Source organism: Tsukamurella ocularis, from assembly GCF_024807615.1.
Classification (GTDB): Bacteria; Actinomycetota; Actinomycetes; order Mycobacteriales; family Mycobacteriaceae; genus Tsukamurella; species Tsukamurella ocularis.
On record NZ_JANUCJ010000001.1, the window covers coordinates 1 to 111,585 of the forward strand.

Below are 111,585 nucleotides of genomic sequence, written 5' to 3' on the forward strand. Positions count from 1 at the left end.
GACACGCCCTTGTTGTTCGACACCGGACCACCCTCAGTGACCTCACACACCACATCGCTGCCCTCGACCGAGACCACCGTCAGACCGACCTTGCCGTCATCGACCAACAACCGATCACCCGCGCGGGCATCCTGCGCAAGCTCCTTGTACGTGGTGGACACCCGATCATGCGTACCGACCACATCATCGACGGTGATCCGCACCGTCTCACCCGTCTCCCACACCGTCCGGCCATCACCAGCGAACCGACCCAACCGGATCTTCGGACCCTGCAGATCCGCGAGAATCCCCACCGCACGACCAGTCTTATCCGACGCAGCACGCACACGCTCGTAATTCACACCATGATCAGCATGCTCACCATGACTGAAATTCAGGCGCGCAACATCCATCCCCTCCTCGACAAGAGCAAGAACCTTCTCATCAGTTCCGACAGCAGGGCCCAGGGTGCAGACAATCTTGGTTCGACGAGTCACAGGACGGAACGTATGCACCCCGGATCAGGGTGACAACCGTCACGCCCATATGGGCATCAGGCGCGATCCGCGGATTCGGCCGGAGCGACACGCAGCAGCGAGATGGCGGTCTCGCGGTCTGTGACGAGGGACGTGACCACACCGCTGATGAGGCTCGCTCGGATGGCTTCCACCTTCTGATGGCCGCCGGCGATCGCGATCACCTCATCGACCGCACTCAGCTCGCGGTAGGAGATCGCCAGCGTGCGCCCACTGTAGTTCGTGCGCACCGGGCGCCCCGCGGCGTCGAACTGGATGGCACACAGCTCGGCGGCGACGTTGAGCGAATCCAGTTCCGCCCGTCCCTGATCCGACAGCATGGCGTACACCTGGGAACCCGTGAGGTCGAGACTGCCGACGGCGACCACGGCGACGGTGATCCGCTTCCACAGTCCCATCGCGGTGGCGACGCCGGGCTGCCGGGCGAGGGCCGCCTTCATCCGCTGGTCCGACATGATGAGGGGTGCGTAGATGGGGTACTGGGGGCCGCGGGATACGGAGGTCAGCTGACGCACCAGGTCGACCGAGCTGGCCTGGACGTCGCCCACCACGCCGGACATCTGGACGATCGTGCACGGCGGCAGGTCCCGGACGTGCTGCGCCATCGCATCCAGGGTGCGCCCCCAGCCGACGCCGAGCACGTCCGACTCGGTCACGACCTCGCTGAGCAGGTCCGCAGCCACCCGGCCGAGGCCGTGCCGGAGGCCGTCGAAATCGGTGAACGAGCCGGTGGCGACCAGCGCGCGACGCAGGCCGTACGCGCGGCGCAGCCGCTCAGAGAGGTCCGCGTCGACAGCGGCGTCGGTGTTGATCTCGATGCGGACCAGGCCCGACTCGAGGCTCGCGTCCAGGATTCTGGCCACCTTGTACCGGGACAGCCCGTACTCGGCACCGATCTCCATCTTCGACTTCCCGTCGAAGTAGAACCGCCGCGCGATAGCGGCGGCCTGGACGACTTCGGCCGGACCCATGGACCCCATCGGTGCCTCCCTCAACAGCGTCGCGGGCGGGACGTCCGCCGCCCTCAGCGTAGATCTTCCGGACGTCAGTGCGTGCCCATATGGGCACCGCCGTTGTCGAAACGTTCCGATCCGCGTCTGATGAGGCGAGAACGACGATGGCCGGACGGCCTCGTTCCTAGAACGAAGGGGACACGAAGTGCGCATCGGAGTGTTGACCGGTGGTGGTGACTGCCCCGGCCTGAACGCGGTTATCCGCGCGGTGGTCCGCACCAGCGACTCCCGCTACGGATCCGCCGTCGTCGGATTCCAAGACGGCTGGCGCGGCCTCCTCGAAGACCGCCGCATCCACCTATCCAACGACGACCGCAACGACCGGTTATTGACCAAAGGCGGCACCATACTCGGCACCGCCCGCACCCACCCCGACATCCTCAAAGCCGGCCTCGACCGCATCAAAGCCACCCTCGACGACAACGGCATCGACGTCCTCATCCCCATCGGCGGCGAAGGCACCCTCACCGCCGCCTCCTGGCTCGCCGACGAAGGCGTCCCCGTCATCGGCGTCCCCAAGACCATCGACAACGACATCGACTGCACCGACGTCACCTTCGGCTTCGACACCGCCCTGACCATCGCCACCGACGCCATCGACCGCCTCCACTCCACCGCCGAATCACACCAACGCGTCATGCTCGTCGAAGTCATGGGCCGCCACGCCGGCTGGATCGCCCTCAACTCCGGCATCGCCTCCGGCGCCCACGCCGTCCTCATCCCCGAAGTCCCCTTCGACGTCGAAGAACTCTGCACCATGATCAAACGCCGCTTCCAACGCGGCCACGCCAGCTTCATCGTCGTCGTCGCCGAAGGCGCCAAACCCGCCGAAAACACCATGGAACTACGCCTCGGCGGCACCGACGAATTCGGCCACGAACGCTTCACCGGCGTCGCCCACCAACTCGGCATCGAAATCGAAAAACGCATCAACAAAGAAGTCCGCACCACCGTCCTCGGCCACGTCCAACGCGGCGGCACCCCCACCCCCGCCGACCGCGTCCTCGCCACCCGCTACGGCGTCAACGCCGCCCACGCCGCCCACGCCGGCACCACCGGACAAATGGTCTCCCTCCACGGCACCCAAATCACCCTCGTCCCCCTCGCCGAAGCCGTCAAACAACTCAAACGCGTCCCCCGCGACCGCTACGACGACGCCGCCGAATTCTTCGGCTGAACCGGCCCCAGCCCGACCCCGGTTTCCGCGGTGCGCGAATCTACGCTTCGGATTGCGAGAACGGACGCGAACGAGGGGCGCTGGACGACCTAGGGCGCCCGACGAGGTCGCCGGGCCTCCTCGATCGCGGCGCCGCCATCACCACGGAGGTGATGGCCTCGGTGGAGCTGCTCGTCCTCCTGCCGCTGCACCCTCGCGCTGATCAGCCGAAGAAGCCCGTAGTCGCGATCTCCGCGTCCGGACCCGGCAGCAGGGTGTCGGCCTGCAGGTGTGCACCGAAGTACGCGGCTTCGGGGTCGCGGACGACGGTGCGTGCGTCTCCCGCCTCGGCGAGCGCCCTGCGGACCAGGTCGTCGAGGGCGAAGACGTCCGGGCCCGCAACCTCGGTGCGGCCGTCGACCGGGTCCCCGAGCACGGCGCGCACGACAGCCGCGGCCACGTCGTCGGAGGAGATCGGCTGGATGCGCGCGCCCGGCAGGCGAACCGCCCCGCCGGCCTCCGAAGCGGCGGCAATGCCCGGGACGAACTCGAAGAACTGGGTGGCGCGGACGATCGTGAACGGCATGTCGCCGGCTTCGATCAGCTCCTCCTGCGCGATCTTCCCGCGGAAGTAGCCGCTCTCCTCGAGCCGCTCAGTGCCCACGACCGACAGCGCCACGTAGTGGCCGACCCCCGCGGCCCGCGCCGCGGCGAGGAGGTTCGTCGTGGCACGGGTGAAGAACTCCAACACTGCGGCGTCCTCGAACGACGGTGAGTTCGCGACATCCACGACGCCGTCGGCGCCCACGAGCGCCGCAGACAGTCCCTCGCCGGTCACCGCGTTCACGCCGGTGCTCGGTGCGCCCGCAACCGCCTCGTGCCCCGCCGCGGCCAGTCCCGACACCACCTTCGACCCGATCAGCCCGGTGCCGCCGATCACCACGAACCTCGCCATGTCCTCGTCCTCTCGATCCGACCCGAACCGTTCGGGCCTCCACACCAAGGACCGAACGGCGCGGCGATCTGTGACCGTCAGGCGAAATCGCCCAGCTTCTCGGGGTTCAGGACCCACATCAAGCGCGTCAGGCCGGCATCCGAGGCCGTCGGGCAGAGCAGCGCGACGGGCGCACCGTCGAGGGTGAAGACCGCGCCCGGCAGACCGTTGACCTCGACGATCCGTGCGGACGCGTCGGACATGAAGCGCACGGAGAAGCCGGCGACGAAGCGCGCCACGGCGTTGCCCCCGACCACCGGGCGACGTCCGGCCCGACGCGCGCCACCGCCGTCGGTCTCGCTGACTACGTCGGCAACGAGCACGGCCTCGAGCCCCGCGACGTCGCCGGCGTGCGCCGCGGCGAGGAAGGCGTCAAGCAGCGCGCGGACCCGCTCGCGGGTGGCCGTGGTGCGCCGCTCCCCCGCGACCTGGGTGCGGGCGCGGCTGACCAGCTTTCGCACGGCCGGCTCCTGCATCTGGAGGATCTCCGCGATCCGCGGATACGGGTGGTCGAAGGCCTCGCGAAGCACGTACGCGGCCCGCGCCTCGGGCGCGAGCCGCTGCAGCACGTGCACCACCGCGAGCTCCACCGCCTCCGCCCGCTCTGCGCCGAGGGCGGGATCGGCGGCGGTATCGACCGGCGTCGGGAACCACTCCCCGACGTACTGCTCGCGGCGCACCCGCGCCGACTGCGCCAGGTTGAGCGCGAGGCGGGTCACCGTCACCACAAGGAACGCCTCGGGATCGCGGACGGAACCGTCGTCGACGCCGCGCCAGCGCAGCCACGCGTCCTGCACCACGTCCTCAGCGTCGGGCACTGACGCGAGCACCCTGTACGCCACCCCGAACAGCCGGGGCCGCAGCGCCTCGAAGACGCCGTCCCGATCGCTCACCGCCGGACGGCTAGGCCAGGTCGTCCTGGCGCATCAGCTGTCGCGCGGCCTCGGTGACCGAGCCGGACAGCGACGGGTACACGGAGAAGGTCTGCGCCACGTCGTCGACCGTGAGGCCGTTCTGCACCGCGACGGTGAGCGGCAGGATCAGCTCGGAGGCGTTGGGAGCCACTACGACTCCGCCGATGACCAGCCCCGTGTTGGGGCGGCAGAAGATCTTGACGAAGCCACGCTTGAGGCCGGACATCTTGGCGCGCGGGTTGGTCGCGAGCGGCAGCATGACGGTGCGGGCCTGATACGTCCCGTCGTCGATCGCGGCCTGGGAGACGCCGACGGTCGCGATCTCCGGGCGGGTGAAGATCGCCGACGAGACGGTCTTGAGCTTCACGGGCGAGACGCCCTCGCCGAGCGCGTGGTACATAGCGACGCGGCCCTGCATCGCGGCGACGGAGGCCAGCGGCAACACGCCGGTGCAGTCTCCGGCAGCGTAGATGCCGGGCACCTTGGTCCGCGAAACGCGGTCGACAGGGATGTAGCCGCCCTTGTTCAGCTCGATGCCCACGTCCTCGAGGCCGATGCCCGCGGTGTTCGGGATCGAGCCGACGGTCATGAGGCAGTGCGAGCCCTCGACGGTGCGGCCGTCGGTCAGGCGCACGACGACGCCGTCCTCCGTGCGCTCCACCTTGTCGGCGTACGCGCGCTTGACCAGCGAGACGCCGCGGTCGAGCAGCGCATCCTCCAGCACCAGGGCGGCGTCCTCGTCCTCGTGCGGGAGCACACGGTCGCGGGAGCTGACGAGGGTGACCTTGATGCCGAGCTCGGTGTAGGCGTGCACGAACTCCGCGCCGGTGACGCCGGAGCCGACGACCACGAGATGCGTCGGGAGCTCTTCGAGGTCGTACAGCTGCCGCCAGGTCAGGATCTTCTCGCCGTCGGGCCGAGCGGATTCCAGCACGCGGGGCGACGCGCCGGTGGCGACGAGAACCACGTCGGCCTCGAAGGCCTGCTCGCCGCCGGACGGGGTGACGACGTTCACCTCGTGGTGGGCCATCCCCGACGCCGTGGGCGCGAGCGTCGCGCGGCCGCGGATGATCCGCACGCCCTCGCCGGCGAGGCGGGCGCGGATGTCGGCGGACTGCGCCGTGGCCAGGTCTTTGACGCGCGCGTTGATCCGCTCGACGTCGATCTCGACGCGCTCGAAATGCAGCTCGATGCCCAGGTCGACGGCGCGCCGGGTCTCGGTGCGGATGCCGGTCGAGGCGATGAAGGTCTTCGACGGGACGCAGTCGTACAGGACGCAGGCCCCACCGATCCCGTCGGACTCGATCACCGTGACGTCGCCGCCGTGCGCCACCGCCACCAGTGCTGCTTCGTACCCCGCCGGACCGCCGCCGATGATCACGATGTTCGTCATGCCTGCAACGCTATCGTCCGCGGCCACGCCGCGTGCGGGCACCGTCGCGCCAGCGACGCTCTCCCGGACCGGCGCGCTAGAGTCTGACCTGTGCCGATCTACGCCGCCTACGGCTCCAATATGCACCCCGACCAGATGGCCGAGCGCGCCCCGCACTCGCCGATGTCCGGTACGGGGTGGTTGCGCGGCTGGCGCCTGACCTTCTCCGGCGAGGACATCGGGTGGGAGGGCGCGCTCGCGACCGTCACCGAGGACCCGTCGGATCCGGACGCCAAGGTCTTCGTGGTGCTCTACGACGTGACCAGCGACGACGAGGTCTCGCTCGACCGGTGGGAGGGCTCGGAGCTGGGCATCCACGTCAAGCTCAAGGTGCGCGTGGAGCTCACGGGCGGCGGCTCCACCCTGGCCTGGCTGTACGTGGTCGACGCCTTCGAGGGCGGCCTCCCGTCGGCCCGCTACCTAGGCGTGATGGCCGATGCCGCGTACATCGCCGGTGCCCCCGAGGAGTACGTCCTCGACATCCGCACCCGCGAATCCCGCAACGTCGGTCCGGGCCCGGGCGCGTCCGCGGACGGCCCGGAGTAGAACCGCTCAGGCCGTCTCGGACCCGCACGTCGCCGGCGCCGGCTCGATCGCCGCGGCCAACCGCCGCAGGGCACGGGCCATCCCGGGACGCACGCCCCGTCGTCCGGGTTCAACGGTGCGCCGCACCCGGTTCCGAGCCTCCCGGTCCCACGCGGATCGGTCGTGCGCGTCCGCCATGCGGGCGTAGACTGCTGCCGTCGGAGGATCCGCCGTCAGGTTCCAGTGCTCTCGGTATTCGCTCATACCCCGAGCACACACGAACCCCGTCGCGGGTTCCAATGAATTAGGTGGCGCCTACATGTTGACCTACCTGTTGGACGTCGGCGATCTGGCCGACGCCCGCTTCGTCGTGTCGCCGCTCAACGAGACCGTGCTGAGCCTGTTCCATCTCAACAAGGTCTACGACAGCGCGCACCACCTGGCCGGGTGGCGGGGCGAGGCGAACGCACACCGCGGAGAGTACGACCGCCAGACGATTGATGCGCTGGTCTCGCCGTCTGGCAAGCAGATCCCCGATTTCCTCACCCCGGTGACCGCACAGGCAGACGTCCGGCCAACGTTCGAGGCGCACCTCGACGCGGTCCGCGTCACGGACTCTCAGAGGGCGCGCGCCGAGCTGGTCGAGCTGGCGGAAGGCACGGCACCGTCGGAGCCCCTCGCGCGTCTGATCGCCCTCGAGAATCCCGCGCCCGTCGTCGCCGACGCCCTGGCCGCCTATCACCGCGTGGCCGTCGCGCCCGTGTGGCCGTCGGTGCAGCGGATCCTGGAGTCCGACGTCGTCTTCCGCGGCCGCGAGCTCGCCGTGGGCGGACCCACGCGGCTCTTCGAATCGCTGAGCCCGCGGGTCGAGTGGCGCCGCACCGGTGAGCTGAGCGTCGACATGTCGTGCTCGGTGGTCTCGGGGGAGGTCCGCTCCCCCGGGCTCGGCCTGACGCTGATGCCGAGCGTCTTCACCACCAAGATCACCACCGCTCACGACCCCACCCGCACCGCGCCGCACATCGGCTACCCGGCCCGCGGCGCGGCGACCCTTGCGGAATCCGTTGCTCCGGTGGCCGATGAAGCGCTGCGACGACTCATCGGCGCGGCGAAGGCGGACCTCCTCACCACCCTCGTCGAGCCTGCCGCCGTGGTCGATCTCGCCGCTGCGCTGGGGATCTCGCCGTCGGCCGTGTCGCAGAGCCTGAAAGTGCTGGGTGCCAGCGGGATCGTCGAGAGCTCGCGGTACGGACGCCGGGTCCTCTACCGCCGCACCGTGCTCGGCGACGCACTCGTGCGGGGCGACAGCTGATCACGCCACCATCACCACCGCGAGGCACGGCGCCACCAGGTGCGCAGTGCCGCATCGACGACTCTCGTCAGCGCGGGTACGGCCGCGCGACGGCGATCAGCGCTCGGAGGCGAATACCACGTTCGTGAAGACCTTCACGCCCATCTCGAGCGCGCGCTCGTCGAGCACGAAATCGGGCTGGTGCAGGTCGTACTGGCGGCCCTCGCCGGACCAGACGCCCAACCTCGCCATGGCGCCCGGCGACTCCTCCAGGTACCAGGAGAAGTCCTCGCCGCCGCCGGACTGCGGGGTGTCGACGACCCCGTCAGGCGCGACGGCGCGCGCGGCGTCGGCGAGACGGGTGGCGGCCAGGTGGTCGTTGATGACAGGCGGGACGCCGCGAGTGTAGTTGACCTCGTGCTTGATCCGCAGCGGCGCGAGCAGCTCGGCGATGATCTCGCGCACGAGTGGCTCCAGCGACTCCCAGATCTGATGCTCGCCGGTGCGAACGGTGCCGTGCAGCGCGCCGATCTGCGGGATGGCGTTCGGCGCGGACCCCGCGTTCGCGGCGCCCCACACCATGATCGTGCCGGAGCGGGGGTCCACGCGACGCGACAGCACGCCAGGTAGCCCGGTGATGACGGTGCCCATCGCATAGATCAGGTCAGTGGTCAGGTGCGGCCTCGACGTGTGCCCACCGGGCGAATGCAGGATCACCTCGACGTGGTCGGCGGCGGAGGTGATGGCGCCGGAGCGGACGCCGATCCGACCCACCTCGACGCGCGGATCGCAGTGCAACGCGTAGATGCGGGAGACCCCCTGCATCACCTCGTCGCGCACCGCGGACAGCGCGCCGCCCGGCATGACCTCCTCGGCGGGCTGGAAGATCAGCCGCACGCCCACCGGCAGCCGGCCTGCCCGGTCCAGCTCGGCAAGGGCAAGCCCGGTGCCGAGCAGGATCGACGTGTGCGCATCGTGCCCGCACGCGTGCGAGACGCCCGGGGTGGTGGACTGGAAGTCGAGACCCGTGGCCTCGTGGATCGGTAGCGCATCCATGTCTGCGCGCAGGGCTACCCGATCCCCTTCAGCGGGACCGAGGTCGCAGATCAGACCGGTGGTCGAGAGCTTCCGGGGGTGCAGGCCCGCGGCGGCCAAGGCCTCGAAGACCACGCTCGTGGTGCGCTGCTCGCGCCACGACAGCTCAGGGTGGGCATGCAGGTCGCGCCGGAACTCACGGAGCCAGTCGCCCTTGCGCTGCAACCACCGATCGACGTAGGCGGCCCTCGAGAGATCCTCGCCCGCAGTTCCGCTCGCCGTGCCGCTCAACGTCCGCCTCCATCGCTGCCGCGTCGCCCGGCCCCGATCAGCAGCCGCGCGCGCTCGTCCTCGTCCTCCGCGACCGCAGCGAAGGCTGCGGCCAGGGCCAGCGCACCATCGCGAACGGCCCGATCGGCGGATTCGGTGGCGGCGGCGGCCGTGAACTCCGGCTGATGGGTCACGGCCCCGTCGGTCTCGAGGCCGATCAGCGGATGGATCGACGGTACAGCGTGGCTCACATTGCCCATGTCGGTACTCCCCAGCGGCACCAGCCGCTCGAACTCCGGAGCCACCGGTTCCCGGCCGATCGCGACTGCGGCGGCGCGGTACGCGACGGCGAGGGCGTCATCGCTGCGCAACTCGGTGTAGGCCGGAGAGACCTCGCCGATCGAGTGTGTGCACCCGGCCGCGAGCGCACCTGCGGCGAAGCAGTCGCCCGCCCGGACCGCGAGCCGCTCCAGCGACTCCACGTCGTCCGCGCGCAGGTAATAGAGCAGTTCCGCCGCGGCAGGCACCACGTTGGGCGCGGCCCCGCCCTCGCTGACGATGCCGTGCAACTGTTGTCCCGGTTCGAGGTGCTGCCGCAGCAGGCCCAGCGCGACCTGCGCGACAGTCGCGGCGTCGCCCGCGTTCCGGCCGGCCCACGGCGCCGCCGAGGCATGCGCCTCGCGGCCGGAGAACCGGATCGCGAGATCCGCCAGGGCGAGGGTGCGCGTGCGCACCACGTCGAACGGGGCGGGGTGGACCATGCCCGCGTACGCGACGCCGTCGAACGCGCCGCGTTGCAGCATGAGCACCTTGCCGCCCCCCGACTCCTCGGCGGGGGTCCCGTATACCTCCACGGTGAGGCCCAGCTCGTCCGCGACGGACGCGAGCGCGAGGCCCGCGCCGAGCCCCGCCGCGGCGATGATGTTGTGCCCGCAGGCGTGCCCGATGCCGGGCAGGGCGTCGTACTCAGCGAAGACGGCGACGCGCAGCGGCCCACTGCCGGACCTACCGACGAACGCGGTGTCGAGGTCCGCCACACGGCGCTCGACGGCGAAGCCGTGCCCCGCGAGGGCGTCGGCCAGCAGCGCCGACGCGAACCGCTCCTCGAAGGCCAGCTCGGGGCGGGCGTGGATCTCGTGGCTGACCGCGACCAGGTCGCCCAGCGCGCGGTCGACGGTGCCGGTGAGCGCCTCCAGAACGGAGGTGACGCGGCCGGTCACCGTCAGCCGAACTTGACTTCGGTCGTCGGAACGGCGAGGTCGGCGACGAGGTGCGTGTGCAGATCGTTCTTGATCTTGTTCAGCGTGGGGCCGTCGGCGGCGGCGTTCGCCGCCGCCCGGGCGGTCGCGGTCGGCAGCAGCTCGGCCTCCGAGACCGCCGCCTGGACGATGCCCGCAGCGACGGCGTCGACGCCGCCGTAGCGACGTCCGGTGGTCATCGCCTCGACCGCCGTCTGGTAAGGCAGGCGCGACCGCAGCAGGCTGGCCATGCCGACGGTGAAGCCCATCTTGAGGCTGACCTCGGGGAGGCAGAAGAAGCCGCGGTCGTCGCGCATCACCGCGAAGTCGCACGACAGTGCCAGCATGGCGCCGGCGCCGAAGGCGTGTCCATTGATCGCGGCGACGGTGGTCATCGGGAAGGTCAGCAGGCGGCTGAAGACCGTGTGCACGCGGTCCAGGTAGCCGGGCAGCTCGCCGACGTTCGCCAGGATGTACATGACGTCGAGGCCGTTCGAGAAGAACTTGCCGGTCGCGGTGACGACCAGCGCCGCGGGCGCCCCCGCCGCCTGCGCCTCGATCTCGTCGAGGCGGGCGTGCACCGCGTCGACCCAGTCCGGGGAGAAGCGATTCTCCGGGTTGGTCTCCGAGAGCTCGACGCCCTCATCGCCCAGGAACAGAGTGAAGACGTCGTCGGTGCGCGTGACGTAAGGCATGGCGATCACGATAGCCGCTAGCATCGGTGCCCATGGCGCAGACTGCACGCGACACCGGCATCGACGATCCCACCGCGGCGGCCCGGGAGGCGGCCGACGCGCTCATCGCGGCGACCGGAGGTGAGCGCTTCGACGTGGCGGTCGTCCTCGGCTCCGGCTGGGCCCCCGCCGCCGACGCGCTCACGGCGCGCGGCACCGCCGTCGGCTCCGTCCCGATGGCCGAGCTGCCCCACTTCGCGCCGCCCAGCGCGGCCGGCCACAAGGGCACGGCCTCGGCGGTGGTCGTCGGCGGCAAGCGGGTGCTGGTCCTACTGGGCCGCACCCACGCCTACGAGGGGCACGACCTCTCCCGCGTCGTCCACCCGGTGCGCACCGCGTGCGCGGCCGGCGCGAAGACGGTGATCCTCACCAACGCCGCGGGCGGCCTCCGCGAGGGCATGTTCGTGGGCGAGCCGGTGCTGATCTCCGACCATCTCAACCTCACGGCCCGCTCCCCCTTGGTGGGCGCGCAGTTCGTCAACCTCGTCGACGCCTACTCCCCCGCGCTGCGGGCGCTGGCGCAGCAGGTGGACCCGTCGCTCACCGAGGGCGTCTATGCGGGCCTGCCGGGCCCGCACTACGAGACCCCGGCGGAGATCCGCATGCTGCGCACGCTGGGCGCCGATCTGGTGGGCATGTCGACGGTGCACGAGACCATCGCCGCCCGCGCGGAGGACGCCGCGGTGCTGGGGATCTCGCTCGTCACCAACCTGGCCGCAGGCATCACCGGGGAGCCGCTCAACCACGAGGAGGTCCTCGAGGCCGGGCGCGAAGCCGCCGCCCGGATGGGCGGCCTGCTCGCCGACGTGATCGAGGCGATGGAGGGATGAGCGCCGAGCTCGCGGCCGAGGCCCTCGCCTGGATCGAGGGCGACCCCGACCCTGCGACCCGCGCCGAGCTCGAGGCCCTGAGCGGCGACGAGCTCGCCGAGCGCTTCGCCGCCCCGCTGTCCTTCGGCACGGCGGGCCTGCGGGGCCCGGTGCGCGGTGGACCGTCGGGCATGAACGTGGCAGTGGTGACGCGCACGACCTGGGCGCTCGGCGAGTGGCTGACGGCGAAGTGCCTGGGCGGCGGCACCGTCGTCGTCGGGCGCGACGCGCGACGCGGATCCGAGGACTTCTTCGCGGCCGCCACCGAGGTGCTCGCGACGCAGGGCTTCGCCGTGGTGGCGCTGCCCGAACCCGGCCCCACGCCGTGGGTCTCGTTCGCGACCAAGGCACTCGGCGCCGTCGCGGGCGTCCAGATCACGGCCTCGCACAACCCGCCCGCCGACAACGGCTACAAGGTCTACCTCGACGGCGGCGCCCAGCTGGTCTCCCCCGCCGACGCAGAAATCGAGAAACTCATCGCCGCCGCGCCGCCCGCCACGGAGATCGCGCGGACGCCGGTGCCCGCCGATCCCCGCGCGACCGAGGTGGTCACGGCGTACCTGGACCGCGTGTCCACGCTGCGCCCGGCGCCCGCCGTGCCGCTGCGGATCGCGCTGACGCCCATGCACGGCGTGGGCGGGAAGGCCGCGGTGGAGGCCCTGCGCCGCAGCGGCTTCGACGACGTGCACGTGGTGGAGCAGCAGTTCGCGCCGGACGGTGAGTTCCCAACGGTCGCCTTCCCCAATCCCGAGGAGCCGGGCGCCTCCGACCTGCTGCTGGCCCTCGCGGAGCGGGTGGATGCGGACCTCGCGATCGCCCTCGACCCCGACGCCGACCGGTGCGCCCTGGGCGCCCGTTTCACCGACGGCTGGCGGATGCTCACCGGCGACGAGTCGGGTTCGCTGCTGGGCGCACACCTGCTCGACGTGCCGCTGGACGGCGCACCGTCGGACCCGCTCGTGGCGACCACGATCGTGAGCTCGGAACTGCTCGGCGCGATCGCGGAGAGCCGCGGCGCGCGGTACGCGCGGACCCTGACCGGCTTCAAGAACCTGGTGCGGGCCGGAGACGGGCTCGTCTTCGCGTACGAGGAGGCCCTCGGCCTCTGCGTCGACCCATCGACGGTGCGGGACAAGGACGGGATCTCCGCGGCGGTCGTGGCCGCCGGTTACGCGGCCACGCTGAAGGCGCAGGAGAGCGGACTGCCGGACGCGCTGGACACGCTGTACCGCAGGCACGGCGTGTACCTGTCGGGCCAGTACGCACTGCGCGTGGACGACGTCACGCGGATCGCCGCGATCATGGCCGCCCTGCGCGCAGACCCGCCCGTTGAGGTTGCAAACATCGCCGTCGGCTGTGAGGATCTTCTGACGGCCCGCCCCGCGACGGACGCGCTGGTGTTCCGCGGCGACGGCGTCCGGGTCACCGTGCGACCCTCCGGAACCGAGCCGAAAGCGAAGTTCTATCTGGAGGTGATCGAGCCGGTGGCGGTCGACAGCGACACGAGCGGCGCCGAGGCGCGCGCCCGACAGCGGCTCACCGCGGTGACCGACACGGTGCGTAAGTGGGCGGCCTTCGGGTGACCCGCCCAGTGCGCCCGGCCGACCGCGCACGCGGGCGAGTGATCGCGGCAGCGGTCGTGGTGGGGGTGCTCATCGTGGTCGCGGCCGCGGTGGCCGCGAGCGCCTACGTCAGCGGCAAACGACCCACCGCGGCGACCGCGGCTGAGGCACAGCCGTCCGGGCCGTTGAGTTCCGCATCGGCCACCCCGGCGCCGTCCTCCGATCAGCCGAGCACGCCCGCACCGTCGATCCCCGGGACCGACGGCCTCGGCTTCCTGGGGACCCCGGCACGCTGCGCGGAGGGCGACGCCGCCCGGATGATGGTCCTGACCGCCACCTCGCAGGCCGTCGTCTGCAGCCGCGGGGATGCGTTGTACTACTCGGGCTGGCGCACCGACACCGGCTCCGGCACCCGTATCGAGGGTGTCCTACCTGCGGGCCCCGGCTGGGTCGCCCGCGCCCCGGACGCGACGATCAACATCACCCCCGCCGGCCTGGTGATCAGCACCTCATCGGGCGAGTTCGCCGAGCCGGCGACGGGCTTCTGGGCGGCACCGTAGCCGCCGCCGATCCGTGGATCAGGTCCAGCGCGGGCCGAACTGGCGGTCGCCGGCGTCGCCGAGGCCGGGCACGATGTAGGCGTTCTCGTTCAGCCCCCGGTCGACGGTGGCCGTCACCAGGCGGACGGGGTGGCCGCAGTCGGCGAGCGCCTGCACGCCCTCGGGCGCCGCGACGACGCACACCGCGGTCACATCGGTCGCGCCGCGCTGCGCGAGCAGGCTCAGCGTCTCCACCATCGAGCCGCCGGTCGCGAGCATCGGGTCGAGCACGAAGACGGGACGCCCCGCGAGATCGGCGGGCAGCGACTGGAAGTAGGGCTCGGGGACGTGCGTCTCCTCGTTGCGCCCCATGCCGACGAAGCCCACCTGCGACTCCGGCAGCATCGCGTGCGCCTGGTCGACCATGCCCAGGCCGGCGCGCAGCACCGGCACCAGCAGCGGCGGCTTCGCGAGCGCCGCACCGTCGGTGTCCTCAAGCGGGGTCGTCACCGTCACGGCGGCGACGGCGGCGTCGCGCATGGCCTCGTAGACCAGCATCTGGGTGAGCTCCTTGAGCGCGGCGCGGAAGGAGGCGTTGTCGGTGGCCTCGGCGCGGAGCGCGGTGAGGCGGACGGCGGCCAGGGGGTGGTCGACCACGGTGATCTGCATGCGGTCAGCGTATCGGGAACCGCGCGGGGCCCTGAGGCGTCCAATCAATGAGGGGGTATTGCGATGGAAGCGTTTCTGATGACGACGGGCGTGGTGACGGCGGCGGGGACCGAACTGGGCTCGCTGGCCACGTCGGTGGCGGGGGCCGCGGGGGCGGGCGCCGTCTCGGCGGCAGCGCTCGCCCAGGTATTCGGACTGGTCGGCGGCGACTACCTGACCGAGCTGCTCGGTGCGGTCACGGCGACCGACGCCGAAGTGACGCGCCTGGCCGCGTTCTACACCTCGGCCTCCGCCGGAGCCGCACGGACGGTGGCCTCCGCGGTCGCCACGGATGCAGGCGGCGCGGGCACACTGGTCGGGCTGCTGGGTGCGTCGTGAGCGGCATCGTCGCGGCGCTGGCGGCGCCGCTGCGGGCGCTGCTCGAGACGTTCGGCAGCGGCGACCTCTCGGTCGCGGGGGTCGACGCGGCGATCCGGGCGGTGGAGGCCGAACTGGCCCGGGTCAGCGCGCAGACGGATTCGGCGACGGTCAGCGTCGGCAGCGCGTGGACGGGCGTGGATGCGACGACCGCCCAGCGCACGATCGGCACCGGCGGCACCGCCGCGGCGGCCCTGTCGCAGCACAGTGGCGCGATCCGCGAGTCGGTGACGACCGCTGCCGGGGTGGTGAGCAAGGGCCGCACGCGGCTGCAGGCCGTCCTCGATTCCTTCGTGAGCAAGGCCGAGGCCGCGAATCCGACGCTGCTCAACCCCACCGGGCTGATCGCGGTGCTCACGCTGGCGGCCGATCACCTGCAGCAGGCGCTCGACGTGCTGCGGTCCGTACGCGACGAGCTCGACGGCGAGACCGGCACGGTCTCCGGGCTGGCGGAGAGCACCCCGACCGCGCCCGGCACCGTCGATGGAGGTGCGGCGACGACGCCCGCCTCGACGACCGCGTCCACGACCCCGTCTACCTCCTCCCCGACCGGCACCGGCCCGGGGTCCGGCGGCTCGGGGTCCGGCGGCGGCTCGGGGTCCGGCGCCTCCCCCGTCAGCGGGCTCACCTCCGCGCTCACGGCCCCGAACCGGGGCGGCTCGGGCCGCGGATCGAAGGCGCAGGCGGTGTCGGCGTCCCGACGGTCCGGGGCGACGGTGACCGCCGACGGCAAGGGCGGTTACGACGTGCGCCTCCCCGACGGCACGGTGGTGAAGGCCCCGAACGCGAAGGCCGCCGCCGCGGTGCAGGCCGCGCTCACGCAGTTGGGCGTGCCCTACTCGTGGGGCGGGACGACGCCCGGAGTCGGCCTGGACTGCAGCGGGTTCACGCAGTGGGCCTACCGACAGGCGGGCATCGAGCTGCCGCGGCTCGCCAACGAGCAGGGCGTCGGCGCCGCGGTCAGCGCGGGCCAGTTGCAGCCCGGCGACCTCGCGGTGTGGGAGGGCCACGTCGCGATGGTCATCGGCGACGGACGCATGGTGGAAGCAGGCGATCCGGTGCAGATCTCCGCGATCCGCACGGAGAACATCGGCCAGCAGTTCTACGGCTTCTTCCGTCCAACGGGGTAGACGGTGAGCACCGCTCTGTGGCTCGTGGCCGCTCCGTTCATCGCCGCAGCCCTGGCTCTCACAGGAGTCTGGCTGACGATGCGCCAGAAGGAGCGATCGGAACGGCGGGCGGAATGGTGGCGGCGAGTGACCTGGGCCATCGAACGAACGACAGAACCGAACGTCACCGTCGCACGAACGGCGGCCGCCGTCTTGACCAGCCTCATGGACTCTTCCCTCGCCACCGACTCGGAGCGGGATCTCATCGAAGCGATCGCCCTGGCGGATCTGCCGGACGCGGAGGATGATGGCAGTGACGGCGGATCCTGAGGAGAGATTCATGGCCATCACCCGCAGATCAGGCCTCACGCCCGAAATGCAGTTGGAGTTCGCTCGGATTGCCGCGAAGGCTGCTCTACTCAACGGGCGCAAGCCCGATCCACGAGCGGTGAAGGTACTGCGCGCGCACTCCGATCCTCTGGCCGACGCCGAACCGGCCTAGTGCACTACGCTGGGCGCCATGGCGTCTGACATCGTCCCGATCGAGCTCGGCCTCACCGACGGCCCGGTGTACACCCTGTGGGCACCGCGGTGGCGTGACGGGGAGGACGAATGGGAGGCCTTCCTGGGCCTCGACGAGGATCTGTACGGCTTCTCGTCGGTCGCCGAGCTTGTCGCCTTCGCCCGCAGCGGCAAGGCGAACGACCTGGACGACCACCCGGCCTGGGAGGCCCTGACCACCCTGCCCGCGGAGGCCTTCGTCCCGCGCGACGACCGCAGTTTCGATCTGATCTCGGTGCCGGAGCTCGCCGCCGAGGAGCCCACCCCCGAGGTGATCGCCGAGCTCGAGGACACCCTCGAGATCGTCGGCCTCATCGGCGAGGTGTGCGAGCTGATCGACGTCACCAAGTTCTTCAACGGCAACCCGGTGCTGGGCACCGTGCGCATCGGCACTCGCAACTTCGAGGGCCGCGAGGGCGCGGAGATGTGGCACAAGGTCGGCCAGATCATCAGCCGCAAGTGGGACGACGTGGTCGACGCGATCGAGGGCGTCGTCAGCGCGCCGAAGGTGTCCGCCACCCTCACCGAGGCCGCCGAGCAGGAGCTCGCGGAGGCCGAGGAGAAGGCCGCTGCACTGGCCGCCGACGCCGCGGATCTGGATGACGACCTCGACGACGACCTCGACGACGTGCCCGGTCTCGACACCGACGACCTGGACGAGGACGACGACGAGTACGACGGCGATGACGCGGACGGCGAGGACGGGGTGACGCTCGCGAAGAGCGCCGAAGAGGACTTCGAGGACGAGGAGGAGGACGACTCCTTCTGGGGTCAGGTCGGTATCGACCCGATCAAGATCATCACCTCGACGGGCGAGTACTACACGCTGCGTTGCTACCTCGACGACAACCCGGTCTTCCTGGGCCGCAAGGGCAAGATCTACATCTTCGACTCCGAGGGAGCGCTGGCGCGGTACCTCGCGGACGACGACGACACCGACCTCTCGTCGGTCTCCACCTTCGACGAGGTGCGCGTGGCCGCGACCGACGGTGCGCTGGAGATCGAGGTCTACGACGACAACGTCTACGTGCTGCCCGGGATCGGCGAGGACATCGCCGACGGTCCGCGGCGCATCGACCGCGATCAGCTGGATCTCGCGGTGGAGCTGCTGCTGGACTCGGCCGACTTCGCTGACGACGCCTCAGTGCGGGATGCGCTGCGCCCCACCACCCCGCTCGGCTTCTTCGTCTCCTACGCGCTCGACCCGCAGCCGCGCCGGCTGGCACCGTCGGGCCCGTTCGACAACGAGGCCGAGGCATGGCGGGCGCTCGAGCACGACTTCGAGGACCGGCTCACCAACAAGTGACCGGACCCCGCGGCGCCACCGCCGCGGGGTGCGCCGGCGTCAACCGATCAGCACCGCGAAACCGGGCTTGATCACCTCGTCGATGAGGGCCAGCCGCTCGTCGAAGGGCAGGAACGCCGACTTCATCGCGTTGATGGTGAAGCGCTGCAGGTCGGTCCAGCCGTAGCCGAAGGTCTCGACCAACTTGAGCATCTCCGCGCTCATTGTGGTGTCGCTCATGAGCCGGTTGTCGGTGTTGACGGTGACGCGGAAGCGCAGCTGCGCCAGCAGGTTGAAGGGATGCTCCTCCATCGAGGCGACCGCGCCGGTCTGGACGTTGGAGCTGGGGCACAGCTCCAACGGGATGCGCGCGTCCCGCACCCGCGCCGCCACCCGGCCGAGGACCGCGCCGGAGAAATCGGAGGATCCCGGCTCGACGCCCGCGATGTCGTCGACGATGCGCACGCCGTGGCCCAGGCGGTCGCAGCCGCAGAACGCCAGCGCCTCGTGGATCGACGGCAGCCCGAAGGCCTCCCCCGCATGGATGGTGAAGGGGGCGGAGTGATCCCGCATGTACTCGAAGGCGTCGAGGTGGCGGCTGGGCGGGAAGCCCGCCTCGGCACCGGCGATGTCGAAGCCGACGGCGCCGCGGTCGCGCCAGCGCACCGTCAGCTCCGCGATCTCGCGCGAGCGGGCCGCGTGCCGCATCGCGGTCACGAGGCAGCGCACGACGATCGGGCGGCCCGCGGTGCGCGCCGCGGACTCGCCCGAAGCGAAGCCGGCGAGCACGGCCTCCATGACCTCGTCGAGCGACAGCCCGCCCTCGAGGTGCTGCTCGGGCGCGAACCGCACCTCGGCGTAGACCACGCCGTCGGCCGCCAGGTCCTCCGCGCACTCGCGCGCCACCCGGGACAGCGCCTCGGGCGTCTGCATCACCCCGACGGTGTGCTCGAAGGTCTCCAGGTACTTCACCAGTGAGCCGGAGTCCGCGGCGTCCCGGAACCACGCGGCCAGCTCGGGCTCGGTGGTGGCGGGGAGGTTCGCGTAACCGCTCTCCGCGGCCAGCTCGAGGACCGTGGCGGGGCGCAGCCCGCCGTCGAGGTGGTCGTGGAGCAGCACCTTGGGTGCGCGGCGCAGGGCCTGCAGGTCGATGAGGGTGGGGCCAACGGGATTCGCCATAGGGCCAAGGTACCGGCTACCGGCGCGTAACACGGTCGGGGTGGCTATCGCTCCGTGAGATAGGTGAGGATGGCGCGGACGCGGCGGTTCCCCTCCTCAGGAGGCAGGTCCAGCTTCGCGAAGATGTTCGCCACGTGCTTGGCCACCGCGGCATCCGAGACCACCAGCGCCGCAGCGATATCGGCATTGCTGCGCCCCTCCGCCATGAGGGCGAGCACCTCGCCCTCGCGGGGCGTGAGCCGGTCGAGCACCGTCGGAGTGAACATCTTGGAGATCACCTCGGGATCCACCACCACTCCCCCGCTCGCGACGGTGTCGAGGGCGCGGAGGAAATCGCCCACCCGCCCGACCCGCTCCTTGAGCAGGTAGCCCACGCCGCCGCCGGAGTCCAGCAGCCGCCGCGCGTACGCGGCGGCGACATACTGGGACAGCACCAGCACAGGCACGCCCGCGCGGCCGGCCCGCAGATCCAGCGCCGCCCGAAGCCCGTCGTCGCCGTGCCCGGGCGGCATCCGGACGTCGGTCAGCACCAGGTCGACGGTGTCCGGATCGATCGCCCGCAGAGCGTCGGCAAGCAGCACGGAATCCTCAGCGATCAAGATCCGCATCGCCGCGCTCCGCCTCCCGTCTCCCTGTGCCCTCTCCTCCGCCATGCTTTGCGCATCGCGCGCAGCCTACGACATCGCCTTCGCCCAGTAGAGCGTCGTGGGCCCTCCGGGCGGGCTCAGCACGGTGAGCGTCGCGCCGATGGACTCGGCCCGCTCGATCAGCCCGGCAATACCCGTACCGCCGGCGGGGTCCGCCCCTCCGGTGCCGTCGTCCATCACCGTCATCGACACCCCGAGCGCACCCGCAGCGAAGGTGATCCGCACCGTGCTCGCGCCGCCGTGCTTGATCGCGTTGGTCACGGCCTCACTGGCGGTGTAGTACATGGCCTGCTCGATCTCGGAAGGCAGGCGCCGGCCGGGCGTCCAGCCCTCGCCCGCGCTCACGTCGACCGGGATCGCTCCGCCGAGCTCGGCGCACGCCGCCTCGACGCCGGCATCATCGAGCACCTGCGGGTGCACGCCGCGCACCGTATCCCGCAGGCCCGCCATGGCGCGCTCGAGCCGCGCCTGCGCCTCGGACACCTGGCCGCGCAGGGCCTCGTCGGCCGTCTCCGGCAGGCTCTGCTGCAGCTCGCCGAGCTGGAGCGACAGGCTCGCGAGGTCCTGCTGCGGGCCGTCGTGCAGGTTGCGCTCGATCCGGCGCCGCTCTCCCTCGAAGGAGTGCACCAGCACGCCGCGGGAGGCCTCCAGCGTCGTGACGCGGCGGAGCAGTTCCTCCTCGGTGGGGCCGAGCAGCAGCCGCGCGGTGGCGGCCTGCGCCACGGACACGGCGTAGGTGATGTAGAGCCCCGCCGCACAGATCACCGCGCCGATCGCGCCCCAGATCGCCTGGCTGACGACACTGTCGATCGCCGTGCCCATGACGTTGACCTCGCCGTCGAGGAAGGGCGCGATCACGAGCCCGCCGCCGATCGTCCATCCGATCACCGCGCCGAGGAAGACGATGGGGGTGAGCACCGCGAGGAGCAGTGTGTATGCCACCTCCCGCCAGGTCGCCCGCTCGCCGAGGCGAGCACCGGCTCGGGTCGAGAGATTGCCGGTCACGGGCGGATGCGGATCGCCGATGGCCGGATCCCCCAGCCACGTGACCCGCAGGCGCTCCAGTTTCGCCAACCCGTAGGACCACGCCGGCGCGAACGGCAGCAGCACCACCACGACATACAGGAAGAAGAGCACCCACCCGACGATCATCGATCCGGCGAAGTAGGCCAGGCCGCGCCACGGCGCGGACGTGGCGAGGAAGCGCAGCGGCTCACGGAGCGGCGCGGCGAGCGCGCCGCGGACGGGCTCACGCTGCACCGGGGGCGGGGTCACGTCATCGATCATGCCGTAGACGCTAGGTCCGCCGCGGCCGCGAGTCCCTGGCCTCAGCAAGAGAATCGGGGGTGGTGCCAGCACTACCCCCGGCGGCTAGCGTGATCGGTATGCGCATCGCGATCCTCGACGACTACCAGGACGTCTCCCGCGAATACGGCGACTTCTCCGGGCTCGACGTCACCGTCTTCACCGAGCCGCTCACCGACGTCGCCGGCCAGTTGGCCGGGTTCGACGGGGTGGTCGCCATGCGGGAGCGCACCCGCTTCCCCGCGGACGTGCTGCGCTCGCTGCCCCGCCTGCGGCTGTTGGTGTCGACGGGCCGCCGCAACGCCGCGATCGACCTCGCCGCTGCATCGGAGCTCGGGATCACTGTGTGCCACACCGGATACCGCCCCGCAGCCGCCGCCGAGCACACCTGGGCGCTGATCCTCGCAGCGCTGCGTCACGTGCCGACCGAGGACGCGAACATCCGAGCCGGGCGGTGGCAGAGCACCGTCGGGAAAGAACTGCACGAGAGTACCTTCGGCATCGTCGGCCTCGGCGGTCTCGGGCGACGGGTCGCGCGGGTGGCGAACGCCTTCGGCGCGGACGTGATCGCCTGGTCCAGCAACATCGACGCCGAGCGGGCGGCCGAGGTCGGGGCGACGGCCGTGAGCAAGGGGGAGCTGTTCGAGCGCGCCGACGTGGTCACGATCCACTACGTGCTCTCCGACCGCTCGCGCGGCATCGTCGGCGCCGCCGACATCGCCCGGATGAAGCCGGGCGCGCTCCTGGTCAACACCTCGCGGGCGGGCGTGCTCGACACCCCGGCCGCCGCGGCGGCGGCGCGCAGGGGCGACATCCTCCTCGCCCTCGATGTCTTCGACGCGGAGCCGCTGCCCACCGACGACCCGATCCGCGACCTGCCGAACTCCGTCCTCACCGGGCACGTCGGCTACGTCACCGAGCAGCAGTACCGGACCTTCTACGCGGACGCGGCCGAGGACGTCCGCGCCTACCTCGCGGGCGCCCCCGTCCGCATCATGAATCCCTAAGCGGTCACCCGGTCCAGCACGAGCGAGCCGCGGGGCGCCGCGGACTCGCCGATGACGGCCGCGCCGTCGAGCGCGGCGACGGCACCGTCGAACTTCTCCGGAGTGTCGGAGTGCAGCGTGAACAGCGGCTCGCCCTCGACGACCCGGTCGCCGACGCCTGCGTGCCAGGTGACGCCCGCGCCCGCCTGCACGGGTTCGCCCTGGCGCTCGCGGCCCGCGCCGAGGCGCCAGGCGGCGACGCCGACGCCCATCGCATCGAGCTCGGTGAGCACGCCGGAGGCGGGCGCGGCGACGGTGCGCGTGTGCTGCGCGACCGGCAGCGGCGCGTCGGGGTCGCCGCCCTGCGCCGCGATCATCGCCTTCCAGCTGTCCATCGCCTTCCCGTTGGCGAGATGCTCGGCGGGGTCGGCGTCGACGCCGGCGAGCGCGAGCATCTCCCGCGCGAGCGCGAGCGTCAGCTCCACCACGTCCGACGGTCCGCCGCCGGCCAGGACCTCGAGCGACTCGGCGACCTCGAGCCCGTTACCGGCGGTCCGGCCGAGCGGGGTGGACATGTCGGTGAGCAGTGCGACGGTGTTCACGCCCGAGTCGTGGCCGAGCGCGACCATGGTCTCGGCGAGCTCGCGCGCCTGCGCGGCGGTCTTCATGAAGGCGCCCTTGCCGACCTTGACGTCGAGGACGAGCGAAGCCGTGCCCTCCGCGATCTTCTTGCTCATGATCGAGCTGGCGATGAGGGGGATCGCCTCGACGGTGCTGGTGACATCGCGCAGGGCGTACAGCTTCTTGTCGGCCGGAGCGAGGCCCGAGCCCGCGGCGCAGATCACACCGCCGACCTTCTCGAGCTGGTCGAACATCTGCTCGTTGGTCAGGTCTGCGCGCCAGCCGGCGATGGCCTCCAGCTTGTCGAGGGTGCCGCCGGTGTGACCGAGGCCGCGGCCGGAGAGCTGCGGCACTGCCACGCCGTACGACGCGACGAGCGGAGTCAGCGGCAGGGTGATCTTGTCGCCCACGCCACCGGTGGAGTGCTTGTCCGTCGTCGCGAGCGGGCGGCCGTCGCGGCGCAGGCCGGAGAAGTCCATGCGCTCGCCGCTGGCGATCATGGCCGCGGTCCAGCGGGCGATCTCCCGGCGGTCCATCCCGTTGAGGAAGATCGCCATCGCGAGCGCCGACATCTGGTAGTCCGCCACCTCACCGCTGGTGAACCTGTCGATCACCCAGTCGATCTGGCCATCGGTCAGGGCCTTGCCGTCGCGCTTGGTCGCGATGATGGAAACGGCGTCGAAGACATCGGTCATGCGGTCTACCTCTTCTCGTCGTGGGTGACCTCGTCGAGGTCGTCGGGCCCGAAGGCGTCGGGCAGCAGCCGGCTCAGCGGCACCGGGCCTGCGCGGTGGTCGATCAGGAGTTTTCCGCCACCGTGTTCGTAGAGGAGCTGGCGGCACCGACCGCACGGCATCAGGACGTCGCCATTGGCGTTCGTGCACGTGAAGGCGAGCAGTCGCCCGCCGCCCGTGGAATGGAGTGCACTCACGAGGCCGCACTCCGCGCAGAGGGTCAGTCCGTATGAGACATTCTCCACATTGCATCCGGACACCACGCGGCCGTCGTCCGTCAGCGCGGCGGCCCCGACGGGGTACTTCGAATAGGGCGCATAGGCATGCCCCATGGCGTCGACGGCGGTGCGCCGCAATGCCTCCCAGTCAATGTCGGGCACAGCCGATCACTCCTTTCCGGAGGCTTGTTGATTCCGGATCAATTTCGGTCAGGCATACCTAACTAAATCTGTTCGGCCCCAACACATCGGGACCGTGGTTTCGATTCCACATTCTGGTGGGTTTAAGGTCAAGGCGTGGGTTCAGGTATACGTCGCGAACGGCGCCGACGCGAGGGCTCAGAGTCCTTTCGTCGACCTTCGTTCGACCGTATCCAAGAAACGATGTCGAAGGCAGGACTCGATGAGCAGTAGTACCGAGGTGGCGGCCGCCGAGGAGCCGCGCCGCGTCTCCCTCTACAAGGGCGATCCGGGCATGTTGAACTGGGTGCTGCACCGCATCAGCGGCGTGACCATCTTCTTCTTCCTGTTCGTCCACGTCCTCGACACCGCGGTCATCCGCATCGACCCCGAGGCGTACGACGCGATCATCAAGACGTACAAGACTCCGATCATCGGCCTGCTCGAGATCGGCCTCGTCATGGCCATCCTCTTCCACGCCCTCAACGGCGTCCGCGTGATCCTCGTGGACTTCTGGAGCAAGGGCGTGCAGTACCAGAAGGCGATGTCCATCGCTGTCTGGACGGTCTTCCTCATCACCGGCGCCGGAATGGCCGCGCGTCTCCTCTACATCATGATCTCGCACGCATAGGGGGACGCAGAGATATGACTACCGCGAACGAACCCAAGCTCGCCAAGACGCTGCTCAAGCAGTACGACCGCCCCGCCTCGCTCGACAACCCGCGCTCGCCGCACCGTCCGGCGTCCGGCAACTTCGAGAAGTACGCCTGGCTGTTCATGCGCTTCTCGGGCATCGCCCTCCTGGTCCTCGTCTTCGGGCACGTCTTCATCATGCTCGCGCTGGACAGCCAGGGCGTGCACCGGATCAGCGCCGCCTTCGTCGCGCAGCGCTGGGCCAGCCCCTTCTGGCAGATCTGGGACATCACGATGCTGTGGCTCGCCCAGCTGCACGGCGGCAACGGCCTGCGCGTGATCATCGACGACTACGCCCGCAAGGACCGCACGCGGTTCTGGCTCAAGACTCTGCTCGTGCTGTCGATGATCCTCGTGGTCGGCCTCGGCTCGTACGCGCTCCTCTCGTTCGAACCGGCCTCCGTGCCCACCGCCCAGTAACGGCCAGGAAGGACTGACCCGCATCATGCAGGAACATCGTTACGACGTGGTGATCATCGGCGCCGGCGGCGCCGGAATGCGCGCGGCCATCGAAGCCGGCCCCCGCGCCCGCACCGCGGTGCTCACCAAGCTCTACCCCACGCGTTCGCACACCGGCGCGGCGCAGGGCGGCATGTGCGCCTCCCTCGCCAACGTCGAGGAGGACAACTGGGAGTGGCACACCTTCGACACGGTCAAGGGCGGCGACTACATCGTCGATCAGGACGCCGCGGAGATCATGGCCAAGGAGGCCATCGACGCGGTGCTCGACCTGGAGAAGATGGGCCTGCCCTTCAACCGCACCCCCGAGGGCAAGATCGACCAGCGTCGTTTCGGCGGACACACCCGCGACCACGGCAAGGCCCCCGTGCGCCGCGCCTGTTACGCCGCGGACCGCACCGGCCACATGATCCTGCAGACGCTCTACCAGAACTGCGTCAAGCACGACGTCGAGTTCTTCAACGAGTTCTACGTCCTCGACATCGCGCTGACCGAGACCGAGGACGGCCCCGTCGCGACCGGCGCCGTCGCGTACGAGCTGTCCACCGGCGAGATCCACGTCTTCCACGCCAAGGCGATCATCTTCGCGACCGGCGGCTCGGGCCGCATGTACAAGACCACCTCCAACGCCCACACCCTCACCGGTGACGGCATGGGCATCGTCTTCCGCAAGGGCCTGCCCCTGGAGGACATGGAGTTCCACCAGTTCCACCCGACGGGCCTCGCAGGCCTGGGCATCCTCATCACCGAGGGCGTCCGCGGCGAGGGCGGCATCCTCCGCAACGTCGACGGCGAACGCTTCATGGAGCGCTACGCCCCCACCATCAAGGACCTCGCGCCGCGCGACATCGTCGCCCGCTCGATGGTGCTCGAGGTGCTCGAGGGCCGCGGCGCCGGCCCCAACAAGGACTACGTGCTCCTGGATGTCACGCACATCCCGGAGGAGACCCTGATGGCCAAGCTGCCGGACATCATGGAGTTCTCGCGCACCTACCTCGGCGTCGATCCCGTCACCGAGCTCGTGCCCGTGTACCCCACCTGCCACTACGTGATGGGCGGCATCCCCACCAACATCCACGGTGAGGTGCTGCGCGACAACACGAACGTGGTCCCCGGCCTCTACGCCGCCGGCGAGTGCGCCTGCGTCTCGGTGCACGGCGCCAACCGCCTGGGCACGAACTCGCTGCTCGACATCAACGTCTTCGGCCGTCGCTCCGGCATCGCCGCCGCGGAGTACGCCAAGACGCACGACTTCGTGCCGCTGCCCGAGAACCCCTCGGAGATGGTCGAGAAGTGGGTCGCCTCGATGCTCAGCGATCACGGCAACGAAAACGTCATGGCCATCCGCACCGAGCTGCAGCAGACGATGGACAACAACGCCGCCGTCTTCCGCACCGAGAAGACCCTCTCGCAGGCCCTCGAGGACGTCCGCGCCCTCAAGAAGCGCTACGAGCACGTCACCGTCACCGACAAGGGCACGCGCTTCAACAGCGACCTGCTCGAGGCCATCGAGCTGGGCTTCCTGCTCGAGCTGGCCGAGGTCACCGTCGTCGGCGCCCTCAACCGCAAGGAGACCCGCGGCGGCCACGCTCGCGAGGACTACCCGAACCGCGACGACGAGAACTTCATGGTGCACACCATGGCGTACAAGGAGGGCGAGGGCCTGGAGTCCGGGATCCGTCTCGACACCAAGCCCGTCGTGCAGACCCGCTACGAGCCGATGGAGCGTAAGTACTGATGACCGCCGCAGTTGACACCCCCGCGTCCGTGCAGCCGCCCGTTCCGCCCGGCTCCACGATGGTCACGATCAAGGTCTACCGGTTCAACCCGGAGGATCCGGACGCGGCCGGCTGGCAGAGCTACCGGGTTCCCGCGCTCCCCTCGGACCGCTTCCTGAACCTGCTCCTGTACATCAAGGGTTACCTCGACGGCACCCTGACCTTCCGCCGCTCGTGCGCCCACGGCGTGTGCGGATCGGACGCCATGCGCATCAACGGCGTCAACCGTCTCGCCTGCAAGATGCTGATGAAGGACTTCCTCGTCGAGGGCAAGGAGATCACCGTCACGGTCGAGCCGATCCGCGGCCTGCCCGTGGAGAAGGACCTCGTCGTCGACATGGAGCCCTTCTTCGACGCCTTCCGCGCCGTGAAGCCCTTCCTGATGACCTCGGGCAATGAGCCGACCCGCGAGCGCATCCAGTCCCCCACGGACCGCGAGCGTTTCGACGACACCACCAAGTGCATCCTCTGCGCCTGCTGCACCACCAGCTGCCCGGTGTACTGGATGGACGGCTCGTACTTCGGCCCCGCGGCCATCGTGAACGCGCACCGCTTCATCTTCGACAGCCGCGACGAGGGTGCCGCCGAGCGCCTCGAGATCCTCAACGGTGTCGACGGCGTGTGGCGCTGCCGCACCACCTTCAACTGCACCGACGCGTGCCCCCGTGGCATCCAGGTGACGAAGGCCATCCAGGAGGTCAAGCGCGCCCTCCTGTTCAGCCGCTAGAACCATTACTGCAGCCCGGAAACGCCCCGGACCTCACCCGAGGTCCGGGGCGTTTCTCACTCCCGACGACAGGACCGCCGGTGGACCCGAGCCTGCTCCGCACCCCGATCGACGAGACCCTGCTGCGCGGACACCTCGACCTCGAGCGGACGCCCCGCGGCCTCCTCCCGCACCGCCTCCCCGCCGCGGCCCGCCGCCGGATCCCCGACGCGCGGCTCGCCTCCGCGCAGGCGCAGCCCTCGGGCGTGCGCCTCGCCCTGCGGACCACCGCCACCGTCATCGAGCTCGAGACCCTGCCCACCAAGCGGGCCTACGCCGGCCTCCCGCCGCTGCCCGACGGTGTCTACGACCTCGTCGTGGACGGTCGCCTCGTCGCCAGTACGACGGTGCCGGGCGGGAACGTCGACACCGTCATCGACATGGTGACGCAGGAGGCCGAACTCACCGCGGGCTCTTCCGGCAGCGCACGATTCGCGGACCTGTCCGCGGGCGAGAAGGACGTCGAGATCTGGCTGCCCCATAACGAGATCACCGAGCTGATCGCGCTGCGCACGGACGCCCCGGTGCGACCGCAGCCGCCCCGCGACCGCCTCTGGCTGCACCACGGCAGCTCGATCAGCCACGGTTCGGGCGCCACTCACCCGACCGGGACCTGGCCCGCGATCGCCGCGGCAGCCGGCGACGTGGACCTGATCAACCTCGGCTTCGGGGGCAGCGCGCTCCTCGATCCGTTCGTCGCCCGCGCGATCCGCGACACCCCGGCCGACCTGATCAGCCTCAAGCTCGGCATCAACATCGTCAACGCCGACGTCATGCGGCTGCGCGCCTTCACCCCCGCCGTGCACGGCTTCCTCGATACGATCCGCGACGGGCATCCGACGACGCCGCTGCTGATCGTCTCGCCCATCCTGTGCCCGATCCAGGAGCACACGCCCGGCCCGGTGATGCCCGTGCCGTCGGCCGACCGCCTGCGCTTCGAGGCCACCGGGGACCCGGCCGAGGTCCGCGCGGGGAAGCTCACGCTGTCCGTCATCCGCAAGGAACTGGGGCACATCGTCGCGGACCGGGCCGGCGAGGACTCGCACCTGCACCTACTCGACGGGCGCGACCTGTACGGGGCGGAGGACTACGCCCGCCTGCCCCTCCCGGACGAGCTGCACCCCGACGGCGCCACCCACGCCTTGATCGGCACCCGGTTCGCCGAGCTCACCTTCGCCCCAGGCGGTGCTTTCGCGCCGTGACGCACCACGGTGACACCATCATCCACCTGGTATTTATTCACACTTTGAGCAGCTTCTGTTGACATGACACCACTCTGGTGTCACAGTTGACGCCATGGACATCACGCCCTTCGTCAGCGACCTACAGCGCCAGCTCATCGCCGCCGCCGAACGCGACTTCACGGACGCCGGTGACAACGGCGTCGACGATGCCCGCGCCTCCGCGGAGCGCCTGGCCTCCGGCCTCGACGCCGCCACTCGGCTGGTCCTGCTGGACGCACTGTCCGCCGCCGCCGGCGAGATCACCCGCGACCTGGTGCCCGGCTCCGTCGACCTGCGGCTGCGCGGCCGCGAGCTCGAGTTCGTCGTGGCGCAGGCTTCCGCCGACACGCGCGACGCCGACGTCGCGACGGAACCGGCCATCGACCTGGAGGACACCGGCTCCACCCGGACCACGCTCCGCCTCCCCGACGCCCTCAAGACGCGGGTGGACCAGGCGGCGACCGCGGCCGGAGTATCGGTGAACACCTGGCTGGTCCAAGCGGTCGCGGCCGCACTGGCACCCAAGCAGCACCGCCGCGCCAGCCCGCGTCCCCTGCGAACCGGCGACGACTTCGCCGGCTGGGCACGCTAAGCCGCCCGCACCACCATCCCCCGTTTCGCCCCGCGCACCCCGCGGGGCCGGCCGAACACGCCCTCGATCAGCTCATTGAAAGGATCATCATGCCCACCTTCGACACCCCCGCCCCCATCGACCTGGCCGTCAACCTGCAGGTCGGCGACGTCGAGGTCGTTGCAACCGACCGCGCCGACACCGTCGTCACCGTCAGCCCCACCTCGCCCGCCAAGGCCGCCGACCAACGCGCGGCCGACGCCGTGCGGGTGGAGTTCGACGGTGCCCGGCTCACCGTCGTGGGACCGAAGCCCAAGTTCACTCTGTTCGGCCCGTCGGAGTCCGTCGACCTGCGGATCGAGCTCCCGACGGGATCCCGGTTCACCGCGGAGGTCGCGGTCGGCGGGACCCGGGCCTCCGGCCGACTCGGGGCCACTCGGATCAAGAACTCGACGGGCCCCGTCGAGCTCGCCGACACCGGCGACCTGTGGCTGCGCGCCGGCCACGGCAACGCGACCATCGGCCGGGTGGACGGCTCCGCGGAGGTCACGGCCGATCACGGCCAGATCCGCGCCGCGACGATCACCGGCGATGCCCGCCTCAAGGCCTCGCACGGCAGCGTCCGGGTCGAGGAGACGGGCGGCGGAGTCGAGGCCAACCTCTCCTACGGCGACCTCGACATCGACCGAGCGCTGGGCTCCGTCACCGCCAAGACCGCGTACGGCGCGATCACCCTGCGGGAGGTCTCCGCCGGCGCGATCGAGCTCGAGAGCGGCTACGGACAGGTCACCGTCGGAGTCCTGGCCGGCACCCCGGCCTGGCTGGACCTGAGTTCCAAGGAGGGCCGGGTCCGCAATGAACTCGACGGCGACGCCGCACCGGCGGACATCGAAAACTCCGTGACCGTCACCGCGCGCACCAAGTACGGCGACATCGACATCCGACGCGCCCGCTAGGACGCACAGAACCACAAGGAGAGCAAGCCATGACGATCACCACCACCACTGCCATCGAGGTCCGCGGGATCGAGAAGTCCTACGGCGACCTGCTGGTGCTCCGTGGCGTCGACTTCGACGTCGCCCCGGGCAGCATCTTCGCTCTCCTCGGCGCGAACGGAGCGGGCAAGACCACGCTGGTGCGCATCCTGTCGACGCTCTTGCGCCCCGATGCAGGCAGCGCCGTCGTGCACGGCTACGACGTGACCTCCGAGGCGCAGCAGGTACGCGAATCCATCAGTCTCACCGGCCAGTTCGCCGCCGTCGACGAGATCCTCACCGGGCGCGAGAACCTCGTGCTCGTGGCGCGGCTGCGGCACCAGAGTGATCCCGGCGCCGTCGCCGACGAGTTGCTGAGCCGCTTCCGCCTCACCGACGCCGGGGGCCGGAAGGTCGGCACCTACTCGGGCGGCATGCGCCGGCGCCTCGACATCGCCATGAGCCTGATCGGCGATCCCGCGGTGATCTTCCTCGACGAGCCCACGACCGGCCTCGACCCGGAGGCTCGGATCGACGTGTGGGACATCGTCAAGGAGCTCGCCGATCGGGGCACGACGGTGCTGTTGACCACGCAGTACCTGGAGGAGGTCGAGCAGTTGGCCGACCGGATCGCGATCCTGCGCGACGGGCGGATCATCGCCGACGGCACCCTCACCGAGCTCAAGCGGATGCTGCCGGCGGCGAAGGTCGAGTACGTCGAGAAGCAGCCCACGCTCGAGGAGATCTTCCTCGCCCTCACCGGAACCCGCACCGACACCACCACCACGACCGAGGACCGATCATGACCAGCTACGCCGTCTCCGATACCAGTGCACTGCTGAGCCGTTCGCTCAAGCACATCACCCGTAGCGTCGACACCATCGTCACCACCGCGATCACGCCGATCGCGATGATGCTCCTGTTCGTCTACGTCTTCGGCGGGGCGATCAAGGGCAGCACCGGCGACGAGAACTACGTGAACTACCTGCTGCCCGGAATCCTGTTGATGGCCATCGCCTCCGGCATCGCCTACACCGCGCTGCGGCTGTTCAACGACATGCAGGGCGGCATCTTCGAGCGCTTCCAGTCGATGCCGATCGCGCGCTCGTCGGTGCTGTGGGCGCACGTGCTCACGTCGATGGTGGCCAACGCGATCACCGTGCTGATCATCATCGGGGTGGGGCTGATCATGGGCTTCCGCTCGTCGGCGGGCCCGCTCGCCTGGCTCGGTGTCGCCGGCATCCTGGCGCTGTTCACCCTGGCGCTCACCTGGATCGCGGTGGCCGTCGGGCTGACGGCGAAGTCCGTCGACGGCGCGACCGGGTTCTCCTACCCGCTGATCTTCCTGCCGTTCATCAGCTCCGCGTTCGTGCCCACCGACACCATGCCCGGGCCGGTGCGCGCCTTCGCCGAGAACCAGCCGGTGACGTCGATCGTGAACACCGTCTCGGCCCTGCTGGCCGAACGTCCCGTGGACACCGCCGACCTGGTCTCGGCCCTCGCCTGGTGCACCGGAATCCTGGTGGTCGCCTATGGCGGGGCGATGCTCGCCTACCGCCGCCGGATCAGCTGAGCCGCTCCATCAGCAGCGCCACCGCCGGCCCCTCCCAGGGCCGGCGGTGCCCGTCGTCAGGCGTCGACGGGCGCCGGAGCCTTCTGGTGCGTGGGCGTCGCGAAGAACTGCACCACTACGAAGGCGATCACGAGCGCCGCGGCGGGCAGCAGGATCGTCGACCCCATGGCGTCGGCGAAGGGCCCGCGCAGGAACTGCGGCAGCGCGCCGGTGGCCATCGCGCCGCCACCCTGCGCATGACCGGTGGCGGCGGCGATCTTGTCCTCGATCTCGTGCTGCATGAGCACGCCGACCGCCGCGCTGCCGAGCACCGCGCCCACCTGTCGGGTCATGTTGTAGACGCCCGACCCTGCACCTGCCAGCGGCAGCGGCAGGTTCCGGTTCGCGGTGGCGGCGAGCGGACCCCAGATGAAGGCATTGCCGACACCCATGAGGCCGATCGGTGCGAGGATGCCGATCACCGACGTGGTGTCGTGCGCGACGAAGGCCAGCCAGAACAGCGCCACCGCGTTGGCGGCGAAGCCGAATCCGGTGAGGTACTTGGGGTGCACCTTGTCGGCCAGCTTGCCCGACGGGGCCGCCAGGGCCCCGGAGATCACGGCGAGCGGGATCAGCAGCAGCGCCGAGCGAGTGGGCGTGAGCCCCATGGACTTCTGCGCGAAGAGCATCAGCGGGATCGACATACCGGTGACGGAGAAACCCATGCAGGCGATCGCGGCATTGGCCAGCGAGAAGTTCCGGTCCTTGAACAGGGTCAGCGACATGAGCGGTTCGGCTGCCCTGGTCTGCCACCACACGAAGCCGACGAGCAGCACGAGGCCGCCGGCGATCATCGTCCAGATGCCGGCCGACCAGTCCTCCTTCTGCCCCTCCTGCAGGCCGAAGGTCAGCAGGAACAGGCCGAGCGCGCTCAGCACGATGCCGGGGATGTCGAGCTTGTGCTTGTGGGTCGGCAGGTTCGGCACCAGGATCACCGCGGCGATGAAGGCCGCGATGCCCACCGGCACGTTGACGAAGAAGACCCACTCCCAGCCGAGCCGGTCCACCAGCACACCGCCGGCCAGCGGGCCGACGAGGATCGCGACGCCCGCCACCGAACCCCACAACGCCATCGCGGTTCCGCGCTTGGCCGCCGGGAAGGTGCGCGTGATGACCGCCATCGTCTGCGGCGTCATCAGCGCCGCGCCCAGGCCCTGGACCACGCGAGCGGCGATGAGCATCCCGATCGAGCCCGACAGGCCGCACCACGCCGACGCGAGCGTGAAGACCACGAGCCCGGCCAGGTACAGGCGCTTCGGCCCGTACATGTCGCCGAGGCGCCCGGCGAGCAGCAGCGGCACCACGTAGGCCAGCAGGTAGCCGCTGGTCACCCAGATGACGCCGTTGAGGTCGGTGCCGTTCGTGAGGTCGATCCAGATCGCGTCGGTCGCGACCGAGACGATCGTCGAATCCACCAGGATCATGAAGAAGCCCACGACCAGCGCCCACAGCGCGGGCCAGGGCCGGTAGCCGGAGGGCAGCCCGGGCAGCGCGCCCGGATCGTAGGGCTTCGCGGTGGTGGCGTCATTCGTCATGACAGGTCGCCTTCCATTCCAGGGTCTCGTCGTCGAGTCGTTCGACGGTGCGCCGGAGCCAGTCGGCCTCGGCGGTGCGCATCGCGATCAGGTAGTCCAGGTCGAGCAGGTGCACCTCGGCGGCGTGCTCCAGTGCCCGGGCGTGCCCCGCGCGGATCGCCGCCACGTCGGCGTCGAGGCGGGCCAGCCTGGCCGTGAACAGCTCACGCACGCGGTCGCGGTCCAGGTTGTGCGCCTCGGAGACGGCGAGCGGGAAGCTCGGGTACTCCTCGCCAGGTTCGGCGATCAGGCCGGCGACGGTGTCCTGCAACCGTTCCCGCCCCGCTTCGGTGATGGCGTATCTCGTCCGCTCGGGGCGGTTGCCGTCGCGATCCGTCCCCGCTTCGACCACCGATCCGTCCTCGGCCAGCCGGTTCACGGCGTGGTAGAGCGAGCCGGCACGGAGTTTGACCACGAGGTCCTCGCGGCGCTCGGTCATCGTGGTGAACATCTCGTAGGGGTGCATGTCCCGCTCGGTGAGCAGAGCCAGCGCCGCGATCGCCAGCGGGGTCAGTGCGCGTTCCCGTGCCACGCTCCACCTCCGATCGTCGCGCTCGGCGGTCACGCTACCCGCCGATTACTCCAGATGGAATATTCGGAACGGAGGAATACGCCCGAATCGGAACGAACCTCTCGCGTGATACCGCTCACATCAGTGCGGTGTGAGGGTGACCAACGGGATCGGGCGGTCGATGCCTGCCTGGAAGGCCGCGAGATCCGGATTGTCCGCGAGCGCCCAGGCGGCGAACTCCGCGTACTCGTCGCCCTCGAGCACCCGGGCGGTCGCGGCGACGGTACGCGCACCGATCTCGATGGTGACCTCGGGGTTCCTCCGGGCGTTGTGCCACCACGCCGGGTAGGCCTTCTCGATGAAGGAACTGACGTACATCTGCTCGCCGCGGTTGAGCGGACCGAGCGGCACGGTGTGCGGCCGCCCGGACTTAGCGCCGGTCGTGGTGAGCAGGAGGAGCGCGCCGCCCTCGTACGCGCCGCCGACGACCCCGTCGTTCGCCCGGAACTCGGCGATCACGTTCCGGTTCCAGTCGCCGATGGTCTCCTCGGTCAGCGTGTTCCACGGCATCTCCGGGTCATCGTAGGAGCCCGGTTCCGGTGTCTTCTCAGTCATACCCACCACTCTCGCGGGTATTGGTGTCAGTTTCCGTCCGCTTGGAGACCGGACACGCGCCACGACCGCGCGGGCGAGGGCTTCTTCCCGCACGACATCATCCGCGGCGGCAGGTCCTCCGCAATCACCGTCATCGCCCACCCGCGGCCGTCCTCGTGCCGGACGGTGACGGCGGCACCGTCGGATCCGGTGCGCAGGACGTCCGGCCCGACGGGCCCGAGGAGCTCGCGGACCGCGACCTCGGCGGCCTGCTCGGCGGGCGGGATCGACGAACGTCCGCGGAGCCCGGCGGTCGCGACGACGCCGCTGCGGGCGGCGTCGAGGGCCTCCTTGGCCTGCGCGCCCGTGATCCGGCCGTACGTGTGGCCGGCGGGCAGCACGATGAGCACGGGCGCGAAGCGGTGACCGCCGGTGTGGGAGCACTCCCACACCACGGGGTCGGCGTAGCAGCCCGCGAGCGATGCCGCGATCGGTCGCCCGAGCAGCGCGCAGCAGACGTCGCGCTTGCCGTTGGTGCACACCAGGGCGATGGGCCCGGCAGTCTCGCCCGCGCCCGGGTCATCGAGGGGCAGCCCTGGGATATCCGCGTAGTCGGCGACGGTGAACATCCGCAGCGAGGTCTCCCCCGGCACCGAGTTCGCCACGAAGACACGCATCCGCCTGCGGAAGCCCGCGGCGCGCCCGGGACGGCGGATCAGCAGCACCCGCAGGCCCCGGGACTCCGCGAACCGTTCGACGGCCTCGCCCACCTCGGGCGCGAAGGTCTCGCCCGAGAACGGGTCGCGGCCCCACCCGGACTCGTTCTCGATGCACAGCCAGCCGGTCTCGGTGGTCGCGGTTCCGGGGAGCAGCTCGTCGGTGAAACTCGAACAACGCTCCGTCATTCCGCCACCGTAGCGGACTACGATGAGCGCGATGATCGCGCGCACTCTGACCACCGCGGCCCGTGTCCTCGCGACCGCCGGCCTGCTCGGCGCACTCGCCGCGCCGGCAGCCGCGACGCCCGGCCCCGCACCGTCGCCCACGCCCGGCCCCGCGGCGAAGACGCTGGTGACCGATGCCTGCCCCCACAAGCAGGTCCCGCCGCCCGCCGTCGACGAGTCCGAGGTCCCGAGGCCCGGGCAGCAGAGCCCCACGCCGCTCGCCGTCCCGGACCCGCCCGTCGGGGGCGCGAAGCTCGGCGGGTGCGGCGTCGTCGTGCCGGACGGTGCGCCGCCGGTTCCGCCCGGCATCGACTCCGCCGGTTGGCTCATCGCGGACGTCACCGACGGCACCGTCGTCGCGGCGAAGGATCCGCATGGGCGGTACCGGCCGGCGAGCACGATCAAGGTGCTGCTCGCACAGGTCGCGCTGCGCGATCTCGACCTCTCGACGGTGGTCGAGGGCACCGCCGAGGACGCGGCGCAGGAGGGCAACGGCGCGGGCGTGAATATCGGCGGCCGCTACACGGTCGAACAACTCCTCGAGGGCCTCCTCCTGGCCTCGGGCAACGACGCCGCGCACGCGCTCGCCCGGCAGCTCGGCGGGGTCGACGCGACGCTGCGAAAGATGAACGCGCTGGCGGCGTCGCTCGGCGCGCACGATACGCGCACTGCGTCCCCGTCGGGCCTCGACGGCCCCGGCATGAGCTCGAGCCCGTACGACATGGCGCTGATCCTGCGCGCGGCCCTGCAGGACGACCGGTTCGTGCGCATCGCGTCGACGAAGCAGGTCACCTTCCCCGGGCACCCGCCCGTGCCGACCACCGCGCCGTCGACGCCGCCTCCGCCCGCGCAGAGCCCGCCGCCGGCGCCCACCTCGGTGGCGCCGTACCCGATCGTCAACGAGAACCGCCTGCTCACCGACTTCCCCGGCGCGGTGGCCGGCAAGAACGGCTACACCGACGACGCGAAGAAGACCTTCGTCGGCGCGGTCGACCGGGACGGCCACCGCTACGTGATCGTGCAGATGTTCGGCCTCTCGCAGACCGGCAACACGTACTGGGACCAGTATCGGCGGCTCCTCGACTACGGCGTCGCGCTGCGGGGGAAGGCCGTGGGCACGCTGGTCGCGGCCGACGGTGCCGCGAGCCGGCCCGAGCGGGCGCAGGAGGATCTGGTGGTGGAGAGCGGACCGTCGGGGATGGGGAACGGCACGCGGCTCCTGATCGGGCTCGGCGGGCTCGGCCTCATCGCCGTCCTGGTGGGCGCCGCCATGCGCACCAATCGGGGCCGCTGAGATGGTCGCCGTGCCCGTCGGCGCCGCCCCGGTACCCGACAAGGGTCTGCGCTCGAACTCGTTGGGCCTGCTGAGCAACATGGCGATCGGCCTCTCTTCCACCGCCCCGGCGTACAGCCTCGCGGCGACGCTCGGCGGCGTCGTCGGGCACGTGCAGGGCAAGGCGCCCGCGATGTTCGTGGTCGCCTTCCTGCCCATGCTCATGGTGGCCATCGCGTACAAGGAGCTCGCCGCCGATACCCCCGACGCCGGTACCACGTTCACCTGGGGCAGTAGGGCGTTCGGGCCATGGGTCGGCTGGCTGGGCGGCTGGGGCCTCGCGGTCTCGGCGATCATCTGCCTGGCGAACGTCGCCGAGATCGCGGCCACCTACCTCCTGCGCTTCGTCGGCCTGACCTCGCTCGCGGACAACCGCCTCGCGGTGGTGGGATTCGGGTGTGCGCTGATCGTGGCGATGACCTGGGTGTCCTACCGCGGGATCGTCGTCTCCGAACGGATGCAGAACGTGCTCATGTCCATCCAGTTCGTGGTGCTCGGCGTGGCCGCGCTCGCCGCGTTGTGGGCCGTGTACCGGGGCACAGCGGGACCGCAGGCCGTGCGTCCGAGCTGGGACTGGTTGAACCCGACGGGGCTGAGCGCCTCCCAGGTCGCAGCCGCCGTGATCCTGTGCATCTTCCTCTACTGGGGCTGGGACGCCTGCCTGGCCGTCGGCGAGGAGACCAAGGACTCGTCGTCGACGCCCGGCCGGGCCGCGATACTGGCGACAGTCGTGCTTATGGGTACGTACGTGCTCGTCGCGGTTGCGGTGCAGGCCTATTCAGGCTTCGGCGAGTCGGGTCTCGGACTCGGCAACACCGACAACCACGACGATGTGCTCACTGTGCTCGGCCGGCCCGTCGGGGGCGCGGTGCTCGCGGGCCTGCTGGTGCTCACGGTGGCCCTGTCGGCACTGTCCTCGACGCAGTCGACGGTGCTCCCCACGGCGCGGGGCACTCTCGCGATGGCGATCTACCGAGCGGTGCCGGAGCGGTTCGCGCGCGTGCAGCCGAAGTACCTCACCCCGTCGTTCGGCACCGTCGTCATGGGCGGATCCGCGCTCGTCTTCTATCTCACGCTCGCGCTGCTGAGCCGAAACACCCTGGAGGACTCGATCAGCTCGCTGGGGCTGGCGGTGGCCTTCTACTACGCGATCACGGCGTTCGCGTGCGCGTGGTACTTCCGGCGGACGGTGCGGCGGTCGGTGCGGAACCTGGTGCTGCGCCTGGTCTTTCCTGTGCTCGGCGGGGCGGCGATGATCTGGGCCTTCGCGCAGAGCGCGATCGACATGATCGCGCCCGACTACGGACAGACGGTGATCGGCGGGGTCGGCGGCGTCTTCGTGATCGGTGTCGGCATGCTGGTCCTCGGCGTGCCGCTGATGATCGCTTGCGCCGTGACACGTCCCGCCTTCTTCCGGGGCCGGACGCTGCCGCGGGCGACCGCGCCCGAGGACGCCTGAGCGGCGTACGTCAGCGCCTGCGGCGCAGCAGGGATCCGAGCCCCAGGCCGGCGACGAGCCCGGCAGCGCCGGCGAGGGCGGTCCGGCCGGCGTCGGGCTCGGCGCGGATGACGGGCGAGATCACCACGGGCTCCGGCGCGGCCGGGATCACGTAGCGCTGGTTCCGCGGATCGGTGGCCGCCCACGCGGTCGCGAACAACACGATCCGCGCGGTGAAGTAGATGAACAGCATGATGCCGAGGATCGGGCCGAAGGTGGCGCCGGCCGGGCCCTTCATCACGTTGCCGATGAGCAGGGTCGCGAGCTGGATGAGGATCATGAACGCCAGCGCCGCCATGAGGCCCGCGCGGGTGGCATTGCGCCACGGAAACTGCACCCGGGGCAGGCGCGCGATGACGAAGGTCCACAGGACCCACAGCGCGACGAGCGTGACCAGCAGCGTCGCGCCGGAGATGACGAAGTGCAGGCCCGGCACGTCGCCCAGCCCCGCCGCGTCGAGGAGCCTGGCCGTGAGCGGGCTGCTACCAGCCGCCATCAGCGCGATGCAGGCGACGATCGCGACGAACAGGCCGGCGAGTGCGCCCAGGTCGGCCAGCTTGGTCTTGACGAAGTTCTGGTCCGGCACCGCACTGTCCCACATCTCGGTGAGGCCGGCGCGGACGTTCGCCATCCAGCCGAGGCCGGCCCAGAGCCCGCCCGCGAGGCCCACGATGCCGACGGCGCTCCGGGACGCGATGGCCTGGTCCACCAGGTCGCTGACGGACTTGCGCAGGCTGTCGTCGCTGATGACGGAGTTGATCTGGGCCTTGATCTCGGCGAGCAGGTCCGCGTCGTTGATGAGGACGTAGCCGCCGATGGCGAAGGCCACCATGACCAGTGGGAACAGGGCGAACACGCTGAAGTAGGTGATGCCGGCGCCGAAGTAGTCGCCCTTCTTGTCCTGGTACCGGGTCGCGGCCGCCATGATGTGGTCGAACCACGGCCACTTGTCGCGGTACTTCTGGAGCATGTCGAGACGTCCTCCTGCAGTTCGCTACTGCACACGGGCTAGGGCGCCAGGAACCCTACCCTGTCGTAGACGTCGGCGAGGGTGCGGGACGCGATCTCGCGCGCCCGCTCGCGCCCGGCGGTGAGGACCTTGTCCAGCTCGGCCCGGTCGTCGAGGTAGTCCTGGACCCGGCCCCGCAGCGGCGTGGCGAAGTCGACGAGCACGTCGGCCACCTGCGTCTTCAGATCGCCGTAGCCCTTGCCCTCGTAGGCGCGCTCCAGCTCCGGGATCGGAGTTCCGGTGAACGCCGACTCGATGGTCAACAGGTTGGAGACGCCGGGCTTGTTCTCGCGGTCGAAGCGGATCTCCCGCTCGGTGTCCGTCACCGCCGACTTGACTCGCTTCGCGATGATCTTCGGATCGTCGAGGATGCTGACCAGACCCGCGTCGGACTCCGCCGACTTGCTCATCTTCGCGGTGGGGTTCTGCAGGTCGTAGATCTTGGCCGTGTCGGAGACGATGTACGCCTCGGGCACCACGAAGGTCTTCTTGAACCGGGTGTTGAAGCGCTGCGCCAGGTTCCGGGTGAGCTCGAGGTGCTGTCGTTGGTCCTCCCCCACCGGAACGAGCTGCGGGCGGTAGAGCAGGATATCGGCGGCCATCAGGATCGGGTACGTGAACAGTCCGACCGACGAGCTGTCGGTGCCGTTCTTCGCCGACTTGTCCTTGAACTGCGTCATCCGGCTGGCCTCGCCGAAGCCGGTGATGCAGCTGAGCACCCAGGTCAGCTCCGCGTGCTCGGGGATCTGCGACTGCACGAACACCGTCGAGCGGGCCGGATCCACGCCGAGCGCCAGCAGCTGCGCCGCGGCGAAGACGGTGCGCTCGCGCAGCGCCTTCGGATCGTGCGGCGTCGTGATGCCGTGCATGTTGGGGATGAAGTAGAAGGTCTCGAACTCGTCCTGCAGCTTCACCCACTGCCGCACCGCGCCCAGGTAGTTGCCGAGATGGAACGAATCCGAGGTCGGCTGGATGCCCGACAGCGCACGCTGCCGCTTCGCGGGGGTGGGGGCGGTTTCCGTCACGGTCGTCGAGTCTATCGACCCCGTCCGTGCCGGTCTCCTCAGTATTCGGTCCGCCGGTGCCGACGGACCGGGTTCAGGCGTATTCGACGGTGACCGGCGCGTGGTCGGACCAGCGCAGGTTGTAGGCCTCGGCCCGCTCGACGCGCGCCGACACGGCCCGCTTCGCCAGCAGGTTGTTGGCGATCTGCAGGTCGATGCGCCAGCCCGAGTCGTTGTCGAAAGCCTTGCCGCGCCAGGACCACCAGGCGTACGGCCCCGGCTCGCCCGGGTGGAGCTCGCGCACGACGTCCGTGAACGCGCGCCCCTCGCCGATGTGCTCGCTCATCCAGGCCCGCTCCTCGGGCAGGAAGCCCGAGTTCTTGACGTTGCCCTTCCAGTTCTTGATGTCCAGCTCGGTGTGGCCGATGTTCCAGTCGCCGCATACCAGCACCTCACGGCGCCGCCGGCCCAACTTCGCCAAGTAGGCGCCGAACTCCGCACGGAAGCGGTCCTTCTCGTCCTGCCGCTCCGTACCCACGTCGCCCGACGGGAGGTACAGCGAGCCCACGGTGAGCCCGTCGAAGTCGGCCTCGAGGTACCGGCCGGTGTGGTCGAACTCCTCGCTGCCGAAGCCGACGCGCACCGCGTCCGCCTCGCGCCGCGAGAGCACGGCGACCCCGTTGCGGCCCGCGGTCGAGGACTCGGCGGCGGCGAGGTGCCAGCCCTCCTCCAGCGCCGGCGCGAGCGCGGTCAGCGTCTGCTTGTGGGTGGCGCGCACCTCCTGTAGAAGCACCACCTCGGCCTTCGTCCCGCGCAGCCAGGGCAGCATGCCGAGGTTCTCCTCGGAGCGCTGTTTCACCGCCGCGCGGATGCCGTTGACATTGATCGACGTGATGATCATGCGAGCGCCTCCACGGTCAGGCCGGCGGCGGCCCAGGCGGAGCGCACCCGGGGCACGTCGGCACCGTCGGACACGGACAGCAGCACCTGCACAGCTCGGTCCGCGAGCACAGCGACGAAAGTCGCGAGGGAACCGGCCTCGTCGGCGAGCACCTGCTCCGCCTCGGCGACGCCGAGCACCACGGCTGCCGGACCGCCGAGCCAGTCGAGATCGCCCAGGCTGTCGGCGAGCGCGTCCCAGTTGGCGCCGAAGTCGAGCGGGAACTGCAGCGCGGCCGACACCTCGTCGAGCAGCGCGGCCTTGGTGCGCATGCGGCTGCCGCGGGCCACCAGCACCCGCGGACGCTCGCGACGCTTGAGGGAGTCCAGGTCGGTGCCGGTCAGCGCGGCACCAGCACCGGCGGTCAGGAACTGCGGGAGGGTGCTCATCGGATCCTCGTGAAGGTCTCGTAGTGGTCAAGGGTGAACCAGGCGCCGCCGTCGGCCCCTGTGATGATGCGCTCGGCGTCGCGGCCGCGGCCGGACTTCTTCACGTTGACGTCCCACTCCGTGTACTTGGCGCGCTTGCCCTGCTTGTCGTTCGCAGGCAGGCGCCCCTCGAAGTTCCCGAAGTTGCGGCCGCCCTGGGTGCCCGAGCCGTCCTTCGGAGGCCACGTACCCGCGTCGATCCGGGCGAGCGTCGCGAGAACGCGGGCCGGCGCCGCGGAGTTCGACGGCGCCGAGGCGCGGGCGCCACCGCCCGACGCGCCGGCTGTGGACGCGGCCGCCGGCGTGGCCGTCGCGGACGGCTCCGCGGTCGTCTTGCCGCACGCCACGAGCCCGAAGACGGTGAGCAGCGCGATCGCGCACAGGGCGAGAATCCTTCGCATAGCCCAAGACCCTACCGAGGGGCACCGACAGGTTGCGCGGTCCGCCGCGCGAGCAGCATCCCGATCCCGAAGACCACGAGCCCCGCGAGCGCCAGCGCGCTGCCCGCCAGCGCGGGCGCGGTGTACCCGCCGCCCGCCGCGATGACGGCGCCGCCGAGCAGGGCGCCGAGCGCGTTCGCGATGTTGAGCGCCGAGTGGTTCAGCGTGGCGGCCAGGGTCTGCGCCTCGCCGGCGACGTCCATCAGGCGGGTCTGCAGCGCGGGTACGAGCGCGGAGGCGGTGAGGCCGATGAGGAAGAACAGGGTCACCGCGGCGAAGGGCTGCGGCGCGAACACGGAGAAGAGTGCCTGCAGCACGACGAGTGCGGCCAGTGCGACCGCGATCGACCGCGTCACCGACCTGTCGGCGGCGCGCCCGCCCACGACGTTGCCGATCACCATGCCGACGCCGTACGCCGCCAGGACCGCCGGCACCGAGGCCGCACTCAGCCCCGAGACCGAAGTGAGTGTGGTGGAGATGTACGTGTACACGGCGAACATGCCGCCGAATCCGACGACGCCGGTGAGCAGCGCGAACCACACCTGCGGGCGGGCGAGGGCACCGAGCTCCGTGAGCGGGTTGGTCACGGGGATCTGCACCGACGGCAGGAAGGCCAGCAGTGCCGCCACGGTGACGGCGCCGATCACCACCACGACGCCCATCGCGTACCGCCAACTCAGGGCGGTCCCCAGCCAGGTCACCAGGGGCACGCCGATCACGTTCGCGACCGAGAGCCCCATCAGCACCTGCCCCACCGCGCGACCACGCTCCGCGGGGCCCGCGAGGTGCGCCGCGACGAGCGCGGCCACGCCGAAGAACGCGCCGTGCGGGAGCCCGGCGACGAAGCGCGCCGCCATCAGCGTTCCGTAGGTCGGGGCGAACACCGACAACGCGTTACCGACGGTGAACGCAATCATCAGCGCGATGAGGAGCACCCGGCGCGGCACCCGCGCGAAGGCCGCAGCGATGAGGGGCGCCCCGACCACGACGCCCAGCGCGTACGCCGAAATCACGTGGCCGGCGACCGGCTCGGTGACCTCGAGATCGGCGGCGATGTCGGGCAGCAGCCCCATCGCGGCGAACTCGGTGGTGCCGATGCCGAAGCCGCCGAGCGCCATGGCGCCGACCGCCAGCCTGGTCCGGGTAGAAGATTCCACGGAACGGTGCAACGCCTCACTACCTTCCGCGCTTCCCGCCCGCCCCTGTGACCTCGTTCACGGAGGCCCCCGTCGGTTATGCTGCAGCCAGTGTCAAGAGTGTCAGCGCGCAGCCCCGGCTTGCTGACCGGCAACCCTCCACCGCGGTGGGGTGCCCCGGGTGATGACCCGGTTTCCCGGCGGTCCCCGCCGGGTGGCAAGCGCGAGGAGAGGGCTCGGTGACCATCAGCACCCGCACAGGCCGGCCCACCGACAGCCTCCCCGGCGATTGGGCCCGGGTTCCCGACGGTGCGCTGCAGTCGGTCGCGCTCGGCCCGCTGGTCCTCGAGTCCGGTGAGGTCCTCGAGGACGTGACGATGACCTTCCAGCGCTGGGGCACCCCCAACGCGGCCCGCGACAACGTGCTCCTGACGCTCCACGCCCTCACGGGCGATTCCCACGTCACCGGCCCGGCGGACGACGACCACCGCTCCCCCGGCTGGTGGGACGGGCTGATCGGCCCCGGCGCCGCCGTCGACACGGACGAATGGTGCGTCGTCTCCGCGAACGTCCTGGGCGGGTGCTCAGGTTCGACGGGGCCCGCGTCGATCGCGCCGGACGGCCGCCCCTACGGCTCCCGCTTCCCGGTGATCACGATCCGCGACCAGGTGGAGGCCGAGGCGGCGCTGCTGCGCGCGTTGGACGTGCACGACATCGCGTCAGTCGTAGGCGGATCGATGGGCGGTGCGCGAGCCCTCGAGTGGGCCGTCATATACGGCGATTTCCTGCGCTCGGCGCTGGTCCTCGCCGTGGGCGCCCGCGCCACAGCCGACCAGATCGGCACCCAGACCACGCAGATCGCCGCAATCAAGGCGGATCCGAACTGGCAGGGCGGCGACTACCACGCCAGCGGCGCGCATCCCGACGCCGGGCTCGGCGTCGCGCGCCGGATCGCGCACCTGACATACCGCACAGAGGTCGAGTTGGACAGCCGGTTCGAGAACCGGCCGCAAGGCGACGAGGATCCCCGAGCGGGTGGCCGGTACGCCGTGACGTCGTACCTCGAGCACCAGGCCGCGAAGCTGGTGAACCGGTTCGACGCCGGCAGCTACGTGGTGCTCACCGACGTGCTCAACCATCACGATGTCGGCCGCGGTCGAGGCGGCGTCGAAGCTGCCCTGCGCGGATGCCGGGTGCCGGTCGTGGTGGCCGGGATCGATTCCGACCGCCTCTACCCCCTGCGGCTGCAGCGCGAGCTGGCGGAGTCGCTGCCCGGGAGTGACGACCTGGTGATCGTCCACTCCCGCGACGGGCACGACGGCTTCCTCACCGAGATGGACGCCGTCGCGGCGCTGCTGCGCCGGACCTTGGAGTTCGCCCGCCGCTGAGCCGCCGGGCGGAACGTCCCGTCAAGGTGCCGGTTCGGTCACCGTCGGCGCCGCGAGGTCGTCAGTCGGCTGCCCCGGAGTCACCTCCGCCGACGACGGACCCGCCTTCGCCGCTCCGGTGTTCACCGGATTCGAGCTCGACCCGCCCGCGCCCTGCGCACCGGCCGCCCCGGGGCCGACGAGGCCGTTCCCCGGCGCGGGAAGCGAGGCGTCCGGGCTCGGCGGATTCGTGCCGGTACCCTCCGTCGGCGTGCCCGGCGCCGTGGTCCCGGACGGCGACCCTGTCGGGGTTCCGCTCGGGGTACCGGTCGGAATGGTCGGAAGAATGGTGGTCGGGAGGGTGCCCGTCGGCGATGTCGGCGGACGGGTCGGCGACGTGGGAACCGGCTGCCGTGTGGTGGTCGGCACCACGGGCGGCGGCGCGAAGGTCGTCATCGTCGGGGTGACCTCGTCGCCGCGCCCCGGCTCGGGGGGCACAGTCGTGGGCACGACCGGCCGCTCCGGCGGCGGTGACGAGGTGACGGTGGCGATCGTGGTCTCCGTCGCGGACTCATCCTCCGCTGAGGTCACCGAGTCGGAGGAGGTAGGGACGCCCTGCTCGGTGCTGCGCGCGGCGGGGCCGATGATCCCGGTCGCGTACCCCGTCGCCAGCACCGCGCCCGTGAGCGCGGCGACCACGAGCAGCGGCAGGATCGCCGCCGTGAGCCGGACGCTGTGACCGCCCAGGACGCCGATTCCGCTCTCGACCAGCGACGACGGTGTGGCGCCCGCGGCCCGGCGGTCCGCCGCGATCAATGCGGCACCTGATGCCGCAATCGTCTCGGGCTCATCGATGAGGAGAGGCTCGATGCCGGCATCCCGGGAGACCCCGGAGATCGCTTCCCGCACAATTGTGTTCAGCGCACCAGAGCCAACGAGCGCCAGTACATCGGGCGCAGTGGGCGCAGCAGCGGCCGCCGAACGCACGAGTGCGGCGGCGGCGTCGATCGAGGCGATCCCGGCGCTGTCGAGCACGACGGCGCCCGTGCGCCGCTCCGCGACGACGACACCGTCGCGCACGGTGTAGAGGCGCGTCCCGTCGGCCCCGAGGTCGGCGATGAGCGCCGTCTCGTAACGGGCGATGGAGCCCCGTTCATCGAGGCCCCGCAGGACGGCGTCGGCCTCGCGAACGATGCCCGCCGCGCGAACGCCGCCGCGCGCACCCAGGCGGACCGACAGCAGATCGCGTCGCGAACGGACGGTCACCGCGGATACGTCGACATCGCGTTCAGCGTGGCTGGCAAGGAGGTCGAAGCCCGAGGACAGCAGATTGCCGCGGCGGCCGAATCGGTACGGTCCGGGATCGATGGTGCGAGCCTCGCGCCCGACGACGTGGCCGTCCTCGATGTCGAGGAGTACGCAGTGCACGGGTCCGGAGCCGACGGAGGCGCCGAAGGACGAGATCCGCATGGCACCTCCGATCGGATCGCTCGACGAACCGTTACCTGAGCACATCGTACCCGATGCCTAAACGTTACATACAAGAATAGAAATTTAGAGTTTCGAGTACAAGAGTTGAGCTAGGTGCCGAGCGCCTTGATTCCATACGAGACGAAGAGGATCGCTGCCGCCGCCAGAGCGAGCACGGTCACGTCGAACCACCTACTCCGTACTCGGAGGAGCCCCTGCCTCCGTTCGGGCATGGTGGCGCGCAGGACCGCGGCGAGAGCCGTTCCCGCGCCGATGACGTACAGGCCGCGGCGCCAGTACTCCAGCCCGACCAGGACCATCCCCGTGGTCAGCACTCCGACGACAGCCACGTACCCCGCGTTCGCGATCACGGCGCGCACCACGCGGGCGCGCCGGTACTGCTCGACCGCGGGTTCGACCATTAGACCTCGTCCGAACGCACGAGATCGCGCTCCGCGGCGTCGATCACGTTCCCCAGCAGGAAGGCCCGAGTCAGCGGTCCGACGCCGCCGGGGTTCGGCGAGAGGTGGCCCGCGACCTCGGCGACGTCGGGGGCGACGTCGCCGCGCAAGCCGTCCTCGGTGCGGCTGACGCCGACGTCGAGCACGGCGGCGCCGGGCTTGACCATGTCGGCGGTGATCAGTCCGGGCACGCCGGCGGCGGCGATCACGATGTCGGCCCGGCGGACCTCCGCGGCCAGGTCCCGGGTGCCGGTGTGGCACAGCGTGACCGTGGCGTTCTCGGAGCGGCGGGTGAGCAGAAGGCCGATCGGCCGTCCCACCGTGACACCGCGGCCGACGACCACGACGTGCGCACCGTCGAGCGGGACGTCGTAGCGGCGCAGCAGGTGCACGATGCCGTGCGGGGTGCAGGGCAGCGGGCCGTCGGCACCGAGCACGAGCCGGCCGAGGTTGGTCGGGTGCAGGCCGTCGGCGTCCTTGGCCGGGTCGATCCGCTCGAGGATCGCGTTCTCGTCGATGTGCTTCGGGAGCGGGAGTTGCACGATGTAGCCGGTGCAGGCGGGATCCGCGTTGAGGTCGTCGATCACGGCCTCGAGCTCGGTCTGCGTGATGCCCTCCGGCAGATCGCGGCGGATCGACTCGATGCCGACCTTCGCGCAGTCGGCGTGCTTGCCCTTGACGTAGGAGCGCGAGCCCGGGTCGTCGCCGACGAGCACGGTCCCGAGTCCGGGGACTACCCCGCGTGCCCGGAGCGCGGCCACGCGCTCGCGGAAGCTCTCGAAGAGTTCGTCGCGGGTCTTCTTACCGTCCAGTACAAGCGCCGTCACGGCCCACATCATATCGCCCTGGGATCAGCGCGACGATTTCCGCCGGTTCGAGTCGCTTTCGTTCGCCGTCCAACAGATACTGATTCCATGACTCATCAGAACCCGCTCCAGCAGGACATCCAGCAGGGCGTCAAGTCGACCTGGCAGGCGATCCTCGCCCTCGGCGTCCTCTCCATCGTCCTCGGCGTCATCATCGCGGTGTGGCCCGGACCGACCACCCTGGTCGTCGGCATCCTCTTCGGCGTCTTCCTGCTCCTCACCGGCGCCTTCCAGGTGATCGCCGGCATCCTCGGCGAGACCCAGCACCGCGTGCTCACGGTGATCAGCGGCGCTCTCGCGCTCGTCCTCGGCGTCTCCTGCTTCCGGGACGACGTGGTCAATTCCGTGGCGATCCTCGGTATCTGGATCGGTGTCAGCTGGATCTTCTCGGGCGTCACATCCATCGTGATCGGCCTCTCCGACGCGCAGCTCCCCAGCCGCGTCTGGATCGTGATCCTGGGCCTGATCAGCCTCGCCGGCGGCGCGGTGCTCATCGCCTCCCCGTTCTCGGTCGAGGTGCTCGTGCTGGTCTCCGGCATCTGGGCCGTCGCGATCGGCATCGTGCAGGTCATTTCCGCGGTCCAACTGCGCAGCACCGCCAAGCAAGTGCAGCAGCGCGTCTCCGACCTGTTCGGCTGAAGGCCCCACCCCTTCCGGATGCGGAACACGGATGACAGGATCGTCACCCGTGTTCCGCATTCTGTTCTTCGAGCCCCGGATAGCCCCCAACACCGGCAACGCGATCCGCATCGCCGCCGTCACCGGATGCGAGTTGCACCTGGTCGAGCCGCTGGGCTTCGATCTGTCCGAGCCCAAGCTCCGCCGGGCGGGCCTGGACTACCACGACCTCGCGCACGTGAGCGTGCACGCCGACCTCGACGCCGCCTGGGCGGCGCTGACACCGAGCACCGTCTACGCGTACACGGCGCACGCGACGCGGCACCACCACCAGGTCGCGTACGCGCCCGGCGACGTCCTCCTGTTCGGCCCCGAGCCGACGGGGCTGCCGCCGGAGGTCCTCGCGGACCCGCGGATCACCGAGGCACTCCGCATCCCCATGCTCGCCGGCCGCCGCTCCCTCAACCTCGCCAACAGCGCCGCGATCGTCGCCTACGAGGCGTGGCGGCAGAACGGTTTCGACGGAGCCCTCTGACGGCGCCGGACTCCGGCGCCGCCCGCCGCGACTAGCCTGTCGGCTCGTTGTATCCGGTCTGGCTGTTGAGCATCGGTCGCAGCTTCGCCGTCTTCTCCGATGTCCAGCCGGGCGGCTCCAGGATCGCAGCCCAGGCATCCGCGGCGGCCTTGACGTAGCTGTGCCCGTGACCGTCCGGGACGTCGACGGCCACCGCCATATCGGCTGAGACCTGCAGGAAGGTCACGATCGGCACCCACGAGACCGAGGACAGCACATCGATCCCGCGCTCTTCGCGCAGCCAGTCCGGCCTGCTGAAGGCGAGGTCGGGGGTCCACCGGCCGATCGGATCGGACGCGTGCTGGAGGTAGACCACGCGCGGGCTGTTCCACGGGCCCGTCGGCTTCGCGAGATCCTCGGCGCGGGCGGCGAACCGGACGTTGGCACCCTGCTGGTAGACGGGCAGCCACTCGGGCGAGCCGGCGTCGCGCTGCTCGGTCAGGCGCACCCACATCTCGTTGTTGAAGGTGGGACCCGAGAAGAGGGCACCGTCGGTCCGCGCGAGCAGATTGTTGAGCGAGAGGAACGGGGCTTCGCCGCCGAAGGAGCCGAGGCTCTCGCCGAAGACCACGAGCTTGGGCCGCTGCCCCTCAGGCAGGGCCTTGACCCGCTTGTCCACCGCCTCGAACAGCGCCTGGCCGGCATCCAGGGCATTCTGCTTGTCGACGAGGAAGGACAGCCAGCTCGGCAGGAACGAGTACTGCATGCTGACGATCGCGGTGTCGCCGTTGTACATGTACTCGAGCGCCCCGGCCTCGGCCTCGTTCACCCAACCGGTACCGGTGGTCATCGCCACCGCGACCACCTTGCGCTGCAGGCCACCCGTGCGCTCCAGCTCCTGCGCGGTCTTCTCCGCGGTCGCCTGGTACCGGTTGGGGTCGTCGGAGTCCACGGAGCCCAGGCCCGCGTACGTCCGGATCGGCTCCATCGCGGGGGCGCCGTTGAAGGCGGTGAGATGCTCGACGGTCTGCGCGTTGGAGACGAACATGCGCCCCTGCTTGCCCAGTGACGACCACTCGACCAGGGAGCCCGGGCCGCCCGACCGGAGCGTGCTGGTGGGCGCGGGCCGATCGGATCCGCCTTCGCGGTTGACCTTCGAGAACGTGCTGTTCATCGCATCCATCGCGCCGCGCACGACGACGCCGTTGATGACGCCGACCGACAGGAGCAGCACCAGCCCGACGGCGACCACCGCGGCGACGCGGGGCGGGCAGAAGGTGCCGAGCTTGCCGGCGAGCCATCGCACCAGCGTGCGTACGCCCTTGCCGACTTCGACGAAGACGTAGAGGAGCACGATCGACAGCACGCCGATCTCCAGGTAGTCGACGAAGCGCAGGTATTCGACGCCCATCAGGTCGCGCAGTCTGGTCTGCCAGGCGTCGAAGAAGAGAACCATGCCGAAGGTTCCGACGATGCCGATGCCGAGGAGCACCCACCACGCTGTGCGGGGAGCGGGCGGCGTGGAGTCCTTCGACCGCATGAACCGGACGAGCCAGACCGCGAAGACACCGAACAGGTAGCCGAGCGCGCCCGATCCGCCGCTGACCAGGCTCTGGAAGAGCGGGCCGCGCGGGAGCAGCGACGGCGTCAAGGAGAGCCATACGAAGACGAGGCCGACCGCGGTACCGGTGAAGGTGTAGCGGTGCGACCACCACGCGCGGAAGCGGTCGAGCAACGCCGCCGCACCGGATTCTGCGCCCGCCGTCGTGGTCGTCGTGGGCTCCGTTGTGATGGCTTCCGCCGCGGCCGGCTTCGTCCGCGATGCCGACGTCGCCTCCTCGGCCTCGGTGCCGACCTCGCCCGCCGCGGACTCGACCTCGTCGTTCATCCGACCTCCCTGGGATGTGTGTTGCGGGCAATCATGCCCCTTCCCCATCGGATTCGCGGGCAAAGGTGTACGGAATAGCCTCCGCCCGATTCTCGTCCACTTCGATCGGCCTGCCGAGGTGCGGAAAGGCGCGCTGCGCGCATCGCGGGCGGTCGCACACCTTGCATCCCGCCCCGATCGGGACGAAGGACTCCGGGGCATCGAGCGCGAGGCCCCGCGAGTACACCAGGCGGTGGGCGTGCACGATGTCGCACCCGAGACCGACCGCGAAATCGCGTCCCTGACCGAGATACCCGGACGACCCGCGATCCGAGGTCGTCCGCGCCACCCACAGGTAGGTCCGACCGTCGGGCATCTGCGCGACCTGGGTCCGGATCCGCCCGGGCGAGGCGAAGGTGTCGTGCACCACCCACAGCGGGCAGCCGCCGCCGACGCGGGAGAAGTGGAAGGCGGTCGCGGACTGCCGCTTCGAGATGTTCCCGGCCCGGTCGGTGCGCACCAGGAAGAAGGGGACGCCACGCCGGCCGGGTCGCTGCAGAGTGGAGAGTCGATGGCACACCGTCTCGAAGCCCACTTCGAACCGAACGCCGAGCAGGTCGATGTCGTAACGCAGTTCCTCGGCGGCGCGGAGGAATCGCTCGTAAGGCAGCACGAGCGCGCCGGCGAAGTAGTTCGCGAGGCCCACCCGCGCCAGCTCGCGCGAGCGGGTGGGCAACGACGCCGATTCCCCGACGATCCGGTCCATGACCTCCGATTGCGTGAGAAGCGCTATCTGCGTGGCTATCTGGAACGCGCGCTGCCCGTGATCGAGTCTTCGCGCCAGCGTCAGCACGCGGGAATCCCGATCGAAGCTCCTCCGCGGCCCGGGCCGATCGGGCTCGCCGTCGCGGATCCGCACCGTCACCTGGTGTTCGTCCCGCAGCAACCGCGCGAGCTGCAGATCGAGTCCGCCGATCGTGAGGCCGCGACTCTCGAACAGGTCCTCCGCGGCGCCGTCCAGTTCGGCGATGTGATTGCGGTGGTCGTAGAAGAAGTCCCGTACGTCCTCGTACGGCGTGGCCACTGCTCCGCCCGCGCCGGCCGCGACGCCCGACGACAGTCGCTCCACCTGCTCCGTCGCTCCGCGTAGCCGGCGGTGCAGGGCGACCATCGTCCGTGCGACCTCGGGCGACCGCGCCACCAGGTCCTCCACCTCGCCGGGAGTCACCGCCGCTCCGGAGCCACCGTCGGCCAGGGCGTCCTGCAGGTCGGCGACCAGCCGGGCATCCGACTCCGCCGCGAAGAAGCCGACGTCGAGGTCGAAGGTCGAGTTCAACTTGAGCAGCACCGGAACGGACAGCGGGCGCTGGTCGTTCTCGAGCTGGTTGACGTAGCTGACCGACAACTCGAGCGCCTTCGCCAGCGCGGTCTGCGTCAGCCCGCGTTCGTCCCGCAGGCGCTTGATGCGCGCACCCACGAAGAGCTTCTGCATTCTGCGAATACTACCCCGCGCGATTTCCACAACCTTCGCAACCAGAGGCTCCGCCGTTCGCATGATTACGCACGTGCAACAGGTTTCGCTCCAGCACGGTCATGCATAGCGTGTGAATCACCTGATCCCGGTACAAAGGAGACCCGACGTGCAGACGCACCACGTGCGCACCCACCGCTCAGCTGAGACCTTTCCCCGCGAGGAACATCTCGCGTGGAAGATCGCCCAGGTCGCCGCCGACCCGGTCGCGGTCCCGGACGATACCGCGGAGATGGTCGTCAACCGGATCATCGACAACGCGTCGGTGGCAGCGGCCTCGGTGACACGGCGACCGGTCGCCAACGCCCGCGCGCAGGCGGTCTCGCACCCGTACTCCCCCGGCGCGACGGTCTTCGGTGTACCGGGCCGGTTCTCCCCCGAGTGGGCGGCGTGGGCGAACGGCACCGCCGTCCGCGAGCTCGACTTCCACGACACCTTCCTCGCCGCGGAGTACAGCCACCCCGGCGACAACATTCCCCCTATCCTCGCGGCGGCGCAGCACCGCGGCTCGACGGGTGCCGACCTCATCCGCGGCCTCGCCACCGGCTACGAGATCCAGATCGACCTGGTGCGCGCCGTCTGCCTGCACGAGCACAAGATCGACCACGTCGCGCACCTCGGCCCGTCCGCCGCCGCCGGCATCGGCACCCTGCTCGGCCTGCCCGCCGAGACGATCTACCAGGCGATCGGCCAGGCGCTGCACACCACGACCGCGACCCGCCAGTCGCGCAAGGGCGAGATCTCGAGCTGGAAGGCCTACGCACCGGCGTTCGCCGGGAAGATGGCGGTCGAGGCCGTCGACCGCGCGATGCGCGGCGAGGGCGCACCGTCACCGATCTGGGAGGGCGAGGACGGCGTGATCGCCTGGCTCCTCGGCGGTCCCGAGGCGAGGTACGACGTGCCCCTGCCCGGTCCGGGCGAGGCCAAGCGCGCGATCCTCGACTCGTACACCAAGGAGCACTCGGCGGAGTACCAGAGCCAGGCCCCCATCGACCTGGCTCGGCGCATGCGCGAGCGCGTCGGCGACCTGGAGCAGATCGAGAAGATCGTGCTGCACACCAGCCATCACACCCACTACGTGATCGGCACGGGCTCGAACGACCCGCAGAAGTTCGATCCGCACGCCTCCCGCGAGACGCTGGACCACTCGGTGATGTACATCTTCGCCGTCGCGCTGCAGGACGGCGGCTGGCACCACGAGCGGTCCTACGCCCCCGAGCGGTCTCAGCGCCCCGACACCGTCGCACTGTGGAAGAAGATCTCCACCGCCGAGGACCCCGAGTGGACCCGGCGCTACCACTCGCCGGACCCGTCCGAGAAGGCTTTCGGTGCCCGCGCCGAGATCACGCTCACGTCGGGCGAGGTCATCGTCGACGAACTCGCCGTGGCCGACGCGCACCCGCTGGGCGCCCGTCCGTTCGCGCGCGAGCAGTACATCGAGAAGTTCCGGATCCTGGCCGACGGGGTGATCGAGAGGACCGAGCAGGACCGCTTCCTCGACGTCGCGCAGCGCACCCCGAGCCTCGCCGCCGGCGAGCTCGATCAGCTCACCTTCACCGTCTCCGACGAGGTACTCGCTCGCACGCCGAAGCTCGCCCCAGGACTGTTCTGATGAGCAGCGGTTCCGGCGTCGGCGGCCTGCTGGCCGCGACGGCGTCTGCGAACGACAAGCGCAAGGCTTTCCGTGCCGGCCTGGCCTCCGATCGGATCGTCCGGCTGCCGGGGGCCTTCAATCCGCTCACCGCGAAGCTGATCACCGAGCTCGGCTTCGAGGGCGTCTACGTCTCCGGCGCCGTCGTCGCCGCTGATCTCGCCCTGCCGGACATCGGGCTGACCACCCTCACCGAAGTGGCGACCCGGGCCCAGCAGATCGCCAGGGTCACGGATCTGCCAACGCTCGTGGACGCGGACACCGGCTTCGGCGAGCCGATGAGTGCGGCGCGCACCGTGACCATCCTCGAGGAGGCCGGCCTGGCCGGCCTGCACCTGGAGGATCAGGTCAACCCCAAGCGGTGCGGCCATCTGGACGGCAAGGCCGTCGTCCCCGTCGACGAGGCGGTACGTCGTCTGCGTGCCGCGGTCGCGGCGCGACGCGATCCGGACTTCGTGATCTGCGCCCGGACCGACGCCGCGGGGATCGAGGGCATCGACGCCGCGATCGACCGCGCCAAGGTGTACGCCGATGCCGGCGCCGATCTGATCTTCACCGAGGCGCTCTACACCACAGCCGATTTCGAGAGGTTCCGATCGGCGGTGGAAACCCCGCTGCTCGCGAACATGACCGAGTTCGGCAAGTCCGACCTGATCGATGCGGGCACGCTCGAGTCGATCGGCTACGACGCGGTGATCTACCCGGTCACCACGCTGCGCCTGGCGATGTTCGCCACCGAGGCGGGCCTGCGCGAGATCGCCGCGCAGGGCACCCAGTCCGGGCTGCTGGACCGCATGCAGCACCGGAGCCGCCTGTACGAGCTGTTGCAGTACGAGCGGTACAACGACTTCGATTCCGGCATCTTCAACTTCACCCTGTCCAGGAGCCAGTGATGACCAGTCCGACCGTCTACAAGGGCCTCGCCGGCGTCGTCGTCGACACCACCGCCGTATCCAAGGTTGTTCCCGAGACCAACTCGCTCACCTATCGCGGCTACGCCGTCCAGGACCTGGCGGCCCACTGCTCCTTCGAGCAGGTCGCGTACCTGCTGTGGAACGGCGAACTCCCGTCCCCCGAGGAGCGGGTCCGCTTCGAGACGTCGGAACGCGCCGCGCGGGTCGCGGACCGGTCGCTGCTCGAGCTGATCGCTCGGCTACCCGTCACCTGTCACCCCATGGACGTCGTGCGCACGGCGATCAGCTACCTCGGCGCGGACGACCCGGACGAGTGGGACTCGTCACCGGAAGCACTACGGGGGAAGGGCCTACGCATGCTGGCCGTCCTCCCCACGATCGTCGCGGCGGATCACCGTCGCCGGCACGGCCTCGCTCCGATCCCGCCGGAGGCCCGCCTCGGCTACGCCGAGAACTTCCTGCACATGTGCTTCGGCGAGGTCCCGGAGCCCGCGCTCGTCGCCGCCTTCGAGGTATCACTGATCCTCTATGCGGAACACAGCTTCAACGCGTCGACCTTCGCCGCAAGAGTGGTCGCGTCCACACTGTCCGACATGTACAGCGCCGTGACCGCCGCGATCGGCGCCCTCAAGGGCCCCTTGCACGGTGGTGCGAACGAGGCCGTCATGCACGACATGGAGGAGATCGGGGATCCCACTCACGCCGAGGCGTGGCTGCGGGGCAAGCTCGACCGCAGGGAGAAGGTGATGGGCTTCGGTCACCGCGTCTACAAGAACGGCGATTCGCGGGTCCCGACGATGAAGCGGGCGTTCCTCGACATCGCGGCGCGCACTGACGGGGAGAGGTGGGTGCGGATGTACGAGATCCTCGAGGCGACCATGGACGAGGCCACCGGCATCAAGCCCAATCTCGACTTCCCGACGGGGCCCGCGTACCACCTGCTCGGCTTCGACACGGAGGTGTTCACCCCGATCTTCGTGATGTCTCGCATCACCGGGTGGACCGCCCATATCATCGAGCAGGCAGCGGCGAACGCACTGATTCGGCCGCTGAGCGAGTACGTCGGAGTCCCACAAAGACCGGTGGTAGCAAAGTATGTTTAACAAAGTCCTGGTGGCCAACCGTGGTGAGATCGCGATCCGGGGCCTGCGCGCCGCGGTGGAGAGCGGCTCGAAGACCGTGGCCGTCTATCCGTACGAGGACCGGAACTCCCCGCACCGCCAGAAGGCGGACGAGGCGTACCAGATCGGCGCCGAGGGCCATCCGGTCCGCGCGTACCTGACCGTCGGGGAGATAATTCGGATCGCGGTCCAGGCCGGGGCGGACGCCGTGTATCCCGGGTACGGCTTCCTGTCGGAGAATCCCGATCTCGCGGCGGCGTGCGCGGCGAACGACATCACCTTCGTCGGGCCGTCGGCAGACGTGCTGGAGTTGACCGGTAACAAAGCGCGAGCGATCGCGGCGGCGCGGGCGGCGGGACTTCCGGTGCTCGATTCGTCGGCTCCGTCGTCGGACATCGGCGAACTCCTCGCGGCCGCGCAGGACATGCACTTCCCCGTCTTCGTCAAGGCCGTCGCGGGTGGCGGCGGGCGCGGCATGCGGCGCGTCGCGGCGATCGAAGGCCTCCGTGATGCGATCGAGATCGCCTCGCGGGAAGCGGAATCCGCGTTCGGCGATCCGACGGTCTTCCTCGAGGAGGCGGTGATCGACCCGCGCCACATCGAGGTGCAGATCCTTGCGGACAGCGCCGGGAACGTGATCCACCTCTACGAGCGCGACTGCTCCCTGCAACGGCGCCACCAGAAGGTGATCGAGATGGCGCCGGCACCGAACATCTCCGACGAACTGCGCGAGCGGCTCTGCAGCGATGCAGTGAACTTCGCGAAGGAGATCGGCTACAGCTGCGCGGGCACCGTCGAGTTCCTGGTGAACCCGGAAGGCCGGCACGTCTTCATCGAGATGAACCCGCGGATCCAGGTGGAGCACACGGTGACCGAGGAGGTCACCGATGTGGACCTGGTCGCCGCCCAGCTGAAGATCGCGGCGGGTGCCACCCTGCCCGAGCTCGGCCTGACGCAGGACCAGATCCGGCTCAACGGCGCCGCGCTCCAGTGCCGCATCACGACCGAGGACCCGACCGACGGCTTCCGCCCCGACACCGGCCGGATCACCGCCTACCGCTCCCCCGGCGGCGCCGGCATCCGGCTCGACGGCGGCACCTCGGTCGGCGCGGAGATCAGCCCCCACTTCGATTCGATGTTGGTCAAGCTCACCGCGCGCGGGCGCGACCGGGCCACCGCGATCGTCCGTGCGCGACGCGCCCTCGCCGAGTTCCGGATCCGCGGCGTGGCCACCAACATCCCGTACCTGCAGGCGGTCCTCGCCGATCCGGCCTTCGTGGCCGGCGAGGTGACGACGTCGTTCATCGAGCAGCGCCCGGAGCTGCTCACCGCGCGGGGTTCCTCGGACACCGCGAGCAAGATCCTGCGCTATCTCGCCGACGTCACCGTCAACAAGCCGCACGGCGTGCGGCCGACGAAGGTCTACGCGGTCGACAAGCTCCCCGCAGTAGACCTTTCGGCTCCCGCGCCGGAGGGATCGAAGCAACGCTTGGAGCGCCTCGGCCCCGCCGGCTTCGCCGCGGACCTGCGCGCGCAGACCGCACTCGCGGTGACGGACACGACCTTCCGCGATGCGCACCAGTCGCTGCTTGCGACCCGTGTCCGCACCTCCGCGCTGGCGACGATCGCCCCCTACGAAGCGCGGCTCACGCCCCAGCTGCTCTCCGTGGAGGCCTGGGGCGGCGCGACCTACGACGTCGCGCTGCGGTTCCTGCACGAGGACCCGTGGGAGCGCCTCGCCACCCTCCGGGAGGGCCTGCCCAACATCTGCCTGCAGATGCTGCTGCGCGGCCGCAACACGGTCGGCTACACCCCGTACCCGCAGGCGGTGACCGACGCCTTCGTTGCCGAGGCCGCCGCCACCGGCGTGGATGTCTTCCGGATCTTCGACGCGCTCAACGACGTCGAGCAGATGCGGCCCGCCATCGAGGCCGTCCTCGCCACGAACACCGCGGTCGCCGAGGGCGCGCTCTCCTACACCGGCGACCTGTCGAACCCGGGCGAGTCCCTGTACACGCTCGACTACTACCTCGGCGTCGCGGAGAAGATCGTGAAGGCCGGTGCGCACGTCCTGGCGATCAAGGACATGGCGGGGCTGCTGCGCCCCGCCGCGGCCACGACGCTGGTCACGGCCCTGCGGAAGGAGTTCGACCTGCCCGTGCACGTACACACGCACGACACCCCCGGCGGGCAGCTCGCCACCTACCTCGCCGCGTGGACGGCGGGGGCGGACGCCGTCGACGGCGCCGCCGCGCCCCTGTCGGGCACGACCAGCCAGCCCTCGCTGTCATCCATCGTCGCTGCGACCGCGCACACCGAGCGCGACACCGGAATCGATCTCGACGCGGTCTGCGCGCTCGAGCCCTACTGGGAGGCGGTGCGCGGGGCCTACGCGCCCTTCGAGTCCGGCCTCAGGGCCCCGACGGGGCGGGTCTACCACCACGAGATCCCCGGCGGGCAGCTATCGAACCTGCGGCAGCAGGCCGGCGCGCTCGGCCTCGCGGAGCGGTTCGAGGACATCGAGAACTCCTACGCCGCAGCCGATCGCATGCTCGGCCGGCTCGTCAAGGTGACCCCGTCATCCAAGGTCGTGGGCGACCTCGCGCTCGCGCTCGTCGGCACCGGCGTCAGCCCGGACGAGTTCGCCGCCGACCCGGGCAAGTACGACATCCCCGACTCCGTGATCGGCTTCCTGCGCGGCGAACTCGGGACCCCGCCGGGAGGCTGGCCCGAGCCGCTGCGGACCCGCGCACTTGAGGGGCGCGCGGGAGCGACGCCCGTGACCGAGGTTCCCGCCGAGGAGGCCGCCGAACTGGCCGGCACGAGCGAGCAGCGGCGGGCCGCCCTGAGCCGCCTGCTGTTCCCGGGGCCGATGCGGGAGTTCACCGAACACCGCGCGGAGTTCGGCGACGTCTCGAAGCTGTCGACCAACCAGTTCCTCTACGGGCTGCGGCAGGGCGAGGAACATCGGGTCCAGCTCGCCACGGGCGTCGAGCTGCTGATCAAGCTCGACGGGGTCGGCGAGCCCGATGAGCACGGCAACCGCACCCTGGTGTGCACGCTCAACGGCCAACTGCGCACCGTCGCCGTCCGCGACAACTCGGTCAAGGCCGACATCCCGGCAGCGGAACGCGCGGACAAGAGCAACCCCGGCCACGTGGCCGCCCCGTTCGCCGGCATGGTCACCCCCACCGTCCACACGGGGTCCACCGTCGAGGTCGGCGACCAGATCGCCACCATCGAGGCCATGAAGATGGAGGCCGCGATCACCGCCCCCGTCGCCGGAACGGTCACCCGCGTCGCATTGGCCGGGGCCACCCAGGTCGACGGCGGCGACCTGGTGGCCGTCATCGAGGGCTGATCAAGGAAAGAACGACCCGAAGGGGCCGAGCGCGAACCGCGCTCGGCCCCTTCGCTCGCTAGAGCGTGGCGCGCACCGCCTTTGCCGCAGCCACGAGGTTCCGCAGCGAGGCCACGGTCTCCTGAGTGCCACGGGTCTTCAGGCCGCAGTCCGGGTTGACCCAGAGCCGCTCCGCGGGAACGGCGTCCAGCGCCGCACGGAGGGACGCCTCGACCTCGTCCTGCGCAGGAACGCGCGGCGAGTGGATGTCGTACACGCCCGGGCCCACCTGGTTCGCGAAACCGGCCTGGTTGAGGTCGTCCAGGATCTCCATCCGCGAGCGGGCTGCTTCGATCGAGGTGACGTCCGCGTCGAGGTCAGCGATGGCTCCGATGACGTCGCCGAACTCCGAGTAGCACAGGTGTGTGTGGATCTGGGTGTCGTCCACGACGCCCGAGGTGGACAACCGGAAGGCGCCCGTGGCCCAGTCTAGATAGGCCGGCCGGTCCGCCGACCGCAGGGGCAGCAGCTCCCGGAGCGCGGGCTCATCGACCTGGATGATCTTCACGCCCGCCGCCTCGAGGTCGACCGTCTCGTCGCGGATCGCGAGCGCCACCTGATCGGCCGTCGCTGCCAGCGGCTGGTCGTCACGGACGAAGGACCACGCGAGGATCGTCACCGGGCCGGTGAGCATGCCCTTCACTGGACGGTCGGTGAGCTTCTGCGCGTATGTGATCCAGGAGACCGTCATCGGCTCGGGGCGGTGCACGTCGCCGAACAGGATCGGCGGGCGCACGCACCGGGTGCCGTACGACTGCACCCACGCGAAGTCCGTCGCGAGGAAGCCGTCGAGACGCTCGGCGAAGTACTGCACCATGTCGTTGCGCTCGGGCTCGCCGTGCACCAACACGTCGATGCCGAGGTCCTCCTGCAGCCGGACGACATCGGCGATCTCCGCCCGCATGCGCCGCACGTACTCCGCCTCGTCGATCCGCCCGGCGCGCAGGTCCGCACGCGCAACGCGGATGGCGCCGGTCTGCGGATACGAGCCGATCGTGGTGGTGGGAAGCAGCGGCAGCCCCAGCCGATCCCGCTGGGCCACAGCGCGGTCGGCTGCGGCAGCACGGCCCGTCCCGGCGGCGCGCAGTGCCGCGAGGCGCTCGCGCACCGCTGGATCGTTCAGGCGCGCATCGGCCTGACGGGCCGCCCGGACGGCGGCGCTGCGACCGAATTCGGACGCCACGGCCTCCCGGCCATCGGTGAGGGCACGCGACAGCGTCACGACCTCCTCGACCTTCTCCGCGGCGAACGCCAGCCAGGACCGGACTCCCTCGGCACCGGCCGGCTCCGGAGCGGTCTCGGCGGCCACCGTGTAGGGCACGTGGAGCAGCGAACACGAGCTGCTGACGGCGAGTGCCGCGGCGGAGCCGAGCACGGTCCCGAGCGCTCCGAGGGCCGCGTCGAGGTCGGCGCGCCATACGTTCCGGCCGTCGACGACACCCGCCACCAGCAGCTTGTCCTGCAGTCCCGGGGTGGCGACGACCTCGTCGACGGTGCCCGGATCGGTCACCAGGTCGACGGCGATCGCCTCTATCCCGGAGCCCGCCAAGGCCGCCAGCGACGGGCCGGGCGAGCCGAAGTAGGTGGCGACCAGGATCGACGGCCGGTCCGCCGCCGTGGAGAGCTCCCCGTACACCCGGGCCGCGTCACCGGCGAGTCCGAGCCCCGCCTCTGTCACGAGCACCGGCTCGTCGATCTGCACCCACTGTGCGCCCCGGGCAGCCAGCCGCGCCAGGAGGTCCCGGTACAGCGGCAGGAGCTCGTCCAGACGGGAGAGCGGCTCGCCGGCACCGTCGACCGGCTTGGCGAGCGCGAGGAAGGTGAGCGGACCGACGACCGTGGGGCGCGCCGGAACGCCCTGCGCCATCGCCTCATCGAGATCGGCGAGGATCTTCTCCGGGTGCAGCGAGAACGCGGTGGCGGGCCCGATCTCGGGCACCAGGTAGTGGTAGTTCGTGTCGAACCACTTCGTCATCTCGAGCGGGGTGACCTCGGCGGTACCGCGCGCCGCGGCGAAGTACCGATCGAGCGGATCCTCGATGCCGGCGACGCGGGACGGCAGGGCGCCGAGCAGCTCTGTGGTGTCGAGCATCTGGTCGTAGTAGCTGAAGGTGTTGGTGGGGACGGAATCCAGCCCGGCGTCTACGAGCCGAGCCCACTCTGCGCGCCGCAGGCCCGCGGCGGTCGATTCGAGCTCGGCGCGGTTCACGGCGCCCTTCCAGAAGCCCTCGATCACGCGCTTGAGCTCACGACGGGGGCCGATACGGGGAACACCGAGGACGGTGCGGGTGAAATTCGGTGCGGTCACTACGGGACCGTTCCTTTCGTGCGTAGCCAGGGCGGGCCACCCGTCCGGACGCACGTACGCACGACTCGCGGACCGTCGGCGTACGACGTCCGTTCGTCGAGTACGGTCGCACGCCCGGTCCACGAGGCGGCACACCACCGGACGCGGCGCGTCCGGTACAGCGGGCAGGTATTCGGACTCACAGGCGCGCCCCCTGGGGCTCCTACCGGTCGCTGCTTCCCAGGCTTTGCGGCCCAGTGCATTCGTCGCGACTTTCGTTCCTGCTCACCGCTGCGGGACAGTCCCGGATTCCCACCGGGTTCCCTCTCGACCCGCGGCTCCCCGCGGCACCGAGTTGTCGCGGCCCGAGGCTTCGGCGCGACATACCAGCTGCACGTCCAGCATGCCACGCCGCCGCGCGGCCACCGGCGGGCGCCTCAGTCGTCGACACTGAACCGCTTGAGCCGGCTCGTCTGTCCGCCGATCAGCCGCACGCGGGACTTCGGCACACCGAGGTGGGAGGCGAGCAACTCGACGGCAGCCTTGTTGGCCTTCCCCTCAGTGGCCGGCTCGCGGACGAACAGGGTGAGCGCGCCGGCATCGTCGACCTCCACGGCGGGGCCCCTGCGGCTCCCCGGCTTGATCGTGCAGGTCACTGTGCGCGGACTCATCGCTCCATGATCGCAGGTTCACCAATGAGTACAGTGAATTCATGGGGTTGAGGAAGGCAGGGCTCGTCGCCGCCGCGGTGGTCGCCGCGCTCGTGGTACTCGCGGGCGGCGTGGTGTGGCTCTCGAGCGCCCACGAGACGCCGCTCACGAAGCACCTGCCCGCCGAGTTGAAGCCGCGCGTCTACCCGGCCGTCTCGACCGCGGGCCTCGATCCTGCGCGCGTGCGGATCCTGGACAACGTCCGCCGCGAGTTCGACGCCAACCGCCCGGGCACCTACTACTCGGAGGGCGTCGAGGAGCCCTGGTGCGCCGACTTCGTCTCGACGGTGCTCCGCGATTCCGGCCTGCCGCTGCACAATCCCAACTCCGGGACCTGGCGGATCCCTGGCGTGTACACGCTCACCGAGTACTTCCAGAAGGCAGGGAAGCTGGAGTCGGCGGCCGCGTACCGGCCGCAGCCTGGCGACGTGGTGCTGTACACGCCGGAGCACCCGACGATGCGCCAGCACACCAACTTCGTCGTCGCGGTGTCGGGCGACAGCGTCACCACCGTCGGCGGCAACCAGGAGGGCGGCATCAGCGCCTGGACGTACCGGCTGACGGACACCCTCGGCCTCGCCGGGTACGGGGTGCCGGCCCGATGACGGTGCTCGAGGCGCTGCGGGCGCGGCTCGCCTCCGGAAGCCCTCCGGGACAACGCTCCGACGGTCTGCGGATCGCCGTGTGCATCGAGGGCGGCGGCTCGCGCTCCGCGTACTCCGCGGGAATGGCGATCGCGGTCGACGAGCTCGGCCTGCTGCCCGCCGTCGACGCGGTCTACGGCACCTCGGGCGGCGGCCTCAACGCGGCGTGGCTGGTCTCCGGCGAGGGCCGGCGATGGTTGCCGTCGTGGGGCTGGGAGGAGGTGCTGGCCGAGCGGGTGGTGCACCCGCGGCGGGCGCTGCGCGGCGGCGTCGTGGTGGACACGCAACACCTGGTGGACCGGGTCTACTCGGACGTCACGCCGATGAACTTCGCCGCCATCCTCGCCAGCCCGATCTCGCTGCACCCCTTGGCCGTCGACGCACACACCCGTCGGGTCGCCGATCTCGCGCCCTACGTCACCGACGCCGCGACGCTGCGCACCGCACTGCGCGCGACGACCGCCCTCCCCCTGCTCGCCGGGCCGCCCGTGCGGCTCGCCGGGCGCGAGTTCCTCGACGGCGGCCTCGCCGAGAAAGTGCCGCTGGCGACCCCGATCGACCAGGGCGCCACGCACCTGCTGGTGCTGCGCACCACCTCGGAGGACGCGGCGCCCCGCTCCTCGCGCGCGGAGCAGTGGGTGCTGGACGCCTACTTCACCGCCAGGCGGGCCGCCCCCGCGCCGGCTCCGGCCGCGCCCGGCGCCGCCGAGGTGCTGCAGGTCTGGGTTCCGTCCGGGAGCCCGGCCGTCGGCAGGCTCTCCGGCGACGGTCCGCTGATCTCCCGCGCCGTCGAGATCGGCCGGGACGCGGCTCTCACCGCCTTGTCGTCGTGAGAATCAGCCGATTCCGCGCCGAGGATGCGCTGAGCGGATCGCGACTCAGGAATCCGCCGATTCCTCGACCGGGGTGCCCTGATGGAACATCACCGTCCACCGGTTCTCCCGGCGTCGCCACACGGTGAGCCGGCGGGTGACGCGCTCCCCCTGCACCAGAGAGTACGTGAGCAGGTAGACGGAAGCCCCCATGGCCCGCACCTGGAACTCCGCAGCCTCCCAGCCTGATTCGTCCTGCGGCGCCGTCATCCGCGCGGCGATCGCCGCGCGGACGTGCTCGCGGCTGTACCGCCTCCCCGAGGCGCCGACCTCCCAGAAATCCTGCGCGACCGCGTCGTCGAAGTCCTGCAGCGAGCGCCAGCAGGGGCCGTGGAAGAGGGGTTCGCGGCGGCGGAGCTCCTCGAGCACCTCGCGCAACTCCGGTGCCGTGGTGCGGTCCGGTTCGTACGCCTCCTCCATCACTTGCCCAAGGCTACCCTCACTGCCAGTCGCGGGACCGGGAGGGCACCGACAGGTCCATGCGCTGCAGCCGGTCGGCGACGACGGTCACGGCGCCCTCCGCGTTCTGCAGCTTCCCCCGCACCAGCAGCGCGGGTGCCGACTGCGCGAGCCGCCGGTACCGCGCCCACAGCCCCTGGCTGCACACCACGTTCACCATTCCGGTCTCGTCCTCGAGGTTGATGAAGGTGACGCCGCCCGCGGTGGCGGGGCGCTGCCGATGCGTGACGGCCCCGCCCACCAGCACGCGGTCACCGTCGGGCAGCGAGAGCAGGCGGTCGGCCCGGACGACGCCGAGCCGGTCGAGGGCGGGCCGCAGGAACTCCGTGGGGTACTTGCCGACGGTGACCGACGTAGCCCACACGTCCGCCGCCGCGAGCTCCGTCTCGCTCATGCCCGGCAGGGTGGGCGGGGCGCCCGCGGTGGCCGTGCCCGGCAGCCGGTCCGGGCGCTCGCGGGCGGCGGCGCCGGCCTCCCACAGCGCCTGCCGCCGGTCCCGGCCGAAGCAGTCCAGCGCGCCGGAGGTGGCGAGTGCCTCCGACTGGGCGACCGTGAGTTCGACGCGGGCGGTGAGGTCGATGAGGCCGGCGTAGAGGCCGTGCGCATCCCGCTCGCCGACGATGCGCTCGGCGAGGTCGTCGCCGATGGTGCGGATCGCGGCCAGCCCGAGCCGGACCTCCATCCCCACGTTCTCCAGATTCGCCCACGGCAGGCTGCGGTTCACACACGGCCCGTGCACCGTGACGCCGTGACGCCGCGCGTCGGCGACGAGGGACTGCGGCGAGTAGAAGCCCATCGGCTGGGCCCGCAGCAGCGCGGCGCAGAAGGCCGCCGGATGGTAGAGCTTGAACCACGAGGAGTAGAAGACCAGCGACGCGAACGACTGCGAATGACTCTCGGGGAAACCGAAGTTGGCGAACGCGGCGAGCTTCTCGAAGATCCGGTCGGCCACCTCGCCCTCGATGCCGTGCCGGTGCCGGGCACCGTCGTAGAAGCGCTGCCGCAGCTGCTCCATCTTCTCGGTGGAGCGCTTCGACCCCATGGCGCGGCGCAGCTGATCGGCCTCCGCCGGGGAGAAGCCGGCCACGTCGGTCGCGAGCTGCATGAGCTGCTCCTGGAAGAGCGGCACGCCCAGGGTGCGCTCGAGGGTCTTCCACATCGACGGGTGCTCGACCGCCGGCTTCTCGAGCCCGTTGCGACGCCGGATGTACGGATGCACCGAGCCGCCCTGGATGGGGCCGGGCCGGATGAGGGCGACCTCCACCACCAGGTCGTAGAAGGTCCGCGGCCTCAGGCGCGGCAGCGTGGCCATCTGCGCGCGCGACTCCACTTGAAAGACGCCTACGGAGTCGGCGCGGCAGAGCATCTCATAGACGTTCTCATCCGCGAGGTCGAGCTGCGCGAAGTCCACGTCGATGCCCTTGTGCTCGACGAGGAGGTCCTTCGCGTAATGCAGCGCGCTGAGCATGCCGAGGCCCAGCAGGTCGAACTTCACCAGACCCGCGGCGGCGCAGTCATCCTTGTCCCACTGCAACACGCTGCGGTTCTCCATGCGGGCCCACTCGGTGGGACAGACGTCGGCGATCGGACGGTCGCAGATCACCATGCCGCCGGAGTGGATGCCCAGGTGCCGCGGCAGGTCGGCGATCTGCGCGGCCAACTCGACCACCCGCTCCGGGATCCCCTCGGGTACCGGATCGTTCCGCCACCCCCAGCTGGATATCTGCTTGCTCCAGGCGTCCTGCTGCCCCTGCGAGTAACCGAGCGCCCGGGCGGTGTCGCGCACCGCGGACCGTCCGCGATAGGTGATGACGTTCGCGACCTGCGCGGCGTACTCGCGGCCGTATTTCGCGTAGACGAACTGGATCGCCTCCTCGCGGCGGTCGGACTCGATGTCCACGTCGATGTCGGGCGGGCCGTCGCGCTCGGGGGCGAGGAAGCGCTCGAAGAGCAGCTTGTTGCGCACCGGGTCCACCGCCGTGATGCCCAGCGCGAAGCAGACCGCCGAGTTGGCGGCGCTGCCGCGGCCCTGGCACAGGATGTCGCTGCGCCGGCAGAACTCGACGATGCTGTGCACGATCAGGAAGTAGCCGGGGAAGGCGAGCGTCTCGATCACGTTCAGCTCGTGCTCGATCTGCCGGTACGCCTGCGGATTCGACTCCGGCGGGCCGTACCGGTCCAGCGCGCCCCGGCGCACCAGCTCACGCAGCCAGGTGGCCTCGGTGTGGCCCGACGGGACATCGAAAGGCGGCAGGTTCGGCGCGATCAGCTTGAGACTGAAGGCGCACTCGGCACCGAGCTCGGCGGCGGCGGCGATGGCGCCGGGATGCTCGGGCAGCAGCAGCGTCATCTCGTCGCCCGAGCGCAGGTGGGCGCCGCCCGCGGCGGGGAGCCAGCCGTCCAGCTCGTCCAGGCTGCGGCGGGCGCGGATCGCAGCAAGCGTCGACGCCAGGTGGCGCTGGCCGGGACGGGCGAAGTGCGCCCCCGTGGTGGCGACGGTGCCCACCCCCATCTGCGCCGCGACGCCTGCCAGGAGGTGGTTGCGCTCGTCGTCCTCGGGGACGCCGTGCACGGTGAGCTCCATGCTCACTCGGCCCGCGCCGAACCGGTCGACGAGCTGCGCGAGGGCGGCGGCGGCACCGTCGGGCCCCCGGGCGGCGAGGCCGCGCCGGACCGCGCCCTTGCGACAGCCGGTGAGGATGTGCCAATGCCCGCCGGACCACTCGGCGAGACGGTCCGGGTGGAAGCGCAGCAGCCCCTTCTCCCCCGCTTCCATGTGCGCCTCCGCCATGGCGCGGGAGAGGCGGCGATACCCCTCCTGGCCGCGAGCGAGTACGAGCAGGTGCTCGCCGGACGGGTCCTCCGCGCCGGTACGTTCGGCGTCGTGCTCCAGGGACAACTCCGCCCCGAAGACGGTGGGGACGCCGAGCTCCAAGGCCGCCTCGGCGAACCGGACCACCCCGTAGAAGCCGTTGTGGTCGGTGACCGCAAGGGCCTTCAGGCCGAGCGCGTGCGCCTGCTCGACCATCTCCTCCGGTTGCGCGGCGCCGTCGAGGAAGCTGAAGGCGGTGTGCGCGTGCAACTCGGCGTAGGGCACCCGGGAGAGCCCCGGACCACCATCGGGCGGAACGTAGGGCTCGCGCTTGCGGGACCAGGCCGGAGAATCGCCACCGTCGCCCGGCGGCTCCTCCGCCCGGCGCACCGGGGCCCGCCCGGAGAGCACCCGCTCCATCTCCGACCAGCTCGGCCCGTTGCTCCATCCCACACCACGATCATACGTTCATACGTTCATACGTTCGATTCAGGGATGGACGCCGAACACCCTTGGAGCACTACTGGCGCGACTGCACTCGACACGCCCACAGCGGGCCAGCGAGCCGATCAGGCCTCGTCGACGAGGCCCGGGGTGACCTTGGAGAGCACGGCCCGCAGCGCCGTGACATCGCGCGCCGTGAGATGGTCGAAGACCAGCCGGCGCACCTCCTCGACGTGGCCACGCGCGGCACCGTCGAGCGCGGAAAAGCCCTCGTCGGTGAGCTCGGCGTAAGCGGAGCGCCCCTCCGCGTGCCGAACCAGCCAGCCCCGCTCGCCGAGCTTGCGCAGCACGTGCGACAGCCGCGAGGGCGAGGAGTTGGCGGCCTCGGCGAGCGCCGACAGCCCGAGAGTGCGGTCCGGAGCCTGGGAGAGCTGCGCGAGCACCATGAACTCGTAATGGGTGATGCCGGAGTCGGTCCGCAGTTGCGTATCCAGCTTGGCCGGCAGCCGCATCGCCACGTGGATAAGGGGCAGCCACGCCGCCATCTCCTCATCGGACAACCACCGGGTACTCCCCGCGTCCGCCATCACACACCCCCGAACATCACGTCGGAGGACGAGCTTACCGGCTCCGCATTTCGGTGAACGGCGCCTCACCGACGTGGGTACATTGACCGGTATGAGCAGTCCGAGCACGACGCCGGGGCCGGCCTCCGACGCGGAGATCCCCGCCTATCTGGAGGCCCTCGGCATCCCCGGTCTCGCCGACATCCACGTGCACTTCCTGCCCGAGCCGATGCTGCTCAAGGTGTGGGACTTCTTCGACCGCGCGAGCTCCGAGTACGGCCGTGAGTGGCCCATCCGGTACCGGTTCGACGAGGACACGCGACTGGAGCTGATCCGCGGCATGGGCGTGACGGCGATCCCCGCGCTCACCTATCCGCACAAGCCCGGGATGGCGGTGTGGCTCAACGACTGGTGCGCCGAGTTCGCGCGCCGCGTGCCCGACGGCATCCACTGCGCCACGCTCTACCCCGAGCCCGGGGTCGGCGAGTACGTCGCGCAGGCCGTCGCCGACGGGGCGCGCCTGTTCAAGATACACGTGCAGGTGGGCGTCTTCGCGCCCGACGATCCGCTGCTGGACCCCGCCTGGGAAGTGCTGTCGGCGGCGAGGATCCCGGTGGTGATCCACGCCGGATCCGGCCCCGTCGAAGGTCCGTACACGGGTCCCGACCGCGTCGGTGAGGTGCTGCGCAGGCACCCCGAGCTGACACTGGTCATCGCGCACCTCGGCATGCCCGAGTACGACCGGTTCGCCGACCTCGCCGAGCGCTTCCCCAACGTGTACCTCGACACCACCATGGCCGCGACCGACTTCACCGAGCGCACCGCGCCGATGCCGCCCGGCTACGTCGAGCGGCTCGGCGCACTCTCCGACAAGGTGGTGCTGGGCAGCGACTTCCCCAACATCCCGTACGACTACGCACACCAGCTCTTCGGGCTCGCCCGGCTCGGCCTCGGCGACGAGTGGATGCGCAAGGTGCTGTGGCACAACGGACGCGCCCTGCTGGAGCGCGCAGGCGCCTGAGCAGGGGCCGTACGATGGCCCTCATGCAGATCCGGCGCGCCGCGGTGGCGCTGTTCGTCGCGGGGACCCTCGCGGCGTGCGGCGGCGCGCCGTCGGCGCCGCGGGCCCTCTCTCTCGAGCGGTCCAAGACCGCCTTCGAGCAGGTGGGGATCGACGAGACGCGCGACGACGTGACCGCGCTGGTCTCCACCGCCACCCGCCTCGGCGCGCGGCTCGCGGCCGGCGACCCCCGGGCCGGGAGCACCGCCGTCTCGCCCTGGTCCGTCCTGAGCCTGTTGGGCATGCTTCGGGCCGGGTCGCAGGGCGAGACCGCCGCGCAGCTCGACGGTGCCGGGCTCGGCGCCGCGAAGGATCTGCCGCGGGCGATGGCGGCCCTCACCGGCCAGGTTGCGCAATGGGCGGGCGACCCGGGCACCGTGCCCGCCGGCACGCCGCCCGCGACGCCGTTGTTCCAGTCGCAGGTGGCGCTGCTGACCGCGAAGCAGCCCGAGGACCGCCGGGTGCGCGCCGAGTACCTGGACACGCTGTCGGCCTCCTACGACACCGGCGTCTACCCCATGGACTTCGGCCTCGGCGTGGGCGAACCGCTGGGTGAGTGGGCGGCGGTGAACACCGGCAGCAGCCTCACCTCCGCGCCGCTGCGCACCGACGCCGGCACCCGCCTCGCCGCCGCAACCACCGCCTACCTCGCGGCCGCGTGGCGCTTCCCGTTCGACGCCGCCCGCACCCGGCCCGCGCCGTTCACCGCCGCCGACGGTGCCGTGCTCGACCCGCTGACCATGCGCGGCACAGTGCCCGCGCGGGTCGCCGCGGGCGAGGGCTTCTCGGCTCTTCAGCTCGACTACGGCACCACGCTCGCGCTGCAGATCGTGCTGCCCGCCCCCGGGACGCCGCTCGCCGACGCGGCGAGCGAGAGCAGGTTCACCGCGGCCAGGCTCGCGCTGGCGGGGGCACCGTCGGCCCCGCACGAGGTGAGCCTGCCGAAGTGGCGCAGCGCCACCTGGGCCGCGCTCGCGGACCCGCTCCGGGACGCCGGCCTGACGGGGCTGTTCGCGGGCCCGGGCCTGGACGGCGTGGCCCCGGGATCGCCGTGGCTGGCCGACGCCCGCGCCGCCGCCGTGCTCACCGTGGGAGAGAAGGGCACCGCCTCCGACACCGCGACCGCGGCGCCGACCCCCGAGCCGGCGCCGGGACCCGCGCCCTTCGTGGTGGACCGCGCCTTCGCGTACTCGGTGGTCGACACGGCGACGGGACTGCCCCTGATGATGGGCACGGTCAACCGCCCGGGCGGATAGCTCACCCCAAGCCTCACATAGGTTGCGATATCAAAGAAACTCTCCCCGTTATCTTTTCACCAAAGTCTCAACTTCACGTTAAGGTTGAGGCCATGACCTCGACGCTGACCCGCCCGCTTCGCGCGGCGGCCCGCTCGGCGTGGGCCCTCACGGGCACCGCGCTGCTCGCCGTGCTGATCACGCTCGTCGCCGGCGGCGCCACCTTCCTCATCGCGGCCGGGACCACTCCGCCCGCGCCGGCCCAGGAGCGGGAGAACGCCGAGAACACGCGCGTCGCCCTCAAGGCGGCCGACGAGTCGCGCGCGCTCTTCGGCCTGCTGTCGAACGCCGTGGCCTCCGCCGGGAACGGGCTGAACACCTCGGCGAGCTCGGTGCCGCAGATCTTCGACAGCATCGACACAGCCAAAACCGGTGCGGAACAGCTGGTCTCGGGACTCGACGAGGCCTCCTCCCTCTCCGCCGCACTGAACCAGGTGAACCGGGCGACCGCCACGCTCGGCGGTGCGCTCGAACGCACGCAAGGTCTGCAGCAGGTGGCGGCCGGCACCCGGGCCGCGCTCGTCGCGCTGCGCGGGCGGCTGATCGAGCACCCGTCGCCCGGGTCGGCCGAGGCCGTCGCGCAGCTCGACCGCGCGCTCGCCGGTTCGAAAGGCGTGGGCGCGCTCGACGACGTGGCCGGCATGCGCAGCACGCTCGCGACCATGACGAGCAGCCTGAGCAGCGCCTCCGCCAACGCCGACGCGTCGCTCACCTCCGCGCGCAGCGCCGCCCGGCAGCTGCGGGACGGGCTGACCAAGCTGGCCTCGGCGCGCAAGGACGTCAACGCCTCCGTCACCAACCTGACCACCGGCGTGGGACAGCTGAAGACGGCGCTCGGCGCCATCGACGGTCAGCTCGCTCTGACGCAGACCCGGCTGCGGTCCGTGACCAGCGCGCCCGCCCCGGCGCCGGATCCCGGCATCGCGCGGCCGCTCGCCTGGGCGCTCGTCGTGGGCGGCGCGGCCGGCACCGTCACCTACCTGGTCGCCCTCGCCGTCGCCCATCGCGTGCGCCGCCGGGAGGCGATCGCGGCTGAGGCGCCGGTGGCCTCCGAAGTCGCGGCCGAGGAGCCCGTCGAGGACATCGTCACCGAGGACGCTCCCGCCGAGGGCCACCACCGCGTCATGCCGCCTGCCGCCGTGGACGAGGAGGAGGACGCCTCCGAGGATCCCGAGGGCACGGCGCTCACGTCCGGGAAGCGGGCGAGGCACCGTCGCAACCGGTTCCGGGTGGCACCGTCGGACGACACGAACCCGTACCTCTCGGTGGCCTTCTCGGGCAGCGCGGGCTGATCCCGCCTACTCGTACACCCCCTCCACCTCCCAGCTCCCGGCGTACTGCAGCAGCAGCGCCCGCCCGTCGTCACGCCCCGGTGCGGGCTCGAGCAGCACCTGGGCACGGGCCCTCGGCTCGGCGGCGCCGTCGGACGCCCACCAGCGCTCGTCGATCAGCCACGGCCCCGCCCACCAGCTGAGCGACCAGTCGCGCGAGCCCCACACCAGGTGTGTGGGCTCACCCGTGAAGACGCCGCGCTCGGTGACCCGCACAGCCGCTCCCGCAGCGTCGGTGATCGTGACCGCGGCGCCCGTGACCAGCACCGACGGCGCGGGCTCCGGCATCCGCCCCGGCCACGGCGCGGCCGGATCGCGCTCCGGGACCACCTCGTCGCCCAACGGGACCCAGGTGACCCGCTCGGCCGGGCCGCGGCCGCCGCTGCGCACGCCCATCCGCACCGCTTCGCCGCCGAGCAGGCCCTGCACCCGGACCAGGGCGCGACGGAACCGGGCGGCACCGTCGGCATCGTCGCCCCACATGCCCGCCTGCAGCGCGCCGGCGTCGACCACCTCGACGGGTTCGAGCCGGAGCAGGGAGATCGGGGCGCCCGGGCCGCCCTCCCCACCCCTCTTCACGGACCGGCCTCCGGTGAGCCAGCCGTCGGTCTGCCAGCGCACCCGGTCGGCGGTGCCGTCCGGGGTGAGTGGCTCAGCGCAGCGCCAGATGCGGCTGTGCCGCTCGCCGTTCTCCGCGATCGCGGAGACCTCCAAGCGCAGGCATGCCACGCCCGCCGCGGAGAGCTTGCCATGCAGCTCCGCCGCCAGGGCGCGGCCGGCGAAGGCCGCCGCGTCGACCCGGTCGATGGGTGGGTCGGGCCGCAGCTCCACCTCCAGCCCGGGCGGCAGGGCCGCGGTGGACGGCGGCCGGTCCGGCACCGCGCGGGCCTGCCGGTGCGCGGCGATCGCGTCGGTGCCGAAGCGGGTGGCCACGTCGGTCGCGGTGAGCTCGGCGAAGGCGCCGACGGTGCGCAGCCCCAGCCGGCGCAGCAGATCGAGGAGCTCGGTGCGGTCGCCGCCCGCGAGCGCCGGCTCAGCCCCCAGCTGGGCTACGGGCAGCGGGGCGAGGAAGGTCGCCGACTCCCCCGGCGGCACGACGACCCCACGCCGGGCGGCCAGGGCCGCGGTGAAGACCTCGTCGGCGATGCCGACGAGCGACTCCGCGCCCACCGAGGACGCCGCGTCCACCAGGCGCTCGGCCGCCTGCTCCTCGCCGCCGAAGAAGCGCGCCGCGCCCCGCGCCGGGATCACCACGAGCCCCGGGCGCAGCACCTCGATGAGCGGGATCAGCGCCGCCACGGCGCCGGCCACGGGCTCGAAGAGCCGCGCGTCCCGCCCCTCGTCGGCCTGGGCGATGTGCAGCCCCGGGCAGCGGGCCTGGGATTCGCGGCGCTTCATGCCGCGGCGCACCCCGTCGGCCCGGGCGGGAGCGTTGCAGGCGACGACCCGGTTACCGTGCAGGACGGCGACGGGGCCGTCGGGTGGCAGGTCCGCGTCCGCAGCCGCAGCGGCCGCCGGCCAGTCCGGGCACCACAGGGCGAGGATGCGCTGCGCGGTCACTGCGCCGCCGCCCTTCGACGCTGCTCGGCGCCCCAGTACTGCTCGGCGCCCCGCTGCGGGTTGACGCAGCCGCGGCCGCGGGCGGAGAAGACCAGGTCGATCCCACGGATCCGGCCGCGTCCGGGCCGGGCGCCGAGGCCGGTGTAGCCCTGCACGCGCGCGCCGAGGTGCAGCGCGGCACCCTCCCAGCGGCCGCCGGTGACCAGCAGGATCGAGCCCCGGGAGCGGGCCCGGGCGGCGATGGCGCGGCCGCGGCTGGGCGGCACCGCGATGCCCCCGAGCTCGCACAGCACCACGTCGGCACCGTCGAGCAGGATCGAGGCGACGGCCACCGGATCCGCGAGCGGGCCCGCGATGAGCGCGATGCGCTCCGGATCGGCCCCCTGTTCGAGTGCGGCGGCCATGCCGAAGCCGGAGACGCCGCACAGCGCGACGCTCGATCCCGCCCGCGAGACGCCGGCCACCAGCGAGACCGCGAGCGAGCCCGCGCCCGAGAGCTCCGCGACCGTGCCGCGCGGCAGGCCGCCGCCCGGCAGCAGCCGGGCCAGCTCCTCGTGCACCGGCAGCACACCCATGCCGAGCTGCGCCGATTCCTCCTGCAGCGGCGCCTCCACGGGCGCCTGCGCCTTCGCCGGACGATGCTTCTCCGGCAGCGTCGCGAGCCGCTTGCGCAGCTCCGCCAGCTTCTCCTCGCGATTGCCGGCCATCGCCTGAACACGTGCGGACATATGTCACACCCCTCCCCTACCTTCGGATCCCGCGTCACCGATCAGTGCGGAAGCCGAGCCACGGGGAAGACATGACTAGAACTTCTGTTCGATCTGATCTCAGCGTAGATCCGCGATCCGAACGGCGTCAAGCGCCGAGGTAGGAGAGGTTGCAGCAGGGTGGTACACCCGGCGCATCGCGCGATCGTCGCAGTTCACAGCGTTTTCTGCGGTGAGGGGATGCGTCGCGCGCATCACGCGCCACCGGCCGGAAGCCGGCCTTGCGATGAGGCCAGTCGACTATGCGAGGGGTATCACTCCCAGACGCCGCACCGCACCCGAACGAACGAAGGCGGACCGCCCCCGTCGGAGCGATCCGCCGTCATCGAGCGATCGGACTATCAGCCCACGCGATCCGGATCGTGGTGTGCGGAGGCCGCGGCGACGGGCGACACGTTCGCGGTCTTCGGGTCGACGGTGGGCGCCTTGGTGATGAGCTTGTGCCCCCACCACAGCCCGAGGAACAGGATGAGCGCGGCGTAGGTGGTGAGCAGCAGGCCGAGGCCGCCGCTCTCGCCGCCGCGCACCGCGACGTAGTACTGACCCGCGATCACCGCGACGGACATGAGGAGCGCGACGATCGGCCCCGCGGGGTACAGCCACGCCTTGTACGGCAGCTCATCGAGCGAACGCCCCTGCGCGTTCCACGCCTTGCGGAAACGGTAGTGCGCCCAGGCGATCCCGATCCAGGTCACGAAACCGGCCACGGAGGAGGCGGCGACCAGCGCCGTGTACGCGGCACCGTCGCCGACGAAGTTGGTGACGAAGCACAGCGCGCCGATGGCAACCGTCGCCGCCGTCGCCACGTAGGGCACGCCCGAGGACCTCGATACCTTGGCGAAGATCCGCGGGGCGTTGCCCTCGACGCCCAACCCGTAGAGCGCGCGGGTAGCGGCGAACAGGCTGGCGTTGCCGGCCGAGAGGATGGCGATGAGGATGACGGCGTTCATGATAGACGCCGCGGCATCGATGCCCGCGAGCTTGAAGACCAGGGTGAACGGCGCCACCGCGACGTTCTCCTCGGAGGCGTCCAGCAGCTCCGGACTGGTGTACGGGATGAGGAAGGCGATGATCGTCAACGTGCCGATGTAGAAGACCAGGATGCGGAAGAAGACCGTGCGCACCGCGCGCGGGATGGCGCTCTTGGGCTCGATCGCCTCACCCGCCGCTACCGCGATCATCTCCGTGCCCTGGAAGGCGAAGCCGGCGATGAGGAAGACCGAGAGCATGCCCAGCGGCCAGTCCACGAAGGGGGCGTCGCCGATGGTCCAGTTGGAGAAGCCGGGGGCCGGGCCGTCGCCGACCACACCCAGCACCATGAGCACGCCGACGATGAGGAAGATCACCACCGCGATCACCTTGATCGAGGCGAACCAGAACTCGGCCTCGCCGAAGGCCTTCACCGCGAACAGGTTCAGAGCCAACAGGCCGGCGAGGAAGATCAGCGACCATACCCACGAGGGCACGTCGGGCAGCCAGAACTTCATGATCAGGCCGGCCGCCACCACCTCCGCGGCCAGCGTGATCGACCAGTTGAACCAGTAGTTCCAGCCGGCGGCGAAGCCGAAGGACTTACTGACGAACCGGCTGCCGTACTCCTCGAACGGATTACTGCACGGCATGTACGCCGACATCTCGCCGAGGCTCTGCATGAGGAAGAAGACCATGACGCCCATGAGCGCGTAGGCCAGGAGCGCGCCACCGGGGCCGGCCTTGCTGATCGTGGCGCCGGACGCCACGAACAAGCCGGTGCCGATCGCGCCGCCGAGCGCGAGCATGCTGATGTGGCGACTCTGCAGTCCCTGGCGGAGGGAGTCGTCGGGGGTGATTCCAAGAGGGCTGGACACCCGATGAGAGTAGCGACCGCAACGCCCATCCGGTTAGCATTCGCAGCGTCATGTTCTCCTACGACACCCGATCCGCCCTCGCGAGCGCCGCCGATCTGGTGAACACCGCCCCCGACGCGCGCACGGAGCGCCCCGAGCGCCTCCCCGACGTCGCCGCGCTGCGCGCCTTCGTGGAGCGCTGGGGCTGGACCGGGCCCATCCCCCTGCGTGAGGACGAGCTGGACCGCGTGCACGCCGTGCGCCGCGTCCTGCGCGGTCTGTGGGACCTCGCGGGCGACGAGGCCGGCACCGTCGACCTCGTGAACCGGATGCTGCGCGACGCGGCGGTCCTCCCCCAGCTCGTCCGGCACGACGACTGGCCGTACCATCTGCACGGCTGGAACGACGCGACGCCGATCGCGGAGCGCTTCCTCGCCGAGCCCGCGATGGGCATGGTCGACGTGGTCCGCGCCGACGCCCTCGACCGGCTGCGGCGCTGCGCCGCGCCGGACTGTGCCGGGGTGCTCGTGGACTTCAGCCGCAACAGCTCCCGCCGATTCTGCGACGACGGCTGCAACAACCGCTTGAACGTGGCCGCGTACCGCGCGCGCCGGGCCTGACCCTTAGGATCAACGGCGTGGCGGAAACGACGGGTGCGAGCGGCGCGATCAGGGGCGTTCCCGGGCCCGATCACCTGGTCGCCGGTCGCTACCGACTGACCTCCAAGATCGGCGGCGGCGGCATGGGCGCCGTGTGGCTCGCCCGCGACGAGCGCCTCGAGCGCGACGTCGCCGCCAAGCAGGTCATCTCCACCGAGGGGCTCACCCAGGAGGAGGCCGACGAGCTGCGTCGGCGCGCCCTGCACGAGGGCCGGCTCGCGGCCCGGCTGCAGCACCGTAACGCCGTCGCCATGTACGACGTGGCCCTCGACCGCGGCGAGCCCTGGCTGGTGATGGAGTACCTGCCCTCGCGCTCGCTCGCCCAGGTGCTGCACATGACCGGCTCGATGCCCGAACGACAGGTCGCACAGATCGGCGCGCAGATGGCCGATGCCCTCGTCGAGGCACACGAAGCCGGGATCATCCACCGGGACATCAAGCCGGGCAACATCCTCATCGCCAACCGTGGCCGCGCGTCGGGCACCGTCAAGCTCTCCGACTTCGGCATTGCGCGGGCCAAGGACGACGGGCAGTCCAGCCCGGCCGGGATCATCACCGGCACGCCCGCCTACTTCGCGCCCGAGGTGGCCCGCGGCACCGAGCCCTCCGAGGCCTCCGACCTGTACTCGCTGGGCGCGACGCTGTACACCGCGCTCGAGGGCGCGCCGCCCTTCGGTGTCGACGAGGACTCGATCGCCCTACTGCACAAAGTCGCTCTGGGACAGATCAATCCGCCCAAGAACGACGGTCCGCTGGTCCGCGTCATCCTGGACATGCTGCAGCCGAGCCCGAAGCGGCGGCCCTCGCTGATCGAGGCGCGGGACCGGCTCGCTGCGGTCGCGGCCGGCGGCGGCAACCCCGCCGCGATCCTCGCCGCCCCGCTGCAGGCGACCGAGGGCGCGCCCGCGGTGTGGCTGCGGCGCACCGCCGGTGAGCGTTCGCCCGGCGACCGGGCACCGTCTGCGCGCACGGCGACGTCGGGCCCGATCGAGCGGAAGCGGCCGATCCCGCCCGCGCCGCGGCCCAGCGCCTACGTGCCGCCGCCGGTGGCGCCCCCGTCCAAGACGTCGAACGCCGTTCTTGCGGCATGGATCATCGGCGGCTTCATCGTGCTCGCCGCGATCATCGCGGGCATCATCATCGCGCTGGGCTGAGTCCCGGCGCGGTCAGTCCGCGAGATGGCGGGTGTGCGCCCAGCGGGTGAGAGCGTTGCGGTTGCTCTGCTGCGTCTTGCGGAGCACGTTCGAGGCGTGGGTCTCGACGGTCTTGACCGAGATGAACAGGTCCTCGGCGATCTCCCGGTAGGTGTAGCCGCGCGCCAGCAGGCGCAGCACCTCCAGCTCGCGCGGGGTGAGCGAGTCCAGCTCCGGGTCCAACGCGGGCTCCGGCACGGGCGAGCGGCCGGTGAAGGAGTCGAGCACGAAGCCTGCGAGCCGGGGCGAGAAGACCGCATCGCCCTCGGCGACGCGGCGCACCGCGTCGGCGAGCTCCTCCCCCGAGATGGTCTTGGTGACGTAGCCGCGGGCGCCGGCGCGGATCGTGGCGATCACGTCCTCCGCCGCGTCGGACACGCTGAGCGCGAGGAAGACCGGCGCCTTCTCGAGCTTCGCGCGGGGCGCGCCGTCGGTCACGCCGCGCAGCACGGCGACGCCGCCGCCGTCGGGCATGTGCACGTCCAGCAGCACCACGTCGGGGCCGGCGGAGAGGATGCCCGCCACGGCCTCGCCGACGGTGCCGGCCTCGCCCACCACCTCGATGGAATCCTCACGGGCCAGTTCGGCGCGCACGCCGGACCGGAACACGCCGTGATCGTCGACCAGGAACACCCGGTAGCTCACGCACTCTCCTCCGCTGTCTCCGCCGCGACCGTCTCGTCGCCCTCGGCGAGCCTCGCCATCGACAGCCGCACCTCGGTGCCCCGGCCCGGGGCGGTGCGGACCGCGACGCTGCCGCCGCGGCGCTCCATCCGGGACCGGATCGACTTGGCCAGGCCCTGCCGGTCCGACGGTACCCCGTCGAGGTCGAACCCGACGCCGCGGTCGCGCACGAAGACGGACACCGACGCCTCGTCGACCTCCGCGTAGGTGTCGATGCTCTCGCAGCCGGAGTGCTTGGCGGCGTTCACCATCGCCTCCTTCGCGGCGCCGAGCAGGGCGGTGAACCGGTCGTCGACGCCGAGCTCGGCGCCCTCCACGTCGCCCACGGTGATGACGTCGACCGCGACCGAATGCGCGTCCTCGACGTCCGCCGCGGCGGCCTTGAGCGCCGCGGCCAGGGACTGCGCCGGGGCCTCGGAGCCGCCGAACAGCCATTCCCGGAGCTCGCGCTCCTGGCTGCGCGCGAGGCGCTTGACGGCAGCACCGTCGGCGGACTGCTTCTGGATGAGGGCGAGCGTCTGCAGCACGGAATCGTGCAGGTGCGAGGCGATCTCCTCGCGCTCGATGGTGCGCACCCGGGCGGCGCGCTCGGCGCCGAGGTCGCGCCACATACGCACCCAGATCGGTACAGTGAGCAGTGCGACGCCGACCAGCGTGAGCACGACGGCGGCGAGAGCCGTCGGGATCGCGGCCACGTCGACCCGCCCCAGGAAGACCACGGCGAGGCCGACGATCACCAGCGTGACCCCGCCCAGCATCCGCAGCCCGGTGATGAGCCGGGAGCCACCCGCATGCGTGGACACCGGTGTCCGCGAAGCGGAATCGGCCTCCCGCCAGACGAGGGCCGCGCCGATCCCGATGACCAGCACGGGAACCACGAAGCCGGCACTGGTGTTGCTCGCCACGGAGGCGAGGGTCGCGGCACCGACGACGCCGAGGACCGCCAGTGCGAGGCCCTGACGGCGCTCGGCCGGGTCGGGATGCTCGGTGTCGGTGCCCGGTCGGCACATGAACCACAGCAGCGCGTACATCACCACGCCCGCGCCCAGCAGCGCGAGCAGGGTGAAGGCGATGCGGACCTTGGTGGCGTCGACCCCGAGGTGATCGGCGATGCCGCCGCACACGCCGCCGATCACCGCGCCGCCGTTGCGGCGGTACAGACGGGGGTACGACGGTGCCGGGGCCGGCTGCACCGGCGGCGGGACGACGGCGGGCCGCGCGGCGGCCGACGGGACGATGCCCGACGGTGCGCGGCCCGACGGCGCGGGCGCGCGGAACCCGGCCGCCGGGGCCTGGTTCGCGCCCTGCTGCCAGTTCTGCCAGCCCTGCTGCCACGCCTGCTGGCGAGCCTGGTGCCGCGCCCAGCGGCGCTGTGCTCGTCTGCTCATGATCCCTCGATGGTGGCACGGATCGTCGCCCTCGGGTATCGGGGAAGCCCCTGAAAGATCACCCTTCACCCCGAGGCACGGCACCGCGATTTCAGGGTAGATCCCGATGGACCGGGGCCGCCGCGGCCCGCAGGATCGAAGGCATGGATACGACAACCCTCTCCAGCGAGCTCCGGCAGATGTGGGAGACCAGGCCGCTCCGGGCCCGCAATGCGCCGATCGCCGGCGTGTGCACGGGCTTCGCGCGCCGCTACCAGGTGGACGTCGCGCTGGTCCGCGCGGCGTTCATCGGGGCGACGGTGCTCGGCGGACTCGGTTTCGTCGCCTACATCGTCGGCGTCTTCGTGCTCCCCAAGGAATCCGAGTACGCGTACGGCACGCCCGTGCAGCGCTCGGGCCCGCCGACCTTCGTCCTCATCATCGCGGCGGTGATCGCGGTGACCTTCGGCAGCGGCATGAGCTCCTCGTGGCCGGGTGCCGGGCTCATCAGCATCGCCCTGCTGGCGGCCGGGTGGTACGCGCTGCACCAGCGTCTGCCCGTGCCCCCGCCCGGCACCGCCGTCTCCACGAGGCTCGCGCCGGCGGCCCCCGTCGGGGCCTGGCAGCCGCCCGCGGCCCAGTTCCCGTGGCAGCCGGTGTGGACGCCGCCGGCCGATCCTCGCGCCACGTCGGCCCACGGACCGGAGGCGCCGAAGACCGACGCTCCCGCTCCGGAGCAGGCGCCGGAGGCGAGTCCCGCCGCCGAGCAGGCTCCGGCACCGTCGGAGCCCTTGAACCTGCGGAAGGCGCCGACCCCCGAGGCCCCGCGCGTGCAGACGCAGGTGACCGAAGAGATCCATCCGCCGCGCTGGGATCCGCTGGGCGCGGCGCCCTTCGCCTGGGACCTGCCCGAGCCGGCGGCGGCGCACGCCCCGGTCCCGGCTGAGCCCAAGCGCCGCACCCGAATCACGCCCGTCACGCTCGGCATCGCCCTGCTCACGGCCGCGGCCATCGCCACCCTCAACCTCGTGTTCGCCGTGCCGATCTCGCCCGTGGTGGCCGCCGCCATCGTGCTCGGCGTGGTGGGCGCCGGACTCGTCGCGGGCGCCTTCCGGCGCAGCGGCTACGGCCTGCTCGCCGTCGCGATCCCCCTGGCGGGCTTCGTGATCGTGGGCACGATGGCGCAGAACGTGATGAGCGGCTTCGCCGACGCCCCGCGCGGCGACAAGCAGTTCGTGGTGCCAACGCCCACCGACCTCCAGGAGCAGTACGTCCTCCAGGTGGGCTCGCTACAGCTCGACCTGCGGCAGCTCACCCTCGACCACGACCGCACGGTGACCACCCGGGTGGGCGTGGGTGACACGCAGATCCAGATCCCCGCCGCGATGAACGTCACGGTGCAGTGCCAGGTGTCGGTCGGGGACTCCGACTGCCCCACGGCCCTGAACAGCGTCGTGACCCCCGGCGCCCCCACCCTGACCATCGACGCCCAGGGCAACGTGGGCAATGTGGAGGTGAATCGTGTCCGCTGACAACAGCTCCGGCCGCGAGCGCGGCACGTCGCCCGCGCTTCTGGTCGCCGGGATCGCGGCCCTCGCGATCGCCGCCTGGGGGATCGTTGGCGGCCCCCGCCTGATCGACGCCGGCACCCTGCTCGGGATCCTCGCGATCGGTGCCGTCGTGGTGGCGGGGGTGACCCTGATCAGGCCGCGAAGAGGCTCCGATTCCGCGCCGCCCACTGCGCCAGGCTCATCGCCGGACGGCCACTGAGTTCCTCGACCAGCGAGTTCGCCTCCTGCCGATACTGGCGGGAGGCGTCTTGCAGGTCCAAGTACCAGCCGGCCATGTCGCCCATCTCGGGGCGCAGCGCCGCCTCGGCCTCCTCGCGGCTGATCTGCTCGAAGCCCACCTCGCGGCCGATGCCCTCGCCGATCTGCGCGGCCATCTCGACGCGAGTGAGGAAGCTCGGCCCGGTGAGCTCGTAGACCTCGCCGACGTGCGCCGACCGGTCCTCGTTCGCCAACAGCGCGGCGGCGACCGCGGCGACGTCGTCCATGGAGATCGGCGCGCTGCCCGCGTCCGGGTAGGGCTCGCGGACCACGCCGGCGGCGACCTGCCCGGCCCAGCCCGCGAAGTTCTCCATGAACTCGCCCGGGCCCAGCACCGTCACGTCGATGCCGCTCGCGAGGATCGTGTCGGTGAGCGCCTGCCAGTGCGCGCTGCCCGACGTGGCGACCACGTACTGGACGCCCGCGTCTTTCGCCCGGCGCAGCACCTCGGCGGCGGTGGGCTCGTACGGCGCCAGGTACATCGCGCTCACGCCCTCGAAGGCGCCGTCGAGCGTCTCCGGCTTGCCGATGAAGCCGCTGAAGGCCTCCACCCCGCTCGGTAGCGCCGCCTTCGCGGGGTTGGTGGTGAGCGCCCGGATGTCCGAGACAGCCCTCGCCGCCAGCTCGTCGACCACTTTCCGCCCGATATTGCCCGTTGCACCCGTCACCAGAATCGTCATGGCGCCGACGGTACCGGCGGCACAGGTCAGAACACGTCCGCTATTCCCATTCGATGGTCCCCGGCGGCTTGCTCGTCACGTCGAGCACCACGCGGTTGACCTCTTCGACCTCGTTCGTAATGCGGGTCGAGATGATCTCGAGCGTCTCGTAGGGCACCCGCGTCCAGTCCGCGGTCATCGCGTCCTCGGAGCTGACCGGGCGCAGCACGATCGGGTGGCCGTAGGTGCGGCCGTCGCCCTGTACGCCCACGCTGCGGACGTCGGCGAGCAGCACGACCGGGCACTGCCAGATGGTGCCGTCGAGGCCCGCGGCGGTGAGCTCCTCGCGGGCGATCGCGTCGGCCTTGCGCAGCAGGTCGAGGCGGCCGCGGGTGACCTCGCCGACGATGCGGATCGCCAGGCCCGGCCCGGGGAAGGGCTGGCGGCCGACGATCTCCTCCGGCAGGCCCAGCTCGCGGCCGACCGCGCGGACTTCGTCCTTGAACAGCAGGCGCAGCGGCTCGACGAGCGTGAACTCCAGGTCCTCCGGCAGGCCGCCCACGTTGTGGTGGCTCTTGATGTTCGCCGTGCCCGCGCCGCCGCCCGACTCCACCACGTCGGGGTACAGCGTGCCCTGGACGAGGAACGCCACCTTGGCGTCCGCCGTGCCGACGACCTCGGAGACCGCGCCCTCGAAGGAGCGGATGAACAGCTCGCCGATCGTCTTGCGCTTCGTCTCCGGGTCGGAGACACCGGCCAGGCGGGACAGGAAGGTCTCCTCGGCATCGACGGTGACCAGGCGCGCGCCCGTCGCAGCGACAAAGTCCTTCTGCACCTGCTCGCGCTCGCCCTGCCGCAGCAGGCCGTGATCGACGAAGACACAAGTCAACCGTTCGCCGATGGCGCGCTGGACCAGCGCGGCCGCGACCGCGGAATCCACACCGCCGGACAAGCCGCAGATCGCGAGGCCGTTCTCACCGACCTGGGCCCGCACGTCCTCGATGAGTTGCTCGGCGATGTTCGCCGCGGTCCAGGTGGGCTTGAGCCCGGCGATCTCGTACAGGAAGCGCGTGAGCACCTCCTGCCCGTGCGGGCTGTGCAGCACCTCGGGGTGGTACTGGACGCCGGCCATCCGCTTGTCCGCGTTCTCGAACGCGGCGACCGGGGCACCGGGCGTCGACGCCACCGTCGAGAAGCCCTCGGGTGCGACCTGCACGGCGTCGTTGTGGCTCATCCACACCGGCTGCTCGGCCGGGAGCCCCACGTGCAGGACACCGTCGCCCTGCGGTGTGAGGGTGGTCCGCCCGAACTCGCGCCCGCCCGTGTTGGCGACGGTGCCGCCGAGGGCCCTCGCCATCATCTGGAAGCCGTAGCAGATGCCGAAGACCGGGACGCCGAGGTCGAAGACCGCGGAATCGAGGTTGGGGGCGTCCTCCGCGTACACCGACGCGGGGCCGCCCGACAGCACGATGGCGGCGGGGTTCTTGGCGCGCACCTCCTCGGCGGTGATGGTGTGCGGCACCACCTCCGAGTAGATCCGCGCCTCGCGGACGCGGCGCGCGATCAGCTGCGCGTACTGCGCGCCGAAGTCGACGACCAGAACGGGGTTGGGTGAGGAGTCCGTCACCCGGCTCAGTCTAGTCGCGGGCGGGGCCGCGATCCGACAGAGGGCGGGACATCACGGCACGTCCGCGGGCTCCCACAGCGGCACGGGGGCGTACCAGAGGAACTCGTCGCGGGTGACGCGGACCCGACGCCCGGCGAGGACCGCTCGTTCTCGCGCCGCGTGCGGCGAGCGGACGTCGGTCGCGGCCTCTCGGTTCCGGTCTGACAAGCGCCCGGTCTAGGCCTCGCGGCGGCGGACGATCTCGGTGATCCAGGCCGGCGCGAAGGGCGAGGTGCAGCCCTTCGACACCGGGTAGTCCGCGAGTACCTGGAGGTCCTCGCCGATCGCGATCGCGCGGGCGCGGCGGGCCTCGTCTTCGATGCCGATCGTCGCGAGGGTCTCGTTCATGGCCCACTGCAGCTTCGGCTCGGCGTCGCGCATCTCGCGGGCGATGGTGCCGAGCAGCGCGTCGCGGTCGAGGTCGGCGGTGGTCACCACATGCGTCGTGAGCGCCCAGCCGGCCGCTCGGACCCTCGGGTCGTCGTCCTCGAACCATCGGGCGCGCAGTACCGCCACGTACGGCGACTTCTTCACCAGGTAGTTCAGCAGCCAGTCGTGCGCCTTATCGCTGCGCGTGGTGCGCAGCATCGCCTCCAGCTCGTCCGCCGTGAACTGCTTCGGCTTCGCGATGAGCAGGGCCACCAGCTGCGCCGCCACGTCGCCCGAATCCCACAGCTCGCCCGCCAGCCCACGGTCGGTGCCGATCGCCTTCGCCACCGCCCGAAGTTTCGTCAGGTTCACCCCGTGCGGGTCACCGTGCCGCTCATTGACCGCCCGCGCCTTCGGGTCCTCGAGCGCCGCGAGCTCGGCCACGATTTCTTCGACTCGCGTCATGACATCGAGGTTAGCGCTGACGAAAGTCGGGTCCTGCGGGCAGCCGAGGCGAAATCCTGCCTCCATGGGCCGTAGGACTCGAATTTCGGAAATCGTGACCGGCTCAGGCCTGCGACTCCTGTGCCGGACGGACCTTCGGCAGGGGCAGCAGCAGCTGGCCGGGCGCGCCCGCGGGCACGGCCGGCGCCTTCGGCGCGGTCGCGGCGATGCGCTGGTAGCCGGTGCCCTGCGCGGGGCGCGGGTCGGCCTCACCCTTGTTCGGCCAGAGCGACGCGGCGCGCTCGGCCTGCGCCGCGATCGACAGCGACGGGTTGACGCCGAGGTTCGCGGAGATGGCGGCGCCGTCGACCACGAACAGCGACGGGTAGTTGTGGATGCGGTGGTAGGGGTCGATGACGCCGGTCTCGGGCGTCTCCGAAATCGCTGCGCCGCCGAGGAAGTGGGCGGTCATCGGGACGTTGAAGATGTCACCCCAGGTGCCACCGGCCACGCCGTTCAGCTTCTCCGCGCCGATCCGCGCCGCCTCGTTGCCCGCCGGGATCCAGGTCGGGTTCGGCGCGCCGTGGCCCTGCTTGGAGACCATCCGCCGCTTCTTCGAGCCGGGGATCTTCTTGGTATACGTCGTGATCGAGTTGTCCAGGCTCTGCATGACCAGCAGGATCAACACACGCTGGCCCCAGTCCTTCTGCGTGAGTAGAAGCTTGAGGTCCGTCGGCTTCTTGGCGAGGCCCTTGAGGAAGCCGCCGAGGCGGGTGCGCTTCTCGCCGCCGTCGACGAGGAGTGTCTGCAGCAGGCCCATGGCGTTGCGGCCGGGGCCGTAGCGGACGGGCTCGATGTGGGTATCGGGCGTCGGGTAGAAGGAGCTGGTGATCGCGACGCCCTGCGACAGGTCCTGCGACGGGTCGGCCACCGTGCGCGCCGAACCCAGGATCGACTCGGAGTTGGTGCGGGTGAGCACGCCGAGCCGCTCCGAGAGCTTCGGCAGCGCGCCAGTGTCCTTGAGCGAGTGCAGCAGGGTCTGCGTGCCCCAGGTGCCGGCGGCGAAGACCACGTTGTCCGCCGTGTAGACCGTGCGGTTCTTGCGCGCGACGGCACCGGTACGCACCGTCGACACCTCCCAGACGCCCTTGCGGCCCTCGCGCAGCGCAGTCACCGTGGTCATCGGGATGAAGCGCGCGCCGCCCGCCTCCGCGAGGTGGATGTAGTTCTTCATCAGCGTGTTCTTGGCGCCCACGCGGCAGCCCGACATGCACTGGCCACACTCGGTGCAGCCCGTGCGGGCGGGGCCGGCGCCGCCGAAGAACGGGTCCGCGTCGGTGCGGCCCGGCTGATTGAAGTACACGCCCACCGGGGTCTCGGTGAACGTGTCCGCGACGCCCATCTCCTCCGCGATCTGCTTGATCACGCGATCCGACGGGGTCTCGTGCGGGTTCTTCACCACGCCCAGCATGCGGCGGGCCTGGTCGTAGAACGGGCTGAGCTCGTCGTCCCAGTCGGTGATGTGCTTCCACTGCGGGTCGTTGAAGAACGGCGCGGGCGGCTTGTACAGCGTGTTCGCGTAGTTCAGCGAGCCACCACCCACGCCGGCGCCGGCGAGGACCACGGCATCGTTGAGCAGGTGGATCCGCTGGATGCCGTACAGGCCCATCTTCGGCGCCCAGACGAACTTCTTGAGGTTCCAGGTGCTCTCGGCGAAGTCCTCGTCCTCGAAGCGCTGGCCGGCCTCGAGCACACCGACGCGGTAGCCCTTCTCCGTCAGGCGCAGCGCCGTGACGCTGCCGCCGAACCCGGAACCGATCACGAGCACGTCGAAGTGATCGCCCGACTTCTGCTTGACTGCCTTGGCCATCTGGCACCCCTCACCCGTCCGCGGTGGACATGTGTCACCGGGCCGCGGCTGAAACGGCCCTACTGACGGGTAACGGTACTACTAAACTTCACTCAATAACAGGGCTTCGCGCTCAGTACGCGACATTGAGTCCCACCTTCTGGAACTCCTTGAGCTCGCTGTAGCCCGCCTTGGCCATCGACCGGCGCAGGCCGCCGACCAGGTTCAACTGGCCGTTCGGCTCCGTCGACGGACCGGTGAGGATGGTCGCGAGCGACGGCGCGGCGACGCCCTCCCCTGCGTCCAGCCCGCCGAGCTGCGCGGGCGCGACGGCGCCGCGAGGCATCGACGGGTGCGCGGCCACCGACGGCCAGTACCAGCCCTTGCCCGGCGCCTCGGCGGCGTTCGCCAGCGGCGCGCCCAGCATCGTCGCGTCGGCACCGCACGCGATCGCACGCGCCACATCGCCGGCGCTGTAGATGTCACCGTCGGCGATGACGTGCACGTACCGACCGCCGGTCTCGTCGAGGTAGTCGCGCCGCGCGGCCGCGGCGTCTGCGATCGCGGTCGCCATCGGCACGCCGATGCCGAGAACTTCGCGGGTGGTCGTCGCGCCCTCGGCCGAGCCGTAGCCGACGATGACCCCCGCGGCGCCGGTGCGCATGAGGTGCAGCGCGGTGCGGTGATCGCTCACGCCGCCCGCGACGACGGGGATGTCGAGGTCACCGATGAAGGTCTTGAGGTTGAGCGGCTCCCCCGCCGAGTCCTCGTTCGAGACGTGCTCGGCCGAGATGATGGTGCCGTGGATCACCAGCAGGTCGATGCCCGCCTTGACCAGTACCGGCGTCAGCTCGCGGGCGCGCTGCGGGGAGACTCGGACCGCCACCGTCACCCCGGCGTCCCGGACCCGGCCGACGGCCGCGGCCAGCAACTCGGGATCGAGTGGCGCCGCATGCAGCTCCTGCAGGCGGCGGATCGCCGCGATGCCGGTGATGTCGGATGCGGCGAGCTCGACGACCTGTTCCAGCTGTGCCTCCGCGTCACGGTGCCGGGAGAACAGGCCCTCCGCATTGAGCACGCCCAGGCCGCCCAGCTTGCCGAGCTCGATCGCGAACTCCGGCGAGCCGATCGCGTCCGTCGGGTGCGAGAGGATCGGGGTGTCGAAGCGGTACGCGTCGAGCTGCCAGGCGGTGGACACCTCCTTCGACGAACGGGTGCGCCGCGAGGGGACGATGTTCACGTCCTGCAGCTCGTAGGTGCGCCGGGCCGTGCGACCCATGCCGATCTCAACCATGTCGCGCAACGCGCTCAGTCCTTCCGGTTCCGGAGCGACCGCTCCGAATGTGCCTGTTCAGCAGGGTTCTAGCGCGTGTAGTTCGGCGCCTCGACCGTCATCGTGATGTCGTGCGGGTGCGATTCTTTCAGACCCGCCGCGGTGATCTGCACGAACTGGGCGCGGTTGAGGTCCTCGATGGTCTGGCTGCCGGTGTAGCCCATGGCCGCGCGGAGGCCGCCGGTGAGCTGGTGAATCACCGAACCGAGCGGGCCACGGAAGGGCACACGACCCTCGATGCCCTCGGGGACGAGCTTGTCCTCGGAGAGCACGTCGTCCTGGAAGTAGCGGTCCTTGGAGTAGGACTTGGCCTGGCCCCGGCCCTGCATGGCACCGAGGCTACCCATGCCACGGTAGCTCTTGAACTGCTTCCCGCCGACGAGGATCAGCTCACCCGGCGACTCCGCGGTGCCCGCGAGCAGCGAACCGAGCATCGCCGTCGAGGCACCCGCCGCGAGGGCCTTCGCCACGTCGCCCGAGAACTGCAGGCCGCCGTCGGCGATGACCGGCACGCCCGCCGGCGCGCACGCCGCGGTCGCCTCGAGGATGGCCGTGATCTGTGGGGCGCCGACGCCGGCGACCACGCGCGTGGTGCAGATGGAGCCGGGGCCCACGCCCACCTTGACGCCATCAACACCGGCCGCGACCAGTGCCGCCGCGCCACCGCGGGTGGCGACGTTGCCGCCGATGAGCTGCACGTCGTCGCCGAGCTCCAGCTTGAGCTTCTCGATCATGTTGAGCACGCCGCTCGAGTGCCCGTGCGCCGAATCGACCACCAGCACGTCGACGCCGGCGTCGCGCAGCGCCATCGCGCGCTCCCACGCCTCGTCGCCCGCGCCGACCGCGGCGCCGACCAGCAGGCGCCCGTCGGAGTCCTTCGTCGCGTTCGGATGCTGCTCGGTCTTGACGAAGTCCTTGACCGTGATCAGACCGGTCAGCTTGCCGCTACCGTCGACGATGGGCAGCTTCTCGATCTTGTGCCGCCGCAGCAGGCCCAGCGCGGCCTCGGCGGTGACGCCCTCCTGCGCAGTGACCAGCGGCGTCTTGGTCATCACCTCGGCGACGGGGCGGTCGAAGTCGACCTCGAAGCGCATGTCGCGGTTGGTGATGATGCCGACCAGCGTGCCCTTCTCGTCCGTGACGGGCAGGCCGGAGATGCGGAACCGGGCGCACATCTCGTCGACCTCGCGGAGCGTGTTCGACGGACTGCAGGTGACGGGATCGGTGACCATGCCGGCCTCGGAGCGCTTCACCGTCTCGACCTGCTGCGCCTGCGCCTCGATGGAGAGATTGCGGTGCAGGACGCCCATGCCGCCGTTGCGGGCCATCGCGATGGCCATGCGGGCCTCCGTGACGGTGTCCATCGCGGAGCTGATCAGTGGCACTTTGAGGGTGATCTCACGGGTGAGCTTGGTGGAGATGTCCACCCCGGACGGGATCACATCGGAGGCGGCGGGAACGAGGAGGACGTCGTCGAAGGTGAGGCCGAGCATCGCCACCTTCGCGGGGTCGTCGCCCCCGATGAAAACGTTGCCGGGTGCGGGCGCGGGAGAGGCGGAGCGCGTCATGTATCCATGGTACGCGGCGGATTACTGCGCTCATCACGCGCGTGTGACTGGCCTTCCCCGGTCATTCCTGCGTACCGTGGGGGCGTGCGCAACAATCTTCCCCCCGGCCTCCCGCCGGACCCGTTCGCCGACGACCCGAGCGACCCGACGGCCGCGCTGGACTCGCTCGACCCTGGTCAGCCCCTCGATCCCGCCGAGCGGCTCGCCGTCGAGGAGGACCTCGCGGACCTCTCCGTCTACGAGGCGCTGCTCGCGCACCGCGGCGTCCGCGGCTTGGTGATCTGCTGTGACGACTGTCAGGAAGATCACTACCACGACTGGGACATGCTGCGCGCGAACCTGCTGCAGCTGCTGGTCGACGGTACCGTCCGGCCGCACGAGCCCGCCTACGATCCGGCGCCCGACGCCTACGTCACCTGGGACTATTGCCGCGGCTACGCCGATGCGGCGATGAACCTCGCGAACGAGGAGTGATCCGGCACTCGTCGCGACCCGGAGACGACGAAGGCCCCCACCGCGACGGTGGGGGCCTTCGTCGTTCGTCCTACCGCCGCTGTCGCGGCGACATCGCTACCGCGGGAACCAGTCCTCCGGCACTTCCGTAAGAACCGACGAGGCCGCGGCCGGCGTGGTCGTGACGGTCGGCCGAGACCGGGTCGTCGTGGTCGTCTGTGTGGGCTCCGTCGTGGTCGTCGCGGAGTTGGTCGTCGTCGGAGCAGTCGTGGTGGGCGTCGTGGTCGTCGGCTCCGGCTCCGGCGTCGTCGTCGGCACCGTCGTCGACGGCGTCGTCGGACGGGTCGGGTACGTCGGTACGGTCGGACGGGTCGGCTCCGTCGTCGGGATAGTCACCGTCGGCTCCGTCGTCGACGTCGGGGGGACCGACGGCGAGGGCGACGGCGCCGGCGGACGCGTCGAGGTGGGTAGGTCGGTCGATCCGACCGGCAGCCCTGCGCGCGCCTCCGCGGCGCGGATCCGCTCCTCGAGCGCGGCGCGGTCTTTCTGGTTCTTCACCTTGGCGGCCTGCTGCCGGGCGCTGACCAGTGCGGCCTGCGCCTCAGCCTGATTGCTGGAGTCGATGGCGTTGTCCGCGCTCTCGAGCTGCGCCTTCGCCTCCGAGGTGGCGATCGTCTGCGAGGCGGCGTCCGAGAAGACGACCTCCTTGACGCTCCACAGCGCGCCGTCGCCCGGGCTCGCGGAGTTCACGAGCACGGTGCCGCCGCCGAGGATCGCCACGGCCGCGGCGGCCGCACCGGCCACCAGGCCGAACCGCTTGCGCCGAGAGGGCGCGTCGCCGATCGGCGTGACATCGCCGGACGGTACGCCGCCGACCGCGGGAGGGGGCACCGGGCGAGTCGGCCGCGCCGGGCGGAAGCCCCGCGTGCGGCGCCCCGCCCCGGTGGCGGCGACCAACTCGTCGACCGACGGACCGGCCGGGACCGGCGTCGTGACGATCTCGTCGCGCCAGTCCGCGAGCAGTGACGCGAGCGCGAACTCGGTCTGGTCCGCGGTGGTGACGGCGCCACCGGCCGCGAGCGCCTCGATCAGATCGTCGTCGCGGCGGACCGCGGCCACGTCGACGGGCGCGCCGTCGTCGGTGACGCGGTCGATGAAGCCGGTGTCGTCAGCCCCCAGGTCGCGAGGTGCACCGGGCCGCATCGGGCGCATCGGCGGGCCCAGACGGTGAGCCGCCGTGCGCTCCGGGTCATGCGGGTCGAAGCGCCCGTGGTTGTCGCCCCGCTTGTCGTTATCGTCGGCCATGTCAGTTCTCACCTTCTTTCGCGATCTGGTTCTTCAGCTTGGTCAGCGCGCGGTGCTGGGCCACGCGAACGGCACCGGCGGTGCCACCCACGGCCTCCGCGGTCTCCTCGGCCGACAGGCCGACGACCACGCGGAGGATCAGGATCTCGCGCTGCTTCTCGGGGAGCGTGCTGAGCAGTCGGGCCATGTCACGGCTCGCCTCAGTGGCGAGCGCGTGGCTCTCGGGCCCGCCTTCCAGCGACGCTCTCTCTGGGATCTCGCCGACGGGGTCGGATTTGTTACGCGAGGCGTTCCGGAAGCCGTCTGCGACCTTGTGCGCGGCGATGCCGTACACGAACGCCATGAAGGGACGCCCCTGGTCCTGATAACGGGGCAGCGCCGTCATTACAGCCATGCACACCTCCTGCGCCAAATCCTCAGCCGACAGCGAGTGACGCTCGCCGCCCCCGACCCGTGCACGGCAGTACCGCACGACGAGAGGTCGGATGGTGTCGAGAACATCTGCGAGCGCAGACCTGTCGCCCTGCGCTGCTCCGCGCACGGCCCGGTCGAGCTCCTCACCTGTCAGATTCATCGCCAGCCTGCATTCCGCCGTTACACCCCTGCCAGATCCGCGCCATCACGAACCCATTCCTCCTCCACAGCAGCCGCGATCCGCGCCGCCCCCGCACCCCGCCCCTCCCCTGACGTACTGCTCATCATTTTCGCACCGGCCCACCTTAGAGGATTCAACACCGACTCGGTGGCGACCCGGTAGGCGTCCTCGACGAGTACCGAGGCCCGATCGGCCTGCTCCGAGGCCGCCGCCGCGGCCCCCGCGATAAGAAGCGTCTTCGCGTGGTGACGCGGGCGACTCGTTCCCGGGTCAGCCGTGAGCAGGGCGTCGACGGCGTCCGCCGCCCCCGCGGTATCTCCGGAGTACACGGCGAGCTCGGCGGCGACCCAGTCCCGGCGAAGCCGGGCACGGGGCACCGTCCACCACGGGGTCGGCCCCGATATCGCACTGCCCGGCCCAGCCGGCGCTGCCGCGCCGGCTCCGAACGCCGCGAGGTGCTCGTCGGCGCGTGCGAGGAGCCGCGCACTCAGCGCATACCGTCCGGTCCCGAGGGCGTCCGCTGCGAGCCCCACCGTCGCGTCGACCATCAAAGCCACCATCAGACCGTACCCAGGTTGGTCTCGCGTTCCGACAGCAAGGGCCAGGGCGGCACCGTCGGGACCGCTGGCGGCGCGGTGCCGCCCGGACTGCCGCAGCATCGACGCCTCGAGACACCGGGAGGCGGAGGCGAACGGGCCGTCGGAGATCCGGGCCGTCAGGGTCCGGGCGGCGGCGAACCGCCCGGCGCCCGCCAGCGCCACCGCCCGCAACCACGCCCGCCCCTGCGGACCGGCGAGCGGCCCGACGGGGCCGCAGTCCGATCCGAACGCCGCCACGAGGAGGTCCTCCGCGGAGGCTCCCGACTGTCCAGTTTCCAAAGATTTAACCTTCCAGAATTTGCACGCGTGACAATGGCGTACTGAGGCCGTTCACAGGCGTTGACGTTACCGACATGTAAGACGATTCCGACCCGTCGACCGCCACCGAACTCTCCATAATCACGGCGTACGATAATTCAAAACATAGCACTACCTGCAGAAATATCTCCCGCGACACTCGGTTCACGATCGCAATTCCAACGACGCACCCCGGCGGCATGAATGAACACGACGTTAATTCTCACTGTGATCGAATCACCCCCCGGATACCCCCGAGCGGGTTGACCTTCGTCTGGCGAACTGCCTACGGTGAGTGCGCGAGAGGAACAACGACGTTTCCACGCCCGCGAGAACGCCGAGTGTCTGGAGAATGCGCATGCCTCAACCCAACGAGCTCCCCGGTCCCAACTCGGATTTCTGGGACTGGCAGATGCATGGCGTGTGTCGCGGGGTCGACAGCTCGGTGTTCTTCCATCCCGACGGCGAGCGCGGCCGGGCCCGTGCACAGCGCGAACGGCGCGCCAAGGAGCTGTGCCGCACGTGCCCCGTCCTCACCCAGTGCCGCGCCCACGCGATCACCGTCGCCGAGCCCTACGGGATCTGGGGCGGTCTGTCCGAGTCGGAGCGCGCCGCCCTCGCCTCGAAGTCACGGGTCAAGACCAGCCGCATCGCGGGCTGACCTTCTCCCCGGAACGCAGAAGCGCCCCCGACCGTCTGGTCGGGGGCGCTTCGTTCTGCTCGGGACGGGCCCGGGAGGCATCTCCTAGTGGGAGTGCCCCGCGTGCGCGTCCTCGGGCTCGTCGGCCGGCTTGTCGACGACCGTGACCTCGGTGGTGAGGATCATCCGCGCCACGGACGCGGCGTTCACCACGGCGCTGCGGGTGACCTTCACCGGGTCGATGACGCCATCGGCGATGAGATCGCCGAAGACCAGCGTGGCCGCGTTGAAGCCCTTGCCGGTCTCGGTCACCTGGTTGACGATGACCGCACCGTCCTCGCCGGCGTTGGTGGCGATCCAGTACAGCGGGGCGGTCAACGCGCGCCGGAAGGCACGCACGCCCAGCTTGAAGTCGCCCTCGGCGCCGTCCTCGAGGTCGGCCAGCTGCGCGCTGACCTTGACCAGCGCGGTGCCACCGCCCGAGACGATGCCCTCCTCGACCGCGGCGCGCGCGGCGGAGACGGCGTCCTCGACGCGGTGCTTGCGCTCCTTGAGCTCGGTCTCGGTGTGCGCGCCCACGCGGATCACGGCCACGCCGCCGGCCAGCTTCGCGAGGCGCTCGGAGAGCTTCTCGCGGTCCCAGTCGGAGTCGCTGTTCTCGATCTCGGCCTTGATCTGCGCCGCGCGCTGCTTGACGTCCTCCGAGGAGCCGGCACCGTCGACGATGGTGGTGGCGTCCTTGGTCACCTCGACGCGCCGGGCGCTGCCCAGCAGGTCGATGCCGGCCGTGGCCAGACTCAGGCCCAGGTCGGTGTTGATGACGGTGCCGCCGGTGACGATGGCGAGGTCCTCCAGGAAGGCCTTGCGGCGATCACCGAAGAACGGCGCCTTCACGGCGACGGCGCGGATGGTCTTGCGCAGCGTGTTGAGCACCAGGGTCGACAGGGGCTCGCCCTCGACGTCCTCGGCGACGATCAGCACCGGCTTGCCGGTCTCGAGGATCTTCTCGAGCAGCGGCAGGAAGTCGGGCAGCGACGAGATCTTGTCGCGGACCAGCAGCACCAGGGCGTCGTCGAAGACGACCTTGCGCTCCTCGAGGTCCGTGACGAAGTTCGGGGAGATGTAGCCCTTGTCGAACTGCACGCCCTCGGTCACGACGACGTCGGTCTCGACGCCCGAGCTCTCCTCGATCGTGACGACGCCGTCGGCGCCGACCTTGGTCATCGCCGAGCCGATCATCGCGCCCAGCTCCTCGTCGCGGGAGCTGACGGTCGCGACCTGAGCGATCGCCTTCTCGCCGTCCACCGGGGTGGCCTGCGAGACCAGAATCTCGGCGGCCTTGTCCGCCGCCGCGCCGATGCCCTTGCCGAACTCGATCGGGTTGGCGCCGGCTGCGACGTTGCGAAGGCCCTCCTTGACGATCGCCTGTGCGAGCACGGTGGCGGTCGTGGTGCCGTCACCGGCGATGTCGTTGGTCTTGGTCGCCACGGACTTCACGAGCTGGGCACCCAGGTTCTCGACCGGGTCCTCCAACTCGATCTCCTTGGCGATGGTCACGCCGTCGTTGGTGACGACGGGGCCACCGAAGGCCTTCGCCAGCACCACGTGGCGGCCACGGGGGCCGAGGGTGACCTTGACCGCGTCGGCGAGCTCGTCGACACCGGCCTCCAGGCTGCGGCGCGCCGACTCGTCGAATGCGATTTGCTTAGCCATGTTTCAAAGCTCCTCAAGCTCTGCGGAAACGGCCGGACCGCCCCGTCCCGGGCTGATTCCCAGGGGCGGGGCGGTCCGGAATTCGCACGTATGCGCCGTTACTTGCCGATGACGGCCAGGACGTCGCGCGCGGAGAGCACGAGGTACTCCTCGCCGTCGTAGTTGAACTCGGTCCCGCCGTACTTGCTGAACAGCACGGTGTCGCCCTCGCTGATGCCGGTGGGAACCCGGTTGCCCTGCTCGGTCACGCGGCCCTCGCCGACGGCGACGACGGTGCCGGTCTGCGGCTTCTCCTTGGCGGTGTCCGGGATGACCAGGCCCGACGCGGTGGTGGTCTCGGCCTCGGTGGCCTTCACCAGGATCTTGTCGTCAAGCGGCTTGATGTTCACGCTCGCCACAGTTCGCCTCCATGTGTGGAAAATCTTCTGTATGTCAGGGTGGCCCGAAAGTCACAGCCGTCGTCGCGGGTGCCGGCGTCACCTTGTGCGCGCGGATTTCCCCGCGCACACGAACCACTTAGCACTCTACCCATGGGAGTGCTAGCACTCAAGGGCGGTCTTCGGACAATTCAGTGGGTGAGGTGCTCCACCATCAGAACCTGCAGTTCACCGACGAGAAAGCCGAGGATCGCACCCACCATGATGAGCGTCTTCTCGTCCGCCTGGAAGGCCGGGCGGAGCACGCCCTCGAACTCGTCGGGGGTCATCGCCGCCATCTTCTGCACCATCGTCGAGCGGATGTCGAGCTTCGCGTCGAGGTAGTCGTTGGCGTCACCGAGCATTACCGGCATCGACGCGACGAAGTCGTCCGCGCCCGCGCGCGACATCGGGCCTATCTGGGCCATATCGAGGCCGCCCGCGACCCTGCCCACCTGCCCGCCGACGGCGCCGCCCACCATCCCCACCGCGTCCGCGACGACGCCGACCAGGTTGCCGGCCGTCAGTGGACCGACGCCGACTTTGTCGAGGCCGAAGTTCTGCGCGTTGCTCCGCAGCGCCTTCTCGACGCTGGGGATCTCGTCCTCCATCGCCTCGCGCAGCACGCCGGCCACGACGGTGACCAGCTGGTCGCGTTGCGAGCCCGTGAACAGCGAGCGGACCAGCCGCTCCGCAGTGAGCACGCGCGTGGCGATGAGCGCGCCGTACTCCTCGGAGACGGGGATGCGGTGCTTCTGGAACAAGCCCTGCCACGGGATGAACCCGAGGTACCTCTTCGGCTCCTTCGGGTTGAAGATCAGCCGCAGCGCCGCCCAGTCGGTGAACCAGCCGGTGAAGAGGCCGAACAGCGGCATGATCCACGGATTGCGGAAGAGCGCCCAGCACGCCGCCTGGAGCAGGCCGATGAAGAAGCCGAAGACGAGGCCGCTGTTGCGGATGAAGGCGAACTCCCGCCGGCCGACGTCGAGGAACATCTTCTCCAGCACGTCGGGATCGGCGAGCACCTCGCGCGTGACCATCTCCTTGAGGTCGAAGACCTCGTCGATGTTCTTCCGGATCGCCGCGACCAGTTTCGGCACCAGGTCCCGTGCAATGACCTGGGCGCGCTGAATCACCAGCTCCTGGGCTGTCGACGGCAGCAGGTTCCATAGCGCGGGCTGGTACTCGGCGGCCACCTCCGGCACGATCCGCGCGACCTCGCGCCGCAGTTGGCGCTCCATGCGGTCGCCCAGCTCGTCCGCGTCCACCTTCTCGAGGATGTCCGACGCCGAGACCAGCCGATCGGTCAGGGTGTCGCACAGCACCTCGACCATCTGCGGTGCGCGCTTCGGGATGATGCCCTGCCAGCCGAGCTTGCCGATGCCCTTGAACTGATGCGGCCGGAACATCATCCGGATCGCGACCACCTTGGTCCCGTAGCCGATGAGCGCCGCGATGATCGGCATGGACAGGTAGATGAGCCAGTTCCGCGATACGTCCGCAGTGATCTCGGCCCAGGTCTGCATGGCGTCACCCTACGCAGCGGGTCCGGCCCGGCGGGGCCGTTTCCGCGCAGGTCATCCGACGGTGCGGCGGGCCCGGTCCGACCGGGCCGCGTACGCCGCGCCCACCGCCAGGAGGGTGATCCCGACCAGCAGGAAGGCGATCACGCGGACCGCACCGTCGAGGGCGGCGAGGTCGAAGAGGAAGAGTTTGGCGACGGCCCCGCCGATGAGCGCGAGCCCGGCGAAGTTCCCCGCCGTGCCCCAGTTGTGTCGCCGCTGCAGCAGCAGGTAGGCGCCGGTCGTGATCCAGGCGACGGTGGCGACGCCATGGCCCCAGCGGGCGCCCTCCGCGCCCCCGATCGCCCAGCCGAGGTTCGCGAGCAGCGCAGTCGCCGCGCCGAGGGCCGCGACGCCGCAGACCACGCCGACGAGGTTCCGGGTCTCCTCCGGCACCTGCGGCAGCAGTCGCCACGCGGCAGTGACGGCGAAGACCAGCGCCAGGGCCGCGGCCGCGATCGCGGGGGCGGTGCCGGCGCCGCGGCGGACGGCCTCGTCCAGCAGGGTCGTCGTCGCGCCGTACCGCTCGAGCGCGACGGCGAGGCCCATCCCGCCGAGGGCCGCGCCGGCCCAGCAGGCCGACGGTTCGCGGCCGGCGGCGATCAGCGCGCCGGTCCCGAGGGCGAGCAGCACCGCGGGCAGCGAGGCGGCGGGCGTGCAGAGCACGGACCCGATGAGCGCGGCGAAGGCGGCGACGCCGAACCACACGCCGCGGACCGCGGGCGCGGTGCCGGGCAGGAGGCCGAGGGCGATCGTCGCCGCGACCAGGGCGAGGGCGGCGAACGCGGCAGCCCAGTCAGGAACGGCGATCATCGCGAGCAGCACGGGCGACGCGGCGACGATCCCGGCGGAGACCAGCGCCCAGCACCGGCCGGCGCGGGCCTCGGGGTCGGCGGCGGCGAGGAGGCCGACGACGGCACCGAGCACCGTCGCGCCGAGGATCGGTAGGGCGTCGGCCGATCCGGCGCCGAGGGCGAGCGCCGCGAGGGTGAGCGAGGTACCGGCTGAGCGGACCACGTGCAGCCACGCCCACGCGGCCGGGCGGCAGACGCCGATCGAGGCGATGGCGAGGATCAGAGTGAAGCCGCCGAGCAGGTACGCGTTGTCGGCGAGCGGCGGCGCCAGCAGGTAGACGGGGGCGTACAGCGCGATCCCGAGCCACTGGCTGCGCCACCGCTGGGCGAGCGCGAGCCCGCCCAGGGCGATGAGGCCGGAGAGGGTCAGCCCCACGACCGGGGGCACCCACTCGTAGACCCCGGTGACGGCGACGGTGTCGAGGTACGCCGCGGCGACGCCGGTGGCAGCCAGGGCGACGGACCCGATGCGGCCGCCGGGACGGCGGTGCAGCCACACCGCGGCACCGAGGAGGCCCGCGGCGAGCGCCGACCCGAGGCCGACGCGGACAGTGGGGCCGAGGAGTCCGGCCTGGGCGGCGAGGACGAGGAGCAGCGCGATGCCGATCAGCGTCACGAGCACGCCCGCGCCGGCGAGCACACGCGCGACGGTGAAGACGGGAGTCCGTGCGGACGTCGGCCTCGCGGGAGCTAGCGCGGGGAAGGGCATCGGCGGGGGCGGCGGAACGTGGCGCGACTGGGGAGCCGGCACCGGAGCCGTCGCCGGCCGCGGCGCCTGGGTGATGAGCACGGGGGCGACCACGTGCCGCCGCATCGCGCCGAGCTCGGCCTGCATCCACTGCAGGCGCCGCACGGTGATGTCGAGTTCGGTGGTGAGCCGGTCGAGCCGGGGGTCTGTCTGCGGGGCGTTCTGGGGCATGCACCTAGGCTGCCGCGCCGGGGTGCGGCGCGGCAGCGTAGGACTACTCAGTCGACGACGGTACTTCCCACCTCGGCCCTCACCCCGGCGGCGGAGTCCGGACCGGGGTCGGCGGCACCGTCGGACCGGCCCGGGCGGGCGAGGGCGAGAACCGTCACCGTGCCTGCGAGACCGACCAGGGTCAGCCCGACGACCACGGCGATGGCGGTGGTCATGCCGGGCAGCAGCTGCCCCGGCAGCGCCTGTGCGCCCGCGCTGGTGGTGATCGCGGTGACGACGGCCATCATCACGGCGCCGCCCACCTGGATGAAGGTGTTGAGCAGGCCGGAGGCGAGACCCTGCTCGTCGTCGTCCACGCCCTCGGTGGCCTGCGAGTTCACGGCCGGGAAGGTGAGGGCGAAGCCGACGCCGAGCAGCAGGATCGTCGGGAACAGGAACAGCCAGTAGCTGGCGCCGGCCTCCGCGCGGAGGAACCAGACGTACGCGCCGAGGAAGGCGGTGAGGCCGACGGCGACGAGGACGGTGCTGTTCACCCGGTCGAGCACGGCGTCGATCTTGGTGGCCGAGGCCACCACGAGGAGGCCAGCGGGCAGGAAGGCCAGCGACATGGCGACGGGGCTCCAGCCCAGCGAGTCCTGCACGTACAGCGTGACGAGGAACTGGAAGGCCGCGTAGCCGCCGAACATGACGAACCCGGCGAGGTTGGCGTGCACCAGCCGGACGGAGCGCAGGATGCCCAGCCGGACCAGCGGGTGCCGGTGCTTGGCCTCGATCACCACGAACGCCACCGCGAGCAGCGCGGACACGGCGAACAGGGTGAGCACCGTGGGCGAGGTCCAGCCGAGGTGCGGCGCCTGGACCACCGTGTAGACGAGGATCAGCAGCGCGCCGGTCGAGGTGAGGGCCCCCGCCACGTCGAAGCGCTTGAACGCGAAGGTCTCCGACGGCGCGGTGCGCGGGATGACCTTCCAGCCCAGGAGGACCAGCGCCAGGGCGACAGGGCCGGGGAAGAGCAGGGTGAGCCGGTAGGAGATCTCGGTGAGCAGGCCGCCGAAGACCAGACCCATCGAGAAGCCGGAGGCTCCGGCGACCGTGTAGATGGAGAAGGCCTTGTTGCGGGCCGGTCCCTCGGCGAAGGTCGTGGTGATGATCGACAGGCCGGCAGGAACGGTGAAGGCCGCGGCGACGCCCTTGATGAAGCGCAGCGCGATCAGCGCGGTCGGCAGGTCGACGAAGGCGGTGGCGACGGAGGCCACGCCGAAGACGAGGACGGCGCCGAGGAAGACGGGACGCCGGCCGATCAGGTCAGCGGCGCGCCCGCCGAGGAGCAGCAGGCCGCCGTAGCCGAGGACGTAGCCCGAGACGATCCACTGCAGGGACGACGGGTCCATGCCGAGGGCGGCCTTGATGGAGGGCAGTGCCACGCCCACCATCGAGATGTCGAGGGCGTCGAGGAACAGGGCGCCGCAGAGGACGAGCAGGAGCAGCCAGGTGCGAGAGGTCCAGCCGGAGGCGGTGGTGACGTGGAGTTCTTCCCTCCCGGGGTTCGGGTTCGACGGTGCTGTCGGGGGTTCGTGTGTCGTGGTCACTCCGAAGACTCTATGCGCACGCATTAAATGTGTCTACATTTATTGCGCAGGAATATTTTGCGTCGGTCCGGTGTAGACTGCGGACATGAGCGTCAAAGGCGACGTCGTTCCGGCCGACGTGAGCACCTGCACCCCCGCGGACGACGCGCTGGCCGAACAGTGGCACCGGCTGATGCGCGACTACTCCCGCATGACCTGCGCCCTCGACCGCGCACTCTCCGCGCACGAGCTGACCTCGTCAGAGTTCGAGGTCCTGGAGCAACTGGAGATCGCCCGGGCGAACGACCGCGCCAAGGTCCGCATGGCCGACCTGGCCGAGCACGTCCATCTCTCCCAGTCGGCACTCTCCCGCCTGGTCGCGCGCCTCGAGAAGGACGGCCTCACGACCCGCAGCATGTGCGAGAGCGACCGGCGGTCGGTCTTCACCGCCATCACCGACGGCGGCCGCGAGCGCTACGCCGCGGCTCGGCCGACCCAGCGCGCAGTGCTGCGCGCCGAGTCGGCCGAGTGCGGAATGCGGGAGTACCTCTGCGGCGAGGAATGATCCTCAGCTCGGAGTGACCGGCCCGACGGTCAACCTTCGAGACCGGCCACCGCGCGGTCGATGAGATCGGCGATCTCGCGGGGGTGCGAGGCCAGCGACGCGTGGCTCGCGTCGAGCTCGATCACCTCGCGGGCGCCGATGCGCTCGGCCATCCGGCGCTCGTTGTCCGGGTGGATCATCCGGTCCTGCGTGGACACCTGGTACCAGCTGGGCTTGTGCCGCCATGCCGGATCCGTCACGGTGTCGCCGAAGGTCGAGCCCAGCGGCGCCTTCTGAGTGACGGCCATGACGAGCGCGGCGTCCTCGTCGAGGTCCTGCGCGAAGCTGTCGCGGAAGCGGTCCTGCGCGATCCACAGGTAGCCGTCGGAATCGGGGGCGATCGCGTCGACGGCGGCCGGCGGGTGCTGCTCGGTGATAGCGCCGGGGCTCTCGCCCGCGTCGGGCGCGAAGGCCGCGACGTAGACCAGGCCCACGACGTTGGGCTGGTTCCCGGCCTCGGTGATCACGGCGCCGCCGTAGGAGTGCCCCACCAGCAGTACCGGTCCAGAAACCTGCGCGACCATCTTCCGTGTGCGCTCGGCGTCGTCGGCGAGGGAGGTCAGTGGGTTCTCAACGGCCCGTAGCTCGGGGTAGCCGCGGCGCCGCAGTTCGACGATGAGATCTCCCCAGTGGGCGGCCCCGCCCCAGAATCCGTGAACCAGGACGATCGTGGGCTTATCCGTCATCGGTCGTGACCTTTCGTGTGTAGTGACTTATCCTTGCCCTGTCGACGCTAGAAGGATTTAAGGTCAAGTACCATGCCTGATTCACCCTCTTTCTTTGCCGATCATCCGGAAGACGCGCCCGACGCCCTCAGCGCCCTCCTTCGCGCCGTGCACCTGCGCGGCGACCGGGTGCGCCGCGGCTCGTCGGGCCGGCCGGTCCGTCTGCGCGTCGTCGGGCGGCGCGTCGTCCACCTCGCGGTCTCCGGCGGGATGACGGTGCGCGTCGGCGGCACGACGGTGGCCCTGGGCCCGTCCGACATGGCGCTGCTCCCCCGGGGCGACGATCACGTGCTCTCGGGCCCTGTGGGCGCGGACTGGGTCACCGGGGAGTTCACCGCCGATCGCCTCGCCGCCGACCCTGTTCTCGCGGTGCTGCCGCCCGTCATCCACTGCTCCGGCGCGGCACCGGACGCGCAGTGGTTGCGCGCCAGCTTGGAGCTGCTCCTTGCCGAGACCGACGCGCCCAGCCCGGGCAGCCACGTGATGGCGGCGCGCATCCTCGATCTGCTCTTCATCCACGCGCTGCGCCAGTGGGCGGCGAAGGCCGATTCGGGACCCGGTTGGCTCACCGCCGCGATGGACCCGCGGCTCGGACCGGTGTTGACCGCCGTGCACGCGCATCCCGAACACCCTTGGAGCATCGACGAACTCGCCCGCGTCGCCACCCTGTCACGGTCGGCGCTGGCGGCGCGATTCACGCGTTCACTGGGCGTCCCGCCCGCGGCGTACGTCACAGCACAGCGCCTCGACCGAGCAGCAGAGCTGTTGCGCCACACCGATTCCCCGGTCGCGGAGGTGGGCCGCGCGGTAGGCTACGCCTCGGAGGCCGGGTTCAGCCGGGCCTTCCACCGCCGATTCGGCGCCCCACCGTTGCGCTGGCGCGGACCCGAGCCCCGTCACCCATAGAGGTCTGCCATTCGCGCGATCTCCGCAGCGACTCCCTCGGGGGTCTCCACCGTACTCGCGTGACCCGTGTCGAACTCGACGAGACGATCGAGATGTCCGCGACGATCGACCTCCGCTGCGATGCCGCGCCCCATCCAGGAGGGCGTGATCCGGTCGACCCGACCGACGATGACGGATGTCGGTACGTCGATCGCTCGCGCGGCATCGGGGCCGAGCGCGATATCCGCCAGGGACAAGGCCGTTCGTGCCCGGATCTTCGGATCGCACGTCGCGACGATGCGCGTGACGAAGGCCGCTTGCTCGCGCGTGGCACTCCGGGGATTCATCACGCGCAGCCGGACGGCCTCGCGGGTCAGCACCGTGTCGGGGAGTCTGATCGGGAGTCCGAAGACGAATCTCCCCAGCCTTTCCGGCGCAGGGACAAGACCATTGAGCAGCGGGAGGACGCGCGTCCCGCGGACCAGCCCACCCCAGGTGGTGTTGGCCAGCACCGCCGCCGAGGACGTCGCGCGGGCGCGATCGGGGTGCCGCTGCCACCAGGCCTGGATCGCGATGCCGCCCATGCTGTGACCGACCACGACGGCGCGCCTCGAGCGGACGCACTGGTCTATCACGTGCGCGAGGTCATCGGCGAGCACGTCGGCGTCGATCGACCGTCGCCCCGGCGAGCTCTCACCGTGACCACGTTGGTCGTACGCGATCACATGGAAGCGATCGGCGAGGAGGTCGATCTGCGGCTGCCAGTACTCGAGCCGACAGGCCCAGCCGTGCGCGAGGACGATCGTCGGCCGGTCGGGCGCACCCACGCGCCGGACCCGCAACCGCGCACCATCGTCCGTCCGCACCCACTCGTCCTCACCCGCAGCTGTCCTCCGCATCACCGCACACTATCTGACTAGATAGGTTGTCACGCGATTTCTATCACTATAGTGCGGGCGATTCGCGGACCGTGCGCCGCTACGCCACCTCGGCCTGAGGCTTCGGGATCAGCAGCGCGATCACGCCGGCGAGCAGCGCGGCCACCGCGGCGACCACGAAAATGGTCGCGAAAGCGCCCTGCGTGGGGATCATGTGCCCGGCCATGGTCGCCGACTTGGCGGAGATGATCGCAGCGGCGACGGCGGAGCAGATCGTCGTGCCGAGCGAGCGCATCAGGGCGTTGAGGCCGATCGCGGCGCCGGTCTCGCTCTGCGGCACCGAGGACATGATGATCGTGGGCATGGCGGCGTAGGCGATCGCGACGCCGACGGTGCCGACGATCGACGCGAGCGAGAGCTTCCAGGCGGCGTCCATGAGGAAGTAGGCGAGCACGTAGCCGCCGGCCACGACGAAAGCGCCGATGGCGAGGGTCACGGCGGGACCGACCTTCTTGATGAGGATGCTCGAGACCGGCGCGAAGATCATCATCATGATGCCGCCGGGCATCATCCACAGGCCCGCCTCGAGCATGCTCTTGCCCAGGCCGAAGCCGGTGGCGGTGGGGTACTCCATGATCTGCGGGACGCAGAGCATCATCGCCATCATGCCGAAGCCGATGGTCACGGTCGCGATATTGGTAATGAGCACGCGAGGTCGCGCGGAGGTGCGCAGGTCGACGAGCGGATCATCGTGCCGCAGTTCGAAGGCGCCCCACGCGACGAGCACGACGAGACCGCCGACGAGGAGACCGAGGGTGGTGCCGGAGGTCCAGCCCCAGTCGTTGCCCTTGGAGACGGCGACGAGGGTCGCGACCAGACCGACGGCGAGGCCGATCGAGCCGATCACGTCGATGCGCCCGCCGACGCCGGGGGCACCGTCGGGCAGGACGAAGAGGACGGCGGCGAGGATGAGCCCGGCGAGCACGGTCGAGACCCAGAACAGCATGTGCCAGTCGTAGGTCTGCGCGATCCACGCCGAGAGCGGCAGGCCGATGGCGCCGCCGACGCCAAGGGTCGCGCTCATGGCGGCGACGGCCGTCGCGGTCATCGCGGGAGGCGTGACCTCGCGCATCATCGAGATGCCGACGGGGATGAAGGCCATGGCCAAACCCTGCAGCACGCGGCCGACGAGCATGAGCAGCAGCCCGGCGGACAGGGCCGCGGCGAGCGAGCCCGCGACGAGCAGAGCCGCACTGAGGATGAGGACGCGGCGCTTGCCGATCATGTCGGCGAGGCGGCCGCCGATGGGCATCGCGACCGCGGCCGCGAGCAGCGTGGCGGTGATGACCCAGGAGGCGTTCGCCGTCGAGGTGCTCAGGAGCTGCGGCAGCTCGGGCTGGATCGGGATCACGAGCGACTGCATGAGCGCGGCGACCATACCGCCGAAGCACAGGATGATCACGGTCACGAGTGGATGGTTCCGGCGGGAGCCGCTCGACGCGAGCGCGCCCTGCTCGGTAACGGTGCTGGTCACGAGGACCGCCTCTCTACGGGGAAAACGACTGAATGTGTGTAACATACATATCGTTGAACTGTGCAACCATATGCCCCGAGCGCGCACCGTGCAACACGGACATTCCGCCGGCCTGACAGAATCGGCGGATCCATCCCGAGGGAGGAAGCATGGACGACGCGGCGCGCCGCCTCGAGCGGGAGATCAACGCCCTCGGGCGGCACATGCGGGCGCGCCCGCGGTCGATGGAGTTGCACCTCGACCGCTCGGCCTACCTCGTGCTCCTGCTGCTCGACTACGCCGGGCCGAGCACACTCAAGGAGATCGCCACCGAGCTCGAGCTGGAGCAGTCCACCGTGAACCGGCAGGTCAACAAGGCCATCGAGCACGGACTCCTCGAGGCCGACGGCGCCCTCTCCGGCCCGAAACGCATCCGCGCGACCGCCGCCGGACGGGCCGCGTTCCAGCGCGACCGCGACGTCAAGCTGCGCGGCATCGGGTCGATCATGGCCGACCTCGACGAGACCGACCGCGAGGCGCTGATCTCCGGCCTCACCGCCCTCAACGCGGCGCTCGCCGCGCGCGCCGGGGAGGCCTGAGGGCTCCCGACTACAGCTTCGTGAGCGTGACCGAGAGCCCGGGGTCGGTCGCGGCGCCGAGATCCGTGGGCGTCGGGTCCGCGTCGATGACGTGCGCGCCGAGCGCCGCGATCATCACGCCGTTATCGGTGCACAGCCGCGGCTTGGGCACGCGCAGTTCGATGCCCGCGGCGTCGCAGCGTTCCTGCGCGAGCGAGCGGATGCGCGAGTTCGCGGTGGCGCCGCCGCCGAGAACCATCGTCTCCACGCCGACGTCCTGCGCGGCGCGGATCGCCTTGAAGGTCAACACGTCCGCGACGGCCTCCTGGAAGGACGCAGCGATGTCGGGCACGTTCAGCGGACGGCCCGCGGCGTTCTCGGCCTCGACGTGCCGCGCGACGGCCGTCTTGAGGCCGCTGAAGGAGAAGTCGTACCGCGCATCCTGCTGCCGGGTCATGGCGCGGGGGAAGCGGATCGCCTGCGGATCACCCTGGCGCGCCAGCTCGTCGATGACGGGTCCGCCGGGGTAGCCGAGACCGAGCAGCCGGGCGACCTTGTCGAAGGCCTCCCCCGCGGCATCGTCGACGGTGGTCCCGAGCTCCGTGATCGGGGCGCCGAGGTCGGTCACGTGCAGCAGGTGCGTGTGTCCGCCGGAGACGAGCAGCGCGATGCAGGGCGGCATCGGGCCGTGCTCGAGGGTGTCGACTGCGACGTGTCCACCCAGGTGATTGAGGCCGTAGAAGGGCACGTCCCACGCCGCTGCATAGGCTTTCGCGGCTGCGACGCCCACGAGCAGCGCGCCTGCGAGGCCGGGCCCGATGGTGACGGCGAGCGCGTCGGGCCGGTCGACGCCGGCCGTGGCGAGGGCGCGCTGCATCGTCGGCACGATGGCCTCGAGGTGGGCGCGCGAGGCGACCTCGGGCACCACCCCGCCGTAGCGAGCGTGCTCGTCCTGGGAGGAGGCGACTTCGTCGGCGAGGAGCCGCGCCGTCTTCGACTCCGGATCCCAGTCGACGATGCCGACGCCGGTCTCGTCGCACGAGCTCTCCACACCCATGACGATCATCGCTGTCCCTGCGCTTCCCGCTTCATCGTGTACGCGTCGGCCCCGGACGGCCGGTAGTAGTTCTTCCGCACCCCAACGGTGGCGAATCCGTTGCGCTCGTACAGCGTCCGGGCGGCCTCGTTGTCGGTGCGCACCTCGAGGAAGACGGCGCCGCCGTGCCGCTCGGCCTCGTCGAGGAGGGTGCGCAGGAGCGCGTATCCCACTCCCCTGCCCTGGTACTCGGGGTCGACGCCGATGGTGAGCACCTCGGACTCGGGGAAGAAAGTGTTGCCCAGCAGACCGATTCCGGCGTAGCCGACGAGCCGATCGCCTGCGCTCGCGTCACGGGCGGCGAAGAAACGGGTGTGCCGCTCGGGCGTGAACGCAGAGGCGGGCCAGGGGCTGTCGCCGACGAACAGGACGGTCTCCAGTTCGGCGCAGCGCTCGGCCTCGTCGGGACGCAGCGGTCCGATCGGGATCTCAGGCACGCGCAGCCGTTTCGACGGCGTCGGGGCGGCGCAGGTACAGCGGGACGAGCGGCTGCGGATCCGTGCCCAGGAGGTGCTTGCCGACCGTGACGAGGCTCGCCGGCGTCGGCGATCCCTCGACGGTCCGGGCACCGTCGACGTCCAGTTCTGCGGGCTTGATGACGCCCGGACCTGCCGTGCGGACACCGTCGGCGTACCGGGCCCAGTAGACCTCCTTGCGCCGCGCGTCGGTGACGACGACCACGTCGCCGGTCTCGCCCCGCATGAGCGCTCCGGCGGCGATGGCGTCGAGGCTGCAGACGCCGTGCACCTCGATGCCGAGCGCGTCGCCGAAGGCCGCGGCGGTGGCCATGCCGACCCGCAGACCCGTGAAGGGGCCGGGGCCGCAGCCGACGATGACGGCGCCCAGGTCGGCGCGCTCGAGCCCGGCCTCGGCGAGACATTCGAGCAGGTAGGGCACGAGCACCTCGGCGTGGCCACGCGCATGCGTGCGATCGCGGCGGGCGAGCACGGTGCCGCTCTCGGAGTCGACGATGCCCACCGTGAGCGCCGGCGTGGCGGTGTCCAGGGCGAGCACGTACATACCTGCAGGTTACCGCCTCGGCTTCGTGCGCCCGAAATCCGCGAGGGCACTCACTCCGGGCGCATCAGGCCGCGGACGAACTGGGCGATCACCGCCCGGACCTCGGTCAACGCCGTGTCCCGGTCGTCGGCGCGGGTGACGTACAGGGCGGATTCGTCGAGCATGCCGAGGATCACGTGCGCGAGCGGTCGCACGGGCTGCGGTGCCATCCACCCCTTCTCGACGGCCTGCCCGATGAGCCCCTCGATCACGGCGAGCCCGTACTTCTCGCCGCGAGCGCGCCAGCCCTCCCAGCCGAGCACCGCGGGGGCGTCGATCATCGTGATCCGCGTGATGCCGGGGGCGGCGATGGCCTCCATGAAGGTGTCGACCGCGAGCAGCATGGTGTCGACGGGGTCGAGGTCGCCGGCAGCGAGCACGGCCTGCGCGGCGCCGCTGATCGTCTCCTCCTCCACCGCGTCGAAGACGGCCTCGAACAGGCCGCGCTTGTCCCCGAACTGGTGGTAGAGCGCGCCGCGGGTGACGCCCGCCGCCTCCACGATCGCCTGGGTGCCGACGCCGGCGTAGCCGTGCTCGGCGAACAGCGTCCGCGCCGCCGCGATCAGCGCGGCGCGGGTCGCGGCGGTGCGTTCCGCCTGGGTCCGGCGGCTGCCCCGATCCTCACCATTGACTTCCATACAGGTTGCACGTAACTTTCATACCGAGTGTTCGTAACTTCGCTTCGACCTTAGCCCCCGACTCCCCGAAGGGTGTGCCATGCGGTGGTTCTACCTGCCCATGATGGCGATCGGCACCGTGGTGCCGTGGGCCCAGTTCGGCGGCTTCTTCGCCGCCGAGGGCCTCGACCTCCCCCTGTTCGTCACGAGCCTGTTCCCCAACGGAGCGGCGTCGGGCTTCACCGCCGACGTGCTGCTGTCGATCGTCGTCTTCCTCGTCTGGTCCTCGACCGACGCCCAGCGGGTCGGCGTGCGCCGCTGGTGGCTCGTGCTCCCGGCGACCTGCCTCGTCGGGCTGTCGCTGTCTCTCCCCCTGTACCTCTACCTGCGCGAGACCCGCGACGCCCCGGCGACCGATGGTGCCGCACCCGCGCCGTCAGGAGTCCCCGCATGAGCCTCGCGTCGCTCCCCACCGGCACCGTCGACTTCCATGTCTACGGGCCGGAGACCTCCGACCATCCGCCCGTGCTGTTCGTGCACGGCATTCTCGTCGACCTCCAGCTCTGGGACCGCGTCGCGAGCGCGCTCGGTGCGGCCGGGCACCGCTGCTGGTCGGCCACCTGGCCGCTGGGCTCGCATCGCATCGCGTGCCCGAAGGCCGTCGCTGACGGTCCACGCGGCGTCGCCCGCATGGTCGCCGACTTCATCGAGGACCAGGGCCTGCAGGGCTGCACCCTCGTCGGCAACGACACCGGCGGCGCGGTCTGCCAGTACCTGCTGAGCGAGCGACCCGAGTTGGTGGGCCGCGTCGTACTGACGAATTGCGATGCCTTCGAGACCTTTCCGCCGCAGCCCTTCGCCGCACTCTTCGCCGTGCTGCGGCACCGCGCGATGATCCGGCCGTTGATGGCGACGTTGCGCTCGATCGCGCTGCGGCACTCGCCGATCGGCTTCGGGCTGCTCGTCACCGATCCCGACCCGGACCTGACCGCGTCCTGGGTGCGGCCGACACAGGTCGCCGCGAAGATCCGCGCCGACCTCGCGACACTGCTGGCCGGGATCGACCCATCGGACCTGACGCGGGTCTCAGCGGCGATGCGCGATTTCCCCGGACCGGTGACGCTGGCTTGGGGCATGGCCGACCGCTGCTTCACGCCGGAGTTGGGCCACCGGCTCACTGCGGCCTTCGGGGACGATCGGCCGGGCGGCACCCGATTCGTCGAGGTCGACGGTGCCCGCACCTTCGTCTCCCTCGACGATCCGCAGGCCGTCGTGCGGGCGATCACCGAGATCGCCGCGCTCCCCGCCCGGTAGCTTCCTCCCAGGCAAGAGCCGAACATGACTGATCGCTCGAACTTTGTCGGTGCCGGGGAGCACCATGGAGTCATGAGCGAGAACACCGATCCCCTCCCCGACTGGGCGCCGCTCGTCCGCGGCCTGCACACCCGGTTCCGCACCCGGGACTTCGCCGCCGGTCTCGAGCTGGTCACCGCGTTCGCCGCCGCGGCGGAGGCCGCGAACCACCACCCGGACCTCACGCTGCGGTACGGCACCGTGGACGTGCTGCTCTACAGCCACGACGCGGGCGGCGTCACCGACCGGGACCGCACCCTCGCCGCACGGTTCTCCGAGATCGCCCGCGAGCGCGAGATCACCGCGAATCCCGGGGAGTCGTCCGTGGTCGAGCTCGGCCTCGACACGGCGGACGCCGCCGAGATCGCGCCGTTCTGGTCTGCGGTACTGGGCGCCGAGATCCAGGACGACGACGGCGATCTCGAGATTCGGGCGCACGGGGCCGACGCGATCCTCTGGTTCCAGCACACCGAGCCGCACGAGACGCCGCGGCAGCGCTTCCACCTGGACGTCTGGGTCGATCCGAGAGAGGCGCGGGGCCGCATCGACGCTGCGGTCGCGGCGGGCGGCCGGCTGGTGTCCGGCACGCACGCCCCCAGCTTCTGGGTGCTCGCCGATGCTCAGGGCAATCACGCCTGCATCTGCACTGTGGCCGGCAGGGATTGAACGAGCCGGGTCAAGCCCCGTCGACCCACTCCCAGGTGACGGTGCGGATGTCGGTGCCCTCGGCGCGCCGCAGGCGGACCATGAGGTGCCGGTCGGCCAGGCGCTCGGCCACGCCCTCGCCCCACTCCACGACGACGACGCAGTCCTCGAGGTCGGTGTCGAGGTCGAGCGCATCCAACTCGTCGAGACCGCCGAGGCGGTAGGCGTCCACGTGGACGAGACCCGGGTCGCCCGGCGCCCCCGGACGATGCTCGCGGGCGATGATGAACGTCGGCGACGAGACGCGCCCAGTCACTCCGAGTCCGGCGGCGATCCCACGGGTCAGCGCGGTCTTCCCAGCGCCGAGCGGACCGTCAAGTATGACGAGGTCACCCGCGGCGAGCTCACCCGCGAGCTCCCGGCCGAGGGCCTCGGTGTCCTCGACCTCGGGCAGGACGCGCTCGCCCGGCACGGCTCCGCTCACTGCGGCACCGCCCGCGCGACGAGGTCGGCGATCGCCCGCGCCACCCGTGGCGCGGACTCGAGGATCAGCATGTGCCCTGTCTCCGAGAGCACGATCAGCTCGGAATCGAGCTCATCGGCGAGCGCCTTCGACTTACGCAGCGGCGTCATCCAGTCGTGGTCGCCGCACACCACCGACGTCGCGATGCGGCGCAGCACCGGGAGCGCGCCTCGCTCGTCGTACTCCTCCAGCGCGGGCATGAAGCCCGCGTAGGTGCCGAGCGGCGCCGACAGGCTCATGGTCGATGAGAAGTCCGTCATGGTCGCGCTCCGATCGCCGGGCGCGTAGGCCCCCGCGGTGACGAAGGGCGTCGCCAACGGCTTGATCACCTCGCGGCCCCGGCCGACGACGGAGGGCAGGAATCGGATCGCGGCACGCACCATGTCGAGCACCGGGTTGCGCAGCGCCGCAGCCAGTCCCACTTCCGTCAGGGCGTGCGAGGCGGTGCCGAGCAGCGAGGCGCCGACCACCCGGGTGCCGATCAGCTCGGGATGTCCGGTCGCGAACGCGCAGATCGCCATGCCGCCCATCGAGTGCCCGGCGAGCACGACCGGCCCCTCGGGCACGAGGGCCCGCAGGACGCTGGCGACGTCGTCGCCGAGCAGGGCGACGGTGCTCTGCTCGGGGGTGCAGGAGCCGGAGTCGCCATGGCCGCGGCAGTCGGGGAAGA

At 71.0% G+C, this 111,585-nt stretch carries 111 protein-coding genes and 2 riboswitches (1 of these 113 only partly in view); of the genes, 47 read left to right on the forward strand and 64 right to left on the reverse strand.

The genetic code is table 11. The annotated features are described in order from the left end of the window. Positions 1–476, reverse strand: a 476-nt coding sequence (locus HNP44_RS00005; protein WP_259143816.1) for a pyruvate kinase, incomplete at its 3' end; no start/stop codon positions are given. A 56-nt stretch (positions 477–532) separates the two neighbouring features. After that, positions 533–1,486 (reverse strand): sugar-binding transcriptional regulator, encoded by a 954-nt coding sequence (locus HNP44_RS00010; protein WP_259143817.1) that lies wholly within the window; start codon positions 1,484–1,486, stop codon positions 533–535. 187 nt (positions 1,487–1,673) lie between these two features. On the opposite strand from HNP44_RS00010, the gene HNP44_RS00015 reads away from it, so the two are divergent. After that, positions 1,674–2,705 (forward strand): ATP-dependent 6-phosphofructokinase, encoded by a 1,032-nt coding sequence (locus HNP44_RS00015; protein WP_259142959.1) that lies wholly within the window; start codon positions 1,674–1,676, stop codon positions 2,703–2,705. A 202-nt stretch (positions 2,706–2,907) separates the two neighbouring features. Here the strand turns inward: HNP44_RS00015 and HNP44_RS00020 are convergent, their stop codons facing one another. From HNP44_RS00020 to HNP44_RS00030, 3 genes are all read right to left on the reverse strand, one after another. Beyond that, positions 2,908–3,639 (reverse strand): SDR family oxidoreductase, encoded by a 732-nt coding sequence (locus tag HNP44_RS00020; RefSeq protein ID WP_259143818.1) that lies wholly within the window; start codon positions 3,637–3,639, stop codon positions 2,908–2,910. A gap of 77 nt (positions 3,640–3,716) precedes the next feature. Continuing rightward, on the reverse strand, positions 3,717–4,571 hold the full coding sequence (locus HNP44_RS00025; protein ID WP_259143819.1) for a sigma factor: 855 nt from the start codon (positions 4,569–4,571) through the stop codon (positions 3,717–3,719). 10 nt (positions 4,572–4,581) lie between these two features. Beyond that, complete coding sequence (locus HNP44_RS00030; protein WP_259143820.1) at positions 4,582–5,985, reverse strand: NAD(P)H-quinone dehydrogenase; 1,404 nt, start codon at positions 5,983–5,985, stop codon at positions 4,582–4,584. A gap of 90 nt (positions 5,986–6,075) precedes the next feature. Here HNP44_RS00030 and HNP44_RS00035 point away from each other — a divergent pair, with 90 nt between their 5' ends. After that, positions 6,076–6,570 (forward strand): gamma-glutamylcyclotransferase, encoded by a 495-nt coding sequence (locus HNP44_RS00035; RefSeq protein WP_259143821.1) that lies wholly within the window; start codon positions 6,076–6,078, stop codon positions 6,568–6,570. A 6-nt stretch (positions 6,571–6,576) separates the two neighbouring features. On the opposite strand, the gene HNP44_RS00040 is transcribed toward HNP44_RS00035, so the two are convergent. Further along, a complete protein-coding gene (locus tag HNP44_RS00040; protein WP_259143822.1) occupies positions 6,577–6,813 on the reverse strand; it encodes a hypothetical protein in 237 nt (78 codons plus the stop codon). A 55-nt stretch (positions 6,814–6,868) separates the two neighbouring features. Between HNP44_RS00040 and HNP44_RS00045 the strand changes: the two genes are divergently transcribed. Beyond that, positions 6,869–7,861 (forward strand): helix-turn-helix domain-containing protein, encoded by a 993-nt coding sequence (locus HNP44_RS00045; RefSeq protein WP_259143823.1) that lies wholly within the window; start codon positions 6,869–6,871, stop codon positions 7,859–7,861. A 96-nt stretch (positions 7,862–7,957) separates the two neighbouring features. Here the strand turns inward: HNP44_RS00045 and HNP44_RS00050 are convergent, their stop codons facing one another. The 3 genes from HNP44_RS00050 to HNP44_RS00060 are packed head-to-tail and all read right to left on the reverse strand — an operon-like array spanning position 7,958 to position 11,078. After that, positions 7,958–9,166 carry an amidohydrolase gene (locus HNP44_RS00050; protein ID WP_374758703.1) on the reverse strand — a complete coding sequence of 403 codons (1,209 nt, stop codon included), beginning with the start codon at positions 9,164–9,166 and terminating at the stop codon, positions 7,958–7,960. After that, on the reverse strand, positions 9,163–10,365 hold the full coding sequence (locus HNP44_RS00055; protein WP_374758704.1) for an amidohydrolase: 1,203 nt from the start codon (positions 10,363–10,365) through the stop codon (positions 9,163–9,165). The genes HNP44_RS00050 and HNP44_RS00055 overlap by 4 nt, the downstream gene beginning before the upstream one ends. A gap of 2 nt (positions 10,366–10,367) precedes the next feature. Then, positions 10,368–11,078, reverse strand: coding sequence for an enoyl-CoA hydratase/isomerase family protein (locus HNP44_RS00060; RefSeq protein ID WP_259143824.1), 711 nt, complete (start codon positions 11,076–11,078; stop codon positions 10,368–10,370). A 32-nt stretch (positions 11,079–11,110) separates the two neighbouring features. Between HNP44_RS00060 and HNP44_RS00065 the strand changes: the two genes are divergently transcribed. From HNP44_RS00065 to HNP44_RS00075, 3 genes are read left to right on the forward strand one after another with little or no spacing between them, the layout of a single operon-like run. Next, positions 11,111–11,947, forward strand: coding sequence for a purine-nucleoside phosphorylase (locus HNP44_RS00065; protein WP_259143825.1), 837 nt, complete (start codon positions 11,111–11,113; stop codon positions 11,945–11,947). Beyond that, on the forward strand, positions 11,944–13,569 hold the full coding sequence (locus tag HNP44_RS00070; protein ID WP_259143826.1) for a phospho-sugar mutase: 1,626 nt from the start codon (positions 11,944–11,946) through the stop codon (positions 13,567–13,569). Before HNP44_RS00065 ends, HNP44_RS00070 begins: the two co-directional genes overlap by 4 nt. Before the next feature lie 38 nt (positions 13,570–13,607). Next, a complete protein-coding gene (locus HNP44_RS00075; protein WP_259143827.1) occupies positions 13,608–14,108 on the forward strand; it encodes a hypothetical protein in 501 nt (166 codons plus the stop codon). A gap of 18 nt (positions 14,109–14,126) precedes the next feature. Here HNP44_RS00075 and upp read toward each other — a convergent pair whose 3' ends face one another. Then, positions 14,127–14,756, reverse strand: coding sequence for a uracil phosphoribosyltransferase (gene upp / locus HNP44_RS00080; protein WP_224649098.1), 630 nt, complete (start codon positions 14,754–14,756; stop codon positions 14,127–14,129). 63 nt (positions 14,757–14,819) lie between these two features. Here upp and HNP44_RS00085 point away from each other — a divergent pair, with 63 nt between their 5' ends. The 5 genes from HNP44_RS00085 to HNP44_RS00105 are packed head-to-tail and all read left to right on the forward strand — an operon-like array spanning position 14,820 to position 18,149. Then, the gene (locus tag HNP44_RS00085; protein ID WP_259143828.1) at positions 14,820–15,134 is read left to right on the forward strand and encodes a hypothetical protein; all 315 of its coding nucleotides are present in this window, start codon (positions 14,820–14,822) and stop codon (positions 15,132–15,134) included. After that, positions 15,131–16,303 carry a C40 family peptidase gene (locus tag HNP44_RS00090; RefSeq protein ID WP_259143829.1) on the forward strand — a complete coding sequence of 391 codons (1,173 nt, stop codon included), beginning with the start codon at positions 15,131–15,133 and terminating at the stop codon, positions 16,301–16,303. Before HNP44_RS00085 ends, HNP44_RS00090 begins: the two co-directional genes overlap by 4 nt. Positions 16,304–16,306: 3 nt before the next feature. Further along, positions 16,307–16,612: a hypothetical protein gene (locus HNP44_RS00095; protein ID WP_259172201.1), complete on the forward strand. Its 306-nt coding sequence runs from the start codon at positions 16,307–16,309 to the stop codon at positions 16,610–16,612. Between the two features lie 10 nt (positions 16,613–16,622). Beyond that, positions 16,623–16,784, forward strand: a complete 162-nt coding sequence (locus HNP44_RS00100; protein WP_259143832.1) for a hypothetical protein — start codon at positions 16,623–16,625, stop codon at positions 16,782–16,784. 18 nt (positions 16,785–16,802) lie between these two features. Then, on the forward strand, positions 16,803–18,149 hold the full coding sequence (locus HNP44_RS00105) for a primosomal protein (RefSeq protein ID WP_259143833.1): 1,347 nt from the start codon (positions 16,803–16,805) through the stop codon (positions 18,147–18,149). Positions 18,150–18,188: 39 nt separating this feature from the next. Here the strand turns inward: HNP44_RS00105 and HNP44_RS00110 are convergent, their stop codons facing one another. The 3 genes from HNP44_RS00110 to HNP44_RS00120 form a co-directional block, all read right to left on the reverse strand. Beyond that, positions 18,189–19,307, reverse strand: a complete 1,119-nt coding sequence (locus HNP44_RS00110; RefSeq protein WP_259143834.1) for an adenosine deaminase — start codon at positions 19,305–19,307, stop codon at positions 18,189–18,191. A gap of 44 nt (positions 19,308–19,351) precedes the next feature. Beyond that, positions 19,352–19,915: a LuxR C-terminal-related transcriptional regulator gene (locus tag HNP44_RS00115; RefSeq protein WP_259143835.1), complete on the reverse strand. Its 564-nt coding sequence runs from the start codon at positions 19,913–19,915 to the stop codon at positions 19,352–19,354. A 66-nt stretch (positions 19,916–19,981) separates the two neighbouring features. Further along, positions 19,982–21,241 (reverse strand): sensor histidine kinase, encoded by a 1,260-nt coding sequence (locus HNP44_RS00120; RefSeq protein WP_259143836.1) that lies wholly within the window; start codon positions 21,239–21,241, stop codon positions 19,982–19,984. Positions 21,242–21,339: 98 nt separating this feature from the next. Between HNP44_RS00120 and HNP44_RS00125 the strand changes: the two genes are divergently transcribed. Next, the gene (locus HNP44_RS00125) at positions 21,340–22,266 is read left to right on the forward strand and encodes a D-2-hydroxyacid dehydrogenase family protein (protein WP_259143837.1); all 927 of its coding nucleotides are present in this window, start codon (positions 21,340–21,342) and stop codon (positions 22,264–22,266) included. Here HNP44_RS00125 and HNP44_RS00130 read toward each other — a convergent pair. Continuing rightward, a complete protein-coding gene (locus tag HNP44_RS00130) occupies positions 22,263–23,561 on the reverse strand; it encodes a thymidine phosphorylase (protein ID WP_259143838.1) in 1,299 nt (432 codons plus the stop codon). The genes HNP44_RS00125 and HNP44_RS00130 overlap by 4 nt on opposite strands. A 5-nt stretch (positions 23,562–23,566) precedes the next feature. Next, complete coding sequence (locus tag HNP44_RS00135; protein WP_259143840.1) at positions 23,567–23,980, reverse strand: cytidine deaminase; 414 nt, start codon at positions 23,978–23,980, stop codon at positions 23,567–23,569. A 241-nt stretch (positions 23,981–24,221) separates the two neighbouring features. Between HNP44_RS00135 and sdhC the strand changes: the two genes are divergently transcribed. The 9 genes from sdhC (at position 24,222) to HNP44_RS00180 (ending at position 32,035) form a co-directional block, all read left to right on the forward strand. Continuing rightward, a complete protein-coding gene (sdhC, locus tag HNP44_RS00140; RefSeq protein WP_068741624.1) occupies positions 24,222–24,629 on the forward strand; it encodes a succinate dehydrogenase, cytochrome b556 subunit in 408 nt (135 codons plus the stop codon). A 14-nt stretch (positions 24,630–24,643) separates the two neighbouring features. Further along, the gene (locus HNP44_RS00145; RefSeq protein ID WP_068522412.1) at positions 24,644–25,111 is read left to right on the forward strand and encodes a succinate dehydrogenase hydrophobic membrane anchor subunit; all 468 of its coding nucleotides are present in this window, start codon (positions 24,644–24,646) and stop codon (positions 25,109–25,111) included. 25 nt (positions 25,112–25,136) lie between these two features. Next, positions 25,137–26,888 carry a succinate dehydrogenase flavoprotein subunit gene (sdhA, locus tag HNP44_RS00150; RefSeq protein WP_224649071.1) on the forward strand — a complete coding sequence of 584 codons (1,752 nt, stop codon included), beginning with the start codon at positions 25,137–25,139 and terminating at the stop codon, positions 26,886–26,888. Further along, a complete protein-coding gene (locus HNP44_RS00155) occupies positions 26,888–27,655 on the forward strand; it encodes a succinate dehydrogenase iron-sulfur subunit (RefSeq protein WP_224649069.1) in 768 nt (255 codons plus the stop codon). Before sdhA ends, HNP44_RS00155 begins: the two co-directional genes overlap by 1 nt. A gap of 80 nt (positions 27,656–27,735) precedes the next feature. Next, positions 27,736–28,896 carry an SGNH/GDSL hydrolase family protein gene (locus tag HNP44_RS00160; protein ID WP_259143842.1) on the forward strand — a complete coding sequence of 387 codons (1,161 nt, stop codon included), beginning with the start codon at positions 27,736–27,738 and terminating at the stop codon, positions 28,894–28,896. Positions 28,897–28,990: 94 nt separating this feature from the next. Next, positions 28,991–29,509, forward strand: coding sequence for a toxin-antitoxin system HicB family antitoxin (locus HNP44_RS00165; RefSeq protein WP_259143843.1), 519 nt, complete (start codon positions 28,991–28,993; stop codon positions 29,507–29,509). A gap of 89 nt (positions 29,510–29,598) precedes the next feature. After that, the gene (locus HNP44_RS00170) at positions 29,599–30,444 is read left to right on the forward strand and encodes a DUF4097 family beta strand repeat-containing protein (protein WP_259143844.1); all 846 of its coding nucleotides are present in this window, start codon (positions 29,599–29,601) and stop codon (positions 30,442–30,444) included. Between the two features lie 29 nt (positions 30,445–30,473). Beyond that, complete coding sequence (locus HNP44_RS00175; protein WP_259143845.1) at positions 30,474–31,268, forward strand: ABC transporter ATP-binding protein; 795 nt, start codon at positions 30,474–30,476, stop codon at positions 31,266–31,268. Beyond that, the gene (locus tag HNP44_RS00180; protein WP_259143846.1) at positions 31,265–32,035 is read left to right on the forward strand and encodes an ABC transporter permease; all 771 of its coding nucleotides are present in this window, start codon (positions 31,265–31,267) and stop codon (positions 32,033–32,035) included. Before HNP44_RS00175 ends, HNP44_RS00180 begins: the two co-directional genes overlap by 4 nt. A 56-nt stretch (positions 32,036–32,091) precedes the next feature. On the opposite strand, the gene HNP44_RS00185 is transcribed toward HNP44_RS00180, so the two are convergent. The 4 genes from HNP44_RS00185 to HNP44_RS00200 all read right to left on the reverse strand — a co-directional run bounded on the left by HNP44_RS00185 (position 32,092) and on the right by HNP44_RS00200 (position 35,658). Further along, the gene (locus HNP44_RS00185; RefSeq protein ID WP_374758708.1) at positions 32,092–33,609 is read right to left on the reverse strand and encodes an MFS transporter; all 1,518 of its coding nucleotides are present in this window, start codon (positions 33,607–33,609) and stop codon (positions 32,092–32,094) included. Beyond that, on the reverse strand, positions 33,599–34,180 hold the full coding sequence (locus tag HNP44_RS00190; RefSeq protein WP_259143847.1) for a PadR family transcriptional regulator: 582 nt from the start codon (positions 34,178–34,180) through the stop codon (positions 33,599–33,601). The genes HNP44_RS00185 and HNP44_RS00190 overlap by 11 nt, the downstream gene beginning before the upstream one ends. A 120-nt stretch (positions 34,181–34,300) precedes the next feature. After that, positions 34,301–34,774, reverse strand: coding sequence for a nitroreductase family deazaflavin-dependent oxidoreductase (locus HNP44_RS00195; protein ID WP_259143848.1), 474 nt, complete (start codon positions 34,772–34,774; stop codon positions 34,301–34,303). A gap of 26 nt (positions 34,775–34,800) precedes the next feature. Next, positions 34,801–35,658, reverse strand: a complete 858-nt coding sequence (locus HNP44_RS00200) for a sucrase ferredoxin (RefSeq protein WP_259143849.1) — start codon at positions 35,656–35,658, stop codon at positions 34,801–34,803. A gap of 31 nt (positions 35,659–35,689) precedes the next feature. Between HNP44_RS00200 and HNP44_RS00205 the strand changes: the two genes are divergently transcribed. Then, a complete protein-coding gene (locus tag HNP44_RS00205; protein ID WP_259143850.1) occupies positions 35,690–36,991 on the forward strand; it encodes a D-alanyl-D-alanine carboxypeptidase family protein in 1,302 nt (433 codons plus the stop codon). Position 36,992: 1 nt separating this feature from the next. Then, positions 36,993–38,489: an APC family permease gene (locus HNP44_RS00210; RefSeq protein ID WP_259143851.1), complete on the forward strand. Its 1,497-nt coding sequence runs from the start codon at positions 36,993–36,995 to the stop codon at positions 38,487–38,489. 10 nt (positions 38,490–38,499) lie between these two features. On the opposite strand, the gene HNP44_RS00215 is transcribed toward HNP44_RS00210, so the two are convergent. The 6 genes from HNP44_RS00215 to HNP44_RS00240 form a co-directional block, all read right to left on the reverse strand. Further along, the gene (locus tag HNP44_RS00215) at positions 38,500–39,498 is read right to left on the reverse strand and encodes a YhjD/YihY/BrkB family envelope integrity protein (protein WP_259143853.1); all 999 of its coding nucleotides are present in this window, start codon (positions 39,496–39,498) and stop codon (positions 38,500–38,502) included. A 38-nt stretch (positions 39,499–39,536) separates the two neighbouring features. Continuing rightward, positions 39,537–40,562 carry a tryptophan--tRNA ligase gene (trpS, locus tag HNP44_RS00220; RefSeq protein WP_259143854.1) on the reverse strand — a complete coding sequence of 342 codons (1,026 nt, stop codon included), beginning with the start codon at positions 40,560–40,562 and terminating at the stop codon, positions 39,537–39,539. A gap of 73 nt (positions 40,563–40,635) precedes the next feature. Next, positions 40,636–41,442 carry an exodeoxyribonuclease III gene (locus tag HNP44_RS00225; RefSeq protein WP_259143856.1) on the reverse strand — a complete coding sequence of 269 codons (807 nt, stop codon included), beginning with the start codon at positions 41,440–41,442 and terminating at the stop codon, positions 40,636–40,638. After that, positions 41,439–41,870, reverse strand: a complete 432-nt coding sequence (locus tag HNP44_RS00230) for a barstar family protein (protein ID WP_259143857.1) — start codon at positions 41,868–41,870, stop codon at positions 41,439–41,441. The genes HNP44_RS00225 and HNP44_RS00230 overlap by 4 nt, the downstream gene beginning before the upstream one ends. Next, positions 41,867–42,310: a ribonuclease domain-containing protein gene (locus tag HNP44_RS00235; protein WP_259143858.1), complete on the reverse strand. Its 444-nt coding sequence runs from the start codon at positions 42,308–42,310 to the stop codon at positions 41,867–41,869. The genes HNP44_RS00230 and HNP44_RS00235 overlap by 4 nt, the downstream gene beginning before the upstream one ends. Positions 42,311–42,321: 11 nt before the next feature. After that, positions 42,322–43,467 carry an MFS transporter gene (locus tag HNP44_RS00240; RefSeq protein ID WP_374758735.1) on the reverse strand — a complete coding sequence of 382 codons (1,146 nt, stop codon included), beginning with the start codon at positions 43,465–43,467 and terminating at the stop codon, positions 42,322–42,324. Between the two features lie 130 nt (positions 43,468–43,597). Then, a riboswitch (SAM riboswitch) is annotated at positions 43,598–43,715 on the forward strand. Positions 43,716–43,730: 15 nt separating this feature from the next. Here HNP44_RS00240 and metX point away from each other — a divergent pair. Beyond that, entirely contained in the window at positions 43,731–44,873 is a 1,143-nt protein-coding gene (gene metX, locus HNP44_RS00245; protein ID WP_259172207.1) for a homoserine O-acetyltransferase MetX, read from the forward strand. Between the two features lie 21 nt (positions 44,874–44,894). Here metX and HNP44_RS00250 read toward each other — a convergent pair whose 3' ends face one another. The 3 genes from HNP44_RS00250 to HNP44_RS00260 form a co-directional block, all read right to left on the reverse strand. Next, positions 44,895–46,322, reverse strand: a complete 1,428-nt coding sequence (locus HNP44_RS00250) for a hypothetical protein (RefSeq protein ID WP_259144284.1) — start codon at positions 46,320–46,322, stop codon at positions 44,895–44,897. Positions 46,323–46,432: 110 nt separating this feature from the next. Further along, positions 46,433–46,744, reverse strand: a complete 312-nt coding sequence (locus HNP44_RS00255) for a DUF3017 domain-containing protein (RefSeq protein ID WP_259143860.1) — start codon at positions 46,742–46,744, stop codon at positions 46,433–46,435. Next, positions 46,744–47,610 (reverse strand): bifunctional methylenetetrahydrofolate dehydrogenase/methenyltetrahydrofolate cyclohydrolase, encoded by an 867-nt coding sequence (locus HNP44_RS00260; RefSeq protein WP_259143861.1) that lies wholly within the window; start codon positions 47,608–47,610, stop codon positions 46,744–46,746. Before HNP44_RS00260 ends, HNP44_RS00255 begins: the two co-directional genes overlap by 1 nt. A gap of 87 nt (positions 47,611–47,697) precedes the next feature. Between HNP44_RS00260 and HNP44_RS00265 the strand changes: the two genes are divergently transcribed. Next, positions 47,698–48,288, forward strand: a complete 591-nt coding sequence (locus tag HNP44_RS00265; RefSeq protein ID WP_259143862.1) for an HdeD family acid-resistance protein — start codon at positions 47,698–47,700, stop codon at positions 48,286–48,288. A gap of 49 nt (positions 48,289–48,337) precedes the next feature. Further along, positions 48,338–48,802, forward strand: coding sequence for a tRNA (cytidine(34)-2'-O)-methyltransferase (locus HNP44_RS00270; protein ID WP_259143863.1), 465 nt, complete (start codon positions 48,338–48,340; stop codon positions 48,800–48,802). Positions 48,803–48,833: 31 nt separating this feature from the next. On the opposite strand, the gene HNP44_RS00275 is transcribed toward HNP44_RS00270, so the two are convergent. Continuing rightward, positions 48,834–50,669: an alpha/beta hydrolase gene (locus tag HNP44_RS00275; protein WP_374758710.1), complete on the reverse strand. Its 1,836-nt coding sequence runs from the start codon at positions 50,667–50,669 to the stop codon at positions 48,834–48,836. A 31-nt stretch (positions 50,670–50,700) separates the two neighbouring features. Next, positions 50,701–52,140, reverse strand: a complete 1,440-nt coding sequence (locus HNP44_RS00280; RefSeq protein WP_259143864.1) for a short-chain fatty acyl-CoA regulator family protein — start codon at positions 52,138–52,140, stop codon at positions 50,701–50,703. Between the two features lie 148 nt (positions 52,141–52,288). Here HNP44_RS00280 and prpD point away from each other — a divergent pair, with 148 nt between their 5' ends. From prpD to HNP44_RS00300, 4 genes are read left to right on the forward strand one after another with little or no spacing between them, the layout of a single operon-like run. Continuing rightward, positions 52,289–53,791, forward strand: a complete 1,503-nt coding sequence (prpD, locus tag HNP44_RS00285; RefSeq protein WP_259143865.1) for a 2-methylcitrate dehydratase PrpD — start codon at positions 52,289–52,291, stop codon at positions 53,789–53,791. Further along, positions 53,791–54,723, forward strand: a complete 933-nt coding sequence (gene prpB / locus HNP44_RS00290) for a methylisocitrate lyase (RefSeq protein WP_259143867.1) — start codon at positions 53,791–53,793, stop codon at positions 54,721–54,723. The genes prpD and prpB overlap by 1 nt, the downstream gene beginning before the upstream one ends. Continuing rightward, positions 54,723–55,847: a bifunctional 2-methylcitrate synthase/citrate synthase gene (locus HNP44_RS00295; protein ID WP_259143868.1), complete on the forward strand. Its 1,125-nt coding sequence runs from the start codon at positions 54,723–54,725 to the stop codon at positions 55,845–55,847. Before prpB ends, HNP44_RS00295 begins: the two co-directional genes overlap by 1 nt. After that, positions 55,840–59,226 carry a pyruvate carboxylase gene (locus HNP44_RS00300; protein WP_259143869.1) on the forward strand — a complete coding sequence of 1,129 codons (3,387 nt, stop codon included), beginning with the start codon at positions 55,840–55,842 and terminating at the stop codon, positions 59,224–59,226. Before HNP44_RS00295 ends, HNP44_RS00300 begins: the two co-directional genes overlap by 8 nt. A gap of 58 nt (positions 59,227–59,284) precedes the next feature. Here HNP44_RS00300 and metE read toward each other — a convergent pair whose 3' ends face one another. Both metE and HNP44_RS00310 read right to left on the reverse strand, forming a co-directional pair. Beyond that, positions 59,285–61,573 (reverse strand): 5-methyltetrahydropteroyltriglutamate--homocysteine S-methyltransferase, encoded by a 2,289-nt coding sequence (metE, locus tag HNP44_RS00305; RefSeq protein WP_259143870.1) that lies wholly within the window; start codon positions 61,571–61,573, stop codon positions 59,285–59,287. A gap of 163 nt (positions 61,574–61,736) precedes the next feature. Continuing rightward, a riboswitch (cobalamin riboswitch) is annotated at positions 61,737–61,904 on the reverse strand. 85 nt (positions 61,905–61,989) lie between these two features. Then, positions 61,990–62,223 carry a DUF167 domain-containing protein gene (locus HNP44_RS00310; RefSeq protein ID WP_259143871.1) on the reverse strand — a complete coding sequence of 78 codons (234 nt, stop codon included), beginning with the start codon at positions 62,221–62,223 and terminating at the stop codon, positions 61,990–61,992. Positions 62,224–62,264: 41 nt separating this feature from the next. Here HNP44_RS00310 and HNP44_RS00315 point away from each other — a divergent pair, with 41 nt between their 5' ends. Both HNP44_RS00315 and HNP44_RS00320 read left to right on the forward strand, forming a co-directional pair. Beyond that, entirely contained in the window at positions 62,265–62,867 is a 603-nt protein-coding gene (locus HNP44_RS00315) for a CHAP domain-containing protein (protein ID WP_259143872.1), read from the forward strand. Then, positions 62,864–63,739 carry a patatin-like phospholipase family protein gene (locus HNP44_RS00320; RefSeq protein WP_259143873.1) on the forward strand — a complete coding sequence of 292 codons (876 nt, stop codon included), beginning with the start codon at positions 62,864–62,866 and terminating at the stop codon, positions 63,737–63,739. The genes HNP44_RS00315 and HNP44_RS00320 overlap by 4 nt, the downstream gene beginning before the upstream one ends. 45 nt (positions 63,740–63,784) lie before the next feature. On the opposite strand, the gene HNP44_RS00325 is transcribed toward HNP44_RS00320, so the two are convergent. From HNP44_RS00325 to HNP44_RS00335, 3 genes are all read right to left on the reverse strand, one after another. Then, positions 63,785–64,198, reverse strand: a complete 414-nt coding sequence (locus tag HNP44_RS00325; protein WP_259144257.1) for a nuclear transport factor 2 family protein — start codon at positions 64,196–64,198, stop codon at positions 63,785–63,787. 19 nt (positions 64,199–64,217) lie between these two features. Next, a complete protein-coding gene (locus tag HNP44_RS00330) occupies positions 64,218–67,502 on the reverse strand; it encodes an error-prone DNA polymerase (RefSeq protein WP_259143875.1) in 3,285 nt (1,094 codons plus the stop codon). Between the two features lie 116 nt (positions 67,503–67,618). Then, on the reverse strand, positions 67,619–68,080 hold the full coding sequence (locus HNP44_RS00335) for a MarR family winged helix-turn-helix transcriptional regulator (protein ID WP_259143877.1): 462 nt from the start codon (positions 68,078–68,080) through the stop codon (positions 67,619–67,621). Between the two features lie 91 nt (positions 68,081–68,171). On the opposite strand from HNP44_RS00335, the gene HNP44_RS00340 reads away from it, so the two are divergent. The 3 genes from HNP44_RS00340 to HNP44_RS00350 all read left to right on the forward strand — a co-directional run bounded on the left by HNP44_RS00340 (position 68,172) and on the right by HNP44_RS00350 (position 71,706). Beyond that, on the forward strand, positions 68,172–69,080 hold the full coding sequence (locus tag HNP44_RS00340; RefSeq protein WP_259143879.1) for an amidohydrolase family protein: 909 nt from the start codon (positions 68,172–68,174) through the stop codon (positions 69,078–69,080). 23 nt (positions 69,081–69,103) lie between these two features. After that, entirely contained in the window at positions 69,104–70,375 is a 1,272-nt protein-coding gene (locus tag HNP44_RS00345; protein WP_259143880.1) for a serpin family protein, read from the forward strand. A gap of 92 nt (positions 70,376–70,467) precedes the next feature. After that, entirely contained in the window at positions 70,468–71,706 is a 1,239-nt protein-coding gene (locus HNP44_RS00350) for a hypothetical protein (RefSeq protein ID WP_259143882.1), read from the forward strand. Between the two features lie 6 nt (positions 71,707–71,712). Here the strand turns inward: HNP44_RS00350 and HNP44_RS00355 are convergent, their stop codons facing one another. The 3 genes from HNP44_RS00355 to HNP44_RS00365 form a co-directional block, all read right to left on the reverse strand. Beyond that, positions 71,713–73,305, reverse strand: a complete 1,593-nt coding sequence (locus HNP44_RS00355; protein ID WP_259143884.1) for a DNA polymerase Y family protein — start codon at positions 73,303–73,305, stop codon at positions 71,713–71,715. After that, on the reverse strand, positions 73,302–74,033 hold the full coding sequence (locus HNP44_RS00360) for a hypothetical protein (protein WP_259143885.1): 732 nt from the start codon (positions 74,031–74,033) through the stop codon (positions 73,302–73,304). The genes HNP44_RS00355 and HNP44_RS00360 overlap by 4 nt, the downstream gene beginning before the upstream one ends. 380 nt (positions 74,034–74,413) lie before the next feature. Then, a complete protein-coding gene (locus tag HNP44_RS00365; RefSeq protein ID WP_310437646.1) occupies positions 74,414–75,919 on the reverse strand; it encodes an amino acid permease in 1,506 nt (501 codons plus the stop codon). 50 nt (positions 75,920–75,969) lie between these two features. Here HNP44_RS00365 and HNP44_RS00370 point away from each other — a divergent pair, with 50 nt between their 5' ends. Continuing rightward, positions 75,970–76,518 carry a CGNR zinc finger domain-containing protein gene (locus HNP44_RS00370; RefSeq protein ID WP_259143887.1) on the forward strand — a complete coding sequence of 183 codons (549 nt, stop codon included), beginning with the start codon at positions 75,970–75,972 and terminating at the stop codon, positions 76,516–76,518. A gap of 17 nt (positions 76,519–76,535) precedes the next feature. Beyond that, positions 76,536–77,711, forward strand: coding sequence for a serine/threonine-protein kinase (locus tag HNP44_RS00375; RefSeq protein ID WP_259143888.1), 1,176 nt, complete (start codon positions 76,536–76,538; stop codon positions 77,709–77,711). Between the two features lie 12 nt (positions 77,712–77,723). On the opposite strand, the gene HNP44_RS00380 is transcribed toward HNP44_RS00375, so the two are convergent. Then, positions 77,724–78,395 carry a LuxR C-terminal-related transcriptional regulator gene (locus HNP44_RS00380; RefSeq protein WP_259143890.1) on the reverse strand — a complete coding sequence of 224 codons (672 nt, stop codon included), beginning with the start codon at positions 78,393–78,395 and terminating at the stop codon, positions 77,724–77,726. Beyond that, positions 78,392–79,822, reverse strand: a complete 1,431-nt coding sequence (locus HNP44_RS00385; protein WP_259143892.1) for a PspC domain-containing protein — start codon at positions 79,820–79,822, stop codon at positions 78,392–78,394. The genes HNP44_RS00380 and HNP44_RS00385 overlap by 4 nt, the downstream gene beginning before the upstream one ends. Before the next feature lie 143 nt (positions 79,823–79,965). Here HNP44_RS00385 and HNP44_RS00390 point away from each other — a divergent pair, with 143 nt between their 5' ends. Together HNP44_RS00390 and HNP44_RS00395 are read left to right on the forward strand one after the other, a co-directional pair. Then, the gene (locus HNP44_RS00390; protein WP_259143894.1) at positions 79,966–81,333 is read left to right on the forward strand and encodes a PspC domain-containing protein; all 1,368 of its coding nucleotides are present in this window, start codon (positions 79,966–79,968) and stop codon (positions 81,331–81,333) included. After that, the gene (locus tag HNP44_RS00395) at positions 81,323–81,571 is read left to right on the forward strand and encodes a hypothetical protein (RefSeq protein ID WP_259143895.1); all 249 of its coding nucleotides are present in this window, start codon (positions 81,323–81,325) and stop codon (positions 81,569–81,571) included. Before HNP44_RS00390 ends, HNP44_RS00395 begins: the two co-directional genes overlap by 11 nt. Here HNP44_RS00395 and HNP44_RS00400 read toward each other — a convergent pair. From HNP44_RS00400 to guaB, 7 genes are all read right to left on the reverse strand, one after another. After that, positions 81,504–82,310, reverse strand: coding sequence for an NAD(P)H-binding protein (locus tag HNP44_RS00400; RefSeq protein ID WP_259143896.1), 807 nt, complete (start codon positions 82,308–82,310; stop codon positions 81,504–81,506). The genes HNP44_RS00395 and HNP44_RS00400 overlap by 68 nt on opposite strands. Positions 82,311–82,350: 40 nt before the next feature. After that, positions 82,351–83,916 (reverse strand): glutamine-hydrolyzing GMP synthase, encoded by a 1,566-nt coding sequence (gene guaA / locus HNP44_RS00405; protein WP_259143897.1) that lies wholly within the window; start codon positions 83,914–83,916, stop codon positions 82,351–82,353. A gap of 51 nt (positions 83,917–83,967) precedes the next feature. After that, entirely contained in the window at positions 83,968–84,123 is a 156-nt protein-coding gene (locus HNP44_RS00410) for a hypothetical protein (RefSeq protein WP_259143898.1), read from the reverse strand. A 9-nt stretch (positions 84,124–84,132) separates the two neighbouring features. After that, the gene (locus tag HNP44_RS00415; RefSeq protein ID WP_259143899.1) at positions 84,133–84,789 is read right to left on the reverse strand and encodes a DNA alkylation repair protein; all 657 of its coding nucleotides are present in this window, start codon (positions 84,787–84,789) and stop codon (positions 84,133–84,135) included. Positions 84,790–84,892: 103 nt separating this feature from the next. After that, a complete protein-coding gene (locus HNP44_RS00420; protein ID WP_259143900.1) occupies positions 84,893–86,638 on the reverse strand; it encodes a GMC family oxidoreductase N-terminal domain-containing protein in 1,746 nt (581 codons plus the stop codon). 112 nt (positions 86,639–86,750) lie between these two features. Beyond that, on the reverse strand, positions 86,751–87,920 hold the full coding sequence (locus HNP44_RS00425) for a GuaB3 family IMP dehydrogenase-related protein (protein WP_259143901.1): 1,170 nt from the start codon (positions 87,918–87,920) through the stop codon (positions 86,751–86,753). A gap of 59 nt (positions 87,921–87,979) precedes the next feature. Beyond that, positions 87,980–89,518: an IMP dehydrogenase gene (guaB, locus tag HNP44_RS00430; protein ID WP_310437647.1), complete on the reverse strand. Its 1,539-nt coding sequence runs from the start codon at positions 89,516–89,518 to the stop codon at positions 87,980–87,982. Positions 89,519–89,602: 84 nt separating this feature from the next. Here guaB and HNP44_RS00435 point away from each other — a divergent pair, with 84 nt between their 5' ends. Then, on the forward strand, positions 89,603–89,992 hold the full coding sequence (locus HNP44_RS00435; protein ID WP_068522523.1) for a DUF5319 domain-containing protein: 390 nt from the start codon (positions 89,603–89,605) through the stop codon (positions 89,990–89,992). A 96-nt stretch (positions 89,993–90,088) separates the two neighbouring features. Here HNP44_RS00435 and HNP44_RS00440 read toward each other — a convergent pair whose 3' ends face one another. Genes HNP44_RS00440 through HNP44_RS00450 form a run of 3 tightly spaced genes read right to left on the reverse strand, consistent with a single transcriptional unit; the run spans position 90,089 to position 92,707 of the window. Continuing rightward, positions 90,089–91,276 carry an anti-sigma-D factor RsdA gene (locus HNP44_RS00440; RefSeq protein WP_259143903.1) on the reverse strand — a complete coding sequence of 396 codons (1,188 nt, stop codon included), beginning with the start codon at positions 91,274–91,276 and terminating at the stop codon, positions 90,089–90,091. Position 91,277: 1 nt separating this feature from the next. Continuing rightward, on the reverse strand, positions 91,278–91,850 hold the full coding sequence (locus HNP44_RS00445; protein ID WP_259143904.1) for a sigma-70 family RNA polymerase sigma factor: 573 nt from the start codon (positions 91,848–91,850) through the stop codon (positions 91,278–91,280). A 20-nt stretch (positions 91,851–91,870) separates the two neighbouring features. Continuing rightward, positions 91,871–92,707 (reverse strand): hypothetical protein, encoded by an 837-nt coding sequence (locus HNP44_RS00450; RefSeq protein ID WP_259143905.1) that lies wholly within the window; start codon positions 92,705–92,707, stop codon positions 91,871–91,873. Between the two features lie 418 nt (positions 92,708–93,125). Here HNP44_RS00450 and HNP44_RS00455 point away from each other — a divergent pair, with 418 nt between their 5' ends. Next, entirely contained in the window at positions 93,126–93,428 is a 303-nt protein-coding gene (locus HNP44_RS00455; protein ID WP_259143907.1) for a WhiB family transcriptional regulator, read from the forward strand. 84 nt (positions 93,429–93,512) lie between these two features. Here the strand turns inward: HNP44_RS00455 and groL are convergent, their stop codons facing one another. From groL to HNP44_RS00480, 5 genes are all read right to left on the reverse strand, one after another. After that, positions 93,513–95,120 carry a chaperonin GroEL gene (groL, locus tag HNP44_RS00460; RefSeq protein WP_259143908.1) on the reverse strand — a complete coding sequence of 536 codons (1,608 nt, stop codon included), beginning with the start codon at positions 95,118–95,120 and terminating at the stop codon, positions 93,513–93,515. Positions 95,121–95,218: 98 nt separating this feature from the next. Next, the gene (gene groES, locus HNP44_RS00465) at positions 95,219–95,518 is read right to left on the reverse strand and encodes a co-chaperone GroES (RefSeq protein ID WP_259143909.1); all 300 of its coding nucleotides are present in this window, start codon (positions 95,516–95,518) and stop codon (positions 95,219–95,221) included. Between the two features lie 170 nt (positions 95,519–95,688). Beyond that, positions 95,689–97,062: a DUF445 domain-containing protein gene (locus HNP44_RS00470; RefSeq protein ID WP_259143910.1), complete on the reverse strand. Its 1,374-nt coding sequence runs from the start codon at positions 97,060–97,062 to the stop codon at positions 95,689–95,691. A 51-nt stretch (positions 97,063–97,113) separates the two neighbouring features. After that, positions 97,114–98,871: a DUF2339 domain-containing protein gene (locus HNP44_RS00475; protein WP_259143911.1), complete on the reverse strand. Its 1,758-nt coding sequence runs from the start codon at positions 98,869–98,871 to the stop codon at positions 97,114–97,116. A gap of 47 nt (positions 98,872–98,918) precedes the next feature. Then, positions 98,919–100,484 (reverse strand): MFS transporter, encoded by a 1,566-nt coding sequence (locus HNP44_RS00480; RefSeq protein ID WP_259143912.1) that lies wholly within the window; start codon positions 100,482–100,484, stop codon positions 98,919–98,921. A gap of 61 nt (positions 100,485–100,545) precedes the next feature. Here HNP44_RS00480 and HNP44_RS00485 point away from each other — a divergent pair, with 61 nt between their 5' ends. Beyond that, complete coding sequence (locus HNP44_RS00485; RefSeq protein ID WP_259143913.1) at positions 100,546–101,004, forward strand: MarR family winged helix-turn-helix transcriptional regulator; 459 nt, start codon at positions 100,546–100,548, stop codon at positions 101,002–101,004. 29 nt (positions 101,005–101,033) lie between these two features. Here the strand turns inward: HNP44_RS00485 and HNP44_RS00490 are convergent, their stop codons facing one another. Then, on the reverse strand, positions 101,034–101,729 hold the full coding sequence (locus HNP44_RS00490) for an alpha/beta hydrolase (protein ID WP_259143914.1): 696 nt from the start codon (positions 101,727–101,729) through the stop codon (positions 101,034–101,036). A 72-nt stretch (positions 101,730–101,801) separates the two neighbouring features. Here HNP44_RS00490 and HNP44_RS00495 point away from each other — a divergent pair, with 72 nt between their 5' ends. Beyond that, entirely contained in the window at positions 101,802–102,674 is an 873-nt protein-coding gene (locus HNP44_RS00495) for an AraC family transcriptional regulator (protein WP_259143916.1), read from the forward strand. Here HNP44_RS00495 and HNP44_RS00500 read toward each other — a convergent pair. Next, the gene (locus HNP44_RS00500) at positions 102,665–103,552 is read right to left on the reverse strand and encodes an alpha/beta fold hydrolase (RefSeq protein ID WP_259143917.1); all 888 of its coding nucleotides are present in this window, start codon (positions 103,550–103,552) and stop codon (positions 102,665–102,667) included. The two genes, HNP44_RS00495 and HNP44_RS00500, sit on opposite strands and share 10 nt — an antisense overlap. Before the next feature lie 79 nt (positions 103,553–103,631). After that, positions 103,632–105,110 (reverse strand): MFS transporter, encoded by a 1,479-nt coding sequence (locus HNP44_RS00505; protein WP_374758713.1) that lies wholly within the window; start codon positions 105,108–105,110, stop codon positions 103,632–103,634. A gap of 104 nt (positions 105,111–105,214) precedes the next feature. Here HNP44_RS00505 and HNP44_RS00510 point away from each other — a divergent pair, with 104 nt between their 5' ends. Then, a complete protein-coding gene (locus HNP44_RS00510) occupies positions 105,215–105,643 on the forward strand; it encodes a MarR family winged helix-turn-helix transcriptional regulator (protein ID WP_259143919.1) in 429 nt (142 codons plus the stop codon). A 10-nt stretch (positions 105,644–105,653) separates the two neighbouring features. On the opposite strand, the gene tsaD is transcribed toward HNP44_RS00510, so the two are convergent. The 4 genes from tsaD to HNP44_RS00530 are packed head-to-tail and all read right to left on the reverse strand — an operon-like array spanning position 105,654 to position 108,415. Continuing rightward, on the reverse strand, positions 105,654–106,688 hold the full coding sequence (gene tsaD, locus HNP44_RS00515; RefSeq protein ID WP_259143920.1) for a tRNA (adenosine(37)-N6)-threonylcarbamoyltransferase complex transferase subunit TsaD: 1,035 nt from the start codon (positions 106,686–106,688) through the stop codon (positions 105,654–105,656). After that, positions 106,685–107,161 carry a ribosomal protein S18-alanine N-acetyltransferase gene (gene rimI, locus HNP44_RS00520; protein WP_259144260.1) on the reverse strand — a complete coding sequence of 159 codons (477 nt, stop codon included), beginning with the start codon at positions 107,159–107,161 and terminating at the stop codon, positions 106,685–106,687. Before rimI ends, tsaD begins: the two co-directional genes overlap by 4 nt. After that, entirely contained in the window at positions 107,148–107,738 is a 591-nt protein-coding gene (tsaB, locus tag HNP44_RS00525; protein ID WP_259143921.1) for a tRNA (adenosine(37)-N6)-threonylcarbamoyltransferase complex dimerization subunit type 1 TsaB, read from the reverse strand. The genes rimI and tsaB overlap by 14 nt, the downstream gene beginning before the upstream one ends. A 50-nt stretch (positions 107,739–107,788) precedes the next feature. Then, positions 107,789–108,415 (reverse strand): TetR/AcrR family transcriptional regulator, encoded by a 627-nt coding sequence (locus HNP44_RS00530; RefSeq protein ID WP_259143922.1) that lies wholly within the window; start codon positions 108,413–108,415, stop codon positions 107,789–107,791. Between the two features lie 79 nt (positions 108,416–108,494). On the opposite strand from HNP44_RS00530, the gene HNP44_RS00535 reads away from it, so the two are divergent. The 3 genes from HNP44_RS00535 to HNP44_RS00545 all read left to right on the forward strand — a co-directional run bounded on the left by HNP44_RS00535 (position 108,495) and on the right by HNP44_RS00545 (position 110,413). Beyond that, positions 108,495–108,848: a DUF2834 domain-containing protein gene (locus HNP44_RS00535; RefSeq protein WP_259143923.1), complete on the forward strand. Its 354-nt coding sequence runs from the start codon at positions 108,495–108,497 to the stop codon at positions 108,846–108,848. Next, positions 108,845–109,708, forward strand: a complete 864-nt coding sequence (locus HNP44_RS00540) for an alpha/beta fold hydrolase (RefSeq protein WP_259143925.1) — start codon at positions 108,845–108,847, stop codon at positions 109,706–109,708. The genes HNP44_RS00535 and HNP44_RS00540 overlap by 4 nt, the downstream gene beginning before the upstream one ends. 72 nt (positions 109,709–109,780) lie before the next feature. After that, complete coding sequence (locus tag HNP44_RS00545; protein ID WP_259143926.1) at positions 109,781–110,413, forward strand: 4a-hydroxytetrahydrobiopterin dehydratase; 633 nt, start codon at positions 109,781–109,783, stop codon at positions 110,411–110,413. Between the two features lie 10 nt (positions 110,414–110,423). On the opposite strand, the gene tsaE is transcribed toward HNP44_RS00545, so the two are convergent. Further along, entirely contained in the window at positions 110,424–110,876 is a 453-nt protein-coding gene (gene tsaE, locus HNP44_RS00550) for a tRNA (adenosine(37)-N6)-threonylcarbamoyltransferase complex ATPase subunit type 1 TsaE (protein ID WP_259143927.1), read from the reverse strand. After that, positions 110,873–111,585: the 3' portion of an alpha/beta fold hydrolase gene (locus HNP44_RS00555; protein WP_259143928.1), read on the reverse strand. Its footprint extends 358 nt past the window's final position; 713 of the gene's 1,071 nt are visible here — the last part of the coding sequence; the start codon falls outside the window, past its right edge; the stop codon is at positions 110,873–110,875. Before HNP44_RS00555 ends, tsaE begins: the two co-directional genes overlap by 4 nt.

What these genes read in the sequence shown, in the direction of transcription:
- HNP44_RS00010 (WP_259143817.1), bottom strand. Translation starts at nt 1,486, where the DNA reads ATGGGTCCGGCCGAAGTCGTCCAGGCCGCCGCTATCGCGCGGCGGTTC.
- HNP44_RS00020 (WP_259143818.1), bottom strand. Translation starts at nt 3,639, where the DNA reads ATGGCGAGGTTCGTGGTGATCGGCGGCACCGGGCTGATCGGGTCGAAG.
- HNP44_RS00030 (WP_259143820.1), bottom strand. Translation starts at nt 5,985, where the DNA reads ATGACGAACATCGTGATCATCGGCGGCGGTCCGGCGGGGTACGAAGCA.
- HNP44_RS00040 (WP_259143822.1), bottom strand. Translation starts at nt 6,813, where the DNA reads ATGAGCGAATACCGAGAGCACTGGAACCTGACGGCGGATCCTCCGACG.
- HNP44_RS00045 (WP_259143823.1), top strand. Translation starts at nt 6,869, where the DNA reads ATGTTGACCTACCTGTTGGACGTCGGCGATCTGGCCGACGCCCGCTTC.
- HNP44_RS00060 (WP_259143824.1), bottom strand. Translation starts at nt 11,078, where the DNA reads ATGCCTTACGTCACGCGCACCGACGACGTCTTCACTCTGTTCCTGGGC.
- HNP44_RS00065 (WP_259143825.1), top strand. Translation starts at nt 11,111, where the DNA reads ATGGCGCAGACTGCACGCGACACCGGCATCGACGATCCCACCGCGGCG.
- HNP44_RS00070 (WP_259143826.1), top strand. Translation starts at nt 11,944, where the DNA reads ATGAGCGCCGAGCTCGCGGCCGAGGCCCTCGCCTGGATCGAGGGCGAC.
- upp (WP_224649098.1), bottom strand. Translation starts at nt 14,756, where the DNA reads ATGCAGATCACCGTGGTCGACCACCCCCTGGCCGCCGTCCGCCTCACC.
- HNP44_RS00085 (WP_259143828.1), top strand. Translation starts at nt 14,820, where the DNA reads ATGGAAGCGTTTCTGATGACGACGGGCGTGGTGACGGCGGCGGGGACC.
- HNP44_RS00100 (WP_259143832.1), top strand. Translation starts at nt 16,623, where the DNA reads ATGGCCATCACCCGCAGATCAGGCCTCACGCCCGAAATGCAGTTGGAG.
- HNP44_RS00105 (WP_259143833.1), top strand. Translation starts at nt 16,803, where the DNA reads ATGGCGTCTGACATCGTCCCGATCGAGCTCGGCCTCACCGACGGCCCG.
- HNP44_RS00110 (WP_259143834.1), bottom strand. Translation starts at nt 19,307, where the DNA reads ATGGCGAATCCCGTTGGCCCCACCCTCATCGACCTGCAGGCCCTGCGC.
- HNP44_RS00115 (WP_259143835.1), bottom strand. Translation starts at nt 19,915, where the DNA reads ATGCGGATCTTGATCGCTGAGGATTCCGTGCTGCTTGCCGACGCTCTG.
- HNP44_RS00120 (WP_259143836.1), bottom strand. Translation starts at nt 21,241, where the DNA reads ATGATCGATGACGTGACCCCGCCCCCGGTGCAGCGTGAGCCCGTCCGC.
- HNP44_RS00125 (WP_259143837.1), top strand. Translation starts at nt 21,340, where the DNA reads ATGCGCATCGCGATCCTCGACGACTACCAGGACGTCTCCCGCGAATAC.
- HNP44_RS00130 (WP_259143838.1), bottom strand. Translation starts at nt 23,561, where the DNA reads ATGACCGATGTCTTCGACGCCGTTTCCATCATCGCGACCAAGCGCGAC.
- sdhC (WP_068741624.1), top strand. Translation starts at nt 24,222, where the DNA reads ATGAGCAGTAGTACCGAGGTGGCGGCCGCCGAGGAGCCGCGCCGCGTC.
- HNP44_RS00145 (WP_068522412.1), top strand. Translation starts at nt 24,644, where the DNA reads ATGACTACCGCGAACGAACCCAAGCTCGCCAAGACGCTGCTCAAGCAG.
- sdhA (WP_224649071.1), top strand. Translation starts at nt 25,137, where the DNA reads ATGCAGGAACATCGTTACGACGTGGTGATCATCGGCGCCGGCGGCGCC.
- HNP44_RS00155 (WP_224649069.1), top strand. Translation starts at nt 26,888, where the DNA reads ATGACCGCCGCAGTTGACACCCCCGCGTCCGTGCAGCCGCCCGTTCCG.
- HNP44_RS00165 (WP_259143843.1), top strand. Translation starts at nt 28,991, where the DNA reads ATGGACATCACGCCCTTCGTCAGCGACCTACAGCGCCAGCTCATCGCC.
- HNP44_RS00170 (WP_259143844.1), top strand. Translation starts at nt 29,599, where the DNA reads ATGCCCACCTTCGACACCCCCGCCCCCATCGACCTGGCCGTCAACCTG.
- HNP44_RS00175 (WP_259143845.1), top strand. Translation starts at nt 30,474, where the DNA reads ATGACGATCACCACCACCACTGCCATCGAGGTCCGCGGGATCGAGAAG.
- HNP44_RS00180 (WP_259143846.1), top strand. Translation starts at nt 31,265, where the DNA reads ATGACCAGCTACGCCGTCTCCGATACCAGTGCACTGCTGAGCCGTTCG.
- HNP44_RS00185 (WP_374758708.1), bottom strand. Translation starts at nt 33,609, where the DNA reads ATGACGAATGACGCCACCACCGCGAAGCCCTACGATCCGGGCGCGCTG.
- HNP44_RS00195 (WP_259143848.1), bottom strand. Translation starts at nt 34,774, where the DNA reads ATGACTGAGAAGACACCGGAACCGGGCTCCTACGATGACCCGGAGATG.
- HNP44_RS00200 (WP_259143849.1), bottom strand. Translation starts at nt 35,658, where the DNA reads ATGACGGAGCGTTGTTCGAGTTTCACCGACGAGCTGCTCCCCGGAACC.
- HNP44_RS00205 (WP_259143850.1), top strand. Translation starts at nt 35,690, where the DNA reads ATGATCGCGCGCACTCTGACCACCGCGGCCCGTGTCCTCGCGACCGCC.
- HNP44_RS00210 (WP_259143851.1), top strand. Translation starts at nt 36,993, where the DNA reads ATGGTCGCCGTGCCCGTCGGCGCCGCCCCGGTACCCGACAAGGGTCTG.
- HNP44_RS00215 (WP_259143853.1), bottom strand. Translation starts at nt 39,498, where the DNA reads ATGCTCCAGAAGTACCGCGACAAGTGGCCGTGGTTCGACCACATCATG.
- HNP44_RS00225 (WP_259143856.1), bottom strand. Translation starts at nt 41,442, where the DNA reads ATGATCATCACGTCGATCAATGTCAACGGCATCCGCGCGGCGGTGAAA.
- HNP44_RS00230 (WP_259143857.1), bottom strand. Translation starts at nt 41,870, where the DNA reads ATGAGCACCCTCCCGCAGTTCCTGACCGCCGGTGCTGGTGCCGCGCTG.
- HNP44_RS00235 (WP_259143858.1), bottom strand. Translation starts at nt 42,310, where the DNA reads ATGCGAAGGATTCTCGCCCTGTGCGCGATCGCGCTGCTCACCGTCTTC.
- HNP44_RS00240 (WP_374758735.1), bottom strand. Translation starts at nt 43,467, where the DNA reads ATGGCGCTCGGCGGCTTCGGCATCGGCACCACCGAGTTCGCCGCGATG.
- HNP44_RS00250 (WP_259144284.1), bottom strand. Translation starts at nt 46,322, where the DNA reads ATGCGGATCTCGTCCTTCGGCGCCTCCGTCGGCTCCGGACCCGTGCAC.
- HNP44_RS00255 (WP_259143860.1), bottom strand. Translation starts at nt 46,744, where the DNA reads ATGGTCGAACCCGCGGTCGAGCAGTACCGGCGCGCCCGCGTGGTGCGC.
- HNP44_RS00265 (WP_259143862.1), top strand. Translation starts at nt 47,698, where the DNA reads ATGACTCATCAGAACCCGCTCCAGCAGGACATCCAGCAGGGCGTCAAG.
- HNP44_RS00275 (WP_374758710.1), bottom strand. Translation starts at nt 50,669, where the DNA reads ATGAACGACGAGGTCGAGTCCGCGGCGGGCGAGGTCGGCACCGAGGCC.
- HNP44_RS00280 (WP_259143864.1), bottom strand. Translation starts at nt 52,140, where the DNA reads ATGCAGAAGCTCTTCGTGGGTGCGCGCATCAAGCGCCTGCGGGACGAA.
- prpB (WP_259143867.1), top strand. Translation starts at nt 53,791, where the DNA reads ATGAGCAGCGGTTCCGGCGTCGGCGGCCTGCTGGCCGCGACGGCGTCT.
- HNP44_RS00295 (WP_259143868.1), top strand. Translation starts at nt 54,723, where the DNA reads ATGACCAGTCCGACCGTCTACAAGGGCCTCGCCGGCGTCGTCGTCGAC.
- HNP44_RS00300 (WP_259143869.1), top strand. Translation starts at nt 55,840, where the DNA reads ATGTTTAACAAAGTCCTGGTGGCCAACCGTGGTGAGATCGCGATCCGG.
- HNP44_RS00310 (WP_259143871.1), bottom strand. Translation starts at nt 62,223, where the DNA reads ATGAGTCCGCGCACAGTGACCTGCACGATCAAGCCGGGGAGCCGCAGG.
- HNP44_RS00315 (WP_259143872.1), top strand. Translation starts at nt 62,265, where the DNA reads ATGGGGTTGAGGAAGGCAGGGCTCGTCGCCGCCGCGGTGGTCGCCGCG.
- HNP44_RS00320 (WP_259143873.1), top strand. Translation starts at nt 62,864, where the DNA reads ATGACGGTGCTCGAGGCGCTGCGGGCGCGGCTCGCCTCCGGAAGCCCT.
- HNP44_RS00325 (WP_259144257.1), bottom strand. Translation starts at nt 64,198, where the DNA reads ATGGAGGAGGCGTACGAACCGGACCGCACCACGGCACCGGAGTTGCGC.
- HNP44_RS00335 (WP_259143877.1), bottom strand. Translation starts at nt 68,080, where the DNA reads ATGGCGGACGCGGGGAGTACCCGGTGGTTGTCCGATGAGGAGATGGCG.
- HNP44_RS00340 (WP_259143879.1), top strand. Translation starts at nt 68,172, where the DNA reads ATGAGCAGTCCGAGCACGACGCCGGGGCCGGCCTCCGACGCGGAGATC.
- HNP44_RS00345 (WP_259143880.1), top strand. Translation starts at nt 69,104, where the DNA reads ATGCAGATCCGGCGCGCCGCGGTGGCGCTGTTCGTCGCGGGGACCCTC.
- HNP44_RS00350 (WP_259143882.1), top strand. Translation starts at nt 70,468, where the DNA reads ATGACCTCGACGCTGACCCGCCCGCTTCGCGCGGCGGCCCGCTCGGCG.
- HNP44_RS00360 (WP_259143885.1), bottom strand. Translation starts at nt 74,033, where the DNA reads ATGTCCGCACGTGTTCAGGCGATGGCCGGCAATCGCGAGGAGAAGCTG.
- HNP44_RS00370 (WP_259143887.1), top strand. Translation starts at nt 75,970, where the DNA reads ATGTTCTCCTACGACACCCGATCCGCCCTCGCGAGCGCCGCCGATCTG.
- HNP44_RS00385 (WP_259143892.1), bottom strand. Translation starts at nt 79,822, where the DNA reads ATGAGCAGACGAGCACAGCGCCGCTGGGCGCGGCACCAGGCTCGCCAG.
- HNP44_RS00390 (WP_259143894.1), top strand. Translation starts at nt 79,966, where the DNA reads ATGGATACGACAACCCTCTCCAGCGAGCTCCGGCAGATGTGGGAGACC.
- HNP44_RS00400 (WP_259143896.1), bottom strand. Translation starts at nt 82,310, where the DNA reads ATGACGATTCTGGTGACGGGTGCAACGGGCAATATCGGGCGGAAAGTG.
- HNP44_RS00415 (WP_259143899.1), bottom strand. Translation starts at nt 84,789, where the DNA reads ATGACGCGAGTCGAAGAAATCGTGGCCGAGCTCGCGGCGCTCGAGGAC.
- HNP44_RS00420 (WP_259143900.1), bottom strand. Translation starts at nt 86,638, where the DNA reads ATGGCCAAGGCAGTCAAGCAGAAGTCGGGCGATCACTTCGACGTGCTC.
- guaB (WP_310437647.1), bottom strand. Translation starts at nt 89,518, where the DNA reads ATGACGCGCTCCGCCTCTCCCGCGCCCGCACCCGGCAACGTTTTCATC.
- HNP44_RS00440 (WP_259143903.1), bottom strand. Translation starts at nt 91,276, where the DNA reads ATGGCCGACGATAACGACAAGCGGGGCGACAACCACGGGCGCTTCGAC.
- HNP44_RS00445 (WP_259143904.1), bottom strand. Translation starts at nt 91,850, where the DNA reads ATGAATCTGACAGGTGAGGAGCTCGACCGGGCCGTGCGCGGAGCAGCG.
- HNP44_RS00455 (WP_259143907.1), top strand. Translation starts at nt 93,126, where the DNA reads ATGCCTCAACCCAACGAGCTCCCCGGTCCCAACTCGGATTTCTGGGAC.
- groL (WP_259143908.1), bottom strand. Translation starts at nt 95,120, where the DNA reads ATGGCTAAGCAAATCGCATTCGACGAGTCGGCGCGCCGCAGCCTGGAG.
- HNP44_RS00470 (WP_259143910.1), bottom strand. Translation starts at nt 97,062, where the DNA reads ATGCAGACCTGGGCCGAGATCACTGCGGACGTATCGCGGAACTGGCTC.
- HNP44_RS00475 (WP_259143911.1), bottom strand. Translation starts at nt 98,871, where the DNA reads ATGCCCCAGAACGCCCCGCAGACAGACCCCCGGCTCGACCGGCTCACC.
- HNP44_RS00480 (WP_259143912.1), bottom strand. Translation starts at nt 100,484, where the DNA reads ATGCGTGCGCATAGAGTCTTCGGAGTGACCACGACACACGAACCCCCG.
- HNP44_RS00485 (WP_259143913.1), top strand. Translation starts at nt 100,546, where the DNA reads ATGAGCGTCAAAGGCGACGTCGTTCCGGCCGACGTGAGCACCTGCACC.
- HNP44_RS00490 (WP_259143914.1), bottom strand. Translation starts at nt 101,729, where the DNA reads ATGACGGATAAGCCCACGATCGTCCTGGTTCACGGATTCTGGGGCGGG.
- HNP44_RS00495 (WP_259143916.1), top strand. Translation starts at nt 101,802, where the DNA reads ATGCCTGATTCACCCTCTTTCTTTGCCGATCATCCGGAAGACGCGCCC.
- HNP44_RS00500 (WP_259143917.1), bottom strand. Translation starts at nt 103,552, where the DNA reads ATGCGGAGGACAGCTGCGGGTGAGGACGAGTGGGTGCGGACGGACGAT.
- HNP44_RS00505 (WP_374758713.1), bottom strand. Translation starts at nt 105,110, where the DNA reads ATGTTACACACATTCAGTCGTTTTCCCCGTAGAGAGGCGGTCCTCGTG.
- HNP44_RS00510 (WP_259143919.1), top strand. Translation starts at nt 105,215, where the DNA reads ATGGACGACGCGGCGCGCCGCCTCGAGCGGGAGATCAACGCCCTCGGG.
- tsaD (WP_259143920.1), bottom strand. Translation starts at nt 106,688, where the DNA reads ATGATCGTCATGGGTGTGGAGAGCTCGTGCGACGAGACCGGCGTCGGC.
- tsaB (WP_259143921.1), bottom strand. Translation starts at nt 107,738, where the DNA reads ATGTACGTGCTCGCCCTGGACACCGCCACGCCGGCGCTCACGGTGGGC.
- HNP44_RS00530 (WP_259143922.1), bottom strand. Translation starts at nt 108,415, where the DNA reads ATGGAAGTCAATGGTGAGGATCGGGGCAGCCGCCGGACCCAGGCGGAA.
- HNP44_RS00535 (WP_259143923.1), top strand. Translation starts at nt 108,495, where the DNA reads ATGCGGTGGTTCTACCTGCCCATGATGGCGATCGGCACCGTGGTGCCG.
- HNP44_RS00540 (WP_259143925.1), top strand. Translation starts at nt 108,845, where the DNA reads ATGAGCCTCGCGTCGCTCCCCACCGGCACCGTCGACTTCCATGTCTAC.
- HNP44_RS00545 (WP_259143926.1), top strand. Translation starts at nt 109,781, where the DNA reads ATGAGCGAGAACACCGATCCCCTCCCCGACTGGGCGCCGCTCGTCCGC.